General features: G+C 46.8%; 119 protein-coding genes, 1 other RNA gene and 1 pseudogene (2 of these 121 cut by a window edge). 51 read left to right on the top strand and 70 right to left on the bottom strand.

Going from position 1 to position 114,845, the window contains the following annotated elements; genetic code table 11:
* The 5 genes in view from B2W60_RS05435 to B2W60_RS05415 are tightly spaced (at most 25 nt apart) and all read left to right on the top strand, a layout consistent with a single transcriptional unit that may run on beyond the window.
* Positions 1-121 carry the 3' end of a RidA family protein gene (locus tag B2W60_RS05435; protein ID WP_292362231.1) on the top strand. The gene continues 266 nt to the left of window position 1, outside the view, so 121 of the gene's 387 nt are visible here — the last part of the coding sequence; its start codon lies beyond the left edge, outside the window; it ends in the stop codon at positions 119-121.
* 25 nt (positions 122-146) lie between these two features.
* Positions 147-2,228: an ATP-dependent DNA helicase RecG gene (gene recG / locus B2W60_RS05430; protein WP_292362232.1), complete on the top strand. Its 2,082-nt coding sequence runs from the start codon at positions 147-149 to the stop codon at positions 2,226-2,228.
* Between the two features lie 13 nt (positions 2,229-2,241).
* Positions 2,242-2,796, top strand: a complete 555-nt coding sequence (locus B2W60_RS05425; protein ID WP_292362233.1) for a chorismate--pyruvate lyase family protein — start codon at positions 2,242-2,244, stop codon at positions 2,794-2,796.
* Positions 2,793-3,659, top strand: a complete 867-nt coding sequence (gene ubiA / locus B2W60_RS05420; protein WP_292362234.1) for a 4-hydroxybenzoate octaprenyltransferase — start codon at positions 2,793-2,795, stop codon at positions 3,657-3,659. Before B2W60_RS05425 ends, ubiA begins: the two co-directional genes overlap by 4 nt.
* A 3-nt stretch (positions 3,660-3,662) precedes the next feature.
* Positions 3,663-4,496 (top strand): thermonuclease family protein, encoded by an 834-nt coding sequence (locus B2W60_RS05415; RefSeq protein ID WP_292362235.1) that lies wholly within the window; start codon positions 3,663-3,665, stop codon positions 4,494-4,496.
* A gap of 4 nt (positions 4,497-4,500) precedes the next feature.
* On the opposite strand, the gene B2W60_RS05410 is transcribed toward B2W60_RS05415, so the two are convergent.
* The 5 genes from B2W60_RS05410 to B2W60_RS05390 form a co-directional block, all read right to left on the bottom strand.
* The gene (locus B2W60_RS05410) at positions 4,501-4,890 is read right to left on the bottom strand and encodes a CBS domain-containing protein (RefSeq protein WP_292362236.1); all 390 of its coding nucleotides are present in this window, start codon (positions 4,888-4,890) and stop codon (positions 4,501-4,503) included.
* A gap of 18 nt (positions 4,891-4,908) precedes the next feature.
* Complete coding sequence (locus B2W60_RS05405) at positions 4,909-5,259, bottom strand: P-II family nitrogen regulator (RefSeq protein WP_292362237.1); 351 nt, start codon at positions 5,257-5,259, stop codon at positions 4,909-4,911.
* Positions 5,256-6,746 (bottom strand): DUF1538 domain-containing protein, encoded by a 1,491-nt coding sequence (locus B2W60_RS05400; RefSeq protein ID WP_292362238.1) that lies wholly within the window; start codon positions 6,744-6,746, stop codon positions 5,256-5,258. The genes B2W60_RS05405 and B2W60_RS05400 overlap by 4 nt, the downstream gene beginning before the upstream one ends.
* A gap of 66 nt (positions 6,747-6,812) precedes the next feature.
* The gene (locus tag B2W60_RS05395; protein ID WP_292362239.1) at positions 6,813-7,886 is read right to left on the bottom strand and encodes a GGDEF domain-containing protein; all 1,074 of its coding nucleotides are present in this window, start codon (positions 7,884-7,886) and stop codon (positions 6,813-6,815) included.
* 37 nt (positions 7,887-7,923) lie between these two features.
* Entirely contained in the window at positions 7,924-8,649 is a 726-nt protein-coding gene (locus tag B2W60_RS05390) for a ComF family protein (RefSeq protein ID WP_292362240.1), read from the bottom strand.
* Positions 8,650-8,682: 33 nt separating this feature from the next.
* Between B2W60_RS05390 and bioB the strand changes: the two genes are divergently transcribed.
* The 5 genes from bioB (at position 8,683) to bioD (ending at position 13,278) form a co-directional block, all read left to right on the top strand.
* Entirely contained in the window at positions 8,683-9,696 is a 1,014-nt protein-coding gene (gene bioB, locus B2W60_RS05385; protein ID WP_292362242.1) for a biotin synthase BioB, read from the top strand.
* A gap of 110 nt (positions 9,697-9,806) precedes the next feature.
* Entirely contained in the window at positions 9,807-10,982 is a 1,176-nt protein-coding gene (bioF, locus tag B2W60_RS05380; RefSeq protein WP_292362243.1) for an 8-amino-7-oxononanoate synthase, read from the top strand.
* Positions 10,972-11,730 (top strand): pimeloyl-ACP methyl ester esterase BioH, encoded by a 759-nt coding sequence (bioH, locus tag B2W60_RS05375; RefSeq protein WP_292362244.1) that lies wholly within the window; start codon positions 10,972-10,974, stop codon positions 11,728-11,730. The genes bioF and bioH overlap by 11 nt, the downstream gene beginning before the upstream one ends.
* Positions 11,723-12,622 carry a malonyl-ACP O-methyltransferase BioC gene (gene bioC / locus B2W60_RS05370; protein WP_292362245.1) on the top strand — a complete coding sequence of 300 codons (900 nt, stop codon included), beginning with the start codon at positions 11,723-11,725 and terminating at the stop codon, positions 12,620-12,622. The genes bioH and bioC overlap by 8 nt, the downstream gene beginning before the upstream one ends.
* Entirely contained in the window at positions 12,622-13,278 is a 657-nt protein-coding gene (gene bioD, locus B2W60_RS05365) for a dethiobiotin synthase (protein WP_292362247.1), read from the top strand. Before bioC ends, bioD begins: the two co-directional genes overlap by 1 nt.
* 9 nt (positions 13,279-13,287) lie before the next feature.
* On the opposite strand, the gene B2W60_RS05360 is transcribed toward bioD, so the two are convergent.
* The 3 genes from B2W60_RS05360 to B2W60_RS05350 form a co-directional block, all read right to left on the bottom strand.
* Positions 13,288-13,941: a glutathione S-transferase gene (locus B2W60_RS05360; protein ID WP_292362248.1), complete on the bottom strand. Its 654-nt coding sequence runs from the start codon at positions 13,939-13,941 to the stop codon at positions 13,288-13,290.
* A gap of 81 nt (positions 13,942-14,022) precedes the next feature.
* A complete protein-coding gene (locus tag B2W60_RS05355) occupies positions 14,023-14,619 on the bottom strand; it encodes a PilZ domain-containing protein (protein ID WP_292362249.1) in 597 nt (198 codons plus the stop codon).
* A gap of 129 nt (positions 14,620-14,748) precedes the next feature.
* Entirely contained in the window at positions 14,749-16,158 is a 1,410-nt protein-coding gene (locus B2W60_RS05350; RefSeq protein ID WP_292362250.1) for a PhoH family protein, read from the bottom strand.
* A gap of 344 nt (positions 16,159-16,502) precedes the next feature.
* Here B2W60_RS05350 and B2W60_RS05345 point away from each other — a divergent pair, with 344 nt between their 5' ends.
* Positions 16,503-17,396 carry a mechanosensitive ion channel domain-containing protein gene (locus B2W60_RS05345; protein ID WP_292362251.1) on the top strand — a complete coding sequence of 298 codons (894 nt, stop codon included), beginning with the start codon at positions 16,503-16,505 and terminating at the stop codon, positions 17,394-17,396.
* Between the two features lie 142 nt (positions 17,397-17,538).
* Positions 17,539-18,579, top strand: a complete 1,041-nt coding sequence (locus B2W60_RS05340; RefSeq protein WP_292362252.1) for a DUF2235 domain-containing protein — start codon at positions 17,539-17,541, stop codon at positions 18,577-18,579.
* Positions 18,580-18,596: 17 nt separating this feature from the next.
* Here the strand turns inward: B2W60_RS05340 and B2W60_RS05335 are convergent, their stop codons facing one another.
* Complete coding sequence (locus B2W60_RS05335; RefSeq protein WP_292362253.1) at positions 18,597-18,851, bottom strand: hypothetical protein; 255 nt, start codon at positions 18,849-18,851, stop codon at positions 18,597-18,599.
* 211 nt (positions 18,852-19,062) lie between these two features.
* Between B2W60_RS05335 and B2W60_RS05330 the strand changes: the two genes are divergently transcribed.
* Positions 19,063-20,025, top strand: a complete 963-nt coding sequence (locus tag B2W60_RS05330; protein ID WP_292362254.1) for an arsenic resistance protein — start codon at positions 19,063-19,065, stop codon at positions 20,023-20,025.
* Between the two features lie 3 nt (positions 20,026-20,028).
* Positions 20,029-20,631 carry an exopolysaccharide biosynthesis protein gene (locus tag B2W60_RS05325; RefSeq protein WP_292363961.1) on the top strand — a complete coding sequence of 201 codons (603 nt, stop codon included), beginning with the start codon at positions 20,029-20,031 and terminating at the stop codon, positions 20,629-20,631.
* Positions 20,632-20,698: 67 nt separating this feature from the next.
* Here B2W60_RS05325 and B2W60_RS05320 read toward each other — a convergent pair whose 3' ends face one another.
* Positions 20,699-21,763 carry a virginiamycin B lyase family protein gene (locus B2W60_RS05320; protein WP_292362256.1) on the bottom strand — a complete coding sequence of 355 codons (1,065 nt, stop codon included), beginning with the start codon at positions 21,761-21,763 and terminating at the stop codon, positions 20,699-20,701.
* Between the two features lie 176 nt (positions 21,764-21,939).
* Here B2W60_RS05320 and B2W60_RS05315 point away from each other — a divergent pair, with 176 nt between their 5' ends.
* The 5 genes from B2W60_RS05315 (at position 21,940) to B2W60_RS05295 (ending at position 27,329) form a co-directional block, all read left to right on the top strand.
* Positions 21,940-22,662: a ZIP family metal transporter gene (locus tag B2W60_RS05315; RefSeq protein WP_292362257.1), complete on the top strand. Its 723-nt coding sequence runs from the start codon at positions 21,940-21,942 to the stop codon at positions 22,660-22,662.
* Positions 22,663-22,983: 321 nt separating this feature from the next.
* Entirely contained in the window at positions 22,984-23,841 is an 858-nt protein-coding gene (locus B2W60_RS05310) for a hypothetical protein (protein ID WP_292362258.1), read from the top strand.
* Positions 23,842-24,120: 279 nt separating this feature from the next.
* The gene (gene egtB, locus B2W60_RS05305; RefSeq protein ID WP_292362259.1) at positions 24,121-25,386 is read left to right on the top strand and encodes an ergothioneine biosynthesis protein EgtB; all 1,266 of its coding nucleotides are present in this window, start codon (positions 24,121-24,123) and stop codon (positions 25,384-25,386) included.
* On the top strand, positions 25,386-26,390 hold the full coding sequence (gene egtD / locus B2W60_RS05300; RefSeq protein WP_292362260.1) for an L-histidine N(alpha)-methyltransferase: 1,005 nt from the start codon (positions 25,386-25,388) through the stop codon (positions 26,388-26,390). Before egtB ends, egtD begins: the two co-directional genes overlap by 1 nt.
* A gap of 78 nt (positions 26,391-26,468) precedes the next feature.
* Positions 26,469-27,329 carry an ADP-polyphosphate phosphotransferase gene (locus B2W60_RS05295; protein ID WP_292363969.1) on the top strand — a complete coding sequence of 287 codons (861 nt, stop codon included), beginning with the start codon at positions 26,469-26,471 and terminating at the stop codon, positions 27,327-27,329.
* Between the two features lie 16 nt (positions 27,330-27,345).
* On the opposite strand, the gene B2W60_RS05290 is transcribed toward B2W60_RS05295, so the two are convergent.
* Positions 27,346-27,816: an Lrp/AsnC family transcriptional regulator gene (locus B2W60_RS05290; protein WP_292362261.1), complete on the bottom strand. Its 471-nt coding sequence runs from the start codon at positions 27,814-27,816 to the stop codon at positions 27,346-27,348.
* A gap of 332 nt (positions 27,817-28,148) precedes the next feature.
* Between B2W60_RS05290 and leuA the strand changes: the two genes are divergently transcribed.
* From leuA to B2W60_RS05270, 4 genes are all read left to right on the top strand, one after another.
* Positions 28,149-29,825 carry a 2-isopropylmalate synthase gene (gene leuA, locus B2W60_RS05285; RefSeq protein ID WP_292362262.1) on the top strand — a complete coding sequence of 559 codons (1,677 nt, stop codon included), beginning with the start codon at positions 28,149-28,151 and terminating at the stop codon, positions 29,823-29,825.
* A 239-nt stretch (positions 29,826-30,064) separates the two neighbouring features.
* Complete coding sequence (locus tag B2W60_RS05280; protein ID WP_292362263.1) at positions 30,065-30,436, top strand: hypothetical protein; 372 nt, start codon at positions 30,065-30,067, stop codon at positions 30,434-30,436.
* 171 nt (positions 30,437-30,607) lie between these two features.
* Positions 30,608-31,078 carry an LEA type 2 family protein gene (locus tag B2W60_RS05275; protein ID WP_292362264.1) on the top strand — a complete coding sequence of 157 codons (471 nt, stop codon included), beginning with the start codon at positions 30,608-30,610 and terminating at the stop codon, positions 31,076-31,078.
* A gap of 289 nt (positions 31,079-31,367) precedes the next feature.
* Positions 31,368-33,476 carry a methyl-accepting chemotaxis protein gene (locus B2W60_RS05270; RefSeq protein WP_292362266.1) on the top strand — a complete coding sequence of 703 codons (2,109 nt, stop codon included), beginning with the start codon at positions 31,368-31,370 and terminating at the stop codon, positions 33,474-33,476.
* Between the two features lie 383 nt (positions 33,477-33,859).
* On the opposite strand, the pseudogene B2W60_RS14320 reads toward B2W60_RS05270, so the two are convergent.
* Both B2W60_RS14320 and B2W60_RS05260 read right to left on the bottom strand, forming a co-directional pair.
* A pseudogene (locus tag B2W60_RS14320) lies at positions 33,860-34,138 on the bottom strand (SDR family NAD(P)-dependent oxidoreductase); the annotation flags it as partial.
* Positions 34,129-34,278, bottom strand: a complete 150-nt coding sequence (locus tag B2W60_RS05260; protein ID WP_292362268.1) for a hypothetical protein — start codon at positions 34,276-34,278, stop codon at positions 34,129-34,131. The gene B2W60_RS05260 and the pseudogene B2W60_RS14320, both read right to left, overlap by 10 nt.
* A 448-nt stretch (positions 34,279-34,726) precedes the next feature.
* Between B2W60_RS05260 and B2W60_RS05255 the strand changes: the two genes are divergently transcribed.
* The 8 genes from B2W60_RS05255 to B2W60_RS05220 all read left to right on the top strand — a co-directional run bounded on the left by B2W60_RS05255 (position 34,727) and on the right by B2W60_RS05220 (position 45,124).
* Positions 34,727-35,233 (top strand): DUF2383 domain-containing protein, encoded by a 507-nt coding sequence (locus tag B2W60_RS05255; RefSeq protein ID WP_292362269.1) that lies wholly within the window; start codon positions 34,727-34,729, stop codon positions 35,231-35,233.
* 92 nt (positions 35,234-35,325) lie between these two features.
* Positions 35,326-35,718 (top strand): hypothetical protein, encoded by a 393-nt coding sequence (locus B2W60_RS05250; RefSeq protein WP_292362270.1) that lies wholly within the window; start codon positions 35,326-35,328, stop codon positions 35,716-35,718.
* A gap of 131 nt (positions 35,719-35,849) precedes the next feature.
* Positions 35,850-36,557, top strand: a complete 708-nt coding sequence (locus tag B2W60_RS05245) for a ferritin-like domain-containing protein (protein WP_292362271.1) — start codon at positions 35,850-35,852, stop codon at positions 36,555-36,557.
* A 192-nt stretch (positions 36,558-36,749) separates the two neighbouring features.
* Positions 36,750-38,093 carry an NfeD family protein gene (locus tag B2W60_RS05240; RefSeq protein ID WP_292362272.1) on the top strand — a complete coding sequence of 448 codons (1,344 nt, stop codon included), beginning with the start codon at positions 36,750-36,752 and terminating at the stop codon, positions 38,091-38,093.
* Between the two features lie 5 nt (positions 38,094-38,098).
* Positions 38,099-38,851: a slipin family protein gene (locus B2W60_RS05235; protein ID WP_292362273.1), complete on the top strand. Its 753-nt coding sequence runs from the start codon at positions 38,099-38,101 to the stop codon at positions 38,849-38,851.
* Positions 38,852-39,107: 256 nt separating this feature from the next.
* The gene (metH, locus tag B2W60_RS05230) at positions 39,108-42,806 is read left to right on the top strand and encodes a methionine synthase (RefSeq protein ID WP_292362275.1); all 3,699 of its coding nucleotides are present in this window, start codon (positions 39,108-39,110) and stop codon (positions 42,804-42,806) included.
* A 68-nt stretch (positions 42,807-42,874) separates the two neighbouring features.
* Complete coding sequence (locus B2W60_RS05225) at positions 42,875-43,078, top strand: SlyX family protein (protein WP_292362276.1); 204 nt, start codon at positions 42,875-42,877, stop codon at positions 43,076-43,078.
* Positions 43,079-43,093: 15 nt separating this feature from the next.
* On the top strand, positions 43,094-45,124 hold the full coding sequence (locus B2W60_RS05220) for a tRNA(Met) cytidine acetyltransferase TmcA (protein ID WP_292362277.1): 2,031 nt from the start codon (positions 43,094-43,096) through the stop codon (positions 45,122-45,124).
* Here B2W60_RS05220 and B2W60_RS05215 read toward each other — a convergent pair.
* The 8 genes from B2W60_RS05215 to rluC are packed head-to-tail and all read right to left on the bottom strand — an operon-like array spanning position 45,116 to position 50,660.
* Positions 45,116-45,454, bottom strand: a complete 339-nt coding sequence (locus tag B2W60_RS05215) for a Rieske (2Fe-2S) protein (RefSeq protein WP_292362278.1) — start codon at positions 45,452-45,454, stop codon at positions 45,116-45,118. The genes B2W60_RS05220 and B2W60_RS05215 overlap by 9 nt on opposite strands.
* On the bottom strand, positions 45,451-46,314 hold the full coding sequence (locus tag B2W60_RS05210; protein WP_292362279.1) for a PfkB family carbohydrate kinase: 864 nt from the start codon (positions 46,312-46,314) through the stop codon (positions 45,451-45,453). Before B2W60_RS05210 ends, B2W60_RS05215 begins: the two co-directional genes overlap by 4 nt.
* 14 nt (positions 46,315-46,328) lie before the next feature.
* A complete protein-coding gene (locus B2W60_RS05205) occupies positions 46,329-46,976 on the bottom strand; it encodes an adenylate kinase (RefSeq protein WP_292362280.1) in 648 nt (215 codons plus the stop codon).
* 43 nt (positions 46,977-47,019) lie between these two features.
* Positions 47,020-47,859, bottom strand: a complete 840-nt coding sequence (locus B2W60_RS05200; RefSeq protein ID WP_292362281.1) for an HDOD domain-containing protein — start codon at positions 47,857-47,859, stop codon at positions 47,020-47,022.
* Positions 47,850-48,014, bottom strand: coding sequence for a hypothetical protein (locus tag B2W60_RS05195; protein ID WP_292362282.1), 165 nt, complete (start codon positions 48,012-48,014; stop codon positions 47,850-47,852). The genes B2W60_RS05200 and B2W60_RS05195 overlap by 10 nt, the downstream gene beginning before the upstream one ends.
* On the bottom strand, positions 48,014-48,997 hold the full coding sequence (locus B2W60_RS05190; protein ID WP_292362283.1) for a S49 family peptidase: 984 nt from the start codon (positions 48,995-48,997) through the stop codon (positions 48,014-48,016). Before B2W60_RS05190 ends, B2W60_RS05195 begins: the two co-directional genes overlap by 1 nt.
* A gap of 44 nt (positions 48,998-49,041) precedes the next feature.
* Positions 49,042-49,704, bottom strand: a complete 663-nt coding sequence (locus B2W60_RS05185; protein WP_292362284.1) for an HAD-IA family hydrolase — start codon at positions 49,702-49,704, stop codon at positions 49,042-49,044.
* Positions 49,701-50,660, bottom strand: a complete 960-nt coding sequence (gene rluC, locus B2W60_RS05180) for a 23S rRNA pseudouridine(955/2504/2580) synthase RluC (protein WP_292362285.1) — start codon at positions 50,658-50,660, stop codon at positions 49,701-49,703. Before rluC ends, B2W60_RS05185 begins: the two co-directional genes overlap by 4 nt.
* Before the next feature lie 536 nt (positions 50,661-51,196).
* On the opposite strand from rluC, the gene B2W60_RS05175 reads away from it, so the two are divergent.
* Positions 51,197-53,590 carry an Rne/Rng family ribonuclease gene (locus tag B2W60_RS05175; RefSeq protein WP_292362286.1) on the top strand — a complete coding sequence of 798 codons (2,394 nt, stop codon included), beginning with the start codon at positions 51,197-51,199 and terminating at the stop codon, positions 53,588-53,590.
* The gene (locus B2W60_RS05170) at positions 53,574-53,867 is read left to right on the top strand and encodes a hypothetical protein (RefSeq protein WP_292362287.1); all 294 of its coding nucleotides are present in this window, start codon (positions 53,574-53,576) and stop codon (positions 53,865-53,867) included. The genes B2W60_RS05175 and B2W60_RS05170 overlap by 17 nt, the downstream gene beginning before the upstream one ends.
* Here B2W60_RS05170 and kdsB read toward each other — a convergent pair.
* The 7 genes from kdsB to B2W60_RS05135 are packed head-to-tail and all read right to left on the bottom strand — an operon-like array spanning position 53,835 to position 60,884.
* On the bottom strand, positions 53,835-54,593 hold the full coding sequence (gene kdsB / locus B2W60_RS05165; RefSeq protein ID WP_292362288.1) for a 3-deoxy-manno-octulosonate cytidylyltransferase: 759 nt from the start codon (positions 54,591-54,593) through the stop codon (positions 53,835-53,837). The genes B2W60_RS05170 and kdsB overlap by 33 nt on opposite strands.
* Positions 54,593-54,772, bottom strand: a complete 180-nt coding sequence (locus tag B2W60_RS05160; RefSeq protein WP_292362289.1) for a Trm112 family protein — start codon at positions 54,770-54,772, stop codon at positions 54,593-54,595. The genes kdsB and B2W60_RS05160 overlap by 1 nt, the downstream gene beginning before the upstream one ends.
* Positions 54,765-55,757, bottom strand: coding sequence for a tetraacyldisaccharide 4'-kinase (lpxK, locus tag B2W60_RS05155; protein WP_292362290.1), 993 nt, complete (start codon positions 55,755-55,757; stop codon positions 54,765-54,767). The genes B2W60_RS05160 and lpxK overlap by 8 nt, the downstream gene beginning before the upstream one ends.
* Entirely contained in the window at positions 55,757-57,511 is a 1,755-nt protein-coding gene (gene msbA / locus B2W60_RS05150; RefSeq protein ID WP_292362291.1) for a lipid A export permease/ATP-binding protein MsbA, read from the bottom strand. The genes lpxK and msbA overlap by 1 nt, the downstream gene beginning before the upstream one ends.
* Positions 57,508-57,933, bottom strand: a complete 426-nt coding sequence (locus B2W60_RS05145; protein ID WP_292362292.1) for an ExbD/TolR family protein — start codon at positions 57,931-57,933, stop codon at positions 57,508-57,510. Before B2W60_RS05145 ends, msbA begins: the two co-directional genes overlap by 4 nt.
* Complete coding sequence (locus B2W60_RS05140) at positions 57,930-58,565, bottom strand: MotA/TolQ/ExbB proton channel family protein (protein ID WP_292362293.1); 636 nt, start codon at positions 58,563-58,565, stop codon at positions 57,930-57,932. The genes B2W60_RS05145 and B2W60_RS05140 overlap by 4 nt, the downstream gene beginning before the upstream one ends.
* 51 nt (positions 58,566-58,616) lie before the next feature.
* Positions 58,617-60,884 carry a DNA internalization-related competence protein ComEC/Rec2 gene (locus B2W60_RS05135; protein WP_292362294.1) on the bottom strand — a complete coding sequence of 756 codons (2,268 nt, stop codon included), beginning with the start codon at positions 60,882-60,884 and terminating at the stop codon, positions 58,617-58,619.
* 107 nt (positions 60,885-60,991) lie between these two features.
* On the opposite strand from B2W60_RS05135, the gene B2W60_RS05130 reads away from it, so the two are divergent.
* Positions 60,992-61,474: a DUF2062 domain-containing protein gene (locus B2W60_RS05130; RefSeq protein ID WP_292362295.1), complete on the top strand. Its 483-nt coding sequence runs from the start codon at positions 60,992-60,994 to the stop codon at positions 61,472-61,474.
* A 2-nt stretch (positions 61,475-61,476) separates the two neighbouring features.
* Here the strand turns inward: B2W60_RS05130 and lolD are convergent, their stop codons facing one another.
* Genes lolD through rpiA form a run of 3 tightly spaced genes read right to left on the bottom strand, consistent with a single transcriptional unit; the run spans position 61,477 to position 64,104 of the window.
* Positions 61,477-62,154, bottom strand: coding sequence for a lipoprotein-releasing ABC transporter ATP-binding protein LolD (gene lolD / locus B2W60_RS05125; protein ID WP_292362296.1), 678 nt, complete (start codon positions 62,152-62,154; stop codon positions 61,477-61,479).
* Positions 62,147-63,394: a lipoprotein-releasing ABC transporter permease subunit gene (locus tag B2W60_RS05120; protein WP_292362297.1), complete on the bottom strand. Its 1,248-nt coding sequence runs from the start codon at positions 63,392-63,394 to the stop codon at positions 62,147-62,149. The genes lolD and B2W60_RS05120 overlap by 8 nt, the downstream gene beginning before the upstream one ends.
* A gap of 47 nt (positions 63,395-63,441) precedes the next feature.
* Positions 63,442-64,104, bottom strand: a complete 663-nt coding sequence (gene rpiA, locus B2W60_RS05115) for a ribose-5-phosphate isomerase RpiA (RefSeq protein ID WP_292362299.1) — start codon at positions 64,102-64,104, stop codon at positions 63,442-63,444.
* Positions 64,105-64,221: 117 nt separating this feature from the next.
* Here rpiA and ilvA point away from each other — a divergent pair, with 117 nt between their 5' ends.
* Positions 64,222-65,736 (top strand): threonine ammonia-lyase, biosynthetic, encoded by a 1,515-nt coding sequence (gene ilvA, locus B2W60_RS05110; protein WP_292362300.1) that lies wholly within the window; start codon positions 64,222-64,224, stop codon positions 65,734-65,736.
* On the opposite strand, the gene B2W60_RS05105 is transcribed toward ilvA, so the two are convergent.
* On the bottom strand, positions 65,737-66,447 hold the full coding sequence (locus tag B2W60_RS05105; protein ID WP_292362301.1) for an SIMPL domain-containing protein: 711 nt from the start codon (positions 66,445-66,447) through the stop codon (positions 65,737-65,739). It abuts the gene before it with no gap.
* Positions 66,448-66,585: 138 nt separating this feature from the next.
* On the opposite strand from B2W60_RS05105, the gene pgl reads away from it, so the two are divergent.
* Genes pgl through apaG form a run of 3 tightly spaced genes read left to right on the top strand, consistent with a single transcriptional unit; the run spans position 66,586 to position 68,649 of the window.
* A complete protein-coding gene (gene pgl, locus B2W60_RS05100; RefSeq protein WP_292362302.1) occupies positions 66,586-67,296 on the top strand; it encodes a 6-phosphogluconolactonase in 711 nt (236 codons plus the stop codon).
* A 1-nt stretch (position 67,297) separates the two neighbouring features.
* Positions 67,298-68,260 (top strand): glucokinase, encoded by a 963-nt coding sequence (gene glk, locus B2W60_RS05095; RefSeq protein WP_292362303.1) that lies wholly within the window; start codon positions 67,298-67,300, stop codon positions 68,258-68,260.
* A gap of 8 nt (positions 68,261-68,268) precedes the next feature.
* Complete coding sequence (gene apaG, locus B2W60_RS05090; protein ID WP_292362304.1) at positions 68,269-68,649, top strand: Co2+/Mg2+ efflux protein ApaG; 381 nt, start codon at positions 68,269-68,271, stop codon at positions 68,647-68,649.
* Between the two features lie 11 nt (positions 68,650-68,660).
* Here apaG and B2W60_RS05085 read toward each other — a convergent pair whose 3' ends face one another.
* Positions 68,661-69,521 (bottom strand): pentapeptide repeat-containing protein, encoded by an 861-nt coding sequence (locus B2W60_RS05085; RefSeq protein ID WP_292362305.1) that lies wholly within the window; start codon positions 69,519-69,521, stop codon positions 68,661-68,663.
* Between the two features lie 63 nt (positions 69,522-69,584).
* Here B2W60_RS05085 and B2W60_RS05080 point away from each other — a divergent pair, with 63 nt between their 5' ends.
* The 3 genes from B2W60_RS05080 to B2W60_RS05070 all read left to right on the top strand — a co-directional run bounded on the left by B2W60_RS05080 (position 69,585) and on the right by B2W60_RS05070 (position 73,457).
* Positions 69,585-71,159 (top strand): flagellar hook-length control protein FliK, encoded by a 1,575-nt coding sequence (locus B2W60_RS05080; protein ID WP_292362306.1) that lies wholly within the window; start codon positions 69,585-69,587, stop codon positions 71,157-71,159.
* Entirely contained in the window at positions 71,156-71,434 is a 279-nt protein-coding gene (locus B2W60_RS05075) for an EscU/YscU/HrcU family type III secretion system export apparatus switch protein (protein WP_292362307.1), read from the top strand. Before B2W60_RS05080 ends, B2W60_RS05075 begins: the two co-directional genes overlap by 4 nt.
* A gap of 211 nt (positions 71,435-71,645) precedes the next feature.
* Positions 71,646-73,457 carry a putative bifunctional diguanylate cyclase/phosphodiesterase gene (locus B2W60_RS05070; protein ID WP_292362308.1) on the top strand — a complete coding sequence of 604 codons (1,812 nt, stop codon included), beginning with the start codon at positions 71,646-71,648 and terminating at the stop codon, positions 73,455-73,457.
* Between the two features lie 58 nt (positions 73,458-73,515).
* On the opposite strand, the gene B2W60_RS05065 is transcribed toward B2W60_RS05070, so the two are convergent.
* From B2W60_RS05065 to B2W60_RS04950, 24 genes are all read right to left on the bottom strand, one after another.
* Positions 73,516-73,902, bottom strand: coding sequence for a DUF2802 domain-containing protein (locus B2W60_RS05065; protein ID WP_292362309.1), 387 nt, complete (start codon positions 73,900-73,902; stop codon positions 73,516-73,518).
* A gap of 18 nt (positions 73,903-73,920) precedes the next feature.
* Positions 73,921-74,097: a hypothetical protein gene (locus B2W60_RS05060; protein WP_292362310.1), complete on the bottom strand. Its 177-nt coding sequence runs from the start codon at positions 74,095-74,097 to the stop codon at positions 73,921-73,923.
* A gap of 8 nt (positions 74,098-74,105) precedes the next feature.
* Complete coding sequence (locus B2W60_RS05055) at positions 74,106-74,585, bottom strand: chemotaxis protein CheW (protein ID WP_292362311.1); 480 nt, start codon at positions 74,583-74,585, stop codon at positions 74,106-74,108.
* A 106-nt stretch (positions 74,586-74,691) separates the two neighbouring features.
* Positions 74,692-75,273, bottom strand: coding sequence for a chemotaxis protein CheW (locus B2W60_RS05050; RefSeq protein ID WP_292362312.1), 582 nt, complete (start codon positions 75,271-75,273; stop codon positions 74,692-74,694).
* Complete coding sequence (locus B2W60_RS05045) at positions 75,266-76,060, bottom strand: ParA family protein (RefSeq protein ID WP_292362313.1); 795 nt, start codon at positions 76,058-76,060, stop codon at positions 75,266-75,268. The genes B2W60_RS05050 and B2W60_RS05045 overlap by 8 nt, the downstream gene beginning before the upstream one ends.
* On the bottom strand, positions 76,057-76,971 hold the full coding sequence (motD, locus tag B2W60_RS05040; RefSeq protein WP_292362314.1) for a flagellar motor protein MotD: 915 nt from the start codon (positions 76,969-76,971) through the stop codon (positions 76,057-76,059). The genes B2W60_RS05045 and motD overlap by 4 nt, the downstream gene beginning before the upstream one ends.
* Before the next feature lie 4 nt (positions 76,972-76,975).
* The gene (locus B2W60_RS05035; RefSeq protein ID WP_292362315.1) at positions 76,976-77,716 is read right to left on the bottom strand and encodes a flagellar motor protein; all 741 of its coding nucleotides are present in this window, start codon (positions 77,714-77,716) and stop codon (positions 76,976-76,978) included.
* A gap of 2 nt (positions 77,717-77,718) precedes the next feature.
* Positions 77,719-78,756, bottom strand: coding sequence for a protein-glutamate methylesterase/protein-glutamine glutaminase (locus B2W60_RS05030; protein ID WP_292362316.1), 1,038 nt, complete (start codon positions 78,754-78,756; stop codon positions 77,719-77,721).
* A gap of 8 nt (positions 78,757-78,764) precedes the next feature.
* On the bottom strand, positions 78,765-80,777 hold the full coding sequence (locus B2W60_RS05025) for a chemotaxis protein CheA (protein ID WP_292362317.1): 2,013 nt from the start codon (positions 80,775-80,777) through the stop codon (positions 78,765-78,767).
* A 12-nt stretch (positions 80,778-80,789) separates the two neighbouring features.
* Complete coding sequence (locus tag B2W60_RS05020; protein ID WP_292362318.1) at positions 80,790-81,521, bottom strand: protein phosphatase CheZ; 732 nt, start codon at positions 81,519-81,521, stop codon at positions 80,790-80,792.
* 19 nt (positions 81,522-81,540) lie between these two features.
* Positions 81,541-81,930 (bottom strand): chemotaxis response regulator CheY, encoded by a 390-nt coding sequence (gene cheY, locus B2W60_RS05015; protein ID WP_292362319.1) that lies wholly within the window; start codon positions 81,928-81,930, stop codon positions 81,541-81,543.
* 16 nt (positions 81,931-81,946) lie between these two features.
* The gene (locus B2W60_RS05010; protein ID WP_414673257.1) at positions 81,947-82,675 is read right to left on the bottom strand and encodes an RNA polymerase sigma factor FliA; all 729 of its coding nucleotides are present in this window, start codon (positions 82,673-82,675) and stop codon (positions 81,947-81,949) included.
* Position 82,676: 1 nt separating this feature from the next.
* On the bottom strand, positions 82,677-83,549 hold the full coding sequence (locus B2W60_RS05005; RefSeq protein ID WP_292362321.1) for a MinD/ParA family protein: 873 nt from the start codon (positions 83,547-83,549) through the stop codon (positions 82,677-82,679).
* On the bottom strand, positions 83,542-84,738 hold the full coding sequence (flhF, locus tag B2W60_RS05000) for a flagellar biosynthesis protein FlhF (protein ID WP_292362322.1): 1,197 nt from the start codon (positions 84,736-84,738) through the stop codon (positions 83,542-83,544). Before flhF ends, B2W60_RS05005 begins: the two co-directional genes overlap by 8 nt.
* Before the next feature lie 15 nt (positions 84,739-84,753).
* Positions 84,754-86,832 (bottom strand): flagellar biosynthesis protein FlhA, encoded by a 2,079-nt coding sequence (gene flhA / locus B2W60_RS04995; RefSeq protein ID WP_292362323.1) that lies wholly within the window; start codon positions 86,830-86,832, stop codon positions 84,754-84,756.
* Positions 86,833-86,835: 3 nt separating this feature from the next.
* Positions 86,836-87,975 carry a flagellar biosynthesis protein FlhB gene (gene flhB, locus B2W60_RS04990; RefSeq protein WP_292362324.1) on the bottom strand — a complete coding sequence of 380 codons (1,140 nt, stop codon included), beginning with the start codon at positions 87,973-87,975 and terminating at the stop codon, positions 86,836-86,838.
* Positions 87,968-88,750, bottom strand: a complete 783-nt coding sequence (gene fliR, locus B2W60_RS04985) for a flagellar biosynthetic protein FliR (protein WP_292362325.1) — start codon at positions 88,748-88,750, stop codon at positions 87,968-87,970. The genes flhB and fliR overlap by 8 nt, the downstream gene beginning before the upstream one ends.
* A gap of 2 nt (positions 88,751-88,752) precedes the next feature.
* Positions 88,753-89,022 carry a flagellar biosynthesis protein FliQ gene (fliQ, locus tag B2W60_RS04980; protein ID WP_292362326.1) on the bottom strand — a complete coding sequence of 90 codons (270 nt, stop codon included), beginning with the start codon at positions 89,020-89,022 and terminating at the stop codon, positions 88,753-88,755.
* Positions 89,023-89,024: 2 nt separating this feature from the next.
* Positions 89,025-89,762 carry a flagellar type III secretion system pore protein FliP gene (gene fliP / locus B2W60_RS04975; RefSeq protein WP_292362327.1) on the bottom strand — a complete coding sequence of 246 codons (738 nt, stop codon included), beginning with the start codon at positions 89,760-89,762 and terminating at the stop codon, positions 89,025-89,027.
* Positions 89,759-90,175 carry a flagellar biosynthetic protein FliO gene (gene fliO / locus B2W60_RS04970; RefSeq protein ID WP_292362328.1) on the bottom strand — a complete coding sequence of 139 codons (417 nt, stop codon included), beginning with the start codon at positions 90,173-90,175 and terminating at the stop codon, positions 89,759-89,761. The genes fliP and fliO overlap by 4 nt, the downstream gene beginning before the upstream one ends.
* Complete coding sequence (gene fliN / locus B2W60_RS04965; protein ID WP_292362329.1) at positions 90,172-90,630, bottom strand: flagellar motor switch protein FliN; 459 nt, start codon at positions 90,628-90,630, stop codon at positions 90,172-90,174. The genes fliO and fliN overlap by 4 nt, the downstream gene beginning before the upstream one ends.
* Positions 90,627-91,649 (bottom strand): flagellar motor switch protein FliM, encoded by a 1,023-nt coding sequence (gene fliM, locus B2W60_RS04960; protein WP_292362330.1) that lies wholly within the window; start codon positions 91,647-91,649, stop codon positions 90,627-90,629. Before fliM ends, fliN begins: the two co-directional genes overlap by 4 nt.
* Before the next feature lie 2 nt (positions 91,650-91,651).
* A complete protein-coding gene (locus tag B2W60_RS04955; RefSeq protein WP_292362331.1) occupies positions 91,652-92,155 on the bottom strand; it encodes a flagellar basal body-associated FliL family protein in 504 nt (167 codons plus the stop codon).
* A gap of 49 nt (positions 92,156-92,204) precedes the next feature.
* Positions 92,205-92,612, bottom strand: a complete 408-nt coding sequence (locus B2W60_RS04950) for a flagellar basal body-associated FliL family protein (protein WP_292362332.1) — start codon at positions 92,610-92,612, stop codon at positions 92,205-92,207.
* A 240-nt stretch (positions 92,613-92,852) separates the two neighbouring features.
* Between B2W60_RS04950 and asd the strand changes: the two genes are divergently transcribed.
* The gene (gene asd, locus B2W60_RS04945) at positions 92,853-93,590 is read left to right on the top strand and encodes an archaetidylserine decarboxylase (protein ID WP_292362333.1); all 738 of its coding nucleotides are present in this window, start codon (positions 92,853-92,855) and stop codon (positions 93,588-93,590) included.
* Between the two features lie 62 nt (positions 93,591-93,652).
* On the opposite strand, the gene zwf is transcribed toward asd, so the two are convergent.
* Positions 93,653-95,122: a glucose-6-phosphate dehydrogenase gene (gene zwf, locus B2W60_RS04940; RefSeq protein WP_292362334.1), complete on the bottom strand. Its 1,470-nt coding sequence runs from the start codon at positions 95,120-95,122 to the stop codon at positions 93,653-93,655.
* 78 nt (positions 95,123-95,200) lie between these two features.
* On the opposite strand from zwf, the gene glgA reads away from it, so the two are divergent.
* Both glgA and ppc read left to right on the top strand, forming a co-directional pair.
* Positions 95,201-96,667, top strand: coding sequence for a glycogen synthase GlgA (gene glgA, locus B2W60_RS04935; protein ID WP_292362335.1), 1,467 nt, complete (start codon positions 95,201-95,203; stop codon positions 96,665-96,667).
* Positions 96,664-99,507, top strand: a complete 2,844-nt coding sequence (ppc, locus tag B2W60_RS04930; protein WP_292362336.1) for a phosphoenolpyruvate carboxylase — start codon at positions 96,664-96,666, stop codon at positions 99,505-99,507. The genes glgA and ppc overlap by 4 nt, the downstream gene beginning before the upstream one ends.
* Here ppc and B2W60_RS04925 read toward each other — a convergent pair.
* The 7 genes from B2W60_RS04925 to trxA form a co-directional block, all read right to left on the bottom strand.
* Positions 99,504-100,727, bottom strand: a complete 1,224-nt coding sequence (locus tag B2W60_RS04925; RefSeq protein WP_292362337.1) for a DEAD/DEAH box helicase — start codon at positions 100,725-100,727, stop codon at positions 99,504-99,506. The genes ppc and B2W60_RS04925 overlap by 4 nt on opposite strands.
* Before the next feature lie 107 nt (positions 100,728-100,834).
* Positions 100,835-101,707: an EamA family transporter gene (locus B2W60_RS04920; RefSeq protein ID WP_292362338.1), complete on the bottom strand. Its 873-nt coding sequence runs from the start codon at positions 101,705-101,707 to the stop codon at positions 100,835-100,837.
* Complete coding sequence (locus tag B2W60_RS04915; RefSeq protein WP_292362339.1) at positions 101,707-102,240, bottom strand: DUF411 domain-containing protein; 534 nt, start codon at positions 102,238-102,240, stop codon at positions 101,707-101,709. Before B2W60_RS04915 ends, B2W60_RS04920 begins: the two co-directional genes overlap by 1 nt.
* Positions 102,227-102,478, bottom strand: a complete 252-nt coding sequence (locus B2W60_RS04910) for a hypothetical protein (RefSeq protein WP_292362340.1) — start codon at positions 102,476-102,478, stop codon at positions 102,227-102,229. Before B2W60_RS04910 ends, B2W60_RS04915 begins: the two co-directional genes overlap by 14 nt.
* 2 nt (positions 102,479-102,480) lie before the next feature.
* A complete protein-coding gene (locus B2W60_RS04905; RefSeq protein ID WP_292362341.1) occupies positions 102,481-103,578 on the bottom strand; it encodes a TRAP transporter substrate-binding protein in 1,098 nt (365 codons plus the stop codon).
* A 15-nt stretch (positions 103,579-103,593) separates the two neighbouring features.
* Positions 103,594-105,756: a DNA helicase II gene (gene uvrD / locus B2W60_RS04900; RefSeq protein WP_292362342.1), complete on the bottom strand. Its 2,163-nt coding sequence runs from the start codon at positions 105,754-105,756 to the stop codon at positions 103,594-103,596.
* Positions 105,757-105,882: 126 nt separating this feature from the next.
* The gene (gene trxA, locus B2W60_RS04895; RefSeq protein ID WP_226075402.1) at positions 105,883-106,209 is read right to left on the bottom strand and encodes a thioredoxin TrxA; all 327 of its coding nucleotides are present in this window, start codon (positions 106,207-106,209) and stop codon (positions 105,883-105,885) included.
* 100 nt (positions 106,210-106,309) lie between these two features.
* Between trxA and rhlB the strand changes: the two genes are divergently transcribed.
* The 3 genes from rhlB to B2W60_RS04880 are packed head-to-tail and all read left to right on the top strand — an operon-like array spanning position 106,310 to position 108,615.
* Positions 106,310-107,623: an ATP-dependent RNA helicase RhlB gene (gene rhlB / locus B2W60_RS04890; RefSeq protein ID WP_292362343.1), complete on the top strand. Its 1,314-nt coding sequence runs from the start codon at positions 106,310-106,312 to the stop codon at positions 107,621-107,623.
* A complete protein-coding gene (locus tag B2W60_RS04885) occupies positions 107,610-107,936 on the top strand; it encodes a hypothetical protein (RefSeq protein ID WP_292362344.1) in 327 nt (108 codons plus the stop codon). Before rhlB ends, B2W60_RS04885 begins: the two co-directional genes overlap by 14 nt.
* Positions 107,923-108,615, top strand: a complete 693-nt coding sequence (locus B2W60_RS04880) for a hypothetical protein (RefSeq protein WP_292362345.1) — start codon at positions 107,923-107,925, stop codon at positions 108,613-108,615. Before B2W60_RS04885 ends, B2W60_RS04880 begins: the two co-directional genes overlap by 14 nt.
* 8 nt (positions 108,616-108,623) lie before the next feature.
* Here B2W60_RS04880 and B2W60_RS04875 read toward each other — a convergent pair whose 3' ends face one another.
* From B2W60_RS04875 to B2W60_RS04860, 4 genes are read right to left on the bottom strand one after another with little or no spacing between them, the layout of a single operon-like run.
* Positions 108,624-109,796, bottom strand: a complete 1,173-nt coding sequence (locus B2W60_RS04875; protein ID WP_292362346.1) for a UbiH/UbiF/VisC/COQ6 family ubiquinone biosynthesis hydroxylase — start codon at positions 109,794-109,796, stop codon at positions 108,624-108,626.
* A complete protein-coding gene (gene ubiH / locus B2W60_RS04870; RefSeq protein WP_292362347.1) occupies positions 109,793-110,995 on the bottom strand; it encodes a 2-octaprenyl-6-methoxyphenyl hydroxylase in 1,203 nt (400 codons plus the stop codon). Before ubiH ends, B2W60_RS04875 begins: the two co-directional genes overlap by 4 nt.
* A 4-nt stretch (positions 110,996-110,999) precedes the next feature.
* A complete protein-coding gene (gene pepP, locus B2W60_RS04865; protein WP_292362348.1) occupies positions 111,000-112,310 on the bottom strand; it encodes a Xaa-Pro aminopeptidase in 1,311 nt (436 codons plus the stop codon).
* Positions 112,310-112,858 carry a UPF0149 family protein gene (locus B2W60_RS04860; protein ID WP_292362349.1) on the bottom strand — a complete coding sequence of 183 codons (549 nt, stop codon included), beginning with the start codon at positions 112,856-112,858 and terminating at the stop codon, positions 112,310-112,312. The genes pepP and B2W60_RS04860 overlap by 1 nt, the downstream gene beginning before the upstream one ends.
* Before the next feature lie 105 nt (positions 112,859-112,963).
* On the opposite strand from B2W60_RS04860, the gene B2W60_RS04855 reads away from it, so the two are divergent.
* The 3 genes from B2W60_RS04855 (at position 112,964) to ssrS (ending at position 113,700) form a co-directional block, all read left to right on the top strand.
* A complete protein-coding gene (locus tag B2W60_RS04855; RefSeq protein ID WP_292362350.1) occupies positions 112,964-113,173 on the top strand; it encodes a TIGR02449 family protein in 210 nt (69 codons plus the stop codon).
* Positions 113,170-113,475: a cell division protein ZapA gene (locus tag B2W60_RS04850; RefSeq protein ID WP_292362351.1), complete on the top strand. Its 306-nt coding sequence runs from the start codon at positions 113,170-113,172 to the stop codon at positions 113,473-113,475. The genes B2W60_RS04855 and B2W60_RS04850 overlap by 4 nt, the downstream gene beginning before the upstream one ends.
* Before the next feature lie 40 nt (positions 113,476-113,515).
* Positions 113,516-113,700: non-coding RNA, 6S RNA (gene ssrS, locus B2W60_RS04845), on the top strand.
* 26 nt (positions 113,701-113,726) lie between these two features.
* Here the strand turns inward: ssrS and B2W60_RS04840 are convergent.
* A complete protein-coding gene (locus B2W60_RS04840; protein ID WP_292362352.1) occupies positions 113,727-114,215 on the bottom strand; it encodes a MarR family winged helix-turn-helix transcriptional regulator in 489 nt (162 codons plus the stop codon).
* A gap of 157 nt (positions 114,216-114,372) precedes the next feature.
* Between B2W60_RS04840 and B2W60_RS04835 the strand changes: the two genes are divergently transcribed.
* Positions 114,373-114,845: the 5' end (the start) of an efflux RND transporter periplasmic adaptor subunit gene (locus B2W60_RS04835; RefSeq protein ID WP_292362353.1), read on the top strand. The gene runs 703 nt beyond the window's last position; the window shows 473 of its 1,176 coding nt (coding positions 1-473); it begins with the start codon at positions 114,373-114,375; its stop codon lies beyond the right edge, outside the window.

Here is a 114,845-nt window from a genome sequence, read left to right as displayed (position 1 = left end):
CAACGAAATCATGGCTGACTACTTTCAACAACCATATCCAGCACGTGCAGCGATTGGTGTCGCGTCTCTCCCAAAAGACGTACCTGTTGAAATGGATGCTATTCTGCATCTTGGCGCATAACGTCGATATTTAGTGACCGTAACAAGTGACTGAGCTGGCCATTGCCGATCCGGTCACATCGCTGAAAGGCGTGGGTGAAAAACTCGCCGAGAAGCTTGAAAAACTGGGGATCCGCCAGATTCAGGATTTGCTGTTTCATCTGCCTTTACGCTATCAGGATCGAACCCGGTTAATGCCTATCGGCAGTTTACGGCCACAACAGGAAAAACTGGTTGAAGGGGTTATCCAGCTCAGTCAGGTTAAATTTGGACGGCGTAGATCATTGCTTTGTCACGTCAGCGATGGCACTGGTGCTTTGGTATTACGCTTTTTTCATTTCTCCAAAAGCCAGCAACAGCAATTAGCAAAAGGTCAGCGAATTCGCTGTTTTGGTGAAATACGCAGTGGCCCGTCAGCTTTGGAAATGGTGCATCCCGAATATCAGTTAATTCAGGGTGATGCACCGTTTGCTGTCGAAGAAGCCTTAACCCCAGTTTATCCAACGACTGAAGGTTTACACCAGCTATCCTGGCGTAAATTATTAACTCAGGCCCTGAATCTGCTGGATCAGCAAACCATGCCGGCTTACTTGCCTGAAGCTTTACTGGATCCGCGCGTTGCACATTTTGATCTGACGCAAGCCTTGAAATTTGTGCATTTACCTCCGCCGGATTGTGATGTCAGTCAGTTAATCTCCCGTGAGCATCCTGCCCAGAAACGATTGGCATTTGAAGAATTGCTGGCCCAACAACTCAGCATGCGGCAGATTCGCTATCGTACTCAGCAACATCAGGCACCCATGTTTAATGCTGATCTGTTCAGTAAAAAGTTTTTACAAGAGCTGCCGTTTCCATTAACCGGCGCTCAACAACGTGTTATCAGAGAGATCCGTGAAGATCTTCAACAGACTATGCCGATGCAGCGACTGATGCAGGGCGATGTCGGATCCGGCAAAACCGTGGTGGCCGCTTTATCCGCATTAATGGCTGTTTCCAGTGGTTATCAGGCGGTGATGATGGCGCCCACAGAATTATTAGCCGAACAGCATTATCAGACATTTCGTAACTGGCTTGAGCCGTTAGGTATTCAGGTCGGGTGGTGTGCCGGTAAACAAACAGCAGCGCAGCGTCGACAGGTTATCGCCGCACTGGCTGAAGGTGAAATCAACATTGCTGTGGGCACCCATGCGTTATTTCAGGATGAGGTGACGTTTAATAAACTGGGTCTGGTGATTATTGATGAACAGCATCGGTTTGGGGTGCATCAGCGCATGGCCTTACGGGATAAAGGCAAAGCGGTGGATATTCTGCCACACCAACTGGTGATGACCGCTACGCCGATTCCCCGCACCTTAGCGATGACAGCGTATGCCGATTTAAATGTATCCGTTATTGATGAGTTACCTCCCGGCAGGCAACCGGTGACTACGGTGGTAGTCGCCGACAATCGGCGTCAGGAAGTGATTGAACGAATCCATGTCGCCTGTCAGCAAAAACGTCAGGTTTATTGGGTGTGCACCTTGATTGAAGAGTCTGAGCATTTACAATGTCAGGCAGCAGAAGATACCGCTGAGCAATTGCAGCAGGCATTACCTGATCTGCGTATTGCGCTGGTACATGGACGGATGAAATCGGCAGATAAAGAGCGAGTGATGCAGTCCTTCAAACAGGGTGAAATTGATCTGCTGGTGGCGACTACGGTGATTGAAGTCGGCGTGGATGTGCCCAATGCCAGTTTGATGGTGATTGAAAATGCCGAACGGCTTGGTCTGGCTCAATTACATCAGTTACGTGGAAGGGTAGGACGCGGTACGGTACAGAGTCATTGTGTGCTGATGTATCATCCGCCGCTTTCCGAAAATGGTCTGGCCCGGCTGGCTTGTTTGCGCGAGAGTAATGATGGCTTTGTGATTGCCCAGCGCGATCTGGAAATTCGGGGGCCGGGCGAGGTTTTGGGCACACGGCAGACCGGTTTACCTCAATTCAGGGTGGCTGATTTGCTGGCCGATCAGGATTTATTGCCAGCAGTGACGAAGGCAGCTGAAACATTAATCACTCAACATCCTGAAAACGTAGCACCCTTAATTAACCGCTGGTTCGGCACTAAACTGAACTTCGGACAAGTATGAGTTCCAATTTTTTATGATAAAAAGCCAAGCACACTGGCAACCTGCCGCGAATGCAAAGCTGCCAAACGAATTGGCTGGCTGGCTGTCCGATAAAGGTTCGTTAACCTTGCGTCTGCAACAAACCAGTCAGCAGCAGTTCAGTGTGGATTTGCAACAATCCGGTTGGCAGAAACCATTGACTGAGGAGGCTTTGAAGCTTGAGCAACCGTTACATGAACATGCCTATTGTCGTGAGGTGATTTTGCGCGACGGGGATGAAGCCCGTGTCTTCGCCCGTACCATTGTGCCGCGGACCAGTTATCAGGCCTTGCAGGCGCATTTACATATTCATCATCTGGGAAACCGGTCACTGGGTGAAATTCTGTTTACTGATCCGGCAATCAAACGCGGCCCACTTGAAGTGACCAGTCTGCGGGCAGGACACAGCCTGTTTGAACGGGCAAAACACCACGGTATTGAAATGGATGACAAAGCGATTATGTGGGCAAGGCGATCCTGTTTTTATTTTGCTGAGAACAGCTTACTGGTCTGCGAAATGTTTTTACCAAATCAGGATTGGTCGATATGACAAGTTTATGGAGTCGTCTGCAGCCTTACTGGCAACTGACACGAATGAATCGGCCTATTGGTATTTTACTGTTGTTGTGGCCAACATTAACTGCATTATGGATAGCGGCGGGTGGATCACCAGATATCAAGATCCTGCTGATTTTTATCGCTGGGGTAGTGTTGATGCGAGCCGCAGGGTGTGCCATCAATGATTATGCCGATCGGCATATTGATGGTCAGGTGTGGCGCACGGAAAACCGGCCTTTAGCCACCGGTGCATTAACGGCAAAGCAGGCGGTGCTGACATTTGTGACCCTGGCCTTAGTAGCGTTTATTCTGGTGTTGCAGCTAAATAGCTTCACTATCGCACTGTCATTGATTGCGGTTCTGCTGGCTGCGATTTATCCCTTTATGAAACGCTTTACCTATCTGCCACAGCTGGTATTGGGCATGGCGTTTGGCTGGGCGATTCCGATGGCGTTTGCCGCTCAGACCAATACATTACCAAGTATTGTCTGGTGGTTGTTTGTGGCCAATATTGTGTGGACCACCATGTACGACACTTTTTACGCAATGGCCGATCGTGAAGATGATCTGCAAGCCGGGGTGAAATCAACCGCGATTTTATTCGGTAAAAATGACTTGTTGATTCAAGCATTATTACAACTTGGTTTTTTGCTGATCATGCTCCTGATAGGTCTGCAATTGCAGCTGAGCATGGTGTTTTACCTGGGCTTATTGATAGCGACTATGCTGTTTATTTATCAATTACGCCTGAGCAAAGATCGTGAGCGAAATGCCTGTTTACAAGCCTTTCTGAATAATAACTGGGTAGGCGCGGTGGTGTTTTTCAGTATTGTTCTGCATTACAGTCTGGTTTAATTGATGGCGAGATATTGCTATTCGGTTTTTCTGCTGGTTTGCTTATCTTTTTCGGTCGGTGCCACCGAGATTTATCAATGGAAAGATGAAAGCGGTCGGCAAATTTTCTCAGATCAACCGGTTGACCCGGCTGCTGAGGTTCTCGATCTTCAACCCAATTCCAATCGTTATTTATTTAATGTAAAACGGGTTTATGACGGGGATACACTGGTACTGGAAAATAATGAACGGGTCAGGTTACTGAGTATCAATACGCCGGAAATCAGTTCACGGCACCGCGAAGCCGAACCCGGTGGTATCGCAGCCAGGGACTGGTTAAGAAATCAGTTAAAACAGGGGCAGGTCTATCTGCAATATGATGCTGAAAAACGTGATCGTTATGATCGTCTGTTGGCTTATGCCTGGACACCGGAAGGTGACTTTATTAACGAAAAACTGTTGCAACAGGGTCTGGCAGCACTGACTTTGCAGCCACCTAATTTACACTATGCAGACCAGTTGATAGCAGCCCAAGAACAAGCTTTAGAACAGAAAAAAGGCATATGGGCGGATAAACAATATCAACCTCGTAAAGTGTCAACGATTAATGAAACGGCCTATCGAGGCTGGCAACGCTGGCGATTAACGGCCAAATCAAAATCACAAACCCGGGATTACTGGGTATTAAAGGTCAACAACACGGTAAGCCTGCGTATTGCCAAAAAACAGCAGACCCTGTTTCCGCCATTAGAAGACTATTTGAACAAGCCTCTGGAAGTCCATGGCTGGATGTCGAAACGGGGTGATCAATACAGTATGTATATAAAGCATCCCAGTGCAATCAAGCTATTGGATTAAAGATTTATTCGATTTCGCTTAGCAGTTGTTCCATGATGTCATTCATTGCCACCAGTCCGATCAGATCGTTATTGTTCACCACCAACAATCGCTTCACCCGGTGCGTAGTCATTAAAGTGGCGACATGTGTTATCGATAAATCCTCCCCAACCGTAATGACGGGTTTGGCACATATATCGTAAACATTGAGCAGATCAATATCACCTTCCTCAGCAATAACGGTTTTCAGAATATCGCTATAGGTGATCAAACCAAACGCATCATGATGATTCTGTTTGTCGACTACCAGAGATTTTATCTTGTGGCGCTTCATCAGGCTTAACGCTTCACGCATTTTGGCAAACGGTGAAATTGTCACCACGTTGGAAATCATAACGTCTTTAACTAATCGCATCGGGGTAATCCTTGATATCTAGAGAGACTCTCGTAAATGCTGCTGGAATTTTTCTACCTGAGAAGTATCAATACCAGCCAGATGTTCCAGTGGCAGGGTAAAAACCAGACCATTCGAATCCTGATTATCGGGCATGAGAATTTTTTGAATGGCTTTGACTACCTGGAGTGACAGGCCTTTTTCCAGCACCATCAATAAAACACTTTGACTACCATCGTAGCTAAGACCAAAGAATGTTTTTTTGGCGTTGTTGCTGATACCGCGAGCAGTCATCAATGTGATACCGCCCGCCCCTAAATCCCTTGCTGCATCAATGGCAGCCTGTTCACTTTCTTCCGGAACAATCGCGACAAGAACAGAAAATTTCATGCGTTCACCTTTTTCAATGTCGTCATGAGATGCATCGCAATAGCATAGAGCATGACCGTTATGATTGGAAAGATAGAAGCAAAGGCTATCAAGCCAAAGCCATCCATCAGAATATTACGGCCTTCGATATGTGTTGCCAGACCGATACCCAGTGCCGTCACCAAGGGCACGGTTACTTCGGAGGTTGTCACACCACCAAGATCATATGCCAGAGGCACAATATATTTGGGTGCAATCAGGGTGAGCACGATGACGATTAAGTATCCGCCAATAATGTAATGATGGATCGAGTCGCCCGCGATAATACGATGTACGCCGATAGTGATGCCAACCGCCACCCCTATAGCCACTAATATTCGAATGACATTGCCATTTATTCTGCCGGAAGCCGCTTCCTCAGCCTGTTGACCGATAGCAATCAAGGCGGGTTCCGCCATGGTTGTGGCAAAACCTATGGCAAAAGCAAACAGATAGACATAGACAATGTGCTGATTTTTTATCAGCTGTTCAGCCATGCTGCTGCCGATGGGAAACAAACCCATTTTCAAACCGACCACAAATGCATATAAACCAAATAACACCATAGCAAAGCCTAAAACCACTTTACGTGGATTATTTAGAGGACGTTTTAGAACCAGATATTGGAAGAAAAGAATCGTGATAATGATAGGCAAGACATCGCCCACCATGCCCAGTAAATCCATCAGCATGGTCATCGGACCGGAGATAGCCTCTTGCTGAGCCGTGTCTATACTGAGCTCTGCTGCCGGAGCAGTTTCAGCCCCACTGAACACGACAATCCCATACAGCTGCACCGTTATCATCGGTACCATCACTGCCATTGCTACAATGCCAAAACCGTCAATAAGTGGATTACGCCCACGAATGGATGAGGCTAAACCAATACCTAAAGCCGCTATTAATGGCACTGTCACAATATTGGTGGTCACACCGCCAGAATCATAAGCAAGACCCACAATTTCAGCCGGAGTAAAAAAGGTTATGGTTACAACAAGCAGATAGCCAATGATCATGAACCAGTGCAGCGGATAACCAAATAAAATCCGAAATACCCCAAGCGCAACCACAAAGCCCACCGATATGGCCACAAGAAAACGTAGAATCAGCGCGTCAATTCGACCTTCACTGATTTCCTGGGCCTGTTCGGCTACGGCAATTAATGCCGGTTCAGCAATGACAGCAGAAAAGCCCAGAGCAAAACCAAATGACAATAAAATCCACAAGGAACCACGTTTGGTAAATTGATTGGAAAGGCTTTTGCCGACCGGGAAAATACTGAGTTCAAGACCCCGCAGGAACAATGCGACGCCAATAGCCACGATAAACAACCCAATACTGATGCTCAGGGTGTTATCAGGAATACTCTGTAAGATAAAGGTTTGAAAAATAACCACTACAATCACGATGGGCAGCAGGTTTTTCATTGCATGCATAAATGCATCTGAAAATGCTTTCAGTTGATTCACTGCATCCTCTTACGTTGTAGTATGGAATTAATTGTAAAGACTGTTATTCAGCGCCACAAGCTGATCTCACGCCTCAGCACTGACCTTTACCTGATTGCGTCCGGACAGTTTGGCGCCATACACAGCCTGATCTGCAGATTGCAATAAGCGTTTTACGGTCATATTACTGCCAGGCTCCAGAGTCGATACACCCACTGACAAGGTGACGCGTAATGTTTTCCCTGAATTAGCAGTAAAATGCGTTTCAGCAACTGTTTTCCGCATCCGTTCTGCAATATCTGCTGCGACCACACCACTGGCATCAGCTAACAATACGACAAATTCCTCACCACCGTAGCGAGCCAGCACATCACCCTGGCGCAGGCTGTCATTAAGCAGCTGGGCGACATGCTTAAGCACTTGATCGCCAGTTTGATGTCCATGACTATCGTTTATGCGTTTGAAATAATCCAGATCAACAAATAAACAGGACAAAGCAGTTTTGTTACGAATAGCCCGACTGAACTCTTCCACGATGCGCTGATCAAAAAAACGACGATTATTCACGCCGGTCAGTGGATCACGCAGACCGACCAGTTTTACTTCTTCATGCAAACGCGCATTTTCGATACAGGCTGATACCACGGCAGCCAGATGCTGCAGAAACTGTGTGCCGATATTGGATTGAAATCGATTGGGATTGCGGCTGCCTAAATTCAGACTGCCAATTAACTGATTCTGACGTATCAGGGGGAGCAGGGCGACTGATCCCAATTCACTATGTGAGGGAAACAGTTGCTGATGTTGATGAGGTGAAAAGCTGGTAAGACGTGGAATGCGCCGTAAACTGAAGAACTGTTCCAGACGTTGAACGGATTCGGTAAATAACAAATGGTTCTGCCATTGCTGTATTTCTGGCACTGACTCCAGCAAACGTTGGAATTCATATTCCGGATCATGCAACATCAGCGTGACGGTCGTCAGTTGAAAGCGATGTTTATGTTCTTCGAGGATCAATTTCAGTAACGGCTCCAGGCCGCTGCTATTCAGCAAGCTTAATTCATATTGCTGAAAGTTGAGCTGTTTCCGCTCATTGCTTTTGGCAATACGGAGCAGATCATCCAATCGATCTTGAAGCGTCGTCACGTCTTGTTGAGGCATGCAACAGCCTTGAGCACTGAAATGAGTGAGGTGAGACCTAATAATGGCGTATTGCGCGGGCAATTGTCCATACTTCTACTGTCTCTATACCATTTTGCTGTAAACATCGGCTGGCTTCGGCGACCGTATGTCCCGTGGTATATACATCATCGACCAGTGCAACATGTTTGTAAGGCAATGCTTTAGCAACGGCAAAGGCCTGTTTTAGATTACGTTTGCGTTGTTTACCGCTCAGGCCGGATTGTGGACTGGTATTACGCTGGCGGATCAAACCGTGTTTATCGGTTGCTACACCAAGTCTTCTCGACAGCGCAGCGGCCAGTTGAGCTGACTGGTTATAACCACGTTCGCGTAACCGACTGGGATGCAATGGGACAGGGATAAGTATTTCGGGCAATGGCTGGTGTCGTTGATGGATTTTATCTGCCAGCAGTCGGGCAAACAGCTGTGTAAATGCCAATTGCTGATGAAACTTAAAAGCAGCGATACAATGATTAACTGGCGCTTCATAACGAAACAATGCAACAGTTGATTGCTGTGGTGGCGGTTGTTGCAAGCATTGGCCGCAAATTCCTGTTTCATTCAGCGGTATAGCACATTGCTGACAACACGTATCCAACCACGGCAACTCATCTGCACAGGCGCTGCAAAGCACATCATCTGGACTAAAGTCACCACAGAGGAAGCAGGGAATCGGCAACAGTTTGCTGTATAATTCTGCCAAACGATGCGTCACTACAGCACGAAAGTTTCTGGCCATCATGTTATTAATCCATTAAATCTGATGAAGAAGCCCATGACTGAAAATATAGCAGAAAAGACCGCGCCGCTCCGCCATGACTGGCAGCAGGCGGAAATTGAAGCCTTGTTTGATTTGCCATTTGCGGATCTGATGTACCAAGCGCAAACCATTCACCGGCAGAATTTTGATGCCAATGCTGTACAAATCAGTACCTTGCTGAGTATCAAAACCGGTGGTTGTGCCGAAGATTGCGGTTACTGCCCGCAAAGTGCGCATCATCCATCGGCAGTGAAAGCCGAACCGTTAATGCCTCTGGATAAAGTGCTCGAATCTGCTGCGCAGGCCAAATCCACCGGTGCCAGCCGTTTTTGTATGGGCGCTGCCTGGCGTAACCTGAAAGATCGCGATGTGGATCGTGTCGTCGCGATGATTGAAGGCGTTAAGGATATGGGGCTGGAAACCTGCGTCACGCTGGGTATGCTGGAAAATCACCAGGCCAAGCGTCTGAAAGATGCTGGTCTGGATTATTACAATCACAATCTGGATACCTCTCCGGAATTCTATGGTGAAATCATCTCAACGCGTACCTATCAGGATCGACTGGATACCTTAACTCATGTTCGTGAAGCGGGCATTCATGTCTGCAGTGGCGGTATTGTCGGCATGGGTGAAAGCCGTCAGGATCGCGCTGGTCTGTTAATCAGTCTGGCTAATCTGCCAAGTCATCCTGAGAGCGTGCCGATTAATCTACTGGTGCAAGTCGAAGGTACACCTTTGGACGGCATCAATAATCTGGATCCGTTTGAATTTGTTCGCACCATCGCTGTGGCACGCATTATGATGCCGCAGTCTTTTGTCAGACTTTCTGCGGGTCGTGAAAACATGACTGATGAATTGCAGGCAATGAGTTTCCTGGCCGGTGCCAACTCGATTTTCTACGGCGAAAAACTGCTGACTACTGACAATCCGGATACCGATCATGATCAACGTTTATTTAAACGTTTGGGTATCACACCGTTACAGGTCGGACAGCAGCAACAGGATGGTAAACACTGTTCAGCTGCCTGAACCGCGACCTGAATAACCGCATGCTCTGTGCCGTTCGTCTGCACAGAGCATGATAAATACTGGTCTTCGCTATATCAATTCCAGCGTAGCTGATTTATCGAGGCGCTCTTGTGGCACAACTTCCCTGGCAATCACAACTGCAACAAACAATAAGCGATCGTAAAGCCGCTGGCTTATACCGTCGATCACGGTTGCGTGACGGCGAGCAGGGTGTGGAAGTCGTATTGGATGGCCGGAAGTTATTATCGTTCAGCAGTAATGATTATCTAGGCCTGGCAGCACATCCGGCATTAAAAACCGCATTTGTCGAGGCATTGGATCGTGAAGGTGTTGGCAGTGGGGCTGCGCATTTACTCACCGGCCACAGTCGTTATCATCATCAGCTGGAACAGGCTCTGGCAGAATTTACCGGACAACAACGAGTTCTGCTGTTTTCGACCGGTTATATGGCCAATATCGGTGTGATTGATGGTTTGCTCGGTAAAACCGATGTTGTCGTCCAGGACAAGTTGAACCATGCATCGTTACTTGATGGGGGCCGTCTTTGCGACGCCCAGCAATTACGATATCCCCATGTGGATATGGGCTTATTGCATCAACGACTGCATACTGCTGCCAACGCCCGAAATAAATTGATCGTCAGTGATGGTGTATTCAGTATGGACGGGGATATTGCCCCATTACCGGAAATCATGGATTTAGCCGAACAGCATAAAGCGGGCGTAATAATTGATGATGCACATGGATTTGGCGTATTGGGTCAAAACGGTGGAGGTGTTGTCGAGCATTTTGCTTTAACGCTGCAGCAGATGCCGATTTTGGTCGGCACCTTTGGCAAAGCCTTTGGCACGGCAGGCGCTTTTGTTGCCGCTGATGAAGTGGTGATTGAGACTCTGGTGCAACAGGCTCGCAGTTTTATCTACACCACCGCGCAGCCACCGGCTATCGCTGCAGCGACATTGGCGAGTCTGAAACTGATTAAACAGGAAAGCTGGCGGCGCGATAAATTACAGCAATTGATTCAACAGTTCCGTGACGGTGCAGCCCAATTAGGCTTGCCATTAATGCCCTCACAAACGGCAATTCAACCCCTGTTGATTGGTGACGATAAAACAGCACTTAAATTGGGACAGGATCTGGAACAGCAGGGCATCTTGGTAGGCATTATCCGACCACCGACCGTGCCGAAAAACACCGCCCGATTGCGTATCACGCTGTCTGCGGCCCATGATGTCTGGCATATTGAGCAATTACTGCTCGGTTTGGAGCGCAGCTATGTACATTAAACAGATGGGGCAGGGCCCAGATGTGGTAATGCTGCATGGCTGGAGTATGCATAGTGATGTCTGGCAGCCGCTTGCTGAAATACTGGCCCAGCAGTTCACCTTGCATCTGATTGATTTACCGGGCCATGGACAGTCCGAATGGCAGGCTGATGCGTTGCAAATTGACAAAGTATTAACCCAACTTGCTGATAACGTCCCCCAAACGGCATATTGGTTGGGCTGGTCATTAGGTGGACAGCTGAGCTTGGCTTTTGCATCACGCTATCCACAACGTGTCACCAAATTAGTTTTGATGGCTGCCAATCCAAAATTTGTCACCGCTGACAATTGGAGTGAGGCAATGGATGCGGCAGTGTTTGCGGTATTTGCCGGACAGCTGAACTATGATCAACGCGAAACGTTAAAACGCTTTGTGCTGCTTCAGGCGCGTGGTGCAAAAGGCAGCCGGGAAACCATTCAGCTACTGGCAGAAAAAACGGCTGATAATGTCGCACATCCTGAGGCTTTACAGGCTGGATTAGCGTTATTGGAAACGTTGGACTTACGTTCTGAGCTCGCGCAGTTACAGATACCGGTGAAATGTCTATTAGGGGATCGCGACCAGTTGGTGCCGATAACGTTGGTTGAATCCTTGTCTGAATTAAATAAAACCATTTCAATTGATCGCATTGCCGGAGCAGGACACGCTCCGTTTATCTCTCAACCTCAGTTATGTGCCGATAAAATCAATGAGTTTTTCAATGACTGAGCAAGCCTTACGCCCGGAAAAAAATCGCGTAGCGCGAGCCTTTGGCAATGCGGCGAACAGTTATGATGATGTGGCGATTTTACAGCGTGATACGGCAGATGAAATGCTGGAACGTCTGGAACTGGTTAAAATCAAACCCCAGCATATTCTGGACTTGGGGACCGGCACCGGACGCAACCTGGCTTTACTGCAACATCGTTATCCTGACGCCCAACAAATAGCCGTGGATATTGCTCCCGCTATGCTCAAGCAGGCTAGACAACGTTATCGGCATGATCAAGGAGTGCGCCGCTGGCTACCTGGGCAAAAATCACCCCGCTTCATAACAGGCGATGCTGAGCAATTACCGTTAGCCGATAACAGCGTGGATTTGGTATATGCCAACCTGGCTTTGCAGTGGTGTGACTTAACCGCTGCGTTTACCGAGATACAAAGGGTATTGCGTCCAGGTGGTTTGTTAATGTTCAGTACGCTTGGGCCCGACACCTTGCAGGAACTTCGCCAAAGCTGGGCTGCGGTGGATGATTATCCACATATCAATGTGTTTCTGGATATGCATGATGTGGCCGAAGCCATGTTTGCCGCCGGACTCAGTGATCCGGTTTTGGACAGTGATCGACATAGTCTCTTGTATCCGAGTCTGATCAATATGATGCGTGATTTACAGCAATTAGGTGCACGTAATGTTAATCAGGGGCGCCGCCGTGGCCTGACCGGTAAAAACACCTTGAAAAAAGTAACCCATGCCTGTGAACAATTTCGGGTCAATGGTCAACTTCCAGCCACTTATGAAGTGATTTATGGACATGCCTGGGCGGGGGAGAATTCTCTGCCGATGACCGAAGATGGCTGTGTGGCAGTCAGTCTCGACCAATTGAGAAGCAAGCTCTGATGACTCAGCATATATTTGTTACCGGCACCGATACCGAAGTCGGCAAAACACGTATCAGTGTCGGACTGATCAAAGTTTTACAACAGCAGGGACTAAAGGTTGCTGCAATGAAACCGATTGCCAGTGGTTGTGAATGGCAGGATGGTCAATGGAAAAATGAAGACGCACTGGCATTGAGTCAGCAGGCAGATATCAAATTACCTTATTCGCAGATCAATCCTTATGCCTTTGAACCGGCGATTGCGCCTCATCTGGCAGCAGAGCAGGTTGGGCAAACCATATCGCTTAATCTGATTGAAACCCAATTTGCTGCCATGCAGTTACAGGCAGATGCCATCGTAGTCGAAGGTGCCGGCGGCTGGCTGGTGCCATTAAATGATCAGCAAACGATTGCCGATTTGGCGAAAGCATTACAGTTACCGGTAGTGCTGGTGGTGGCGATAAAACTGGGTTGTATTAATCATGCTCTGTTAACCGTTCAGGCCATCGCAGTTTCTGGCCTGACTCTGGCGGGTTGGGTAGCCAATGATTTTTTGCAGGATCCACAATCTGCAGCGATTATCCGGAGTTTGGCAGACCGAATTTCTTCGCCATGTCTGGGCATAGTGCCCAAGCTGGCGGATAACGAAGACGCCAGCGCATATCTGAATTTGTAACGATTATTGTTACGGTGTTGCTGGAAAAACAGTGAGTTCATCTCCCGTCTGCCATTGCGGGTATTTATACATAATCTGTTCGAACAAATCTGACTGGAGAAATCCATTTAACCAGTTCTGCAGTTTGGGGTAATCCGCCTGGCTGAACCAGTCCCAATCAACCAAAGCAAATTGTCGGATAAACGGCAACACTGCAAAATCGACTAAAGTCAGAGAATCGGTCATTAAACTGACCTGTTGGCTGAGCCGTTGTTCTAATTTTTTTAAAAACTGTTCGCCCTGTTCACGGTAATACTCTGCACTGTGTTCAGGATAACGATCGGCATATTTATACCGATCCAGTATTTGTTTGAAGCTGACATCATTCTCTTCAATGAGAATAAACGCCTCTTTGCGTTGCTGCTCATCCAGAGATTGCCATATGGCATGGTTTTCAGCTGCCCAAAGCATAATATCCAGACTTTCTTCCAGCAGATCGCCATTGTTTTGCCACAGCACCGGAACCGTTCCTTTTGGCGATATCTCCAGCAATTCAGCCGGTTTATCTTTTAATACCACTTCGCGTATTGCCACTTTACGTCCGGTAATCGCAATAGCTAGCCGGGCTCGCATAGCATACGGGCAACGTCTGAAACTGTATAAGATGGGTAGAGTAGTCGACATTTAACGTTCTCTTTTAATAGCTCTGAACAACACTATAAATGGAGAGTTGTACGTTGGATGTTGGCGAAGAGTAGAGCCGTGTTAAACCTGCTTGTTGTTACGCAGCTCTTCTGCCTGACGATTCAGCGTGTGTTTTACCAGAATATTTCTATCAGTTTCACTCATATGAGTAAATGCCATCCGCAGGTAGAAGCCTTTACCCTCAACGCTTTCAACTAATTGATCACAGGCAATGACTTTGGCAATGGCGCGAATATGCAGACCGCCCGGCAACAACTGCATTCTGACTTCCATTGCTGAACGGGGTTGAAACGCACTATCGGTCATTAAAGCCAGGCCGCCGGCGCTGAGATTGACCTCATTTGCGGCTTCCGGATTGAGCGGGGTGTGCAGCAATTGGACATTCTGCGCCAGCAGATTCACCTTTTCATCGAGCATTCTCAGTGCTCTGGCGATATCCCTGTCGGTATGACCGATTTGGTCGGTCAGATGATTAAAACTTTTTTGGATCGATGACATTTGCTGAGTCAACTGTCCGGCTTCAGGCGTGGCATCAATAATGGCCTGACCAATTTGCTCAGCTTCAGCAGTGCTGAGTGGAACGACGGACATAACCAAACGATCATTAATGCGGAAAAATTCCCGGCGTTCGGCACCGGTTGGAGGGATATCGTTCATCTTATGTCTTCCTGTTGCCTGCGACCCAATAAATGAATCAATGCTGATTTTATTTAATAAAGTATAAACATCGGGTGACCCTGGGGGATTTCTCCCAGTGCCGCCCGATGTCATTAATCACACAACAGATTACAAGTTTTCTGAAGCAAAGTCAGCCAGTCGTGAACGTTCACCACGCAGCAGGGTGATATGTCCGCTATGCGGCCAGTTCTTGAAATGATCCACCACGTAAGTCAGACCCGAAGTGGTTTCACTCAAGTATGGGGTATCAATCTGTGAAATGTTGCCCAGACAGACAATCTTGGTGCCGGGACCTGCCCGGGTAATCAGGGTTTTCATCTGTTTGGAGGTCAGATTCTGTGCTTCATCGATAATAATAAAACGGTTAAGGAAGGTACGACCCCGCATAAAGTTCAGTGAGCGAATCTTGATCCAGCGTTGCAGCAAATCATTGGTTGCCTGCCGGCCCCAGTCGCCACCATCGGTTTTGTTGAGTACCTCAAGGTTATCCATCAACGCGCCCATCCACGGCGTCATTTTTTCTTCTTCTGTCCCGGGCAGAAAACCGATATCTTCCCCCACTGGCACGGTGACACGGGTCATGATGATTTCACCATAGCGTTTGTGTTCAATACATTGAGTTAAGGCGGCTGCCAGGGTTAATAACGTTTTACCGGTTCCCGCCTGACCCAACAGGGTGACAAAATCAATTTCCGGATCCATTAACAGATTCAACGCAAAATTCTGCTCACGGTTGCGTGCGGTAATGCCCCAGACTGAATGGTTCTCACGACGATAATCATGAATCAGCTCAATGTCAGCGGTGGTTTCATTGTTGTTACGCACTACCGCTTCAATGGCTCGTTCTTCGCCGGGTGAATAAATCAGCTGGTTGGGATACCAGTCTTTGACGACTTCTCCTTCGACCTGATAAAAGGTACGGCCATCTTCAGTCCACGATTCGAGGCGGTTTAAATCTTCCCAGAAATCGGCTTTCAGCTCACTGGAACCGCGATACAGCAGATCCACATCATCAAGTACTTTATCGTTGTAATAATCTTCGGCGCAGATACCTAACACAGTGGCTTTAATACGCAGATTAATATCTTTGGAAACCAGAATAACGTTGGTATCGATTTGAGCTTGTTGCAGGTTGATAGCAACAGCAAGAATGGCATTGTCGGCTATTTGTCCTGGTAATTCTTTAGGTAATTCTCCGGCCATCTGGCGGGTTTGGAAAAATAAACGACCACTGGCCTGGGGCACATCACTGTTGATAACGCTCGGCAGAGGAATACCCGAATTTATGGCATCGTTATCTGCGGCCTGTTCTAACAAATCATCGAGAAAACGGCTGACCTGACGCACATTTCGCGACACTTCGGATAAACCTTTTTTACCTCTATCAAGTTCTTCCAGTACCACCATAGGCAGAAAAATATCGTGTTCATCAAAGCGGAATAAAGCAGTGGGATCGTGCATCAGCACATTGGTATCAAGCACAAACAGACGTTTTGTCGCGTCGGGTCGTTTAATCATTCGGAGTAGATCCTCTTGTTGAATTGACGTGCCTGCGTTTGATTATGATCGAAGTAAATGCATCTGCAAAGGGGAATCAGGCGTATTTATCGGACTAAATCAACTAGATCATTGAATCGGATATAAATAATTTTGTTGAAAAGCACTTTTCAAGCGTAGGGCTGCCAATACGACACTATCGCAGGATAATTTTTTAGCTGGTTAAGAAGCGTTTTACGGCTTAAATCCAGGATTGTCAGTAAGTCCTTATATTCATGCCATTATCCTGATGGCTTATGATCCGGTGTAAGATTTGGGTATTATTGGTAACGTTATATTCAACGTTAAAGTAACAGGCTGCTTAAATGAACGAAAAACTTGGAATTTCCCAGGAAACCTTTGCATTTTTTGCTCCGATTATCAGCTTGTTTGGCAGCACTTTTCTCCTGCTTCTGGTGATGCTGGTATTAAATTCTGTTGCTTCCCGGTTTATTCGTCGAACCATTGATTCCACAGAATTGCGTCGCAAATGGCTGGTTCAGACCCGCAACGGCATTATTCTCATTTTTATTCTCGGGCTCATATTAATCTGGGGCGAAGAACTCAGAACGCTGGCGTTATCGGTGGTTGCCATTGCCGTAGCCTTTGTAGTGGCCACCAAGGAACTTATTTTGTGTGTAACGGGGTCATTACTTAAAACCGGTGCTGGTTCGTTTAATATTGGCGATCGTATTCAAATCAAGGATTTCCGTGGCGACGTTATTGATCAAACCTTATTAGCGACCACCATTCTGGAAGTGGGTCCCGGAAAGCTTACTCATCAACGTACGGGACGTATGGCCGTTATTCCCAATGCGTTATTTGTCTCCGAGCCTGTCATAAATGAAAGTTATACCCGGCAATATGTCCTGCATGTTTTTACCGTGCCATTCAAACGCACGGATAAATGGCAAACTGCCCAACAGGCCTTATTGTCGGCGGCTGCAAAACATTGTCAGCCCTATCTGGAAAATGCCCGTATCTATATGCAGAAACTGAGTGATGAACGTGGGTTGGATGCGAGTTCGGTTGATCCTCGTGTCACGATTCAGGTTCCTACCGCTGCAGAAATTCATCTGGTGGTGCGTTTCCCGGTACGGGCTTCTCAGCGCAGTTATATTGAACAGCTGATTCTGTCCGAGGTGTTTACCGAAGACTTTTCGGGCAAAGGCAAAAGTACTGAGGAAGAAGCCGAAGAAGAGGCAGAAGAAAAAGCATAATCCTCAAAGATGACTGGTTAAGGTATTGTTTCTGAAATGATTCAGGTTTACTGTCACAACTGATGTTCTGGGCAGAGAGCCTGATATGAAAGCTGTAAGCTAACGCTTTGCTGCCGGATAAAACGACCGACGGAGCACGCTGATGACAAAGCGGATAGTAGTTTGTGCAGACGGTACCTGGAATAGACCGGAAAAGGATCTGGCCAAAGATTTCCCCACCAACGTACTTCGAATGGCGCGTTCGATTGACCCGAGAGGGTCTGATGGCATCACGCAGCAGGTATTTTACGACTGGGGAATCGGCTCTTATTATGAACAGGTGCTCGGTGGTACCACCGGCAAGGGCCTGAATAAAAACATCATGGACGATTACCGTTATATTGTTCAGAACTACCAGCCGGGCGATGAGATTTTTCTGTTTGGCTTTAGCCGTGGCGCTTACACCGTTCGCAGTTTAAGTGGTTTGATTTATAACTGCGGCATTCTCAAACGACCGGATGCCAGACTGATTGAAGCGGCATTCGAGCATTACAAAAAACCCGGTTACAGTTACGCACCGGATGGCGAAAAGTCGATTGCTTTTCGTGAAGCGCATTCACATAAAAGTCGTCAGATTAAATTTGTTGGCGTATGGGATACCGTTGGTGCATTAGGTATTCCGATATCTTTTCTCGGTTTATTGAACAAAAAAGACGAATTTTACGATACCAAAATCGGCCCTAATGTCGATATTGCCCGACATGCGATGGCGATCGATGAAGTGCGTTCAGATTTTGAACCGACCATCTGGGATCCGCGGGAAAAGCTGGATCTCAAACAGGTGTGGTTTGCCGGTGTACACAGCAATATTGGCGGGAGTTATGCGCCGGATAAAGAAACCGGTGGCTTGTTATCCGATATTCCACTTGAATGGATGATGCAGCAGGCAGCTGAAGCTGGATTAGTGCTCGAAACGCATCTTAAAAGCAGTTTGAATGGCCGTTATGATGCGACTTTGCATAACTCACGTAAACATATATATCGTTCGAAAAGGCCTTTATATCGCCCTATAAACCATAAAAAAAGTGAGGTATTAATTCATCAGACTGTGAAACAACGTTGGGATAACGATGAGGCGTATCGCCCTAAAAATCTGCTGCAGTTTCTGGAGCAGAACGACGGCTGGCCGACATTAGTCAATTAATCTGATAACAGGTGTCATTATTCCTGATATTTGGGCTTATCGGTGTTGTCATCTTCATCAGTCGTTTTATGATCATCCACCGGATCATCAGTGACAGCGGTGCCAGCTCCTGATTGATCACCTGTTTGTGACTCTTCAATGGTCACTTTTTCTTTACCCTCTTTACTGTCAATGACGACTTGTTTACCTTCACCTTCAGCGGCAAGCACCACGGTTATAAAACACAGTGATAAGAGGGTAGGAAGAACTGTTTTGCCGAAAATATGTTGCATCGATAAATCCTTTGTTGAAAAAACGTAGTGAATTGGCTCTGTCATCTTCAGCATCAAAGCGCAGATACGGTTTACCATGTTGCCAGTTATAAAGCATCAGGTAGCGAGGTTCGTTAACTTCAGTTAATCAGGAAAAGAAAAAACAGCATAAACCCCGGGCGACTGAAATAATAATTTCGGGCTTTTTATTTTATCTGCAAGGATCCCATCATTGACACATCTGTCTCTGGAAAAAAATCAGCTGTTTATTTATCTGTTGGCCGTGTTACTTGGGTTGATTTTGGGTGTTATGGTGCCAGAGATGGGTGGCCGGTTGGAAATCGTCGTATGGCCGTTATTAGCGGCCTTGATGTATACAACGTTTACCCAGGTTCCATTAACGCATCTGCGGGACGCTTTTTACAAACCTGAAGTACTACTGGCAGCAATTCTGGGGAATTTTGTGTTGATTCCTCTTGCAGTCGCCTGTCTGCTGCTGGTCGCTCCCGATGACCCCGCTGTAAAACTGGGTATTTTATTAGTGTTGTTGGTGCCGTGCACGGATTGGTTTATTACCTTTTCTCAGCTTGGCGGTGGTGATACCAGACTGGCAATCACTTTTGCCCCGATAAGCCTGCTGTTGCAAATCCTGTTGTTACCATTCTATCTCTGGCTGTTTCTCGGTGATGAGTTTCATCTGAATCTGGCACAGGGTGAGATGGTTTGGGCATTTTTCAGTTTGATTATCGTGCCATTGATGCTGGCATTTCTGACTCAAAAATGGTTAGCGAAGCAGGACAATGGTGAGCGGGTAATCAATTTTCTGGCATGGTTTCCGGTGCTGTTATTAGCCATGGTGATGTTTATTATTGCGATATCGCAAGTCACTATCGTGCTGCAGTCCGTCAGCTTATTATTCCACTTATCAGTAATATTTTTGTTGTTCCTGGCTATTACGGCCGTAATGGCCAGGCTTTTATCCAGGTTATTTAAACTTTCATCACGGCAGGGTAGGGTACTTGCATTCAGCTTTGGCACCCGTAATTCTTTTGTGATGTTACCCATTGCCCTGGCGTTGCCCGCTTCATATGAGCTGGCAGTCGTGGTCATTGTGTTTCAATCATTAGTCGAGTTGATCGCCATGATGGTGTTTTTGTGGTGGGTGCCAAAGCATCTTTTTCCTTTAAGCAGGTAACTAATGATGGGTAAGAATCATCCGGTAACCGATCTCGAAGAATTGTTTGATTGTATTGGCGAAGCGGCTGAGCAAAGGCCCAATCAAAACGTTTCGATTGACCTTATTATGGATATGATAGGCCGTCGTTCTTTTGGACCACTGTTGCTTTTGGCTGGCTTGATTATATTAGCACCGGTTATTGGCGATATCCCCGGGGTTCCCAGTATCATGGGCGTGTTTATCTTTTTAGTCGCCATACAGTTATTGACGGGGCAGGAACACTTCTGGTTACCAAAATGGTTATTACAACGTGCTGTTCCTGGTGACAAGTTATTAAAGGCTGTGAGATGGTTGCGAAGACCTGCTCACTTTATCGATAAACTGATACGACCACGTTTGTTGATCTTTGTTAATGGGACCGCCAAATTTGCGATAGCCAGTGTCTGTATTTTGATTGCAGTCATGCTACCGTTTATGGAAGTCATCCCTTTCAGCGCCAACGCAGCCGGTATCGCCCTGGTTGCTTTTGGCCTGGCGCTGATAGCCAGAGACGGCCTGCTCGCATTGTTGTCATTTATTCTGACAGGCCTGACTGCCTGGGTTATTTTCTCCAATTTACTTTAATTCAAATCTGAGAAAAGCCGGCCACCGTATTTTTCTGGCAGATAATAAATTGGCACTTTTATGACTGTTAATCCGGTACCACTGCACGGCCAATGGTATGTGCATCGGTGCCAAACCAGATGGCATTGCTGGTTTCGTCAAACACCATATGCCGCACAGTCTGACCGCCTGATGGAACTTCATCTATCGCTATAAATTGTTCGGTTTTGCTATCAAAACCGATAAACCGGTTTGGTTGTAACCCTGTTTCCACGTACCAGATTCGATCCTGGTTATCGACGGTCATCGCATACAAGCCTGCGGCTTCGCCTCCCGGAGTCCGCCATTGCTGCATGGATTCATCTTGCGGGTTATAGACGCCCACATAACCAACACCTGCATCCACCCACCAGACACGGCCATCTGATGTCAGACCAATTCGACGGATAATACTTTCTTCATCAGGGGTGTTAATGATATCGAGTTGCATGGACTTTGGATCCACTGTGCCGATGGCATTACTCCCCATAAAAGCAATCCATGGACGATTCTGCTTATCCACAACCAATCCGTAAGGCCGCATATTGTTTCCGGGGACTTCAATAATTTCCAACTCACCTGAGTCAGTGGCTAATTTACCGATAAAACCGGCCTGGCCAGAACGCTGCACGGTAAACCAGATATTGCCATCTGAAGTCCAATCCATTGTGTGTGGGTCATTAACACTCTTTGGCATATCAAAACGAGTCACATCACCGGTATCTGGATCCAGACGGCCGATATGCCGGTCTTTATTACCGGCATACCAGGGATAACCCTCAGCATCGACAATCACGGTATGCGGGCCTGCTTTAGGAATGTCGAAACGCTGCATTTCACCGGTTTGCGGATCCAGTCTCGCCACATAATCACCCACCTGTCCGACAAACCAGACGCTGCCATCGGGACTGACATACGGATCCCGTGGCCGGGTATTTTTCCATTCAACACGCCACTCGCGGAAATTCAGGGAAACTCTGTCAGCTTCTTTTACGATATTTTTATCGTTCGGTGAGTCAGCCATAGCCACGTCGCCGAGGATGAGCCCTGTTACTGTTGTCAGAAAATAGGCTATAAAGCGATGAAATTGAGTTGCCTGTTTGAGTGTTGTCATGTTCGTTCTCCATGCTTTTTGGGTGATGCGTTTCAATGATTGACATGTGGATGTGATAAAAGTGCTGATTAATGAATGATTTAAATATTCAAATTCAGCTTGGAAAGGTGCAGTCAATTTATCTAACATCGAATGCATTAATAAACAGCATTCTCAGCAAGTAATGAAGGTCACCAATGGATAACTCACCCGTTTTACAGATTGTATTACTCACGATGGCCGCGGGTATCTGCATCCCTGTCGGTGGTTTTGTGGCCAGTTTTGAGCGGATACATTCGCAATGGCTGGAAAAAGAATTAAGACATTTTATTATCGCTTTGGGAGGCGGCATTTTGCTGGGTGCGGTGATGCTGGTGCTGGTTCCCGAAGGCATAGAGAATATGGGAGATTCAGTTTGGGGTATTTTGTTTATTGTCGCTGGCGGGTTGATTTTTTTCTATATAGAACGGTTGCTCGGTTTGCACAAAAATGAATCTCCCCAACTATTGGGCATGATATTGGATTATGTGCCGGAAGCGATCGCGTTAGGCGGGTTGATGGCATTGAACCCGGCTTCAGGACCTTTACTGGCATTGTTGATAGGGTTACAGAATCTCCCCGAAGGTTTTAACGCCTATCGTGAGCTGAAACAGCACAACAGGCATGGCAATGTACTGGGCAAGATGACATTGTTTGTTGTGCTTGGTCCGGTAGCCGGATTGGCGGGATATTTCTTTTTATCTGAACATCCCGCCATTCTCGGGGCGATTATGCTGTTTGCCTCAGGTGGCATTCTGTATCTGGTGTTTCAGGACATTGCCCCACAATCAAAACTCGCCAGACACTGGGCACCACCATTGGGGGCTGTTTTCGGCTTTTGTCTGGCCCTGTTCAGCCATCTGTTGCTGAGTCATTCCTGACCATTAACGGCACAGAAATGATCACCGAAGTCTCGCTGGATGATTATTTTTCGTGAACTTTAACCTATGTAATATCTGCCAGTATATTAGGTTGTTACCTTGAACCTCACTGTATCTTTGAAAGCGCTCTCAGCACAGTAACTAAAGTGCTATTCCAACACTTGGAAACGTCGAAAAGTATTCGTTGTAATTCTGTTTTATTCAATTGCCTGAATGTCATTCAGGCGTTTAAAAAAGTTAATTTCTGGGCAACTAATGCCTAAGTGATTTTCCTCAAAAAAAACAAATCCGGATTTGAAAGCAAATTAAAAGGAACGCGATATGGAAACTCTCTCAGCAAACAGCAACAGCAGCGTGTCATGGGCAGCTATTTTTGCCGGAGCGGTCAGCGCTGCGACCATGACCCTAATCATGTTACTGCTCGGTTTTGGATTAGGATTTTCAGTGATTTCGCCCTGGCAGAATGAAGGTGTGAGTATGCAAACCATTGGCTGGTCAACGATTATCTGGCTGACGGTAACACAACTTGTTTCCGCTGGATTGGGTGGCTATATAGCCGGTCGATTAAGAACCCGATGGACTGATATTAATATTGATGAAGTCTATTTTCGTGACACAGCACATGGCCTGATCAGTTGGGCTGTGGCAACGCTTCTGGTCGCGGTCTTAATTCTTTCCAGTGTGGGCGCGGTGATTAGTGGTACTGCCAAAGCTGGCGCTTCAGTGGCACAAGGTGCAACCTCAGCAATGCCTGCAATCAGTAAAGCTGTGTCTGACTCATCCGATTACTTTACGGATGCACTTTTGCGTACCGCTCCTGGTGCGGAAGTGGCACAACGTGCAGACGGCGAGGTTCGTGATGAAATATCCAATATTATCGTTCAGGCCTTGCGTGACGGGGAGCTAAATGAAGATGATAAACAATATATTGTGGGGTTAGTCGCTAACTATACTGAACTGGATGAAGGCGAGGCCGGGCAACGTGTCAATGCGGTAGTCGATCGAGCTCAGCAAGCGGCTGCCGACGCTGAACAGGCCGCGCGTGAAGCAGCTGATGCCGCATTGGAAGGGGCTACCTTTGCCTCGCTATGGATTTTTATCGCGTTATTGATTGGCGCGTATATCGCCAGCTTTATGGCGACAATAGGTGGTCGCCAACGTGATTCAGTTATCCATTAATCATTCAGCGTAATGTCAGACAGTCTTTATCAGGGAGAAATAACATGCGATCCATTCTTTTATGGTTTTTAGGTGTCCCCATTCCCATTATCATTATATTGGCGATTCTGTTGTGAATTAACAGGCTGTTGAGTGAAGCCGTTTATGGCTTCGCTCTTCGGTATAAAAGTTAAATTGCTCACCGACTTCAAACCGGTCAGGTGATTGATAAACCCCAGATATGGAGTTGAATCAATGACAACGAATAAGCAAGCAACAAACCGAACGTTCAGGGGTGAGATGACTGAAGATCTTCTTTCCTCCCTACAACAGTTATTTGTAGAAGTACGCCAGCAGACTGAACAAATTTGCGCCAAACTGGAAATTGAAGATCAAGTGGTGCAACCGGCGGCATTTGTCAGCCCTCCAAAATGGCATCTGGCGCATACTTCGTGGTTTTTTGACTGCTTCATTCTGGAACCGCTGAATCTGGCTCAGACCAGTAAATCACCGCAATATCATTTTTTATTTAACTCCTATTATAAGAGTCTGGGATCTCATTGGTTACAGTCCAGCCGAGGTCAGCTGTCGCGTCCGACGGTTAAAGAAATCATGAGTTATCGTCATCGGATTACGGAAGCCATTGTGGCGCTTTTTGAATCGAATTCGCTTTCTAAACAGCAGTTGGAAGTTCTTGCTGTCGGAATACAGCATGAGCAACAGCATCAGGAACTGCTGTTGATGGATATTAAATTTATTCTGGGCAACCAGCCCTGGCCCGAGGCGTATCAGCAAGCTGCCGATGCAGATAAACTTCTGCTTCCTGCAAGGGCACTGGGCTGGTTAGAGTCGACAGAAAATATTTCCCTGTTTGGAGCCCGTCTGACCGGGTTTTCCTATGATAATGAACGTCCTCGTCACAGACGCTGGATAAGTGGTTTTCAGTTAGCTGATCGATTGATTAATAACGGCGAGTATATGGATTTTATGACGGATGGTGGCTACCGTCGACCAGAACTTTGGTTAAGTGATGGCTGGGACTGGGTGCAGCAAAACCAGATCTGCCATCCATTGTACTGGCGTAAACAGAATCATCACTGGGACGAATATCATCTGAGTGGATTAGAGCCATTAAATCCTAATTTACCTGTCAGCCATATCAGTTTTTATGAGGCAGATGCCTATGCGCGCTGGTTGGGCGCAAGGTTACCCACCGAGTTTGAACTGGAGGCGTACTGCTCAAAAGATAAAGCATTGTTTGAGAAAGAAACGGCTTTCTGGGATCCTGATGAAACGGTTTATCCCTCACCGGAAAGAGCCTGTGATGCGTTTGATACCGGTCTGCTCTGGCAATGGACCAACAGTGCTTATGCACCTTATCCTGGATTCAAAACCACTAATACGGCTCTGGGTGAATATAATGGTAAATTTATGGCAAACCAATATGTTTTGAAAGGTGGATCTGTTGCGACTCCAAAACATCATATGCGCGCCAGCTATCGAAATTTTTATCGCCCATCAGATCGCTGGGCATTTACTGGTATTCGATTGGCAAGGGATTTGTAATGACCTATCTGGTATTAGATTCCTTACGGGATCAAACACAGGATGCCTTGAAAGAACAGTTTGCCTTTGATGTGTTGATGGGATTTTCCGCGCCTTCAAAATCTCTGCCCAGCAAATATTTTTATGATGCCCATGGCAGTCGGTTATTTGAGCAAATCACAGAACTGGAAGAGTATTATCCTACCCGTTGTGAGTTTGAGATTCTTAATAAGGTGGGGGGCGAGATTGCTGATTTTATCGCCGATGATCCCTTTGAAATCGTTGAGCTGGGTGCCGGGGATGGACGTAAAACCAAGGTGTTGCTAAACCAGATGTTACAAACCACCCATCAGTTTTCCTATGTTCCGATAGATATTTCGGAAACGGCTATGGCGGATCTGGTCAGCTCATTGAACCTCTCTCATCCTTCATTGGTTACGCATGGCATTGTCGGTGATTATTTTGCCAGTATCCGTCATTTGGAAGGCATTTCCGACAGTCGCAAGTTAGTATTATTACTGGGATCCAATATTGGCAATTTTGATTTTCCCAGCGCTAAACGTTTTTTACACAGTATATGGAAGTGTTTGAATCATGAAGATTTATTGTTGATTGGTTTTGATCTGAAAAAAGATATCGACGTCTTAACCAAAGCCTATAATGATAAACAAGGTGTGACCCGAGCATTTAATCTGAATATATTGACGCGTATTAATAACGAGCTGGAGGGAGAATTTGATTTAACACGTTTTACCCACCATGGAATGTACAATCCACGCCATGGTGCAATGGAAAGTTATCTGGTGTCGATTGAGCCGCAGCAAGTACATATCGGTGCGCTGGAAAAGACCTTTGAATTTGATGCCTATGAAGCCATTCATCTGGAGCTTTCCCATAAATATCTTTTATCCGACATGCAGAAACTGGCTAATGAGACCGGCTTTACCGTACTGAAAAACTGGCAGGATTCGCAAGAATATTTTGCTGATGGACTTTGGCAGGTCAATAAGGACTTCCCTGAATAATTTGTAATTTGTCCTTTGAGATTTTCATGCGTTTAATAAATGACAAAACCTATAAAGGCAAAAATGATGAAGTTTTCTATCAGCGATTTTCAGGCGCTCCCGGACAGCAGGATTAAATTAACGAAAAGCCCCACATCTGTTGAGCCACTCTATTCATCAAAAAAGCAGTATCAAAAATTGCTTAAAAAGAATGTTGATGCCTTAAGTGAATTACAGCACAAGCTGTATGCCGATAATCGATATGCTGTTTTACTGATTTTTCAAGGTATGGATGCTGCTGGAAAGGATGGGGCGATTCGCCATGTCATGTCGGGAATTAACCCGCAGGGGTTTCAGGTGTTCAGTTTCAAACAACCCAGTAACAATGAGCTCGAACATGATTTTTTGTGGCGTACTGTAAGGTGTCTGCCTGAACGAGGTCGAATCGGTATATTCAATCGCTCATATTACGAAGAAGTGCTGATTGTAAAAGTGCATCCTGACTTTCTGATGAATCAACGTTTGCCGGAACAATTGCCGCCCAAACAAGCTTTTTGGCGTGATCGCTATCGTTCTATTGTGGAGCACGAAGCCCATTTGCAACGCAGTGGCACCCGGATCATCAAGTTCTTTTTGCATCAATCCAAAGATGAACAAGCCAGGCGGTTCATGCAGCGTATTGATGATCCGGATAAAAACTGGAAGCTGACCACAGCGGATATTGAGCAACGTGAATACTGGGATGACTATACCAGAGCGTATGAAGACTGTATCAATGCAACAACGACCAAAGATGCGCCGTGGTACATCGTGCCAGCCGATGACAAACAAAATGCCCGGTTAATTATTTCGGAAATCTTTTTAAAAACGTTAACTGATCTGCCATTGGCCTATCCCCAGGCGACTGATGCTCACCGGCTTGAGTTGCAGTCGATTCGAAAGCATTTAGACAACTCCTGAATAACACAACGGGAAATCAGTTTAATGGTAACGCGGTAGAGTTAATCGGTGACTTCATTACAAACGAGGTATGTACACCGGTTACACCCTCAATTCGTGTCAGTTTCTGCAATAGAAACTGTTGATAGGCATCCATATCCCTGACGATGACTTTTAACAAATAATCAGCTGTCTGGCCGGTAATTAAGTGGCATTCCAACACTTCCGGATAGCCGGCAAGTTTTTCCTCCAGACCGCTGAAACGTTCCGGAGTGTGTTTATCCATGCTGATGCCAATAAAGGCCATCAACGTCAGCCCGAGTTTGCGTGCGTTCAATAACGCCACATAACCATCAATTAACCCATTCTCTTCCAACTGCTTAACGCGTCTTAAGGTGGGGGAAGGAGACAGGTTAATGGCCTCCGCCAACTCCTGATTAGAAATTCGTCCCTGTTTTTGCAGGATATCGAGAATCATCTGATCATAGCGATCCAGTTTTTCAGTCATGATTTACTCCAATAAAATGTATTAAAGGCATTTTATGCTTAAAAAATATATTTATCAGCAATAAAATGTTATATGACCATATTTTGATGCAACTTTAGCAATTTAATTCTGCCGCTGTTTATCTATACTGTTCCACATGCCTGAACCGGTAGCGTTATGAGCCACAAGCTTTGTTTAACGCAGTTATCTCAAGTTCATCATAAGTGAGCGGCGGAAACTGAAAAAGGGACTGGAAATCCTTCAGCCATTGTTAAATAAACCTGCCGGAAGCGTTATTAACGTTATACGCCATCAGGCAACTCTATTTTTTATACAGACTCAGGAGTCAGAAGATGATTGCTAATCCCGCTCAAAAGTATCGGCGCTTTGAGCCAATTCAATTGCCGGATCGACAATGGCCGAACCAGGTGATTGAAAAGGCGCCTATCTGGATGAGCACCGATCTGCGTGATGGCAATCAGGCGCTGATTGATCCGATGTCGGTCGAGACCAAAATCCGCTATTTCAAAGCCTTGGTGGAAATGGGCTTCAAGGAAATTGAAGTGGGATTTCCGTCAGCTTCTGACACCGACTTTAATCTGGTACGTCGCTTGATCGAAGAAAATCTGATCCCGGACGATGTGACGATAGAGGTGTTAACCCAAGCCCGTCAGGATTTGATTGAACGTACAGTTGAATCATTGAAAGGTGCTCGCCGGGCTATTTTGCATATGTACAATCCAATCGCGCCAGCGTTTCGCAAAATTGTTTACAACACCGATAAAGCCGGTGTGAAAGAGATTGCTGAACGCGGCACGCGATGGGTGAAGGCGTTAACTGATCAACACCCGGAAACCCAATGGGTTTATCAATATTCTCCCGAGGTGTTTTCCAGCACCGAAGTGGAATTTGCCAAGGAAGTGTGTGACGCGGTATCAGCCATCTGGCAGCCAACAGTTGAAAACAAAATGATTATCAATTTGCCAGCCACGGTGGAGATGTCAACACCCAATACCTATGCCGATCAGATTGAGTGGATGCATCGCAACTTGAATCATCGCGACAGCATTATTTTGAGTGTGCATCCGCATAATGATCGCGGTACGGCCGTTGCTGCAGCGGAACTGGCCGTAATGGCCGGTGCCGATCGCGTGGAAGGCTGTTTGTTTGGTAATGGCGAGCGAACCGGTAATGTCGACTTAGTGACCTTGGCATTGAATTTATATTCGCAGGGTATCGATCCCGGCTTGGATTTCAGTCAGATGGATCAGATCCGCCAATTGGCCGAAGAATGCACACAGTTACCTGTCCATCCACGCCACCCTTATGCCGGTGAATTGGTGTTTACTGCGTTTTCCGGTTCGCACCAGGATGCGATTAAAAAAGGTTTTGCAAAACAGGATCCCGATGGTTTTTGGGAGGTGCCGTATTTGCCTGTTGATCCTGCAGATTTAAATCGTAGCTACGATGCTGTGGTCAGAGTCAACAGTCAATCCGGTAAGGGGGGAGTCAGCTTCCTGTTACAGCAACATTCCGGTTTCGAACTGCCACGTCGTTTGCAAATTGAGTTCAGCAAAATCGTGCAAAACATCAGCGACAGCAGCGGTAAGGAAATTAATGCTGCTGGTATTGTGAATTTATTTGATGAAATTTATCTCAGCGTAAATGCACCCTATCAATTTACAAGCAGTAGTTTAATGGATGAATCTCAGGACAGTGTCGCGGCTGAATTACAGTTGGATCACGGCACAACATCTTTTAAGCTTAAAGCAAAAGGTACGGGACCCGTTGATGCCGTTGCAAAAGCATTATCCAGTCATATTCAACAGGCTATAACCGTTGTTGATTATCATGAGCACGGTATCGGTAGCGGTTCAGATGCGATTGCAGTGAGTTATGTTGAAATCAAAGTCGGTAATGCCGGCCCGGTTTTTGGTGTCGGGCAAGATAAAAATATCAGCCGAGCAGCGATAAAAGCCATTATCAATGGTGTAAATCGTTTTATCTCAACGCAGCGTGAAGCGGCTTAGGGGCGGGATTATAAAGCAAAATGGCTGATTACCTTGGGGCAGGAAGTTTTTCACATCATGTCTGGTCAGAATACTGAATTACGCCTAAATAAAATAATAACTATATGATTTAAAATGGGTTTAATGGTTTTTTCGGTGATTTGATGTCGTCGGGGATATTCGTTAGGGTGGACATAACATCAAATGGTGAAAAGCCATTTTGTTTGAGTTGTTTCTAACCATAATTAAAGGAGGCTACCATGTTTAAACAATGTTTTTACACAGTTGCCCTGACGACACTTTTTGCCAGCACCACTGCGTTAGCTGCTAATGATGATACTGGCAAACATCCTGCCCATGAAATGGATGAGTCAGTATCTTCTAAAGCTGCTGAGATAGAGCAACAAGCAGATTATCAATGGAAGAAAGAAAAAGCTGCCAATAACCCGGCAGATAAATCATCGGAGGGTAATCATCCAGCACATGATATGGGTGAGGCTGCAGAACGTGTCAATAAAGAATCGAAAGATGATTATCAGGAAAATCGCCTGGATGCCCGGGAATCCGGAAATGCGATGCATCCTGCTCATGAAATGGATGAAGTCGAGCCAGTACAGAAACGTGGCCAATAAATACACTGGGTCTGTTGATCTCACAATCCCGTTCTTAATAGCGCGGCAGTTGTTTTAAACGGGCAATATTTCTTGATATTGCTTGTCAATGAAAGCCGCTGCTGCGCTTTTTTCCATCATTACTAACGATTTCAGTTTAGACTGAATACCTCCCTCCAGATTGGAAATCAAATGCCCCTGTTAAGAATATTATGTCTGATAGCAATAATATCCATGATGGGGTGTGCCAGCTGGTCACCAAATTATGAAAAGCCTCAGGTGAACATCACGTCTTTTTCTCTGGCGCCAGAATCCAATGGTCTGTCACCGCGGTTTATTATCGGATTACAGATCATCAACCCTAATCGCGGCACTTTGTCTTTGAAGGGGATGAGTTATTCTGTTGAGGTGGAAAATAATCGTGTATTAAGTGGTGCAACGCCGGATTTGCCGACAGTTCCAGGCTATGGCATGGCTGATTTTACTATCGAGGCCAGCCCGAATTTACTGGGCAGTGCGCGATTAATCAACCGGTTATTAACTGGTCAGAACAATGGTTTTGCTTATACATTTAAGGCCAGACTGGATATGGGAGGGCTATTACCATATCAAACCATAGAAGAAACTGGTCGTTTCAACTTTTCAGATACATCAGAAATGTAAGTTTTTGCCAATCAAAGCAGATTATTGATCTTTTCTCCATTGCGTGCCTGAAAGAAATCTGGCAAAGTCTGCGCGAACTTACAGTCTCAACAAGTATATACGGCCAATCTCAAGCCTATAGCGAAGCTGCTAAATTGTGATGCTATCACCGGACAGGGGTAAAGCCGGAACCGATTGTCAGCACTGGCAATTTTCGGCTGTTCAGTGAATACGATTGTTGTAGTCTGAAATCAGATTGCAATTTAAATGGTATGCCGGTAATTCCGGTTCCCTGATAATGGAGATAAAGATGCATCTTTCTATTCAACAGCGCTTTAGTCTTTGGGCTGGCCTCAGTTTATTGACCGTCGTACTGGTTACTGCGCTGGTTGGCGTATGGCAGTTCAGTTCAATCAAAAAGAGTCTTTCTGATCATAGCCGGGAGGTCACTGAGCAACAGGCCCAGGATTATTTACAGGTTTTGGCTCAAGATACTTCAGCACAGTTGCGTATGCCACTTGAAAGAGCGCTGAATACGGCTCAGGCGAATGCGGCTGTGATGCAGGCAGTCGTAAACGATTCGGAAATTGATGATAAACGCAGTCTTGCGGTCAGAATGCTTGAGCAAACTCTGGCCCTGAATACGGATTTTTTGGGTGCCTATGTCGCATTTGAACCAAATGCAATAGACGGCAGTGACTTCTTGTTCCGTGAAACTTTGGGCAGTGATAGCCGTGGACGGTTCCTGCCCTATGTTGTGCGTTCAGAATCTGACACTTTTGTAGTGGAAAATCTCGAAGGGTTGGAAGATGCTACTGTTGATGACAATGGCGTAAGAGCAGGCGAATATTATCTTTGTTCCAAAGATAGCAGTGGTAGCTGTGTCATTGACCCCTACTTGTATCCAATTGATGGTGAGCAGGTTCTGTTGACCAGTCTGGTTGCACCGGTAATTAATGCTGGTCGCTTTATCGGCATTAGTGGTATCGATATTTCTGCTGCTTTTTTGCAATCAGTGATCACTGATGTCGCTGCTTCTCTTTATCAGGGAGCTGGTCAAACTTTGCTGGTCAGTCCGCGGGGCGTTATTGCCGGACATAGCCAGCAGCCAGAAATGATCGGTCAGAATCTCAGTGTTTTGGATAACAGTCTCAGAGAAGCGCTTCTCGCCGTTGGCAAGTCAGGCCAAAGCCAGATTTTGCAGCAGCAAGATCAGTTTATCGTGCTGAGCCCATTTACTATGCCCGGTAACCAGCAAGGTTGGGTGACTTATCTGGCAGTTCCTGAGGCACAGGTACTGGCTGCCGTTGCGGAGCAGGAACAATTTCTTGAGAGTGCGCAAAGAAACTTTATCGTCAGTACCAGTGTGCTGGGCTTGCTTCTGGCACTGATTGGGGTCGGTATTGTGTGGCTGGTGGCGCGCAGCAGTATCCAACCACTTTCAAAAATGACTACATTGGTTGCATCAATTGCTGAAGGTGAAGGTGATCTGACTCAGCAGCTTGATATCCAACGCCAGGATGAGACCGGTAAGTTATCCGGATTCCTTAATATCTTTATTGGCAAACTGCGCAAGCTGATCCAGCAATTAATTCCGCTGGGCGAAAATGTCAGTGAACTGTCTGCAGAAGGTCGCCAAATCAGTGAACAGACGCGATCTCAGATGGTTCAGCAACAGCAGTTGCTTGAAGAAATGGTTTCTGCCGTTACGGAAATGGCTGCTTCAGCACAGCAGATAGCCGGCAATGCGGATCGCACATCACAATTTGTCAGCAAAGCCAATGACTCTTCACAGTCCGGCGCGGGACTGGTGAAACGAACTTCAGAGTCGATTCATTCGGTCAGTTCCAGTGTGCAGGAATCGGAATCAGCCATGTTGGAGCTGGAAAAAAACAGTGAAGCTATTGTCAGCATTTTGTCAGTCATTCAGGGCATTGCTGAACAGACCAATCTGCTGGCACTTAACGCAGCGATTGAAGCTGCCCGGGCCGGCGAAAAAGGGCGCGGCTTTGCTGTTGTTGCAGATGAAGTGCGGGCCTTGGCTAGCCGGACGCAGGATGCCACTGTGGATATTCATGAAAAGCTCAGTGTACTGCAACAGGGGAGTCGTCAGGCTTCGGCAGCAATGCACCAGAGCGGGCAGCAGGTGACGGAAACGGTTGATCTTGCTCGTGCAGCAGAATCGGCACTGCAGGATATTCAGCAAGCCATCAAGGAAGTGACGGAAATGACATTTCAGATTGCTTCAGCCACTGAAGAGCAAAGTGCTGTATGTGAAGATGTCAGTAAAAATCTCACTAAGATCTCCCAACTGGTCGGGCATACAACCGAGGGAGCTCTTCAGCTGAGCCGGGTTGGCAATGAGCTGGACGACGCTGCCAATACTCTGAAACAACAGTTAGGCTCGTTCAAGGTCTGAGTTTTTAATGCTTTTGATACTAGGGCTTGTTGCTCTCTCATAGCCACCACTGCTGGAGGCTATTTTTCCGTCCAACAAGGCGGAAATGATGCGATGTAGTTGTTCTTCATAATTCATTTCCAACGCCGTGGGGCGGAAAAATAGTCCCAGCCCTGCGGGGTGTGGCTGAAAATGCACCACTTATGTCCATGGATGGACTGTATGCCGGCGCGTCAGGGAGGCGCGCGCCGGCCTGTGTTGCTCGTCGTTTATTTAGAACGACTACAAAACCGCCGGGACAAGCAATGTTCCAGACATTGCTTTTGCATACACTCCATCCATGGAGATAAACGTTTTTGAGCGTCAGCCCCGAAGGGGTGAGATACACGGATGTATCTCACAAACTACACTCCTTGCGCCTTGATTGGTGCATTTTCAGTCACAACAGAGGCGGCTATGAGAGAGCAACAAGTCCTAGTGATTAATGGTGTCCATATCGGGCCAGGTGCCATGCCGTTTACTCTGACGCCCTGGTTAATGGCCTCAGAAGCCAGTGATAGTGTGAAATTAGCAATCGCTGCTTTTGTCGCTGCATAAGAGGCAAGATTGCTGCTTGGCTCAAATGCCTGAATAGAGGTGGCATTGATGATCGAACCACCCGGTGGAATATGTTTTAACACGACGCGGGAGAAGTGAAAAAAGGCTTCGGTGTCGGTTTCATGATTTTTTCTTGTCCCGGAATTGACTGTTGCTGCGTTTCGAACTCGGGACGTGGATAACGGCTTCTTGGATCACTAAAAGTATTAGCAATAGATTGCGTCATGCCTTAAATCCTCCAGGATGAATAGCAAATACTGAGCAATACCAGAATATGTACCACTGCAAAACTATTCCGATCAAACACGAACGCTTTAAGGCCAACTATCATTCAGGATGCAGTGAATATTGCCATCGGCATATAGATGTTCTGTCCGAGTAAAAATTACCGGCGATAGGAATTTTTTATACAGCAAAGTGAATGTTATTCCTGCTTTTATTAAAAATCATACCGACAAAAACCTTGTACCACCTGCATGAACTATCAAATCCGATTGCTGGCATAGAGTTTGCCATGGTTTGTGGAAAGTGAGTTTCTCAAGATGATATGGCAGCTTTGCGCTGACATATGTGAGGCAAGTGCCAGTGAATGTAAACAGCATCATCATGTGCACAAGCCAGTTCAGAAACATACTGGAAAATGGCTAGCTGAATGATTATGGGCAACTGAACAAATGCGTAACAAATTAATTGCCAACTTTAAAAGTGATGAACATACGATGGAAGTAATTGATGAGAGTGATGTCATGGATTCTGAACAAGTTATCAGTAAGATTGGTGATTTGGTGTCATTGGAATTCAATGCCATCGAAACTTACGAAGCGGCCATTGAACGATTGGACAATCTGGATTACCGGGCAAAAATGACAGAATTTCTGGGGGAGCACGAGCGACATTTAATACAATTTTGTGACGCCATTATACAGGAAGGTGGCGCCCCACCTGACGGTGCTGATTACAAACAATTTTTGACCAAAGGACCAGTGGTAATCGCTGCAATTGGTGGGGACAAATCTATACTGCAAGCCATGTTGCTAAACGAAAACCTGACGAACAAGCTATACGAAAATGCCAATGAAGAGATATACCCGGGCTATATCCAGCTCATGCTGAAACAGGCTTTGGGCGATGTGCGCCATCATCGGGTTTGGATCGAATCGGCCATTGAACAGCTTGATTGAATAAAGAATTAAATTAACCGGGTTTGGCTGGAAACAATTGGTTATAAAAAGCGGTCTTTTTGACAGCTACCTTATATTTAAGGATTAAAGAAATGTCTAGAAAGTTATTTCTTTCAGCAACTGTTTCGATGGCTTTTTTTGCCACACCATTGGTGGTAGCAGAACAAGTGGAGCAACCACAGCCCCATCTTCCCACAAATGACCAGCATCAGAGTAATCAGGTTGTTAGTGCGCTGAATCCGGGGCGTTCACCAATCCAGAATAATCCTCCATCCACTCACCTATTGCCGGCTACCCCACCTGCCAAAACCGTTATGAAGCGTGATCCAGCAGGAGCTTCTGCCCGGATTAATTTACACATGTCTAATCAAGTTTTACCCAGTGCGCAAGTCTCGTCTGCTTATGCATCAGTTGTTGCGGAGGGTGCTTATCTGGCTGCCTATCCAGGTAGAAATTTTTCAAACACATTGATGCCTTATCACTGACATCAATGTGAAACGATTAACAAAGAAAATTTACGGCTTGATTTGGATGAGCTTTCGGTGTTGAACACAATTTTTTATCACACTGATTTAATTAACCAAGTTTCAAGCTCACAAGATAAAAGGACGCTGCCATGCCACATGCCAGAAAATCAGATAGTCACCTTAATCCGGATCAACATTCCCGGTTTTCAAAAACAGTCACGGATGATGCTTTAGCCTCGACCAGCAACACTTTGGAAAGCAACAAAGCAAAAATTGGACTTCATCCTGAATTTATAGATGAAATGGACCTTCAGAAGCTGAGTAAATCTGTTCCTGATGGAACTGCTGGCGATATAAAAAAAGTCCATCAGCATAATACAGAGTTACTGTTACATAAATTAGGCCAGCGACTGGCGTTTGAACGCGCCAGTGTCAGGTTGTATGAAGCACTGATTATTAAATGTCTGGCAAACCGAAAAGAAATAAAAACCGTTATTTCTCTCGATCAGCTACGACAATTCCGTGATGAGGAGGTTGAACACAGTCTCTTGCTTAAGACCGCTATTGAAACCTTAGGCTTTGATCCTGATGAATGGATTCCGGATACGGATTCCACTTTACTGGCAAGCTTACAGATCCCCAAGGTATTCACCAAAAAAAACACCACTGTTTTACAGTGCCTTGAGTCCGTATTGATATTCGCCACAAATGATAATTCCGAGTGGCATACCTTGCATGAACTGTTCACTAATATGGGGTTAAAAGATTTGGCGGATGAGTTTAATCAAGCACTTGAAGAAGACAGCAGACAGCTGGAAGCTCTCTCGCGGTGGATATACCAGTTATCGCATGCATGAAAACTCCGTTTGAAAGCAGCGAGGAATAGTATCTGTTTTTCGGTATGTGATTGAGTGGTCAACATACACTGTGTGTGCATAATAAATCCTAATCCTTAAAACCGTAATCTGTTGTTTAAATAAGGATTTATGTTGACACGCGTATTCACTTTGCTCCACCATGAAATCTCGGATACCAGCCAGGCAAACGCTATGAAAAGTGTCGTGACCAAGCGTTACATAAGCACCTTAATATTGCTGTTTTGTTGTCTGTTGTTTGTGCAGAAACCTGCCTATGCCGCAGATAAAGTCTGGACCATGACCATTCAGAGCGCAATCAGTCCTGCAACAGCTGATTTTTTTATCAGTACGCTGCGTAAGGCTGAAAAAGAAAATGTCCGGTTGCTGGTTTTACAATTGGATACACCGGGCGGTTTGGATCCTTCCATGCGCGACATCATCAAAGCCATTCTGTCTGCCAGAATCCCCGTTGCCACCTATGTTTCTCCTTCCGGTTCAAGAGCTGCAAGTGCAGGCACGTATATTCTCTATGCCAGCCATATTGCCGCGATGGCTCCAGCAACCAATGTCGGGTCTTCCACTCCGGTAAAAATGCAGCCAGGCGGTATCACTCCTGATTTTGACAAAGATAAGCCTAAAGAAAACACCCCCGATGCCATGGATAAGAAAATGCTGAATGATGCGGTGGCCTATATCCGTGGTTTGGCGGAACTTCGTGGCCGTAATGCGGATTGGGCCGAAGAAACCGTACGTGAAGCTGCCAACCTCAGTGCCACAGATGCTCTTGAAAATGGGGTAATCGATATAGTGGAAAAAGATCTGCAACAGCTTTTACAGAGCTTGAATGGCAGAGAGGTGATACTGGAAAGTGGCAATGTGACCCTGCAGCTGGACAATATCGAATTGACAGAAATCGAAGCGGGATGGCGCTATGAATTATTAAATCTGATTACCAATCCTAATGTCGCCTACATATTGCTGATGATAGGTATTTACGGATTGATTCTGGAGTTTTACAACCCGGGTATGGGCGTTGCCGGTGTTGTCGGAATCATTTGCCTGTTGCTGGCAGCGTTTGCTCTGCATATGTTGCCGATTAATTATGCCGGGCTGGCCTTATTGATTGTGGGTATTGGTTTGATGATGGGGGAGGCATTCAGTCCGTCATTCGGGATTTTGGGGATCGGAGGATTACTGGCCTTTGTTTTTGGCTCGATTATGTTGATGGATAGTGAGTTACCGGCATATCAGATTTCCATGCCGTTAATCGCTGCGCTGGCTGTGATGTCGTTTGCCATTTTTGTTTTTGTTATCGGTGCTGCTTTGCGTGCCCGAAAAACAATGGTGGTCAGTGGACAAGAGGCTATCATCGGCGCGCAGGCAGAGGCGCGGGAAGATTTTACCGGCCATGGAAAAGTTTATGCGATGGGCGAGCAGTGGCAAGCTTTCAGTCAGGAACCGGTGACCAGGGGCGAGGTATTGCGGATAGTTGCACGTGATGGACTTGTCCTACACGTAGAAGCCATTAAGGAGTAATGAGCATGCAAACGTTTATTCTTGTAATTGTATTCATCATTGTTGCGCTGATCCTCAGTACTTTCAGGGTGCTGCGGGAATATGAGCGTGGTGTTATCTTTTTGCTGGGGCGTTTTTACAAGGTGAAAGGCCCCGGGTTGATTGTTGTCATTCCGTTTATTCAGCAGATGGTCAAAGTGGATTTGCGAACGCTGGTGCTGGATGTGCCATCACAGGATCTGATTACCCGTGACAATGTTTCTGTCAATGTGAATGCCGTATTGTATTTCCGGGTGGTTGATCCGCAGAAAGCCATTATTAATGTGGAAAACTATATGGATGCTACCGGTCAGCTGGCCCAGACAACATTACGTTCCGTATTGGGGCAGCATGAACTGGATGAGTTGCTGGCGGAAAGGGATCGCCTGAACGATGATATACAGCATATTCTCGATCGGCAGAGCGATCAGTGGGGTATCAAGGTCTCCAATGTTGAAATCAAGCATGTGGATATCGATGAGAGCATGATTCGGGCGATTGCCAAGCAAGCCGAGGCGGAACGTGAACGTCGAGCCAAGGTTATCCATGCCGACGGGGAATTTCAGGCTTCAGGCAAGTTGGTAGAAGCAGCCGAACAACTGGCTCGACAGCCTACGGCAATCCAGCTGCGCTACTTGCAGACCTTGACCGAAATTGCCGGAGATAAGAGTTCAACGATTGTTTTCCCTGTCCCTTCTCAGCTATTGGATAGTTTGCATAAAATGATGAGTAAGGAATAAAACAGTGCACCAGACCCCTAATATTTAGTTTTCATTTTCTGATAGCAGCAGAGTCATTTTTATGACTCTTCTGCCATGTTCAGCAGAAAAGCTGAACATGGCAGAAGGGCCGGCATGTTCTGTTATAATCAGGTGTTTTTTTAACCAGAGTCCGCTTGTCTTTTATTGCCACCACTGCTGGAAGCTTAATTTTAATTCAATGCTGCGGGGGTGGAAAGATAAACAGATCCTTTAACAGCCTGACAGGAAAACCGTTTTGACCACAGCTTCTCATCAAATTCGCAGTCTGCTTGAACACAAGATCCTGGTTCTGGATGGTGGCATGGGTACCATGCTGCAAAGTTACAAATTGAGCGAGGCAGATTTCCGCGGAGAACGCTTTGCCAATCATCCCTGTGATGTGAAAGGCAACAACGATTTACTGTCATTGACCCAGCCGCAAATCATTCGCGATATTCATCGGGCTTATTTTGAAGCCGGTGCCGATATTGTCGAAACCAACACCTTTAATGGTACCTCGATTGCGATGGCGGATTACCAGATGGAAGATCTGGTTTATGAACTGAATAAAGTCTCTGCCCAGCTGGCCCGTGAAGTGGCCGATGAATTTACGGCCAGCAACCCCGATAAACCGCGTTTTGTCACGGGTGTTTTAGGCCCTACCAATAGAACTGCCAGTATTTCCCCGGATGTAAATAATCCCGGTTTTCGTAACGTCAATTTTGATCAGCTGGTCGAAGCCTATCTGGAAGCCATACGTGGTCTGGTCGACGGGGGCAGTGATCTGCTGCTGGTGGAAACGGTATTTGATACCTTGAATGCCAAGGCTGCCGTATTTGCTATCGAACAGTATTTTGAACAGCATGATGTGCATTTGCCGGTGATGATTTCTGGCACTATTACCGATGCCAGTGGCCGTACACTTTCCGGGCAAACAGCCGAAGCCTTCTGGAATTCGTTGTCACATGTACAGCCGTTATCGATCGGTTTGAACTGTGCGTTAGGTGCGGAACAATTACGCCAGTACGTTGAAGAGTTGTCCAATATTTCCACCAGTTATGTCAGCGCGCATCCTAATGCCGGCCTGCCAAATGAATTTGGTGAATATGATGAATCACCTGAAGCCATGGCAATTCATATCAGGGAATGGGCAGAATCCGGGTTTTTAAACATCATTGGTGGGTGCTGTGGCACCACACCGGCACATATCAAAGCCATTGCCGAAGCCGTCGAGGGCGTTAAACCTCGTCAGCGAGTTGAAAACAAGCATTACTGCCGTCTGAGTGGTCTGGAGCCGTTAACCATTACTCCGGAAAGTCTGTTTGTGAATATTGGTGAACGCACCAATGTGACAGGGTCGCTGAGGTTTGCCAAACTGATCAAGGAAGGTGATTACGATACCGCGCTGGAAGTTGCCCGTCAGCAGGTGGAAAACGGTGCGCAGATTATCGATATCAATATGGATGAAGGCATGCTGGACTCGCAGGATGCGATGGTAACCTTCCTCAATCTGGTCGCAGCCGAACCTGATATCAGCCGGGTGCCGATCATGATTGACTCTTCCAAATGGGAAATCATTGAAGCCGGCCTCAAATGTATTCAGGGCAAAGGCATCGTCAACTCGATCAGTCTCAAGGAAGGTGAGGAAAAATTCATCGAACAGGCCAAGCTGGTACGCCGTTATGGCGCAGCAGTTATTGTTATGGCGTTTGATGAAGATGGTCAGGCCGACACCCGCGAACGTAAACGGGAAATCTGTACCCGCAGTTATGAAATCCTCACCGAAAAAGTGCATTTTCCAGCCGAAGATATCATCTTTGATCCGAATATTTTTGCCGTGGCTACCGGTATTGATGAGCATAACAATTATGCCGTCGATTTCATTGAAGCCACCCGTGATATCAAACAAAGCCTGCCCCATGCGATGATCAGCGGCGGCGTTTCCAATGTGTCGTTTTCGTTTCGTGGTAACAATCCGGTGCGTGAAGCGATTCATGCGGTGTTTTTGTATCACACCATTAAAGCCGGTATGGATATGGGTATCGTCAATGCCGGTCAGCTGGCGATTTATGATGATTTGCCAGAAGAATTACGTGAGCGGGTGGAAGACGTCATTTTAAACCGTCGTAATGATGCCACTGATCGTTTATTGGAGATCGCCGATAAATATAAAGGCGACGGCAGTGTCGAGAAAAAAGAAGATCTCGAGTGGCGCAGTCTGCCAGTGGTTAAACGGCTGGAATATGCGTTGGTTAAGGGGATCGCGGACTTTGTCGAAGAAGATACCGAGCTGGCTCGGCAGGAATATGCTAAACCGTTAGAGGTCATTGAAGGCCCGTTGATGGACGGCATGAATGTGGTCGGGGACTTGTTCGGCGAGGGCAAAATGTTTTTGCCTCAAGTCGTCAAATCCGCCCGGGTAATGAAAAAAGCTGTTGCCTATCTGATGCCCTTCATCGAACTGGAAAAAGACGACAGTACCGTCAGCAGCAGCAATGGCAAGATTTTAATGGCGACGGTGAAAGGCGATGTTCACGATATCGGTAAGAATATTGTCGGCGTGGTGTTGCAGTGCAATAACTTCGAGATCATTGATCTGGGCGTAATGGTTCCTGCTGCCACGATTCTGGAAACCGCACGTAAGGAAAATGTCGATATTATCGGCCTGTCAGGTTTAATTACGCCTTCACTGGAAGAAATGGCCCACATGGCAAAGGAAATGGAGCGGCTCGGTTTTGAAATCCCGCTAATGATTGGCGGTGCCACCACTTCGCTAATCCATACTGCCGTCAAGATTGATCCGAATTATCATGGTCCGGTGATCTATGTAAAAGATGCATCACGTGCGGTTGGCGTGGCACAGAATCTGGTCAGTAAAATCACCCGGGATGACTTTGTCGGCAAAATCAAAACGGATTATCAGGCCAAACGGGATCAGCATAAAGGTCGTAAATCCACGCGGCGTTTATTGACTTTGAAACAGGCCCGCGCCAATAAAACCAAAATTGACTGGCCAGCGTATCAAGCGGTCAAACCTTCTCAAACCGGTATTCAGGTATTTGATGATTATCCCTTGCAGGAGCTGGTGGAGCGCATCGACTGGACACCGTTTTTCCAGTCATGGGAATTGGCTGGCAGATACCCCCGTATTCTGACCGATGAAATTGTCGGTGAACATGCTACGCATTTGTTTGAAGATGCGAAAAAAATGCTCAAACAGATTGTTGATGAAAAGTGGCTGAAAGCACGCGCCGTAATTGGTCTGTTTCCTGCCAATAGTGTCGGCGATGACGATATTGAAATCTATACAGATGACAGCCGTCAGCGAGTATTGATGAAATTGCACTCTTTGCGCCAGCAAGCTGAAAAACCACCAGGTCGACCTAATGCCGCATTGGCAGATTTCCTCGCACCAAAAGATAGTGGCGTTGAGGATTATATCGGTGCGTTTGCTGTCACCGCTGGTATTGGCATTGACGAACATATTGAACGTTTTGAAGAAGATCATGATGACTATCACAGCATCATGTTGAAAGCGCTGGCCGATCGTCTGGCTGAAGCCTTTGCCGAGCGAATGCATGAGCGGGTTCGCAAGGAATTCTGGGGCTACAAGAAAGATGAACAACTGGACAATGAAGATCTGATTGATGAGAAGTATCAGGGTATACGTCCGGCCCCTGGTTACCCCGCCTGCCCGGATCATACTGAAAAAGGTCTGTTGTGGGATTTACTGGATGTGGAAAAACGTATCGGCATGACGCTGACCGAAAGTTTTGCCATGTTACCTACAGCAGCAGTCAGCGGCTTTTATTTTGCCCACCCCGAATCACGTTATTTCGGATTAGGCAAAATCAGCGAAGATCAGGTCAAGGATTATGCGAAGCGTAAAAACTGGACACTGGATTATGCCGAGCGCTGGTTAGCACCGGCGTTATCCTATGATGGGGATGACTGATGTCGGAAATCCACTATTGTTCTATGAACTTTGTAGTCGACTATCTATAAGAAAGGGGAGAGTTTGCTATGAATGAAGACATCGTAGATTTACAAACCCGTATGGCGTTTCAGGATGGGGTTATCGAACAGCTGAACCAGGTGGTTACTGATCAGCAACAACAAATTGATCGATTGGAACGTCGCCTGGAAAAACTGCTTGGTCAGGTGGAAGCGTTGCAAGCCGATCAATTAGTGCAACAAGCGGATGAGCCACCGCCACCTCATTATTAATTCAGCCCCGCACTCATGAAATTGAACAGGCCGCCAAGACGATGTTTACTGGTAAAGGGGGAGTGGGAACTATGCCATCAGACGGCAGAAGCCTTGCTGGCTGTATGGGGGGCAGCAACACATATCTGGCTCACGGATTCCTCACAAGTATCTGCCGATAAATATCTGCAAAAACAGGCCCGTCAATTTCTCGGCCGTGAATTTGATGTGGTGGTTTTTGATGCACTGCAGGAGTTTAATGCAGACAGTTTTGCCGCTATTGTTGGTACCATCCGTGCTGGCGGTATCCTGCTCATTCTGTTGCCAGAAAAAAATTTGGCCTCCAACTGGTATCAACGTTTTGAGCAGATTGTAGATCGTTATCTTGTGGAGTTTGCCGATTTTCATCAGTGGCTTCCCGGCCAGCTTTTGCCATCGGATTTTCGCCCCGAAAAATCGACAGAAACAAAATTTAAGCTGACAGCGGATCAACAAAATGCATTAAGTCTGGTGCATAAAACGGCATTTGGGCATCGTCGGCGTCCCTTATTAATTACTTCCGACAGAGGACGCGGGAAAACCGCTTTGCTCGGTGTGGCGGCGGCGGAATTAATACGCCAGGGTAAACAGAAAATCATCGTGACCGCACCCGGTTATGCGAGTGTCGATACCTTGTTTAAACATGCCAGCAGTGAATTAATCGATGCCCAATTAGGGCACGGACAATTATTCTGGAATGGCTGTGAAATTCAGTTTGTCGCACCTGATGCGTTACTTGAAAATGAGCTGGAAGCAGATGTGCTGCTGGTGGACGAGGCCGCCGCATTGACCTTGCCGATGCTTAAACAGATGTTACAGCGTTATTCACGCATCATTTTTGCGACGACTTTACATGGATATGAAGGCAGTGGGCGCGGCTTTAAACTGCAGTTTCAACAAATCCTCGATCTGCATACGCCCGACTGGCGACAGATTGAATTAACCCAACCGGTACGCTGGAATCCGGGGGATGCATTGGAACAGTTCAGTTTTGAATTATGTTTACTGGATGCTGAGCCGGTTGCCAAAGAATTAATTGTTGATCTCCAGATAAATCAGCTGCAGGTGAAAAAGCTGAGTGCCGATGCGTTATTACAGGACGAAGCCCTATTAAGACAGTGCTTTGGTTTGATGGTCACGGCACATTATCGAACCCGACCATCCGATCTGCAAATGCTATTGGATCGTGATGATATGTGGTTGTTGGGTGTGTTTAATCAACAGCAACTGGTTGCTACTGTCTGGTTGGTTGCCGAAGGTCCTATTAACCCAAGGTTGGCGGCGGCGGTATTTGCCGGAGAGCGTCGGCTGAACGGGCACCTGTTGCCACAAACGCTGCTGGCGCATTCCGGGATTAGTATCGCCGGAGAATATCATTATCAAAGGATAGTACGTATTGCAGTGCATCCAGCACTCCAAAATCGAGGGATCGGACACTATTTATTAAATACCGTGATCAGTCATTTACCTGAAAACACCGATATTGTGGGTTGCAGTTTTGCAGCCAGTGAATCTTTAGTGCGATTTTGGCAAAACAGCGATTATGGTCTGCTGCGTGTGGGAGCCCATAGCGATCATATCAGTGGTCGACATGCCGTAATTCTGGCAAAACCAATCAGCCCTGCCGGGAAAATGTTGATTGAGCAGACCCAGCAACGGCTGATTGAGCAATGGCCGGATTTATTGCTCAGCCAACTTTCTCACCTGGAAGCAGGCTTAATTCCATTATTAACGCAGATGCTGCCGCAATCCGAACTTCCATTAACAGTGGTGGACGAAGAGGAGATAACGGCATTTGCTTTCCAAAAGCGTCATTATGATGCCTGCCAGATAGCCATCCGCAAGTTTGTTGTAAATTGTGTCAAGCAGCAGAGATTTTTATCTATGCCGACAATTTTGCAATCAATTTGTTTGGTTTTTGTACTGCAGCAGCAACCAATACCTGTCGTCTGCAGGCAATTAAACCTGAAAGGTAAACAGGAACTGCTTGGGCAGTTGCGGGAAGCGGTCAGAATTTTATTATTGTGAGACCAGATATAAGTTATTTAACTCATCTACTTCTGTCTGCAGGGCTGTCAGACTCTGTCCGCGGCATGGGCCAGAAATACAATACCCTTCTTCCAGCGTAAATAATGCCCCGTGAGTAGAACATTGGATATGTGTTTCTTCCACTGATAAAAATTTATCCGGTTGCCAGTTCAATGGGATTCCCAGATGCGGACAATGATTGAGATAAGCCCGGACATCTTTACCCTGGCGTATTACCAGGATATCCAGCTCTCCGTCTTCCAGTGCGATCTGATAACCATAACTATGATGGTCTTTCAGGTCTTTGATATGACATACAAATTTTTTCATAACGATTTAACAAGATTTTCAAAACCATATTGTTGGCATTTGTTGGCGGCCAACTGACTGGCAAATTGCAGACTGTCATTAAGCGACTTTTTTGCCAACAGACTATGGATCATGCCGGCATTAAAGGTGTCACCAGCTCCCAGACTGTCGACTGCCTTAGGAATTTTGGTCGCGGGGCAAAAAATCATCTGTGCATTGTGCCAGCCATACGCTCCCTCTGCACCCCAGGTGCAGGTTGCCGAATGTGCATGACAAAGATCATCAAACAAATCCTCAGCGAGACGATAACCTTTTGCTTCAGCGTATGCTCTGGAGAAAAACAGCCAGTCAGCCATCCCGGATAAACTTTCAATACCGTCACGAGGTTTTTCAATTTCCAGGGATATCGGCACATTTGGTGAGTTTTGTCGGCAATGTTCGAGCATTTTTGCTAACTCTGTAACGTTACGACCTTCAAAGTGCAACCAGTCAAACAAGCTTAAATCGATTTTCTCAAATGTGGCAAAAGTTAGCTCAGGACAATCACGATGATGCACTATGGTTCGGCTACCGTTCTGTCGATTCAGCGTAATATAAGATGTGGGCATTTTGCCTTGATTAAGACGAGGGCAAAACTGTGTATTAATCTGATAGCGATTGAGATCGGCTTCGATAATGTGCCCGTCAGCTTCATCAATTAATGTTGCCGCCAAATAATTCTTATGGCCCAGCTGACTCAACACACAAAGGGTGTTGCTGGCATTACCACCCCGGCTCATGCGTTGTGACAATGCCCGAACTTCAGCATCTTCAGCCGGATAACTGGCAACTTCGTTGATAATATCCAGCGTGGCAATGCCGGTGGCCAGAATAACTGCCATCGTGCTAATACAAATCAGATGTCGTCGAAAATGGCGCCAACTGCATCGGTAATCGCATCGATATCCCCGGTGCCTTTAATCGTATGCAGTTTATTCTGTTGCTGATAAAAACCCACTAACGGTGCGGTTTGCTCTTCATAGACTTTCAGACGATTTTCGATAGTGGCTTCGTTGTCATCCTGGCGCTGAAATAACTCACCACCACAGTTATCACAGACACCTTCCTTAGCCGGTGGTGATAAATGCACGTTAAAAATGGCACCACAATCTTTACAGGTACGACGGCCTGTTAATCGCTGCATCAGCTCTGTGAATGGCACATCAAGCAACACAACACCCTGCAGCGGCTGGCCCAGATCGCCAAGCATTTTATCTAACGCTTCGGCCTGAGCAATATTACGTGGGAAGCCATCGAGAATATAACCATTTCTGGCATCATCATGGGTCAGTCGTTCACGAATGAGCCCAATCACGATTTCATCTGAAACCAGCGCACCGGCATCCATCGCAGATTTAGCCTGTTTACCTAATTCAGAACCTGCGGTGACTGCGGCACGCAGCAGATCACCAGTAGATATTTGCGGGATATTGAATTTTTTCGATAGAAAAACACCCTGGGTACCTTTACCGGAACCCGGCGCGCCAAGTAATACTGTTCTCATGTTTGCCTCTTGCTTGTTTGTTTTCTGTTCGTATAAGTGAGTTTTATAATAAGTTTGCTGCCAGATGTTCCAATTGAATGGCAACTTTGCGGAGTATGGGGGGAATAACTTCCGGCTGTAACTCCAGTCTATCCCAGGCCACAGGATCCAGCGGCGGTACATGTTGATCACCGCTATGGCCAAATGGAACGGCACTGACCATAACATCGGCAACATGCACGATGCAGACTTCAGCCGCATAGCCCGAAGCCAGTGGATTATGGTGATGTCTGGCAACAAAACCAAGGGACTCAGGCAAACGCCATGCCTGAATTAACGCTTCTCCTGCTTCGGTATGATCGAAACCAATCACCCGTTGCTCTGCCAGATGCAAGACCTCATGACCAAAGCGGGCACTTTTGATGGATTCAGCTGACAATTCCGGCACGGATTGATATAAAACCAGGCTACCGATGTTATGCAGCAGTCCGGCAATCAGATACTGTTCACTTTGTTTGTGTCCAGCCGCTTCAGCTAATAATTTGGCACAAATTGCACAGGCCAGACTATGGCGCCAGAAGATGTTCATTTCCATCAGTGTTTTGGGAATACCGCTGAATGCATTGACCACCGAAGTCGCCAGAACCAGATTGGTCAATTCACGGGTGCCAATAACGGTAATGGCGCGTGAAATCGTGTTGATTTGTGACGGAAAACCATAAAACGGACTGTTGACGATTTTCAGTAGCCGTGTCGTTAATGCCGGATCCGTATTGATAACTTTACTGATGTCATCAATAGCACTATTGGGATCATGAATCAGTTCATCCAGCCGGGCATAGGTGCTGGGCGGTGAGACCAGCTCAAGTGACTTATTAACCAGTGATTGAGGTGTCAGAGCCATGATGATTCACTCGATTCATCAGGGGTTAACTTGTCCAGCGATGCTTCATTAAATAACAAAGCAATCAGTGGATGTTTCAGATCGGCGTAGCGGAATAATTCCTCGCGATCAGCCAGCGCTTTAGCCACTAATTCATCATGATGTCCGGTATCCATTAGCGAAGATTCCAATATTGACTACTGATTAATGTTTCACTGATTTTCACGCCCAGACTACCAGCAAAACGATCCAGATAACTCGGGCGAGGTGTGTAATCAACAATTTCTTCGGCGCCAACGATATCTCTGGCCACCGTACTGCTATTAGCCAGTCCATCAATCAGGCCGAGTTCAAGCGCCTGTTCGCCGGACCAGAACAATCCCGAGAAGATATCAGCATCGTTTTTCAAGCGCTCACCACGGCCGGTTTTGACCACATCAATAAATTGTTGATGAATATTGTTGAGCATTTGATGGGCGTGCTCAACATCCTGTTCTTTAAGGGGCATAAACGGATCCAGGAAGGCTTTATTGTCGCCCGCGGTTAATGAGCGCCTCTCAACACCCAGTTTATCCATCGCTTCGGTAAAGCCAAAACTATCCATGCGAACCCCGATAGAACCGACAATACTGGCTTTATCAGCGTAAATTTCATCAGCCGCCACCGCAATATAATACCCGCCTGATGCACAGACATCCTGAATCACGGCATAAACCGGAAAGTCGGGACGTGTCGTACGTAAACGGGTAATTTCATCATTGATGACGCCGGATTGAACCGGACTGCCGCCTGGCGTGTTCATGCGAATAATCAAACCTTTGGCCTGTGGACTCTCAAATGCATCACGAATACCCGTTACAACACGATCTGCACTGGCTTCTGTCTCTGGCGCGATCACGCCGTTTACTTCAACCAATGCGGTGTGGGGGCCGGAGGGTAGGTTGCTTCCACCAAACGGTCTCGTCATTAGAAATATTGCAACAAGATAAAGCAGTATCAGGAATTTGAATACATATCCCCAGCGGCGTGAGGCGCGTTGCTCTTTTATGGCAGCAAAAGCGAGGTCTTGTAAGATTTTACGTTCCCATTGGTCATTTTGTGCTGCAGCACTCTGTGAATCTTGTTTGTGTTCCGGTGGGAAGTCGCCAAAAGTTGCCATTGTGTTTCATCCTGAACAATTAAAGTTAGTGGGTCACATCATAATCAAAACCGTTGGTTGTTGCCATGCAACCATTCATCCAATGCAAATAAGTCATCCACAATATGAAATGGCTTACAGGCTTGTAAACGATCCAAAGCATGCGCGCCGTGTGTTACAGCAACACTTTTCGCCCCGGCATTATGTGCCATAAGCAGATCAAATTCTGTATCGCCAATCATCATCGTGGAGTCTGCTTCAACACCACAGAAGCTTATCAACTCTTCAAGCATTTGCGGATGCGGTTTGGAATGGCACTCATCAGCACAGCGGGTAGCGGTAAATAAATCAGCCAAACCGGTAGCAGCAAGAACTTTGTCCAGACCCCGACGACCTTTACCTGTCGCGACACCAAGGAAAATATTCTGATCAGCCAGTTTATGCAATAACTCAACGGCATTATCAAACATTGGCAATTCATGCGGATGGTTCAGCCAGATTTCCCGATACGCCATGGCTAGTCGCTGAATATCGGCATCGGTGCTGTTCGGATAGAGTGTGCGGACGGCTTCGGGTAATCCCAAACCAATAATCTGGCTGATGGCGTTATCGGTTAATGGGGACAATTGCAACTTGTGAATAGCCTCCCGCATGCAGAATACGATATGGCCGGTGGAATCCATCAGGGTGCCATCCCAGTCGAAAACGATCATTTGATATTGACTCATGACCGGCCTTCCAGTTGCTTTAATACAGCTTTTAATGTGTCAGGTAATTCGGCATGAAAAGTCACCGGTTCATGAGTGATTGGATGCTTGATAGACAGTTGCCAGGCATGCAAAAACATGCGTTTTAAGCCGATTTGTTTAAGACGTTTATTAAATTCGCGGTTACCATATTTTTCATCACCGGCAACCGGATGTGATTGGCTGGCACTATGGACCCGAATCTGGTGTGTTCTACCGGTATAAAGTTTGGCAGCAACCAGCTGACATCCGGCAAAATCCTGTTTTACCTCAAATAGTGTCTTGGATTTTTTACCGTTAATATCCGGCGCCACCATGCGTTCACCTGAACTCAGCGTGTTTTTCTGTAAAGCCAGGTCAACGATATTTTCCTGAGCCGGCCAACGGCCCATGGTCAACGTAAGGTAGCGTTTATCCGTTTCAGAAGTTTTCATCTGCTCCTGCAGATTGAGCAGGGCCTCACGACTTTTGGCTATCACCAGACAACCCGAGGTATCGCGATCCAGTCGATGCACCAGTTCCACAAAACTATTTTGCGGACGGATAATGCGCATAGCCTCTATAACGCCTATCTGGATCTGGCTGCCAGCGTGTACTGCCAGACCCGAAGGTTTATTGATGACCAACAGTGCATCGTCTTCCAGTAGAATAGACTGTTCAAGTGCATCGGTCAGCGACTCTGATAATTCAGTGATAATTACTTTTTCACTGACCCGAAGCGGAGGGATTCGCACTTGATCACCGGCCTGTAGCCGGTAGGTCTGTTTAATGCGACCTTTGTTGACCCTAACTTCACCTTTGCGCAATGCACGATAAATCCGGCTTTTGGGAACGCCTTTTTCCAATGTAATCAAAAAATTATCAATACGTTGACCTGCCTGATCGGCCCTGATATCGATAAATTGAACTGCCGGTGATGCTTGTGGAGAATTCGCCATAGAATAATGTTAGGTTATTTCTTGCTGATGTGGTTGCAGACTGATATATTTCGCCGTTGGTCTGTACGTAAAATGAGGTCAGTATACCGACTTTCTGATGAACAGGCCTAAGCAAACGTCGCGCCCCCTAGGAATGGGGTTGATGCGGCTGAGGACACGAAACGAATTTGAATACGCTGAACAGGGGTTCAGTGATGCATGGCTCCCAAAACGGAGCTTGTTTTGAGAATAATGGTTCCCACGTCTGGCTACAGCAAAACAAATAGCAAAAAATGTACGAGACAGGGCGACGAAGTAAATAATCAAACGGTTTGTGGCTAAAGAGAGTCGCAAGCCGTTATGTAGCGTTGCAGAACCCTATTGCAGCCACAATGTGATGACATTGTATTAATGACCAGCAATCTGATGATTCGATGCTGGCAGTGCCCGACTAGTTGATTATATTGCTGATAAAACGCCGTTCTGGATCTGGGCAGGCTGATGCCGCCCGGCTTACTGGCTGTACCGACGCGTGAACCTCTAACTGAGGTTTATGAATGAAACGAATTTTAATTAACGCAACACACGAGGAAGAGTTGCGTGTCGCGATGGTCGATGGCCAGCGCTTGTTCGATCTGGATATCGACACCCCTTCCAGAGAGCAAAAGAAAGGCAATATTTATAAAGGTAAAATCACTCGTGTAGAACCCAGCCTTGAGGCTGTTTTTGTTGAATACGGTTCTGAACGCCAAGGCTTTCTGCCACTAAAAGAAATCAGTAAAACGTATTTCAGACAAACTAAAGATGACGGCGAAAATAATGGCCGCATTAATGTGCAGGATGTGCTTTCTGTTGGCCAGGAACTGGTTATTCAGATTGAAAAAGAAGAGCGTGGCAATAAAGGCGCTGCACTGACAACATTTATCAGCCTGGCAGGTCGTTATCTGGTTCTGATGCCAAACAGCCCACGTGCCGGTGGTATTTCTCGCCGCATTGAAGGCGATGATCGCGCTGAACTGCAAGAAGCCTTACGTGAGCTGGAAATCCCTGAAGGTATGGGCATGATTGTCCGCACAGCTGGGGTTGGCAAGCAAACTGAAGAACTGCAATGGGATCTGGAATATCTGGTTCAGTTATGGACAGCCATTGATTTAGCCACCAAAGACCGCGCTGCACCGTTTCTGGTGTATCAGGAAAGTAATATCATCATCCGTGCATTACGTGATTATTTACGTAAAGACATTGGTGAAATTCTGGTGGATTCCCCTGAGGTTTATCAAACCGGTTACGATTTCATGCGTATGGTGATGCCGCATGAATTAAGCAAATTCAAGCTGTATCAAGACAAAGTTCCATTATTTACCCGTTATCAGTTGGAAAGCCAGATTGAGAGCGCCTTCCGCCATGAAGTGCGTTTACCTTCCGGTGGTGCGCTGGTCATTGATCCAACGGAAGCGTTGATTTCAATTGATGTCAACTCGGCGCGTGCCAACAAGGGCGGTGATATTGAGGAAACTGCGCTCAACACCAATCTCGAAGCGGCAGAGGAAATTGCCCGTCAATTACGCTTGCGTGATTTGGGGGGGCTGGTGGTTATCGACTTTATTGATATGGGGCCAACCCGTAATCAGCGTGAAGTTGAAAACCGTTTGCGTGACCATTTGAAATCGGATCGGGCACGGGTGCAGATTGGCCGTATTTCCCGCTTTGGTTTGTTGGAAATGTCCCGTCAGCGTCTGCGTCCGGCATTAGGCGATGCACATCAGGAAGTCTGCCCGCGTTGCGCTGGTTTGGGCCATGTGAGAGGCGTTGAGTCCCTGGGTTTAGCGGTATTGCGTCTGGTGGAAGAAGAAGCGACCAAAGACAATGTCAGCCAACTGGTGATTCAATTGCCGGTTTCTGTTGCCACTTTTATGCTGAACGAAAAACGTGCTCAGATTGATGCGATTGAAAAACGTCACAATGTGCGTCTGGTGCTGATTCCTAATCCGCATCTGGAAACACCACATTACGATATCGAACGCATTAAAGATGGTAATGAAAAGCAGACCAGTAGCCATCAATTAATTACGACGCCAGAAATTGAAGCAACCGTTGTTTTAAAAGAAAAAGCCGTTTTGGAACAGCCTGCCGTTACCGGGATTGCTCCCATCGCTCCGGCGCCGATCATTAAACCTGCTGCGGCTGAGCGCAAACCAAGTCTGCTGAAGCGTTTATTAGGTGTCTTAACAGGAGCTCCTGTTGAAGAGTCTGTCGATACATCAAAGCAACGTGCCGCAGAAAAAGAGACTGATGTGGAAAAAGAAGCGAGAAATCAAAACCGTCGCAGTCGAGGTCGAAATAATAGCAATCGGCGAAATAACCGTCCCCGTCGTCCGGATGCTAATGCCAGTGATGAGCCGAAAAGTGCTAAAACTTCCGAATCTGCTTCAGCTGAAACCGTAGTGCCGGATAATAAGCCTGCAACGGATACGACTGGTGACGATAAAACACGTAATCCAAACGCAAAACGTTCGCGTCGTGGCGGACGCCGACGTCGTGGACGTGGTGAAGGTGATACAGCAGCTACGGGTGCCGTTACCACGGATTCTGTAGAAAAAGCTGAACCCGTCGAAAAAGGCAACGCTATTCCGACACCGCCGCCAGAAGTGAATGGCAATGCGATACCTGCGCCGGAACCGGAAGTAAATGGTAATGCCATTCCAGTATCGACTGAGCCAGAGGTGGACGGTAATAAAATACCGCAAAAACCAGCGCCACGCCGCTCACGTACTAGCACCGGTGCCAGCAGTAATAATCGTCGCCGACGTGGTGCACCTCCAAAAGACAAAGAAAATCGTGATGCAAATGAGGTAGAAAAAAATCCTGCTTCGGCTGATAATGAGACTCAGAAGGTTGAAAAAACAAAACCAACGGAAGAGAGTCCTAAAGCAGATGCCAAGGAATCATAAATTTACCTGTGACGACTTGCTGAACCTGATTGGTCAGCAAGTCGTATACCACCATCAACGCTGTGAAATTATTGAGTTGTTAGATGGCTGTGAACTGGTATTACAGGAGCTCAATCAGGACAGTAATATCCAGCCAACACAATATGGAGAAGGGCATCGCCCGGTTCCTGTGACCCATGTTTTACCGGTTTTTGATGGTGAAGGTGAACTGCATGCCGAATTAGTCTCAGCTGGTCTGGATCAATTACTGAGAGAGCAAGGCCTCTACGGCCAGTAAGTCCTGTTCAGTATCAACTCCATGTCCAGGATCAACCTGAGCTTCTGTCAAGTGAATCCGATTGCCATGGTAAAGCGCCCGAAGCTGTTCCAATGATTCAAATTGTTCCGGCGGCGCAGGCGGTAATTCATGATAACGATGCAAAAAATCTGCTCGATAGGCATACATACCAACATGCTTTAAATGCGGCATTGTGACGTTGTTGAGTGCCTGTTTGTTATTAAAATGCTCGCGTAACCATGGAATAGGGGCGCGGCTGAAATACATCGCATAACCTTTAGCATCCACCACTACTTTAACGATATTAGGATCAAATACCTGTTCAGCGTTTTCTAGCGGGCTGTATAACGTAGTAATTGCAGCTTCACGATGGTGCGCCAAATCCGCTGCCACCTGATTAATCAACACGGCTGGCAAACAGGGCTCATCTCCCTGTACATTGACCACTAAATCATCGCCATGAAATGCCCTTAACTGAGCCACTTCAGCCAAACGATCAGTGCCGGAAATATGATCATCCCGGGTCATGCAGACATCTGCACCAAAACTTTTCGCTGCATCGGCAATACGCTGATCATCTGTTGCGATAATGACTTCACTCGCTTCACTGGCCAACGCGCGCTCATAGACATGCTGAATCATCGGTTTGCCTGCAATTTCACGCAAAGGTTTACCGGGTAGCCGGCTTGAGGCAAAGCGGGCGGGTATAATGATTTTAAATTGCATCAGTCGATTTCTTCCGCAGTCAGTTCACGCGCCTCATCTATAAGCATGACTGGGATTTCATCCCGAATGGGATAGGCGACCCGACAGGCTTTGCAAATCAATTCCTGCGATTGCTTTTGATAGACAACGCTACTCTTGCAGACAGGACAGGCAAGTATTTCCAATAAGGTCTTATCCATGTAAAAGCTCTCTTAGTTTTTTATCGATTTCAGGGCCAAGCGAAGGGCTCAGCTGCGCCTCAGCAGGCACATACCACATGTTGTTTGTCGCAAATGCCTGACATTTTACCGCATCTTTTTCTGTCATCAGTATGGGGTATGGCTCGGCAAACTGGAAATCAGCGGCAGTATAACGATGATGATCCGCAAAGGCATGCGGGATAACGGTTAAGCCGAACTGTTGTTGCAATTGGTCAAAAAAACGCTGTGGATGTCCGATACCGGCAACGACATGAACAGGTGTATTGCTAAATTCACATAACGGTTTTTGAGTTATTTCTTTCTGCAATTGAATAGCTTGCTGGATCTGTAGTTGCATCGTCAGATCAGCATTACTTCCCTCACCATGGTGAATAATAAAATTGACCGTTTGTAACCGCGAGGTTGATTCTCGCAATGGTCCTGCAGGTAAACAAGCCTGATTTCCCAGACCGCGATTTTTATCAAGAATGACGATTTCCAAATCTCGTTGCAGTCGGTAATGCTGCAAACCATCATCAGTGATAATGATATTACAGTCATTTTCTGCCAGTAACTGTTTGCCGGCTGCAAGCCGATCTGCAGCAACCACTACCGGACACTGAGTGCGCCGATGGATCAACAGCGGTTCATCGCCGACTTCTGAAGCCAGGCTGTGTTGATGCACATTGCAGGGATAGTGTTCGGCTTTGCCACCATAACCACGACTGATAATACCCGGCCGCCAACCCTGCTGTTTTAAATACCGGGCTAACCAGATGACAAAAGGCGTTTTGCCGCTGCCACCTACACTGATATTACCCACCACAATTACCGGTACCGGCAATGACAATTGCTTGAAGATGCCAACCCGATATGCCTGGCGTCGCAGCAGAATAATCAGTCGATATAGCCAGCTTAAAGGCAATAATAACCAAGTGAGCGGAGTGGGGTGATTCCAGCTATTGGTTAGCCAATCGGTTTTCATTATTGCTGCTGAAACTGCAAGCGATGTAATTCAGCATAGTGATGACCTTTCTCCAGCAATTGCTGATGTGTACCTGTCTCGACAATATGTCCGTCATGCATCACCACAATAAGATCAGCCTTTTCTATGGTGGAAAGCCGGTGAGCAATCACCAGAGTTGTCCGGCTTTGCATCAGGTTTTCTAATGCTGATTGAATATGTCTTTCGGCTTCAGAGTCAAGTGAGGCGGTGGCCTCATCCAGAATCAGAATAGGCGTATCACGTAACAAGGCTCGGGCAATGGCAAGACGTTGGCGTTGCCCGCCGGAGAGTAATACGCCATTCTGTCCGACTTGAGTTTGCAAGCCTTCAGGCAGTTTCTGGATGAACTCCCAGGCATGTGCGGCTTTAGCTGCTTCAATAATTTTTTCTTCAGCAATGTCTTCCTTCTGTCCGTAGGTAATATTATTGGAAATAGTATCGTTGAACAGAATAACTTGTTGATTGACTAGAGAAATCTGTTTACGCAAATCCAGTAATTTAAGTGTGGTGATATCAATATCATCAATTAAAACCCGACCTTCAGTCGGCGAATAAAACCGAGGTAACAAACTTACCAGAGTGGTTTTACCACTGCCGGAATGGCCGACAAAAGCGATAGTCTGACCCGCCTTAATTTCAAAGCTGATGTTGTCCAGCACTTTTCGTGACGTAGTGTCGTACTGAAAGCTGACCTGTTCGTAGCGAATATCACCTTTAGCACGTTTAAGCTGTTGCTCGCCGGTATCGGCTTCTGGTTTTTGATCCAGCATGGTAAATACACTGTCAGCGGCGGCAATACCCGCCTGCAGTTTGGAGTTAAGTTTGGTGAGGCGTTTAAGCGGTGTCAGAATCATAAACATCGCCGTGATGAAGGAAATAAAAGTGCCCACAGTAATCTGTTCAAGCATCTGCGGTAAGGTGGCCAGATAAATAACAACGGCTAAGCCCAGAACGGCAATCAATTCAATAATTGGCTGACTGGTTGCCTCAGTAGCGATTTTTTTCATCCGCTGACGACGATTGAGCTGATTGACCTTGTCAAAACGTTTCGCTTCATATTGCTGGCTGCCAAAGGTTTTGACTTCACGGTGCCCCTCGATAACCTCACTGGAGGTATGACTCACATCGCCCATGGAGTCCTGAATAGTTTTACTGATGCGTCTGAAACGGGTACTGATTTTGTAGACCAGTAAACCGATAAATGGCACGGTCAGCAAGATGATTAATGACAGCATGCCGTTCAGATAAATCATCCATGCCAGTAAGCCGATAATTGTCAATGTATCCCGAACCAGTACCAAAATGGCATCGGTGGCAGCATCAGCTACCTGCTCAACGTCATATAACAATTTTGACATCAGCTGACCGGAAGTACTTTTGTCATAAAAGCTGGCGGGTAAGGTCAGCAAACGATCAAACATTTCCGTTCGCAAGGTCATGATCACATTCCGGGCGATCCAGCCCAAACCATATGTAGTCAGGAAATTGGCAACGCCTCGAATCAGAAAAATACCGATTAATGCGATGGGTATCCATTTAATAATAAACGGATCTTTTTCAACAAAACTGCCATCCATCAGGGGTTTCATCAAGGCGGCCATGGCCGTTTCGCTGGCAGCATAAACAAGCATGGACAAAATAACAGCGCCAAACACCAACCAGTAAGGTTTTACATAGGAAAGCAGGCGCTTATATAGTTGAAAAGCGCTCATCTCGCTGGCAGTTTGTTTCATGGAATCTCAGTTGTTTTTTGGCGTGTTGCCAGTGTCAAACGGGTAAAACCAAGTAATTGTGCTGCATCCATTGCCGTCACAATATGCTGGTATTCTGCATTGGCATCTGCACTGATAATAATGTGCGGATTGTCATTATCCCCTGCGGTGGTTTTTAGCAAATCACGTAAGGCATCACGTGTCAGCTCGGTCATTGGGATATCGTTGACCAGCACTTCACCATTCGCCCGAATGATAATATCAATCGGTGATTCCTGTTCGGCTAATGCCTGACCGCTGGCTTCCGGTAAATCCACTTTAAGTGAACTTTCCCGGATAAAACTAGTGGATACCATAAAAAACAGCAGCAACAGAAACACTACATCAATCATCGGAGTCAGATTGACATCGGGTTCTTCAGAGTTCCGCGGCAACAGTTTCATTGCGAACGCGCCTCATCAGGATCAAACTCACGTTCGCCATGTAACATTTCAATTAACTGCATGGCCTGTTCTTCCATGCTCACTACCAGCTGATTAATTTTGCCGCGGAAGTAGCGATAAAAGATTACACTGGGAATGGCCACAACCAGACCGGCAGCAGTAGTGAGTAAAGCCTCGGAAATACCGCCTGCGAGCGTTTCCGGATTGCCGACACCTTCCAGTGTGATGACCGCAAAGACTTTGATCATACCAATGACCGTACCTAACAATCCTATTAAAGGTGAAATCGCCGCAATGGTTCCCAAGGTATTGAGATTGCGTTCCAGCTGCTGGGTGACGTGACGTCCGGTATCTTCAATGCTTTCCTTGGTGATCTCACGGGAACTGTTGCGATTAATCAGACCGGCCGCGAGAATTTGACCGAGCGGAGAGTTCTTTTGCAGCGAATTAATGCGGTATTGGTCGATTTGCTTGAACTGTAACCATTGCCAGATTTGGGTGATTAATTCAGGTGGTGCAATTCGACGTTGTTGCAGGCTCCAAAATCGCTCGGCAATAATCGCAATGGCAATTATCGAACAGCCAAGTAGCGGTAACATCAGCCAGCCACCTGCTTTAAATAGTTCCAGCATGCTCCATCCGTCCCAGTGAAATAAATGTTGCCATGATACGTGAAAACGCATTTATTCAGTAGCGTTACGCATCCATAATCTTCGATGTTGTTCACGCCAGCCTGTGGGCATTAAATTCATTTTTCGATCGAGTTTGATAAACAATGCGCCCAGCCTGCCCGTTTGATAGGTCTTGCTACCCATCTCATGATAGCGGGCAACTACATCGGCAGCAGGAAAGTTATAACGATTTTGATAGCCGCTGGCAAATAACACAAATCGGGGGGAAACCTGCTGGATAAATGCCAAAGAAGATGAACTGCGACTGCCATGGTGAGGTGCGATTAAAATATCGGCACTGAGTTGGCGGGCATATTGTCTGACCAGGCCGGATTCTGACCGTCGTTCAATGTCACCGGTTAATAAGATGCTGCCATATTGACTGCTGATTTTGAGGACACAGGATAAGTCGTTCCGACTGCCGCTATCATTATTAGACGGATGTAACACCTCAAATAGAACCTCATCCCATTGCCATGATTGACCCTGCTGACAAAGCGCACTGTCAGTTAGTTTATCGGGATCACTACTCAGGATTTGTCTGGCAGGATAATTAGACAAAACCGCATGAGCTCCACCGATATGATCATTATCCGCATGACTAATCACCAAGGTATCCAAGTGTTTTACGCCAAGATGACGAAGGTACGGTACAACGACTGCCGAGCCGGTATCAAAATCACCAAATGTCGGACCCGTATCAAACACCAGAGTATGATTTTGGGTTTGTACAACGGCTGATAAGCCTTGGCCTACATCTAATAATGTAAACCAGATTTCTGCCGCATCAGGTCGTTTTGGGCTGTACCAGAATAGCGGCAGGATCAATATGAGGCCTAGCCAGCGTAACGGCCAACCGCGCGGTGCGAGCAATATCAAGATGCCAATGACTGACAGACTAAGCAATCCGATGGAAAATACCGGAGTTTGCCAAACGGATATAGGTAATTGCGCCAGCCAATCCAGATACCACCACAATAACGACAATAGCCTTTCGGTAAGATGCAGCAGCCATGCTGCTATCTGTACATCAAAGCTTAAGAGCAGCAGTGTTAATAACAATAGCGGCACAATCAGAAAACTCACCAAAGGCACAGCCAGTAAATTGGCCAACGGTGCTATCAGAGAGGTTTCCTGAAAAAACAGCAGCAACAGAGGCGTCAAGCCAACGGCTATCCAAAAGTGAATATGCAACCAAAGCCATTTTCGGGCAGGTTGTCGATATTGTGCTACGTACAAAATGCAGATGACGGCAGCAAATGATAACCAGAAACCCACGGCCAACACAGCAAACGGATCGATAAATAGAACAAGTATTAAACTCAGGCTTAACACCTGTAACGGTTCAACACGGCGCTTGATAAAAATACTGAGCATGACCACACTGACCATCACTAAAGCGCGTTGCGTTGGGATGGATAAACCGGCCAGCAGTGCATAAAACACAGCGAGTAAAAAGCCACCCATAGCGCCCGCTTGCCGATCACTTAATATTAATAAGTGTCGACTGCGCATCCGCCAAACGGTTTTGACAGCAAAAAATCCCAAAGCAGCCGCCAGACCAATATGTAGACCGGATATCGCTAACAGATGACTGGTACCAGTCTTTCTTAAGGTTTCCCATTGTTCTGGTTGCATGAGATCTCGACTTCCAACGCCCAGCCCCTGAATCAGGGCCAGATGCGGGCTATGTTCCATTAGAGAAGTCATCTTTTCGATTAATGTTGCACGCCAGTAGTTAACCGAATACATCGGGGCGGATTGTAACTTTTGATTCAGCTCTGATTGTCGTATATAACCTGTCGCGCCGATCTGTTGCTGGAATAACCAGGATTCATAATCAAAACCGCCGGGATTCGCCATGCCTTGAGGCATTTTTAAACGAACCAGCAATTGCCATTTTTCGTTGGCCTGGGGAGTGATATCTGGTGGAAAATACCAGCTTAGACGAAGTTTGGCGGGTAATTTTACGCTGCTGTTTTCTGGTTTGAATTCAAAACGAACGTGTTGAACGTTATGATGGGGAAGTGAAGTAATGAAACCACTGACCAGAATATCTTGTCGTTCAAGTGTGGCATCAAGTTGATTATCTAATCTGATATGCGTCTGGATACCGGTCCATAGTAGAGCAACAATAAACCACAAAATGGTCCATTGTGACGAACGCCAGGCAATAACAATCAAGGGGAATAGTGTGAGCAGCCAATACAATGAGGGTAGCTGCGGCAACCATGCCACTAATAAACAGCCTGACAAAAATGCAATGGCAGGTTTGATCATATATCCCTATAATGACCGCCGTTTGTCCGTAATGCTGAGACATAATGCCTCGTAAGTTCCTAAAACGAATAATGCCAGATCATGTGACGATGCGCGAGCATAAGCACATGCGTCGTTTTGGCGAAAGGATAATGGCTCCGGAATTATGGCACCTTAATCGCCGATCGGTATCTGCGGCAGTTGCGATAGGGGTTTTCTTTGCTTTTATACCGATGCCGGGTCAAATGCTGGTAGCTGGTCTGCTGGCTATCTGGTTACGGGTAAATCTGCCTATTGCAGTAATGTGTGTCTGGATAACCAATCCGTTGACCATGGCGCCAATCTACTTTTTTACTTACAAAGTCGGCGCTACATTGCTTGATGTACCACTGCGTACCCATGAATTCGCTTTTAGTCTGGAATGGTTGTGGCAGGAGATAGGCTTTGTCTGGCAACCGTTCTTACTTGGTTCGGTGGTTTGTGGTGCGTTTGCGGCCGTGGCCGGTGTCATTATCGTGCGATTGATCTGGCGTCTGGTGGTGATTAATAGCTGGTTAAAACGTTATCGCCGTCAAAAAGCACGACAGGATAACGACAATAACCAGCCATAAAGTCAGTTTTGTAACTTACCGTCGATTAAGGTTAATTGCTGATCCATTCTGGCAGCTAATTGACGGTCATGGGTCACTATTACCAGCGCAGTACCCAATTCGGCATTCAGTTGCATAATCAAATCAAAAATCCCTTCAGCGGTATGATGATCTAGGTTGCCGGTGGGCTCATCGGCCAATAGGCAGGCGGGTTTGGTAATCAAGGCACGGGCTAAAGCTGCACGTTGACGTTCACCACCCGATAATTCGCTGGGTTTGTGATGTACGCGATGGCCAAGGCCCACCTGTTGTAATAATTCAGATGCTTGTTGTTTCGCTGATTTAGGGTGCATACCGCCGATGACCAGAGGCATGGCGACATTCTCTTCTGCAGTAAACTCTGGTAGCAAATGGTGAAACTGGTAAACAAATCCCAAAGATTGGTTACGCAGTTTACTCAAAGCATTGACGGACAGCTTACTGATATCCTGATCCAATACTTCAATCTGTCCGCTGGTTGGGCTGTCCAGTCCACCTAAGAGATGCAGCAAGGTACTTTTGCCTGAACCGGAACTGCCGACAATCGCTATACGGTCACCTGCAACCACCTGAAGATTAACATCCTGTAATACAGGCGTTTCCAGATTGCCGTCTTTATATCGTTTCACCAGATTCTGGCAGCGAATCACATGATTAGTCATAGCGTAATGCCTCAGCCGGTTTCACCTGAGCGGCACGCCAGGAAGGGTAAATGGTCGACAGGATCGATAATACAAACGCGGTAATACCGATAACGGTCACATCATTCCAGTTTAGCTCTGAGGGCAGGTCACTAATGTAGTAGACCTCCGCTGGCAGGAATTGATAACCCAGCAGCATCTCAATCCAGGCAATAATATTCGATACATTCAGCGCCAGAATGACTCCGCCAATTACCCCCAGCAGGGTGCCTATCAGTCCAATCACAATGCCTTGCACCATGAAGATCCCCATAATGCCGCGTGGCGACATGCCCAACGTTCGCAGAATGGCGATATCTGAATATTTATCCGTGACCATCATTACCAATGTTGAAACAATGTTAAATGCTGCAACAGCGACAATCAGCATCAGGATGACAAACATCACGGTTTTTTCTGTTTTTAATGCACGGAAAAAGTTGGCGTGTTGATAGGTCCAGTCGGCTGCCCGGTATTCTGCTGGTAAGGTTTGTAATAAATCTCGGGTAATTCGTGGTGCCTGGTAAACATCATCCAGTTGTAAGCGCAGCCCTGTCACTTTACCGGGAATACGGAATAAATTAGCGGCATCCTCGATATTCATGATGGCCAGAGCACTGTCATATTCATACATTCCGATTTCAAACACACCGGCGACAGTTAAACGTTTCAGGCGAGGAATCACCCCCGCAGGAGTTGGGGTGACGTGCGGGGTTATGACGGTAATTTTATCGCCGGTGCCCACACCCATTGCGATGGCCAGATCCTTACCCAGAATAATGCCGTAACTTCCTGGTTGCAGAGAATCAAAACGACCCTGAATGATTTTGTCGCCAATCGAAGAGACTTTTGGCTCCAGAGCTGGATCCACACCGCGAATTTGGGTCCCACGAACCCGGCTTCCTTGATTCAGCATCGCCTGGCCTTCCACGAATGGGGCAGAACTCATGACGCGGGGAAAGCCTTCAATTAAAGCTTCTGCTTTTTGCCAGTCAGACAACGTGCCGCCGGAACCGGTAACAAAGGCATGCGAAGTCATTCCCAGAATCCGTTCACGTAATTCCTTTTCAAAGCCATTCATTACGGACAAAACAGTAATCAACGCCGCCACACCGAGTGCAACACCCAGCATGGAGGTCATGGAAATGAACGAAATAAAATGATTACGCCGTTTGGCCCGGGTATAACGGGTGCCGATATAGACACTTAGAGGTCTGAACATATTTTCGCTCTGGCAAAATGCCCGCCTTAACAGCGGGCAGGTGCAAATTATTTAGGATGGACGGTTTGAGTGCCGTTTTCGGTGCCAAGCAACAACACATCCGCAGGACGCATGGCAAACAAGCCGTTAGTCACTACGCCTACGATATCGTTCAGCGTTTTTTCCAGTTTGATAGGTTCCATGATATCCAGACCATGTACATCCAGGATGACATTATGATTATCGGTGATCACACCTTCACGATAAACCGGTTGGCCGCCCAGTTTGACAATCTCACGCGCAACATAACTACGAGCCATCGGAATGACTTCAACCGGTAACGGGAATTTACCCAATACATCGACCAATTTGGTTGCGTCAGCAATACAGACAAATTTATCAGCAACCGCAGCAATAATTTTTTCGCGGGTCAATGCACCGCCACCACCTTTAATCAGTTGCAGATTATGGTTGGACTCATCGGCACCATCGACATATACCGCGACTTCTTTCACATCATTTAAATCAAACACTTCAATGCCATAATCTTTTAAACGCTGTGTGGAAGCATTGGAGCTGGACACGGCACCTTCGATGCGATGTTTGATAGTCGCTAAGGCATCGATAAAGTGATTAACGGTAGAGCCAGTGCCTACACCTACAACACCGTCGGTAGTAATATATTCCAAAGCCGACCAGGCAGCTTGTTTCTTCATTTCATCAGCAGTCATTGCGATTCCTTGTTAATTTGAATGGCTTGATTTTATCCGGCTAATTATAGAGATAAATAGCGGTCAATGGTAACGTAGTCATCTTTCGTTAACCTAACAGACTGAATCTGGAACCCCATGCTCACAGGCTATGTAGAAAAAATCCTCAAAGCGCGCGTTTATGATGTCGCTATCGAAACACCTTTGGATTTGATGCCAAGATTATCCAAGCGACTGGATAATCAGATTCTGATTAAGCGCGAAGACTTGCAGTCGGTATTTTCCTTTAAGTTACGTGGCGCTTATAACCGGATGAGTCATTTAACTGAAGCCGAACGTATACAGGGTGTCGTCGCCGCTTCAGCTGGAAACCATGCGCAGGGCGTGGCATTGGCCGCCAATAAAATGGGCATTTCTGCGGTGATTGTGATGCCCGTCACCACGCCTCCCATCAAGGTCGAAGCGGTACGCATGTTAGGTGCTGAAATTACCTTGCATGGCAACAGTTACGATGAAGCCTTTGATTATGCTAAGCAGGTTTCAACTGATCAGGGCAGGGTGTTTATTCATCCCTATGATGATCCATTGGTGATCGCCGGACAGGGCACAATTGCAATGGAAATCATGCGCCAGCATCCGGATCCGGTATACGCGGTATTTATTCCCGTAGGTGGTGGCGGATTACTGGCTGGAATGGCGGCTTATATCAAAGCTATCTGGCCTGAAATTAAAATCATTGCGGTTGAGCCGGCAGATGCTGCCAGCCTTAAAGCTGCTCTGGATGCGGGGGAGCGTGTCAAATTGGATCAGGTTGGTTTGTTTGCCGATGGTACAGCGGTCAGGCAGGTTGGCGAAGAGCCGTTCCGCATTGCACAAAAGACGGTCGATCATGTGGTCACCGTGGAAACAGATGAAATCTGTGCGGCGATCATGGATGTCTTTGACGATACCCGTTCGATTGCGGAGCCATCAGGTGCCTTATCGATTGCTGGTGCGAAAAAATACATTCAGCAAAATGGTTTACATAATAAAACCATGGTGGTGATTAACAGCGGCGCTAATATGAACTTCGACCGGTTACGGCATGTGGCTGAACGTGCCGAAATCGGTGAACGCCGGGAAGTGTTGTTTGCCGCTACCATTGATGAACAGCCGGGCAGCTTTCAGCGCTTCTGCAAAGCATTGGCAGATCGAGGCATCACCGAATTCAATTATCGCTACGCTGATAATCAGCAGGCACATGTATTTGTCGGTGTACGTATGTCGGGGCGTGAAGAAGAGCGGCAGATTTTGTTTGAGAACCTGACGCAGGCAGGTTATCAATGGATTGACTTCACCGATAATGAAATGGCCAAATTGCACGTTCGGTATATGGTGGGCGGACATGCACCTCAAGCCGAAAATGAGCGTTTGATTCGCTTTGAATTTCCAGAGCGGCCGGGTGCGTTGTTACGCTTTCTGACACATATAGGCCAACGCTGGAATATAAGCCTGTTTCATTATCGAAATCATGGTGCTGCCTATGGCAGGGTACTGGTTGGTATCCAGGTGACGCCTGAATTCAATGAAGAATTTCAGGCGTTTCTGGACAACCTCGGCTATGTCTATTGGCTGGAAACCGATAACCCGGCCTATGATTTGTTTCTCAAGTGATCAATCGGTCAAGGTAGTGGTATCGCTGATTAACTGAATCTGCCCATGCACATCAACAGACACTTTATTACTGCCCGCTTCCAGAGCTGCCGGTGCACTTTTGCTACTCATATCGGCAGACATCATCATACTGCTTTCCATGCGATGAACCGGGGCATAACCGCTGGTGTTCACTGATAAATTGACCAGACGATAACCCGGCTCATCAAATTGCTGCTGAATCAATGCCGCCTTATCGCGAAATTTGCTGATAGCTTGCTGCATTAATTCGTTCTGGGTGGATTCGATTAATTCATCAGACAGCGAAAATACTATCGATTGCACGGTGCCCAAATCCTGCACGTCACCTAACAACTCACTCATTTGTGTGAAATCATGGCTATGCAGACGAATTTGCTGGCTAACTTGCCAGGAAACGATTTGGCTGTCTTTGTACATCGGACGGGTTTGATAGCCGGTGGTTTGTGATTTTACCGAGTCATAAGCCTTGATTTTTTCCAACAGCTGATTACTGCGCTGATTGACCTGTTGGCCTAGTTTAGTTGGATCTGTTCCATTAAGCATGACCTGAATGACGCTGGTTACCTGGTCGTTAGCCACTTCTGTAGCCGCTGTTGCATTCAGGTTGACCAGATTAAAATTCAAATCATTTTCGGCAACCGCCACAGCGGATGACAACAACATCGTAAGGGCAAAAAAAGTGTTTTTCATAGAGAATGTTCCTGTGAAAGATAATTTGAAGTCGAGTTTGGCTTGCTGTCAGTACAGCATGATTGCTAAATTAACAGGATTTGGCTGACACTGTCAGCGAGATACCGCACAAAATTATTGTTAATGTTGAGGATAGACATGAAAGCTGAACAAAAAATTCTGCCTGATTCAGAGCGCTTGATCGAAGCAGCTGCCGAACATTTCGTTGTGACTGCACGTTCAGCTATTGCTAAACGGGGTGTGTTTTATGTTGCGCTGGCCGGGGGCTCTACACCTAAAGGTCTCTATCAGAAGCTGGCCACATCGCCTTATATCGAACAGATTGATTGGGCGCGGGTGCAGATCTTTTTTGGTGATGAGCGTTGCGTGCCGGCGACGCATGATGACAGCAATTTTAAAATGGCCAGATTGGCTATGCTGGATCATTTACCTATTCCTGCTGAAAATGTGCATCGCATGCCCACTGAGAGTGGCGATGCCACTGAAGTGGCCACTCGTTATGCTGATACCATCAAGTTGATTATGGAAGATAGACCATTTGATTTAGTCTTGTTGGGTTTGGGACCAGATGGCCATATCGCCTCATTATTTCCCGATACTCCGGCACTTGAAGTAACCGATACGTTGACTGCCAGTTTATTTGTTGAAAAATTTCAATCCTGGCGCGTGACATTGACCTATCCGGTAATCAATGCTGCCAGACAGGTCATTGTCTTTATTGCCGGTGAAGCCAAAGCAGATATTGTCAGAGATATCACTACCGGGGCGGTAACTGGATTACCGGTGCAACGACTTGCTCCAACAGGGGATTACTACTGGTTTATGGATAACGCTGCCGCAGCGAAATAATATGAAAACGTTGTTAGCTGCCGATATCGGTGGCACCAAAACCTTGCTGCAATTAAGCCATTTTGATGGTGAGGTGATCGTACAGCAACGGTTTGATAATAAAGCCTATACCGATTTTGAGGATTTGCTGACAACGTTTTTATCGTTAGTGCCAGCGAGTTATTTTCCTGTCAGCAGTGCCTGTTTTGCAGTGGCAGCGCCGTTGACTGGCCGACGGGTTCAACTGACAAATCTTGCCTGGATAATCGATATTGATAAATTACAGGTGATGTTTCCGATTGCGGAGATTTCTTTGATCAATGATTTTGCCGCTGTGGGTCATGGTATTGATGAGCTTGGTGAAGAAGATTTAACGGTTCTGCAAGCGGGGGAACCTCAAGCCAGGGCCCTGAGGGCAGTTATTGGTGCGGGCACCGGTTTGGGGCAGGCTATTCTGTCACCAATACATACAGGTTGGCGAGTATGGCCAACGGAAGGCGGTCATACTGACTTCGCACCACAGGAACGAACACAGCAGAAACTGTTGGAAAAGCTGTTCGAGCAATACGACCATGTTTCTTATGAACGTGTATTGTCTGGTGCCGGTCTGGTGATGTTGTATCAGTTTATTGCTGAGCAACAGGGAGCCGCCGATTCATGTGTAAGCTTGTCTGCTGAACAGATTAGTGACTATGCGCTTAAGCAATCAGATCCATTAGCCGTAAAAACCATGCAATTATTTATGCAGATATATGGTGCTCAGGCTGGCAATCTGGCGCTGACTGCTTTGCCCGGAGCCGGACTTTTTATTGCTGGTGGCATTGCCGCAAAAAATTCAGCGTTGTTTAAGCAGGAACATTTTATGCAGTTTTTTCTTGCCAAGGGGCGAATGCGCGGCGTGTTGGAAAAAATTCCGGTCTACCTGATTAATAATCCTGATGTGGGGCTGTTAGGTGCACGTTTGTTGGCTCGAAACGCGTTATAATGTTCGGCATGACAGATAAAAAAAATCACATTCTGGTTAATGTAGAAACCACCTACCTGGATCATGAATCCGATCCGGCAAGGGCAAGATATCTTTTTGCCTATACCATTACTATCACCAATGAGGGCGACACCCCGGCCCGGTTATTATCGCGTTACTGGAAAATCACTGGCGGCGATGGTCATGAGCAGGAGGTGGAGGGCGATGGTGTTGTGGGGCAGCACCCTTATCTGGCACCAACTGAAACCTTTACTTATACCAGTGCGGCGATGCTGGATACCCCGGTTGGTATGATGCAGGGCCATTACAACATGATGGATGATAATGGTAGCCGATTTGCCGTCGATATCCCGGCGTTCACGCTGGCCGCACCGCAAAAACTCCATTGATGGCAGGTATTTTACAAACAGCTGCCAACTGAACCTGCTGCACAAATCCGCCCATCAATCCAGATAGCCTTATCCAGCCTGGCATCTTGCAAATCGCTGCCACCCAGCTTGGCATCCCGTAAATTGGCAAAACTTAAATCACTGTTGGATAAATTACTGTAGGACAGATCAGCCTGTTGCAGGTTGGCGCCTTTCAGATTAGCTCCCTGCAGGCTGGCATAACTCAGATTGCTAAGTTGTAAATCGGCATAACTCATATCAACTTCCATCAGATCGGCGCTCATCAGGTTTGACATGGCCAGCACACTGTTACGCAGGTTGGCTTTGGTCAGGTTAGCAGCGGGAATATCCATTGCCGGTTTCAGACAGTTTTCCCAGTTCGCGTTGGGCGCAGGCACACTGTCACAATCAGCTTCCGATAGACTTGACGGTGTCGGGAATAATATGGCGAAGCTGAAAATAGCGATGAGAATCAGGCTGATAATCAGCAATGGCCAGAAACGGGCAGGACGTTGAGGTTTGAGCTTTTGTAATAATGCACTGCGTTGCTGGCGCTGCTGAATTAAAAAGTCTGGTTCCAGTCTGCGTCGTTGTTCCCGACGCATTTCACGTTCAGCTTCGGTCATAGGTTGCTGATTGCGGCGATCAAAACCATCACGTTCATCAAGAGGTAACGGTGGTGGGGTGATAGGATCGACAACTTCCAGTTCGATGATATCGCCTAATGGCTGCCAGTTTTTTTGGTCCGAACTGATCTCTGTTTGGGCATCAATTCTGCCTAACTGCAGATTACTTTTCAGCAGGGCTATGGTGAACGGTCCACTGATCCTTGTATTTTGGCGGGTATACCATTTTGTACTGAATTTTTTCATTGGCCGGTCTTTGGCAACAAGTTGGTTGTTATACTAGCATTGTGTTTAATTCCAGGTGAATTCATGCAAATACCTCAGACCTCACAGGCTGCTCAGGTCACTGTAACGGGATCGGCAAGTCAAACGCCAGCGTTGACACCGGGACAAGTTGCGCAGGCTGTGGTGATATCGGCTGGAAAGGCGGGCGAAAATGTCGATATCCAGTTAGCAGGAAGGGTTATTACCATTCAGGCCGGGGTGGATTTGCAGCGTGGACAGACTCTTGAACTGCAACGAACCGATGCAGGTGCCAGTGATAAAGTAGCACTTAAATTACTCTCTGTGGCGGCTGTCACATCGGTTATGCCGAACTTCCGGCCAGGGCAAACGTTACTGGCAGAAGTCATTAAGTTATTACCTCAGCAATCTATCCTGTTGGCATTGCCGCAAGCCGGAAAATTGCCTGTGCCACTGGAATTGGATATCAGCAGGTTGAATTCCAGTTTCAAACCCGGACAGCAGCTTTTATTACAGATTCTGGGCAACGCACCACTGAGCGTTGCTCTAAAAACGCCCAATCCGAATTTGTCAGAAAATCTGATTTCCCAGCAACGCCGATTATTGCCGTTTGTTTTCGCCCAACCTCCGCAATTACAAAATGTGATCAATTCGTTACCGGATCTGAGAACAATGACTCCGGTTCAAAATGCGCTAAGTCAGCTATGGCAAAATATTCGCGAAACGCAAACTGTTCAGCAATCAGCCAATTTGCAACAAGCGATTCAACAGTCCGGAGTGTTTCTCGAAAGACAATTGATGCAGCCGAATCCGGTGATAAGTGGTGATTTCAAAGCGAATTTATTGAAACTGGCTGCAGCACTTGAAGGACAGATCCGACAAACAGCAAACGGTCAAATCAATGCTCAGAATCTTCCGGTGGAAATTCGTAATGCCCTGATAAATTTGCTCAATCAGCCTTCCGCTTTGCAACAGCTTCCATCACATATTACGAACGCTCTTATGGCAAGTGGTCAAACTCCGGCCCAATTATTAACCATGTTGCTGGCTGGTCAAGGACTGGCTGGCAACACCAGTCCCAATGTTCAGAATCTCAACCTTCAGAATATATCTGTTCAACAAAGTACTCAAAATGCACAATTTCAGGCTGGTGTGAACGAATTAGCCAGATTACAGGTTTTACTGCGCGAAGTAGAAACGGCGATTGCCAGAGTTCAGATGAATCAATTGAATATGGTCAGGGAAGCAGATAATCCCGCACAGCCCCAAGTCTGGTTGATGGATGTGCCCTTACGTGACAAACAACAGTTGCAGTGGATGCAGTTACAATTGCAACGTGGAACAAAGCAGGATGAGCAAGATGCAGAACAGTGGCAAGTGACACTCAATCTGGAAACACAAAACCTGGGGAAACTGCGCGCTTCAATTGCTTTGCAGACAAATAATGTCAGTGTGTCATTAACTGCTGAAGATCCAGAAGCGGTTGCGCTGCTGGAAGACAATATCGGTTTATTGCGTGACAAGCTATCAGCACTGGATTTACAGGTTCAGCGGCTCAGCTGCCATTGTGCGCCGGTAGAGTGGTTATCTCCGGTTGCGCAGACTGACTCGTCAGATGCATTACTGGATATCTCAGTATGAAACAACAAGCAGAGCCGTTACGTGCTATTGCATTGCATTATGACGGAGACAATGCACCCACAGTGACCGCCAGCGGCGAATGCGATATTGCTGCTGAAATTATTCGCATTGCTAAACAGCACAATATTCCCCTTCGTGAAGATGCCGTTCTGGCTGATATGCTGAAAGAAATGCAGCTGGGGGAAGCGATACCTGAAGAGCTTTATCGAGTTATCGCAGAAGTGATTGCTTACGCATATATTATTTCGGGTAAATTCCCTAAGGACAAAGGCTAAATTCCAGTACAGATTAATCTGCGTTAAAGCATTATTACTGAGTTTGAGGCTTGTTTTTTTTTCAATACTTTACAAACAGCATTACAAAAATCTCATTAAGTGTTGATTTTAAAATATAAAACCGCTATTTTCATTTGCGTGTATCTTGAAACCGGTCATAAAGAAACCGCATACAAACCAGATGAATAAACTTCTAACAGTTGAGTCACCGATGTCAAGGACATCTGAGCAGAGCCTGACGGCACCGATATCTGCTGCGGAAGTGAGTGACTTGTTGGCTGCGCGGATTCTGATTAGTGGGACACGGCTTTCTGATCTGGCTTTTCTGCAAACCATGTTGTCGTTGAGTGGCTTTACCAATATCTCCACTGCCAATGGCCCGGAAAAACTCATGCAAATGCTGAGACAGGCCATTTCTGGTGACCTATGCGATATTGATTTGATCATCCTCGATTGCCGCTTGGGTGAATGTAATGCCCGGGAACTCCGGTTGAAGTTGGATCAGTTTGATGAATGGCGATTGATTCCGGTTATCGCACTGACAGAAAAATCACAATGGAACCATAATCAGCTATTAACGGATTTAGGACATGGTGTCACCTCACTTTTATATCGCCCGCTTACCGCTGAGTCATTGCCTCCCGCGGTCATGACAACTTTGGCTGCCAAACGTGAACGTGACCATTATCATCTCCGTCAGCAGCAGATTGAAGATGAAAATGCTCAGTTGCGAGTCATGGAAGCCAGACTGCAATTTTCCGTTAATCATGACGATTTAACCGGATTGGCAAATCGGCGACGTTTGGAACAGGCGCTCGATATTACGTTGACTCAGGTACGAAACTTCCATACCAGTAGCGCGTTGTTTTATATCGATCTGGATAGTTTTAAAGTACTGAATGATGCCGAAGGTCATGAAGCTGGTGATACCTTGTTAGTTCAGGTTGCCAATTCGTTGCGGAGCTTTTTTAAAGTCCGCGATACACTGGTGCGGATTGGTTCTGACGAATTTGCTGTATTAGTTGATACCATTGAACCGGATACTGCCATAGCCCGCGCTGAGGGCCTGCGGGAAATGTTTGATGGATACAGTTTTACTTTTCATGATCATGAATATCATTTATCCGCCAGTATTGGTGTTAAATGTATTACCGAAGCCGCTATTTCTACAGTGGGTGAAATCTTATCGCATGCTAATCAGGCATGCTATACCGCTAAAAAACGGGGCCGGAATCGGGTTCATGTATACAGCCCGGCTGATCGGGAAATGTATGCGTTAAGACATAGTGTCGAGTGGGCTCCAAGAATTCGTGCGGCATTAAAACAAGAAAATTTCATTCTTGAATTTCAGCCTATCTACTCGCTTAAAGAGAAAAAAATCAATCACTATGAGTGTTTGATACGCATGCGTGGGCAGGGTGATAAACTGTATTACCCACATGATTTTATACCGGTTGCAGAAGCCATGGGATTGATTCATCAGATTGACTTGTGGGTCGTTAACCATGCTTTTGAATTGCTCAGAAATGTTCCCGGCGATACAGCGCTGGCGGTTAATCTATCGGGTAATATTTTTCTAGATAAAAACCTCTACCCACTGGTTGAGCGCAAGTTACTGGAAACGGGGGCGGATCCATCCCGGCTGGTGTTTGAAATAACTGAAACCTCGGCAATTTCCAACTTTGAACAAACCAAACAAATGGTCGATCGATTGCGAAATCTCGGATGTCGATTTGCATTGGATGATTTTGGTGCCGGATTCAACTCCTACAGCTACCTAAAACATTTTCCGGTGGATATTCTTAAAATTGATGGTGGATTTATTACCAATCTGCACAATGACCCTGTCGATCAGCTATTAGTAAAGTCGATGATCGATATTTCGCATAGTCTCGGCAAAAAAACCGTTGCTGAATTTGTCGAAGACAGAGAAACCCTGAAAATGCTGGAAGAGTTTGGTGTGGACTTTGTTCAGGGATATTTAATCGGTAAACCACAGCGGGTAATGCCCACCAAGCCTTAGGGTCTGTTGATCTTTCAGAGTTACAAAGTTGAAGTGCTTACGTAAAGATCAACATAGCCTAATGCAAATCGGTAGCCGAATGACGCTGTGCTCCGTGCAACCGGGTAATCAGCAGTGCCTCTTCTTCACTCAGATTGCAATTATCAATAAGTTGATTGATATCGACCCCTTTTCTGGCCAGCCGAATTGCATGCTCATAGCTATGTTGTTGTGGTTGACCGAGATCCATGCTTTTTTGCTGATCACGAATCTTCATTAAGGCCTGTTCAAATCGGACGATACGTTCATCAGAGCCTACTGCTGCGCTGCATAACGCTGATAACTGCTGCTGCAGAGAGCTGATTTGGCTTGCCTGAACTCGACTCAAGCGAAAGAAACGGTAGCTGGTAACAAGCAGCACAATTCCCAGCAAACCTACCAAACTATATAAGATATATAACATCATGATATGTCTCCTGAGACATCACACATATTCATCAATAATGCCGGTTTTAGGCGGCCGTTTAGGTTTAACCTCATCAGCGTCTTCTTGTGCCTTCTCATCCTGTTGCTTTGGTTTATGGCGTCGTTTCTCATCCGCCGGATTGTCCACTCGGGTGGTGGGAACAAGTGGCTGGGTTGGATGAATTTCGTCTGCCATGATTTACATCAGAAACTGGCGATATCCGCTATTTCGTCATCATTAAGCAGCTTGTTGACATCAACCAGAATTAACAGGTTTTTATCACGGCTACACACTCCCTGAATAAAGCGTGAACTGTCATCACTGCTGACATTCGGGGCCGTGTCTATTTCTGATTGATGCAAGTAAACAACTTCAGCCACACTGTCGACCAGCATGCCGATGACGTTACCGCTTACCTCAGCAATAATAATGCGCGACTCCTCATCGACTTCCCGGGAGGACAAACCAAACCGTTTGCGAGTATCGATCACGGTGACTACATTGCCACGCAGATTGATAATGCCGAGCACATAATCCGGAGCTCCCGGTACAGGCGCAATTTCAGTCGGGCGCAGCACTTCCTGTACTTGCATCACATTGATGCCATAGACTTCTTGCTCCATTTGATAAGTCACCCATTGCAGAATAGGGTCATTACCAGCCTGATTATCTTGCTCACTCATTGTATTTTCCTTATTCACAAAATATTGGCACATAAGTGGCTGCCAAATTTATGACGTTCTGTGTTTATAAGCATCAAAGCACAGTCTGTGCCAGTTTTATATTCGGTTATCGCAATATTTTTAACAGTTCTGTTAATGAAATAATACTGCTTAAAGGTGACATTAGCATACCTGCCAGCCAGGGTCTCTGTCCCGGTTCCCGCCGCCAACGCACATTTTCACTCTCCAGCGTAACCACATGGCGGATAGTGGATACAGCCAATCCCAGCTGTTTATTGTTCACCAGTAATATGTAACGGTTATCTGTTGAATTACTTGATTTATTGGTAATTAATGTTGTTAAATCAATTACTTGAGTATGCTGTTTAGGGCGGCTTAGGGTGCCAACGATATAGTCTGGCTGACCAGGAAGCTGTGACAGACCTTCTTCGGGCCAGTTCTCTATGCCGTCCAGTTCATCCAGGGTTAACGCCAGTTGCATACCAGCCACTTCAAATAATAAAGCCTGGGTGTCTTTGTCAGAAGTATTCGCGAGGCTGGCAATAATCCCGGGCTCAGTCTCAGGCACCGTTTCAGTTATTTCAACTGCAACGTGTTCCAAAGTCTCCGGTTCGCTGTCCAGTAACAGCTCCTGCAGATAGGCTGTCAAGGCTTGCTCTGGTTCTTTAATCTGGATTGGTTTAGACATTTTGACCGGGCTTTGCCGCTGGGGCTTTAGTGAGTTTTTTCATTAATCGTTCATAGGCCATACTGCCACGACTTTCTGGGTTGAGCGCAGGCAGAGGAATGCCAGACTTACTGGCATCGCGAAATTGTGTATCAATCGGGATAGCATCCTGCCAGAGGTTTTCTTCATAATCCTTTTGCATTTTACGCAATGTCTGAACGCCGGCACGGGTACGGCGATCAAACATCGTTGGCACAATCAGGTACGGAAGTTTGTGCTGGCGGGAATGATTGATTAACTGCAGAGTATGCAACATGCGTTCAAGCCCTTTTAAGGCAAGAAACTCGGTTTGTACCGGTATCAATAACTCATCACAGGCAGCCAGCGCATTGACCATTAAAACACCCAGCATAGGCGGGCAGTCTATCAGCACATACTCAAATCGCTCATTCAGTTGCTTTAAGGTTTTGTGAATGACCAGGCCTTTACCGCTTTGGATACTGAGTTGGCGATCCAGGGTTGCCATGGCCGTTGCGGCGGGTAACAGGTAAATATTATCCTGATTGGTTTTTTTGAGTGTTTTGAAAATAGCGTTGAGCGGTTGCTGGTCTGACTGTTGAAATAAAGTGTAGATACTGTGATCGATATTATCGGGATCAAACCCAAAATAAGTGGTTAACGAACCGTGCGGATCCATATCCAGTAGTAATGTGGAATGACCTTTTCTGGCAAGATGACTGGCCAGGCTGACCACTGTAGTGGTTTTGCCGACACCACCTTTTTGATTGGCAATCGCCCAGACCGTCATGGAGATACTTCGTCAGTAACGGAGGGTACCAGCACAGGAGGAGGCAGGCTGTCAGTAATGGGGGTAATACTGTTTTCAGACTCTGTTTCACTGCGATTCAATTGCTCATCAAACACTTCGAGGGTTCTTCGGCTCTCCTGGCTTCCCAGAATAACCAGTACCACCCGGCGGTTTTTTTGGCGGCCTAATTCGGTCTCATTATCCGCAATTGGTTTAAACTCACCATAACCTATGGCTGACATACGGCCCGGTTGAATACCAAAGCGATCCAATAAATTCACTACACTGGCCGCTCTGGCAGCTGACAGCTCCCAGTTTGACGGGAAACGCGGTGTATTAATCGGTTGATCATCAGTAAATCCCTCTACTTGTAGTGGGTTGGCGACCGGGGCAAGTACATCGGCAATCTGACCAATTACCGGTACAGCCTCACGGGCCAAACGGGCATCACCACTGGCAAACAGAAAATTGGAATTGATCTCCACCTCCAGCCAGTCTTCAGTTTGCTTGATACTGACATCTTCATTGGTAATTAAATCAGCAAGCGCGTTGCTGAGTTGCTGCGAGATATCGTTGATGGTGCGCAAACTTTGCTCGGAAACAGGAGGGCGTTCCCTAGGCAGTTCAGGCAGTTCAATTTCAAAATCCGGTACTTCCGGCTTACCCGGCGAAGCGACACGTTCACCTTGTCCACGGCTGACTTCACCAATCTGAATCGGGTCACTGCTGCGAGTAGGTTGTGAAAAGACGCTTTCCAGTGTTTCTGATAAAACACGGTATTTGCCTTCATTCACTGATGAAATGGAATACATCACTACAAAGAAAGCAAACAGCAAAGTGATAAAATCAGCATAGGACACCAACCAGCGTTCGTGGTTTTCGTGTTCTTCATGCCGTTTTCTACGGGCCATCAGGCTAACCCAGATAAGCCTGCAGACGGCTCTCGATATTGCGCGGATTATCGCCATCAGCCACGCTGATCAAGCCATCTATCAACATCATTTGTAATTGGGTGCGACGTTGTACCAATGTTTTAAGTTTATTTCCCATCGGTAAAAACAATAGATTTGCCAACCCGACACCGTAGATGGTGGCAACAAATGCCACGGCGATACCCGAACCAAGTGAAGAGGGATCCGCCAGATTACCCATAACATGAATGAGTCCTAACACTGCACCAATGATACCGATGGTTGGCGAATAGCCTCCCATGGCTTCATAGACTTTAGCCGCCTGCAGATCATTGTTTTCCATGATATCGAGATCGGTTTCCAGTATTTCGCGAATGATTTCCGGCTCGGCACCATCGGCAATCAGTTGCAGACCTTTCTGAGTGAAGATATCAGTTTCTTCCATGGCCATGGCCTCCAGACGAAGTAACCCTTCTCTGCGGGCAATCTGATTCCAGTCAAGAATTTTATCAAGTAAGCGTTTAGCCGATTGTTGGGGTGGCTTGAAAATCCATACGGTCATTTTCAGGGCCCGAATAAAGGTATTCATCGGCGTCTGCAGCATGACTGCCCCCAGTGTACCACCCAGTACGATTAACAAGGCTACGGCATTCAGAATAGTATCGAGATGACCACCCTCCAGATACTGGCCGACGATGATGGCGCCAAATCCAATCAGTAAGCCGAGTATGCTGAGGATATCCATCGCTATTTGAACGCCGTCAGTAGTTTACCAATCTCAGTAAGACTCAGAACCTTATCCGCAACACCCGCTTTGGCGACAGCCATAGGCATACCATAGATGGTACTGCTTTGCTGGTCCTGAGCCCAAATGGTCGAGCCTTTCTGATGCATTTTTATCGCCCCTTCACATCCATCCGCTCCCATTCCAGTGAGGATGATGGTCAAGGTCTGCGCAGGACAAACCTGAGAAACGGATTCAAGCGTAACGTCGATGCAGGGTCTGTAAGTCGCATTTTCTGGACCAGGGTCGACTTGCAGGTAAAGTTGTCCACGCCGACCTTTCAGTAAAAGCTGTTGACCTCCAGGGGCCAGATAGGCGATTCCTGGGCGTAATACATCGTTTTGCTGAGCTTCTTTAATACGAATATCACATTGTGAATTTAAGCGTTCAGCAAAAGATGGTGTAAATGTTGCCGGCATGTGCTGAAGTAAAATAATTGGGAAGGGGAAGTTGGCCGGTAGTTGTGATAACACATTTTGCAGGGCAACAGGTCCTCCCGTTGACGTGCCAATCACCACTAATTCAATTTTTTTCTTTTCTGCCGGAATGAGAGGGTGAGTCAGCTCAGTTGTTTTGGCAACAGAAGTCTGTTTATGCGGATTTGCATGGGTTGCCAGAAAATTGATCCGATCACATAATTTTTGTCGGGCACGGGTTTTGTCCTGCGCTAAATCTTCAAAACGCTTTGGGAGAAAGTCCATTGCTCCCGCGTCTAATGCATCCAGCGTAGCTTTGGCTCCTTCCGTCGTCCAGGTCGACAGCATCAATACCGGGGTAGGACGTCGTCGCATAATTTTTTTGACCGCACCGATTCCATCCAGTAAAGGCATTTCCAGATCCATGGTAATAACATCCGGTCTGTAACGGGATACCATTTCCACGGCTTCCATACCATCGGCTGCACTGGCAATGACTTCCAGTCGTGGATCGGCATTAATGATTTCAGTCAGTCGCCGGCGGAAAAAAGCTGAATCATCAACAATCAGTACCTTAACAGTCACAAATATCCTTAATAATTTCGATGTGCGTAGGTATTCATTAACTCTGGAAAATCGAGAATAAGCGCAATACGGCCATCGCCGGTAATAGTTGCTCCTGCAAAGCCTTTAGTGCCGTGGAGTAAGGCGCCGAGGGGCTTGATAACCACCTCTTCCTGACCGATTAACTGATCAACAACGAATCCCACTTTACGGGTGCCGACATTGACTATAACCACATGTTCAGTTGTTGCTTTAGACTCTGAAACATTACCTTTATTAAGCCATTTGCGTAAATAAAACAGTGGCAGGGCTTTGTTTCGTACAATAACAGTTTGCTGACCATCTACGGTATTGGTTTTATTCAGGTCCAGATTAAAAATTTCATTTACGCTGACCAGTGGAAAAGCAAAGATTTGATTACCCAGCATCACCATTAAGGTAGGCATGATGGCTAAGGTCAATGGGACTTTGATAGAAAGCGTTGTACCTTTACCGATTTCCGATTGAATATCAATGACGCCGTTCAGTTTGGAAATACTGGTTTTGACCACATCCATCCCTACACCGCGACCTGAAATATCAGATATTTCCTGTTTCATTGAAAAGCCCGGTGCAAAGATCAAAGCAAAGCATTCTGATTCGGTCAGTCTGGAGGCTGCTTCTTCATCCATCATGCCTTTTTCAACGGCTTTACGACGCAATATCTCCGGGTTCATGCCGGCGCCATCATCAGAGATGGTCAACAAAATATGATCCCCTTCCTGTGCGGCAGCGAGGACGATTTGGCCTTGTTTGGGTTTGCCTGAAGCTTCACGGATATCCGGCATTTCAACACCATGGTCAACCGCATTGCGAACCAAATGTACTAATGGATCGGCTAAGGCTTCGACCAGGTTTTTATCTAAATCAGTTTCTTCACCGCGTAATTCAAGATTGATGTCTTTTTTCAGGCTGCGAGCCAAATCACGTACCACCCGGGGAAAACGACCAAATACCTTTTTAATGGGTTGCATCCGTGTTTTCATCACAGCAGTTTGCAGGTCACCGGTGACCACAGCCAGATTATTGACAGCTTTGGCCATTTCTTCATTTTCAAAGGCGGCTTCTAGCGTATTAATACGATTGCGTACCAAAACCAGCTCACCCACCATATTCATGATGTCATCCAGTCTGGCGGTATCCACACGTACACTGGTGTCTGCTGCAGCCTTTGCCTGTGGAGCGGCAGCGGCCGGTTTTACAGCAGTAACTGAGTCTCCATCGTCAACCGCCTTTGGCGTTGTTTCAGGCTTCGGTGGGCTGGGAGGCGGGCTCGCTGCTTCGGCAGCGGGCTTTGCTGGTGGAGTGGGTTTGGCTGCTGGTTTTTTTCCTTGTAATTCATCCAGCAACGCTTCAAATTCTTCTTCGGAGATTTCGTCATCACCGGACGTGTTTACGGGGTCAGTCTTTGGTGGATCTGCTGGAGGTGTTATGCCTGGCGGGGCATTGCCATGCAGCTGATCCAATAGTGCTTCAAATTCGTCATCAGTGATTTCATCACTTGCAACATTATCTGCCGCAGGGACGGTGATTTCCGGTTCGGGCTCAGGTTCAGGTTCAGGTTCAGGTTCAGGTTCAGGTTCAGGTTCAGGTTCAGCCACCACTGGAGGCGCATCGCCTGATAGGTAAGCTGCCAGTTGCTGAATTATTACCGGATCAGCTTCAGTCGGGTAGGAACCGGCTTTAACCTCTGCAAACATACTGTTCAGAATATCCAGCACCTTGAGAAAGGTGTCCATCATATCGGCATCAACCAGGCGTTCACCCTGGCGCAGCAGATTAAAAACATCTTCGCCTTTATGACACAGATTAACCATAGCCTCGAGACTTAAAAATCCAGCACCACCTTTGATGGTGTGAAAGCCCCGAAAAATGGAATTCAGTAAATCTTTATCCTGAGGTTGTGTTTCCAGAGCAACCAATTGCTCATTCAATCCATCAAGAATCTCTTCTGCCTCAACCAGAAAATCCTGCAGAATCTCATCATCTGTATCTAAGGCCATGCTCCTGTCCTTCTAAAAACCAAGACTGGATAACAAATCATCCACATCGTCCTGGCTGTTGACCACATTCGGTTTATTTTTAGCGTTTATCTGCGGTCCTTCTGCTTTTAATGGGTCCACGACTTTCGTTTCCCCACTTTGCTGAGTTTGTCCTGCCACCTTAACCAGCTTCACCAGATTGTTTTCAACTTCTTCCACCAGTCCAATGACCTGGCGTAAAACTTGTCCGGTTAAGTCCTGAAAGCCCTGTGCAAGCGTCATTTCAGAAAGGTTATTATGTATCTCTCCAGCATGCGTATTCACCACAGGTAAGTAAGCTTCAATTTCCCGGCTTAAATCACGGAATTCTGTTGCTGACATCTCCCGATTTCGAAAGCGTTGCCAGCTTTCATTGAGCTTAGCGGCAGTTTGTTTCAATTCATTAGCCAAAGGCAGGGTTTTATCGATATATCCTAAAGTTTTATGTGCAGCTTCTTCGGTGGTTTCAATAACGTAATTCAGACGATCACGGGTATCCGGCATGTCAATGTGGGTGAGATCGACCAGCCGGGCATCGACTTTGAAGTTATTCAGTGCTTCATGCAATTCACGGGTCAGTTTGCCAATATGCTGGAATAGTTCACTTTCACGTGCGTTGGTTAAGGCCATCAATTCTGTTTTAATGCGACTATCGTCTTCCTGTTCGATAGCTTCGATAAGAGCCCGGGCGGCCTTAAGTTGTTCTGCTTTATTCAGAGCGTCCATAATGTCCTTTCCAGCTTATTTATTGCGCGTTAATACGTTCAAATATTTTTTCTATTTTTTCTTTAAGGGTTGCGGCAGTAAAAGGCTTGACAATATAACCATTGACGCCAGCCTGGGCTGCCTCAATGATTTGTTCCCTTTTGGTTTCAGCAGTCACCATTAATACCGGCAAGGTTGATAATTTAGGGTCGGCACGCACTGTTTTAAGCAGGTCAATTCCCTGCATGCCAGGCATATTCCAATCGGTTACCAGAAAGTCGATACCGCCGGCATTCAAAATAGGCAGGGCGGTTAAACCATCATCGGCTTCAACAGTGTTATTAAAGCCCAGATCGCGTAATAGATTTTTGATAATCCGTCGCATTGTAGAAAAGTCATCCACAATGAGGATTTTCATATTTTTATCCAAGGTATACCTCCCAAATTTACTGCATCCAATCGCGAAGTTTACTACGCAATCGCACCACAGTTTGCGTGTGGATCTGACTGACACGTGACTCACTGACGCCGAGTACTTCACCGATTTCTTTTAAATTTAATTCTTCATTATAGTACAGGCTCATCAATAGCCGTTCACGTTCTGGCAGGGCGCCTATTGCTTCGGTCAGAGCCTGTTCAAAATTATTATTTTCTGTGATTTCCGCCGGGCCAATATCATCACTGCCAAACGACTCACCATCGGTCAGCTGATTATCAGTCATATCATCCAGACTGAATACCTGATGACCGGAAGCGTCCTGTAATTGCTGATGGTATTGTTCCAGAGTCATTTGCAATGCATCCGCCACTTCCTGCTCTAGTGGAGCACGACCAAGCTGTTGTTCCAGCTGATGCATTACCTCGGCAATTTCACGGGCTTTGCGATGTACCGATCGCGGTGCCCAATCGTTACGGCGGATTTCATCAAGCATTGCACCACGGATACGAATACCGGCATAGGTTTCAAAGCTGGCGCCCTGACTGGCTTTATACTGGTTGGAGGCATCCAGTAAACCAATCATTCCAGCCTGAATTAAATCATTAACATCTACGGTATGGGGTAAGCGGGCAACCAGATGGTAAGCGATACGTTTAACCAAACCACCATGTTGCTCAATCAGCTGATGCTGACTCAGTTCTGAAATTTGGCTGGAATACATGCTTACACCAATCATCTTAACCTGCTTCCAGACTAGCCTGTATCAGACGCTCTACAAAAAACTCCATATTCCCTCTCGGTTGTTTGGCTACCGGCCAGTAATCGATTTTTTTTGCCAGATGCTGAAATGCGGTGGCCGATTTGCTACGTGGTAAAAATTCGACGACAGCACGCTGCTTTTTAACCGCCCGGCGAAGGTCTTCATCAAAAGGCACAATACCCATAAAATTCAAGGTCACATCCAGAAAACGATCACAGACAAGGGATATTTTATCGAATAATTCGCGACCTTCCTGAATACTGCGTCCCATATTGGCAATAATATGAAAACGTTCAACGCCATGTTCGCGACTCAGTAACTTTATCAGGGCATAAGCATCGGTGATTGACGCGGGCTCATCACAGACCACCACAATGACTTCCTGAGCGGCTTTGGTGAAACTGACTACGCTGTCTGCAATACCGGCTGCACTATCAATAAGTAGAATATCAATGTGTTCATCCAGTTCACTGAAAGCCTGGATCATGCCGGCATGTTCAGCCGGGCTGAGCTCGGCCATTTTCTTAACACCGGAAGCGGCGGGAATAATCTGTAATCCGGAAGGGCCATCCACCATAATATCTTTCAGGCTTTTATCGCCTTCCAATACATGCAGAAGATTGAATTGCGGATGTAAGCCTAGCATCACATCGATATTGGCTAAACCGAGATCGGCATCAAGCAGAACAACTTTCTTTCCCTGCGTTGCAAGGGCGACACCAATATTAACGGTCACATTGGTTTTACCGACACCACCTTTGCCACTGGCAATAGCGATTACTTTTACCGGTTTCGGCACGTGAGTCATTTTTCGTAAACCACTTGCCTGGTCTAGGGGCGCGTCAGCCATAAGCGGCAAAACCTCCATAACTGGATACGGTTTGAGGATCCAGTGCTTGTTGTTCAGATTGCATCAATTCGCTCGCTTGATTCACTAAGCTGTTAGGGCGTGCCAAACCGAGATCTTCAGGCACTTGTTGACCATCACAGACATAGGCCAGTGGCAATTGATGGCGAATAATTGCTGATACCGCACCACCCAGACTGCTGCTTTCATCGGTTTTCGTCAGGATGCAGCCGCTTAAGTTAAGGTGCGAAAACGCCTTAATGATATCACTCAGGGCATGACTTTGGGTGGTTGCCGAAATCGTCAGGAAATGTCGTATGCGAGGCGAATGTTGCATTAACATGGCAATTTTTTGGGTTAATTGCATATCACGTGGATTCATACCTGCAGTATCGATCAGGATAAACCGGCGATCAAGCATATCGTTCAATGCTTCACCGAGCTCCTGATGGTTGCGTGCTACTCTTAAGGATACCCCCAGAATACGGGCATAACTTCGAAGTTGTTCCTGGCCACCGATGCGATAGCAGTCAGTGGTAATCAAACCTACCTGTCGTGCTCCGTGTTTTAAAGCGCAACGGGCGGCTAATTTTGCAACGGTGGTGGTTTTACCCACGCCAGTCGGCCCCACCAGCGCCATAATGCCGCCTTTTTCGATGATATCCTGATCAGACAATGGGATTTGTGCGGCTAATTTGCCTAAAGACTGACGCCATGCTGTTTCCAGATCATCAATTCCCTGACTTGTTGTGACCAGCTGTTTGGCCAGCTCAACCTCCGTCCCCATACGCATATGTCGCTGTAAAACCTGCATCTGCGTCGGACTCTGTCTGGCCATATCCTTCCAGGTCAAATCTGACAGCTGATTTTGTAACATATCCCGCAAACTGGCAATTTCCTTGCGCATTTGCACCAGTGTCGGTTCCTGCGACCAGATATTCTGCTGTGGTGCGACGTATGCGGGGGCCGCAGGTTGAGTCGGATCGATTTCAATTTTGGGTTCTTCTTTTACCGGACGAGTAACAGCAGCCTGGCGTCGAAATTGCGTTTCGTCATAATCGGTTGCTGCCACAATCTCCACTCCTCCATCTACTCGTGTATTAGAGAGGATAACGGCATCCGGCCCCAGTACTTCCCGTACTTCGCGGATGGCCTGACGTACATCTGCTGCCTGGAAACGTTTAATTTTCATCGCATCACCTTCTTGTTATCGACCCACATTTGCCACAATGCGTATTTGTTTATCATCTGGAATTTCGTTGTAGGAGAGCACATGCAGTCCTGGAATCGCATGACGGATAAAGCGGGAAATCCACCCCCTTAATCCTGCCTGAACCACCAATATGGCGGCTTCACCAGACATTTCCTGTCGTTGCGCCACTTCTTGCAGATTTTTGTGCATATTCTCTGCGAGTCCTGGTTCCAGACTTGCACCACCTTCTCCAGATGCCTGTAATGTTTTTAGCAATATCTGTTCCAGCTCTGGATCCAGCGTGATGATAGGCAAGTCAGGCTGGGTGCCATTTATGTGCTGCACAATGGAATGAGCCAGTGCCATCCGTGTTGCTGCGGTAATGGCTTCTGGGTCAGGGTTGCGTGCAGCTTGCTCGGCAATGGCTTCGCTAATGGTGCGAATATCACGAATTGGAATATTTTCCTGTAACAGGTTCTGCAATACTTTTTGTACGGTGCCTAATGGCACGGTGTCAGGTACCAGACCTTCTACCAGTTTCGGTGCAATTTTGGCGAGATTGTCCAGCAGATGCTGTACTTCTTCGCGACCCAGTAAATCATGTGCATGGTTTTGCAGAATTTTGCTTAAATGGGTGGCGACCACAGTATCCACATCAACTACGGTGTATCCTTGAGCCTGGGCGTGCTCACGTTGGCTGGGTTCAATCCATACGGCATCCAGACCAAATGCCGGATCGGTGGTGCGGATACCTTCTAGCTGAGCAAATACCTGTCCCGGATTGATCGCCAGCATTCGATCCGGATACACCTCCGCCTCACCGAAGGTCACACCAAAAAGCGTGACTTGATAGGCTGTTGGGGACAGATCCAGATTATCGCGTATATGTACTGGCGGAATTAAAAAACCCATTTCCTGTGAAATCTTTTTGCGGATGCCTTTAATGCGATTCATCAATTGGCCACCCTGATTTTTATCGACCAGCGGAATCAGGCGATAACCCACTTCCAGGCCAATCGGATCAACAGGGCTTAAGTCATCCCAACTCAGTTCACGTTGTTCTCGACTGGATTCCTGTTGTTGAGGTGGAGCGGCGGCAAGCGTGGCGGCTTTTTGACGCTGTGCAATTAACCAGGCGCTGCCGGCACCGGCTCCCGCCAATAATAAAAATGGCACATTTGGCATACCGGGAATTAAACCCATTCCGCCAATAATGCCGGAGGTGATGGCCAGTGTTTTGGGCTCTTTTAACAGTTGAGAGAAAATCTGCTCACCAATATCCTGGTCAGCAGTCGAGCGGGTAACTAATAACCCGGCTGCAGCAGCCAGTAATAAAGAAGGAATTTGTGCAACCAGACCATCGCCAATGGTCAGCAGAGTGTAATTATGCGCCGCTTCTGAAAAGCTCAGGCTATGTTGCAGAACACCAATGACAAAACCGCCAATGATGTTGATAAACAGGATCAGAATACCGGCAATGGCATCACCACGAACAAATTTACTGGCACCATCCATCGAACCGTAAAAATCCGATTCCTGCATGATTTCTTCACGACGCCGACGGGCTTCATCCTGATCAATCAAGCCGGCATTCAAGTCAGCATCGATCGCCATTTGTTTACCGGGCATTGAATCCAAGGTAAAACGGGCACTAACCTCAGCAATACGGGTAGCACCTTTGGTGACCACCACAAAATTGATGATAACCAGAATGGCAAACACCACCAGACCGACCGCATAGTTACCACCGATTACAAATTCACCAAACGCTTCAATAACTTCACCCGCTGCGGCCGTTCCGGTGTGACCTTCAAGAAGAACAATACGGGTAGAGGCTACGTTTAAGGCGAGTCTTAATAGCGTAGCCAATAAAAGGATGGTTGGAAAAGCAGCAAACTGCAACGGTTTACGTACATATACACTGGCCAGCACGATGGTCAGTGATAAAGCAATATTAAAGCTGAACAACATGTCCAGCATAAACGCGGGTAGGGGAATGACCACCATGGCCAACAATGCCACCAGAAACATTGGTGTCGCGACATTACCGTTTAAAACCCCACCTAAACGGCTTGTCAGGCTTGTATTCTCCATTGACTACTCATCTCGTTTAAATTCATCAGGTATTGGCAAGTCTTCCGTATTGAGATTTGGCTTATTTCCGCCAGTATTTTTGTAACGTCTCAATTGGAAGACAAACGCCAGTATCTGGGCTACTGCAATATATAGACCAGATGGAATTTCCTGACCGATTTCGGTGCTGTAATAGACGGCACGAGTCAGTGGCGGAGCAGAGATAATGGGTACTTCATGGTGATCACCGACCATTCTGATCTGTTGCGCAATCAGATCGGTGCCTTTTGCCAGCACAACAGGTGCGCCGGATTTTGTCTGGTCATAACGTAAGGCCACTGCATAGTGGGTTGGATTAGTGATAATAACGTCGGCTTTGGGCACGTCCTGCATCATGCGTTGCTGTGACAACTGAATCTGCATTCTGCGGATCCGTCCTTTCACTTCAGGGCTGCCTTCAGTTTCTTTGTTTTCGTCTTTAACTTCCTGTTTTGTCATACGAAGTTGTTTGGTGTGATTCCATTTCTGAAAGGGAACATCAATCAACGCAATCAAAATCAGGCTGGCGCAAATGGCTAAAAATCCCCACAGCACGATATAGCCCAACTCGGTCATGGCGATTTGAACTTCCTGTCGTCCCAGTGTCAATAATCGGTCACGCAGACTCCACAAAATCAAGGTGCCAATACTGCCAACGAGTAAAAATTTACCCAGGGCTTTACCAAGTTCCACAAGTCCCTGTGGACCAAAAATACGTTTTAAGCCGCGAAGAGGACTCATCTTTTCCAGCTTGACCCCCATTGCCTGGGCAGAAAAATTCCACCCGCCAATCAATGCCGGAGCTGATAAGGCGGCTATCAATGTAATCGCAAGGAAGGTAAGGACATCCAATGCCATGATTTTCAAGGCAAAGATTAACTGTTGTGCCATCATGTGTGGATCCATGATCAGCTTGCGATTAAGTGAAAATGATTGTGTCATGACTTCGCCAAGACTACTGATCAAATTACCACCGACAAATAACATTCCCACTGCACTGGCAACCAATACCACGACAGTGCTTAACTCCTGAGAGCGGGGAACCTGACCTTTATCCCGGGCATCCTGGAGTCGTTTGCCCGTGGGGTCTTCTGTGCGTTCCTGGCCGCTATCCTGCTCAGCCATTGTTCTGTACCAGCATTCGCGTCATTTGCAGCATTTGATCAGCAAAGTTAACCAGGTGATTTCCAACTGCAGGCAAGGTGATGTAAATAATCACAAACCCCAGGCCTATTGTCAGTGGAAAACCAATCGAAAAGGGACTGATTTGCGGGGCGGCACGTGACAAAATACCGAACGCCAGATTCACCATCATTAAAGAGCCAATTGCAGGTAAGGCAATAATAACACCTGCGGCATACATCCAGCTGGCCAGACTGGCGATATCACGAAAGCTTTCAGCTGCAATACCGCCATTGCCAATCGGCAGGGTAATAAAACTTTCTGCCATTACCTGTATTAATACTAAATGCCCATTGATGCTGAGAAACATCAGGGTGATAAAGATCATATAAAACTGACTGATGACCGGGACAGTTGTGCCGTTTTGCGGATCGACCATAGACGCGAAACCGAGGCCCATCTGCATGGCAATAACCTGACCGGCGACAATGAATGCATTGATCAGCAGTTGCAACATAAAGCCCATACAAATGCCAATCATGATCTGTTCTGCGATCAGCAAAATACCTTCTGCGCTCAGAGGTGAAACGACAGGGATAGGTGTATTGATGGTGGGAACCACCACTAAAGTGATGGCCAGCGCAATTATCAGGCGGGTTCGGACGTTAATAAAATTACTGCTGAATATGGGGGCTACCATGACCATACCGCCTATGCGAAATAGCGGCAGTATGTAAGCACCGAGCATCGCACTGATTTCTGCGATTGACAGGTTCATGGCTAACCGATCAGGTAGGGAATGTTTTCAAACAGTCGAACCGTATAATTGGTGACCAAACTTAGCATCCACGGCCCGGCCACCATTAACACCAGAATCGTCACCAGTAATTTGGGGATGAAACTCAGTGTCTGTTCGTTAATAGATGTCGCTGCCTGAAACATGCTGACCAATAAACCGGCGATTAATGCCGGGATCAGGATAACAACGATCAGCAGCGTAATCACTTCGAGCGTTTGTTGCATGACAGTTAATACGGTTTCAGGTGTCATGGCTAAATATAAAAGCTGGAGGCCAGCGTTCCCATCAGCAGTGCCCAGCCATCAATTAACACGAATAACATCAGTTTGAAGGGCAGGGATATCAGCATGGGTGACAACATCATCATCCCCATCGCCATCAACACTGAGGCAACCACCAAGTCAATGATTAAAAAGGGTACGAAAATCAGAAAACCAATCTGAAAAGCGGTTTTTAATTCGCTGGTGACAAATGCGGGTAACAACAGCGTGAACGGAACTTCATCTGCACTTTCAATCGCGGCATAACCCCCAATTTCGGCGAATAGTTCGATATCACTCTCGCGTGTTTGTGCCAGCATAAATTCACGAAATGGCTGGCTGACCTGTTCAATAGCAGCGGTAGCTTCAATATCGCCGTCAAGATAGGGTTTAACACCATTTTCATAGGCATTGCTGAAGACCGGAGACATAATAAAAAAGGTCAGAAACAATGCCAGACCAATCATGATCTGGTTGGAGGGCGTGGATTGCACCCCCATTGCCTGACGCAGGATTGCCAGCACAATAATGATCCGGGTAAACGAGGTCATCATTAACAATGCTGCCGGCAACAGGGTCAGTACGGTCATTAACGCCAGAATTTGCAGAGTTAATGAATAACTTTGCGATCCGTCTTCGCCAGTGGATAAGGTCAGAGCCGGAATACCGGGTTCGGCCAATGCCATTCCGGGTAAAAAGAGACATAAAAACAATAATCCGAGACGTATCATTGATTGCCTCGTTGCTGCATCATTTGTTTCAGACGTTCTGCAAATGTATCACCACTTTTAACAGGCGTTTCCCGAACGGAAAGTGGCTCGGACAAGGTATGCAGAGTATTGATTTGTTGTGGTGTGACGCCGAGCAAAATCTGTTGTTCACCCACTTGTATCAAAACCGCTTTTTCACGGGTGCCGAGCGAAATAGCACCCAGCACTTTTAGTTGGCCGTGGTGTGCAGCGTGAAAGTATTGACTGCGTTTCAAAAGCCAGCCTAAAAAAACGATCACCGCCAACACCATAATCAGACCAAAAATGGTTTGTAATAAAGTGCTGGCATTGACCGGAGCAGAATTCATTGTTTCGGCGTTCACTATCAATGGAAACAAACCGGTAAAGCCGGTAATGACTTGCCAGTATCTCATCGCAGTTTTTTAATCCGCTCGGCGGCGCTGATCACATCCGTCAGACGGATACCGAATTTATCGTTTACCACCACCACTTCACCATGGGCAATCAAGGTGTCGTTTACCAATACATCCATCGGCTCACCGGCCAAACGGTCGAGTTCCACCACAGAGCCCTGACTTAATTGCAGCAAGTTGCGGATACTGATGCGGGTACGGCCAATTTCCATTGAAATGGTGACCGGAATATCCAGCACCATATCCAGATTTACATCCGTTCGTGGTTTACCTTCATCATCCAGTTTGTCCATAGGAGCCGGACTGGCCTGTGCGGTAGAAGATTCCGCTTCAGCCTGTTCTTCCAGTGCGGCCGCCCAGGGATCTTCCGCAGTATCGTCATCGACTTGCTCTTCCAGTGCGGCGGCCCATTCGTCGGCCAGATCCTGATCGGATTGTTTTGTATCTTCACTCATGATTTTTTAGCCTTTGTCAGCTGATAACTTGGTGTAGTATCTTTCGGATGTTCAATAATTGAGGTGATTTTTAACGCTGCTTTGTCGTTGTGTTCACCATAGGTGGCACGAAATACCGGTATATTTTCCACCATCGTGGTGACCGTTGTGGGCATGGTGATAGGAATAATATCACCCACCTTCAATTTACGGACTTCTTCCAAAGTGAGCTTGGTTTGTGCCAGTGTTGCCGATAGATTGACATCTGCCAGCATCAGTTCTTCACGCATTGATTTGGCCCAGCGCCCATCATCGGTTGAGCGATCACTTTGCAGACCGGTGTCGAGTAATTCACGAATCGGCTCCAGCATGGAATAGGGTAGCGTGATATGCAAATCCCCGCCGCCGCCATCCAGCTCAATATGAAAGGTGGAAATAACCACTACTTCGCTGGGGCTGACGATATTGGCAAACTGGGGATTAACCTCATGATTCACAAATTCGAATTTTACCGGCATCACCGGAGACCAGGCTTCAGTGAGATCGTTAAAGCATAAATTCAGCACCATGCGAATAACACGCAGTTCGGTTGCGGTGAACTCCCGGCCTTCAATACGTGCCTGAAAGCGGCCCTCGCCTCCAAAATAATTGTCTAATATAGTGAATACCAGTTTTGGTTCAAACACGATGAGTCCGGTACCACGTAACGGATGTAACTGAATCAGATTGAGACTGGTAGGTACAAACAGGGTATGCACATATTCGGAAAACTTCATCACCTGCACGCCACCTACGGAAATCTCAGCAGAACGGCGCAACATGTTGAATAAATTAATGCGAAGATAACGGGCAAATCGCTCATTGATCATTTCCAGCGTTGGCATGCGTCCACGGATAATGCGTTCTTCATTTCCGAAGTCATAACGCCGTGGTTTGCCATGTTCATCTAATTCTGGCTTATCTTGCTTGATCTCGTCGCCGCCAAGACCATTCAGCAGTGCATCGACTTCATCCTGTGACAATATATCGTGAACGGCCATAACTATTGCATTACCAAACTGGTGAAATAAACGGCTTCAAGGCCGGTGATGGCGTTGTCTTGCTGCTTGAGGAACGTATTGATGGTTTCCAGTGATTCCTGCTGCAAAGCCTGCGTTCCCTCAGTGGTACTGAGAACGTCATAATTTTGACTGTAAAACAACATTAATAACTCATGTACCAGAGCAGGTTCATGCAAGGCAAACAGATTAATAGATGCCTGATCGCGCGCCATTACTTTCATCTTGATTTGCAGATAGCGAACCTGATCATTACTTTGCTCTGCGAAGTTAACAATAAAAGGCGACGCCACTTCATGATAGATTGGCGTGGCTTTCGGCGCAGTCGTGGCTTCTGCCGAATCGGCTGATGCTGCATCTTTATTCAACCACCAGTAAACACCGGCACCAATCGCAGCCAGCAGTACTACAATGCCAATAATCAGAATGATTTTGGTTTTTTTACTCATACCCTGTTTCAGTTCGATATCTTTCTGTATTTCTGCCATGTTGTTTACGTCCTATCGATAAAATGTGTTAAGCAAATACCATGCCTGATCATTGCCAGAGAAAGGTGGTGAAATAAACCGCTTCAAGATTGCTGTTACCGGTTTCCTCTTCAAAAATCGCTTTGATACGTTCGTAGGCTTCTTGTTGAAGCCGGCTGCGACCTTCAATACTTTTCACGGTATTCATATTCTGTTCTGCAAATAGGATACGAAGTGAATCCTGAATCATCGGCAGATTACTATCTGCACTATTAAGAATGGCGGGGTCATTGGACTTTAATGCCACTTTGATTTGCAGGTAGCGAGCTTTTTCTTCACTTTGCCGCAAAAAGTTAATGGTGAAAGGTTCTTCAATAACGTAATACAACGGTTTCGTTGATTGGTCACCTGCCGCATAACTGGCAAAGCTGGTGAAACTGAGCAATGTGATCATCAATGCTTGCAGCAGATTCTTCATGACTTGGTATACTCCTATATACGATAGAGGCTAGTGATATCAGTGTTTGATTATGACAAGCTTGGGTAATGCGTGAAAGGGGGCAATTTGTCTAATAACAATCTACAGCGAACTGAGGCGGCCGGGACGAGTAAAAAAGATTTCTGGCTGGCGTTGCCTCAATACTGTCTGCCACAACATTTATTATCACGATTGATGCACCGACTTTGTCGATGCCGGAGCACCTGGCTGAAGAATCGCATGATCTCAATCATTATTCGCCAGTACAAGGTGGATATGACAGAAGCCGTAAATCCCGATATCAATTCATATGAACACTTCAATGCTTTTTTCACGCGCAAGATTAAAGCTGAAACCAGACCCGTTGCGATTGGTAGCGATGTTATTGTTTCTCCGGTAGATGGCTGTATCAGCCAACTAGGTGCTATTGATTCAGGCAGAATAGTTCAGGCCAAAGGACATGATTATTCAGCACTGGAGTTACTCGGTGGAGATCAGGAGTTAGCCGAAAAATTTGATAATGGTCAATTCGCCACGATTTATCTGTCGCCACGTGATTATCATCGAATCCATATGCCGATTTCCGGAAAACTGACGCGGATGCGTTATGTCCCCGGTAAATTATTTTCTGTGAATCCACTGACTGTGCGTGGTGTTCCACGATTATTTGCGCGTAATGAGCGTGTGGTAAGTATTTTTCAGACAGATTTTGGGCCTGTGGCGTTGATTCTGGTGGGTGCTATTTTTGTTGGCAGTATGGAAACTTTGTGGCACGAAGGTGAGATTACACCGCCTTACACGAAGGATATTCTGGACTGGTATTATGCGAACGAGAATATTCGTCTGAATAAAGGAGAGGAGATGGGCCGTTTCAATATGGGCTCTACGGTGGTGTTATTGCTTCCAGCGGATGCACCGGCCTGGAAAGATGAATGGAAAGCTGAGATGAAGATAAAACTGGGTCAGGCTCTGACCTGAATTCTTTACAAAATTCAATGCTAAAAAAAACCGGACAATGTCCGGTTTTTTTGGCTTATCATTTAAACGTTATTACGCCATGCATGGCATGGATTGTCCTGTAAACATTTCACTTCTTCAGGGCCCCAGGTACCAGCTTTGTAAGTGTGGACAAAGTCCTGTTCTTCCGCCCATTTTTCCAGAATCGGATCAACAGCTTTCCAGGCCAGATTGACTTCATCGGCACGCAGGAACAGTGAACGGTCACCCTGGATAGCGTCCAGAATTAAGGCTTCATAAGCGTCAAGCTTGTGCTTGTTGTCGTCAGATTCCATTGTTTCCAGGCCAACGGTATGCGCCTTCATTTCCAGTCCGGGCTGTTTGGCCTGTAATTCAATACGCAAGGTGTTGTCCGGTTGCAGCCCCATGACAATCCAGTTGGCGTGACTTTCACCCACTTTGGTGTCTTTAAACAATTCCAATGGCGGTTTTTTAAAGCGGATGGCTATCATCGCTTTGGATTCAGGCATACATTTGCCGGTACGTAGATAGAAAGGCACACCATGCCAGCGCCAGTTATCAATATAGACTTTCATCGCAGCATAAGTCTCAGTCACACTGCCGGCCGGCGCATCATCTTCTTCCAGATAACCTTTCACCGGTTTACCGTTGATTTCGCCTGCTGCATATTGGCCACGGAAAGCATGCTGGTCGACGATATCTTTGGTAATTGGACGAATCGATTTCAGGACTTTTACCTTTTCATCACGTAACGATTCGTCATCCATATCGGCAGGAGGTTCCATTGCCACCAGTGCCATCACCTGTAACAAGTGACTTTGAATCATGTCACGCAATGCACCGGATCCATCATAGTAACCGGCACGTCCACCGACACCTTGCTGTTCGGCATGCGTGATTTGTACGTGATCGATATATTTATGATTCCATAAAGGCTCTAGCAACAGATTGGCAAAGCGGAATACAAAGATATTCTGAACCGTGCCTTTACCCAGATAGTGATCAATCCGGTAAGTCTGCTCTTCAGTGAAGTTTTTGCGCAGGATGCGTTCCAGTTCGGCCGCACTTTTCTGATCGTAACCAAACGGTTTTTCAACGACTAAATGACGCCAGCCATCAGTTTCCTGATTTAAACCAACGGCAGAGAGCTGATCGCCAACCACGCTGAATAAAGAGGGACTGATGGACAGGTAAAAAACGATATTTTGAGAGAAACCATTTTCCGGCGTAGTAATCAGCTTTTTCAGTTCGTGATAGCTGAAAGCTTCATTGATATCACATTTGAAATAGTGCACTTTCTTCAGGAAGTTTTGCAGTAAGTCGTCATTGATACCGCCGCGAACTCGCGGACTAACGTATTCTGTGACCAGGTCTTGCCACTCCTGTTGAGTGCTTTCTTTACGACCCATACAAATGATACGGGTATCATCCGTCAAACGATTTTCAGCTTGTAAATGATACAAAGCCGGAAGCAGTTTTTTCTGGGATAGATCGCCGGTGGCGCCGAAAATAACAATAGTACAAGGTTGCATGGTTTCTCCCGTTACAAGGCTGTGACTGTGCCTTTGAGCGTATATAATTGGGTAATTGTACAATTTTGGGAGCGCAACGTGCGAAAAATTCTGTTTGCCAGCAGTGAAGTCTATCCGCTGATGAAAACCGGTGGGCTAGCAGATGTGTCAGCCAGTCTGCCATTTGCCCTGTCACAAATGCAGCAGGATATTCGTATTATCATGCCGGCATATCGCGCTACGCTGAAACAGTTAGGGGAATGTCCGCTGGTCGCTACCCTGAAATTGGATGGTTATCACCAACCGATAAATATTCGACAAACACAGCTACCCGACAGTGACGTAACCGTATTACTGGTGGATTCAGCCGAACATTTTGACCGCGATGGTGGACCTTATTGTGATGCTAATGGCGTGGACTGGGCTGATAATGCGGCGCGGTTTGCTTTGTTTTGCCGTGCGGCTGCGGCAGTTGCTTCCAATCAGGCAGGACTGGACTGGCAGCCGGAAGTAGTGCATTGCAATGACTGGCAAACTGGATTGATACCCGCGTTACTCAGTCTGCAGAGTCGTCGTCCTGCCAGCGTATTTACCATTCATAATATGGCCTATCAGGGCCTGTTTTCCCGCCAGGTCTTTGAGATGCTCGATTTACCGGAGCGTTTATGGCAGGTCGAAGGTATTGAGTTTTACGGCATGATGTCGTTTATGAAAGGTGGTTTGATCTATGCCGACCACATTACGAGTGTCAGTCCGACTTATGCTCAGGAAATCTGCCATTATGAATATGGCTACGGGCTGGAGGGGTTACTGACATTACGTGCAGATCAGTCACGGCTCAGTGGTATCGTTAATGGTATTGATATTAATGAGTGGAATCCTCAAACGGACAAGTTCATTAATCATCAATACAGTGTTAAGAACCTGAAGCCGAAAACCCTTAATAAGAAAGCATTACAGCAACATTTCTTTCTTCCCGAATCAGCTGACACCTTAATGTTTGGCATGATCAGCCGTCTGGTATCACAAAAAGGGGTGGATCTGACCATTGATGCTGTTAATCGTTTATTAAATGAAGGTAAAGACATTCAATTGGTTTGTCTTGGCAGCGGTGAAGCAGGATTAGAGCAGGATCTGCGGGTTTTGCGGGCCAGATTCCCAGACAAAGTGGGCATACAATTTGGTTATGATGAAGTATTGGCACACAAAATCGAATCGGGTGCAGATGCCTTTCTGATGCCATCCCGATTTGAACCTTGCGGGTTAAACCAAATGTATAGCCTGCGTTACGGCACCTTGCCCGTTGTCAGGAATACAGGTGGACTGGCCGATACGGTGGTGGATGCCACCGAAGAAAACCGTAAGAAAATGCTGGCAACCGGGTTTAAATTTAGCGAGCCCACAGTGGAAGATTTTTACGATACTCTGTTAAAAGTAAATGAATTATTTTCACATCCCCGTCTATGGCGACGGATGATGCTGACTGCAATGGTGCAGGATTTTAGCTGGATCAACAGCGCGCAGGCGTATCTGCATCTCTATCAGCAATTAGTGGATAACTCATGACAACAAAACAGGTTGATTTGACCAATGTAGCGGAACTGGAACTGCTCACCGATAAAGATCTGCGGGCGCATGTGCGTTTTCTGGTGAATTTACTGGGGGAAGTGATCGCCGAACAGTCCGGCACCACGGTTTATCAAACGGTTGAACAGTTACGTAAGGGGTTTATTCGCCTACGTAAAGAAGAAGATCCCGAGCTGCGCCAGAGCCTCAAAGATAAAATTGAATCGCTGGATGAACTGACCTTACGGGAAGTGATTCGTGCTTTTAATTTATATTTCAGTCTGGTTAACACGGCTGAAGAGGCTTATCACCATCATAACCGTCAAATCCAGCTGCGTAATGGCGGCAATCTCTGGCATGGTTCGTTTCTGGATACGCTGACTCAGTTTAAAAATGAAGGTGTCTCGGTAGACCAGCTACAGGCTTTGCTGGAAAAACTGGTTTTTATGCCTGTGTTCACTGCCCACCCGACAGAATCCAAACGCCGTACCGTAATGGAAATGTTGCGCCGGGTGTTCTTGCTGGATGAGAAACTTACCGCAGGATTATTAACTCCCTTTGATCAGCAGCAGATTCGTACTGACTTGAAACGTCAGATACAGCTGCTCTGGTCAACCGATGAGGTGAGGGCGGTTAAGCCATCGGTGCGCGATGAAATCAAAAACGGTCTGTATTATTTTAATGTGAGTCTGTTTGATGCAGTGCCAAGAAGTTACCGTAATCTGGAAAATGCGTTGCGCCGCGTGTATGGCGATGAGCTGGATCCCGAAACCCCAATCGTCGTGCCGGATTATTTGCGTTTTGGTTCATGGATTGGTGGCGACCGTGATGGCAATCCCTACGTGACCGCTGAAACAACTGAAATGGCGATTGCTTTGCAGAAACGCACTGTTATCCGCCGCTATCTGGAGGATGTGACCAAGCTCAGTTTTATTCTGACTCAATCGCAACCACTCTGCCACATCAGTAAAGAGCTCTCTGCGGATATTGAACAGAGTGAACAGCGGTTTGCTGGTGCTTTTGTGACCAACCCACAACGCTTTGTGAATGAACCTTATCGTCGCAAACTTTATATGATGCGTTATCGGCTTAAGGATAATCTTGCCGTGCTGGAAGAGTTTTTCCGCCCGGATCTGCAAATTGAAAGTCTGGGTGTGGCTTACCACAATGAAGATGAATTTCTTGCTGATCTGCACCTGATACATAAATCACTGGTCGACAATGGTGATATAGCGATTGCAGCTGCTGAGCTTACTGATCTGATACGACTGGTCAAAACCTTCGGATTTTATCTTTATAATCTGGATATACGTCAGGAATCCTCCAAGCACACCGACGCGGTCGCCGAAATACTTGCTCTCACCGGACTTAATCGTCATTACCTGCAAATGAATGAAGCCGAGCGGCAGGCCTTGTTAAGTGATTTACTGGCGGCGCCAAGATTGCCAGAGATTTATGGCGATTTGCAGCCAGACTCTCTGGAAATACTCAATGTATTCAGACTGATTGCCCGACTGCGGGTAGAGGTCAGTGAAAAAGCGTTTGGCAATTATGTGATTTCGATGACGCACCAGGCCAGTCATATTCTGGAAGTGATGCTGCTGGCCAGATTTGCAGATTTGATTGGCGAAGATGAACACGGCTGGTATTGCCATATCCGGGTTTCACCATTATTCGAAACCATTGAGGATTTGGAACATATCGAGCCGGTAATGTCTGCCTTGCTGGAAAACAGCCAATATCGAACTCTGTTAAGCGCATCCGGCAATATGCAGGAAGTGATGCTGGGTTATTCAGACTCCTGCAAAGATGGCGGCATTCTGGCCTCGGCCTGGAATTTATATCAGGCTCAGAAAACCGTCAGTCGGCTATCCGAACAATATGCGATTGGCTGCCGCATGTTTCATGGCAGAGGCGGTACCATCGGTCGGGGTGGTGGCCCAACCCATGATGCGATCCTGGCCCAACCGGTAGATACTGTACACGGACAAATTAAATTCACTGAACAGGGCGAAGTATTGTCTTTCAAATATGGCAATACCGAGACAGCCGCTTATGAACTGGGTATGGGCGTGTCAGCCCTGATCAAAGCCAGCAGGGGACTGGTCACTGATTCAGCACAGGAAAAACCGGAATATTTGCATATCATGCAGCAACTGGCGCAGTTGGGCGAACAGCAGTATCGGCGACTCACTGAGCAGACTCCCGGTTTTCTGGATTATTTTTACGAAGCCTGTCCCATCAGTGAAATTGGTTTGATGAATATCGGTTCACGACCTTCACATCGCAAAGCCGGTGATCGTTCTAAATCCTCGGTCAGAGCAATTGGTTGGGTATTTGCCTGGGCGCAATCCAGACATACGTTGCCGGGCTGGTATGGCATAGGCAGTGCGATTGCTCAGTGGGTTGCTGATGATCCAGGTCGTCGCGATACGTTGCAAAAAATGTATTTTGAATGGCCGTTTTTCCGGGCGATGGTCAGCAACACCCAAATGTCACTGTCCAAGGCCGATATGGAGATCGCCGCAGAATATGCTGATTTGTGTATAGATAAACAACAGGCAGCAGAAGTCTTACAGGTGATTCGTCAGGAGTATCAGCAAACAGTCAGTCAGTTATTGCAACTGACTGGAGCCGAAAAGCTGATGGCCGAAAATCCACTATTGGCATTGTCTCTGCGTCGCCGTCAGGCCTATCTGGATCCGTTAAATCATATTCAGTTGCTGTTATTAAAGCGTTACCGGTTTGGTGGTTATACCGAAACTGAAACCGCCAAATGGCGGGATCCGCTGTTACGCAGTATCAGTGCTATTTCTCAGGGTATGCGTAATACCGGTTAACTATCTTCTGATGGCTGGCGGTCTTTTTTCGGAATATAACGGGCTTTTTCATCTTTTGTTTTGGAACGCGCCTTGTTGGCTTTGGCTTTAGGCGCTAATCCTTTTAATTTGCGAATCGGCAAACCATGTCCCAGGTGATATTCAATGCGTTCCAGATTTTTCAGATCATGCGGTTCGACCAGATTAATCGCCGTGCCGTGTTTGTCTGCACGACCGGTGCGACCAATGCGATGAATATAATTATCGCCGCGAAACGGTAAATCATAGTTAATAACGTGCGTGATATCAGCAACATCCAGTCCGCGGGCAGCGACATCGGTAGCGACCGTGACTTTGATTTGGCCTGCTCGGAATTTACGGATGCGTTCACGACGTATTGATTGATCAAAATCACCGTGCAGTAACTGAGCTGAGATATTTTGTGACTGTAACCAGTCGCAGACTTCTTCGGCGCGGATTTTTTTATTGCAGAACACTAAAGCGCGTTGACAGGCTGGTGCGTTAATAAATGCCAGTAATAAGGCCTGTTTATGTTCACGGTTATCGGCCAGATACACCTGCTGGGTGACATTCTCTGCCAATTGATTGGCCGCATTAATATGGATTTCCTGCGGATCGTTAAGCAGTTCTTCGGCAAAAATTCTGACACCACTGCCTGCTAAGGTCGCTGAGAAAAGTCCGGCCTGAAATTTGGATTTAATGGTGGCCAGCGCCATCAATACATCGGGCCCCTGACCCATATCCAGCATGCGATCGGCTTCGTCAATAATGACCAGTTCAACGGCCGATAAATCAACCGACTCATCTTCAACCAGACCTAAAAGTCGGCCCGGCGTAGCAATAATAATGTCGCATTGGGCTTGAGCATGTTGTACCTGGGCCCAGGGCGATGCACCGCCGGTCAACATGGCGATTGTTGGTTTGAACGCTTTACCTAATTGATGAAACACATGCTGGATCTGAAATGCCAGTTCTCGGGTGGGGGCCATAATCAGAATACGCGCCTGATCATGTTTATGCCGTTCATCATTGAGGCGTTGCAGGATAGGCAGAATAAATGCAGCGGTTTTTCCGGTACCGGTAGCGGCGCAGGCCAGTACATCCTGACCGGCTAATAATGCCGGAATGGCCAGTTGCTGGACTTCAGTCGGTTTTTCAAAACCGCTGTCGCGAACGGCAGCAATCAATTCATAATCAAGGAACAGATCGTCAAATGTCATGGTGTTTATCTTATCAGTCGAAAGCGCCTGAAGGATCACAACAGGCATAGAAGTGGCGGGCAATATACCACAATATTAATCGTTAGCCCGAAAGAGGCGGTAGTCAGTTAAGTGGTTAACACAAGCAAACAGCCCGCAATCATCACTCCACAGGCAGATAATCTTCGAAGTATATGTTTCTCATGAAAAATCCGATAGCCGAGAAAGACCTGTAACACCATGCTGAGTTGGAATAATGCCAGTGAATACGCCACCAGTAATTGTGAAAATACCAGCATGGTGGTGTATTGCATTAAAAAGATAAAACTGCCGAGCCAGAGAAAATGATGCCGATGTTGGTTGGCGGTTTGCCAGTCTTTTTGCCAGCGCTTACCACCAAACCGGTAATACAAGCCCACTGAGAGCGGTAAACCAAACAAACACCAATACAAGGTAGTTGCTAAGGCTCCGCCACTGAGCACGGCATTTTTTAGCGGTAAAGTACCAATTGAAAATAACAATATGGATAAAAACCGGTATTGCACACCGCGCTGTCTGAACAAATGCCACAGACGATTTGATGAGGTACTGGCAACCGGGGGAAATAATAAAAAGCTGCCGAGTAAGATGATGATAACACCGGTGAAACCCTGAAGGTTAGGTACTTCGTCCAGAAATATCAGCGCCAGTATCATCGAAAAAACGACTTTATAAGCATTAAGAGGCCCGAAAACAGACAGATCAGTTTTGGATAAAGACAGCACCAGAAACAGCGTACCGGCCATATCCAGCAACGCTGCCAGCAGAATATTGAGCCAGAAGCCGTCTTCAATAGCGTTATGTTCAACCAGTATTAATAACGGCAGGCTGATGGATGCTAAAACGACATAGGAAAGCATCACGATAAACAGTGAATGCAAACCTTTATGAGTGAATTGTTTCTGAAAAACGTTAGCTGCAGCGGAAGAAAAAACCCGCCCAAGGACGATCAGTAATTCCATTACTCAGCGTGGTTTAATGGCAGATAGTTATTTTCAGCGTTGGTTTGATAGGCATTAAACAATTGGTACTGCGTATCATCATCGAAGCTGAACACAATAAAATGATCTTTACGCAATCCCATTTCCATCCCCGGTGTGCCCACCGGCATCTGCGGTACTGACAAACCTTTGATGTGAGCCGGTTTATCGAGTAATAGTTGTTTTATATCATCTGCCGGCACATGACCTTCAATTACATAATCATTGACAACTGCGGTATGGCAGGACGCCATCATATTGGATACGCCCAGTTTTTCTTTAATTTTGGACATATCATTGCTGATGATGTCGATCACCTCAAACTGATGTATTTCAAGATGTTCAATCCATTTATGGCAACACTGGCAGTTGGCGTCACGATAAACGGTAATGGTTTGTGGTTGTTCCAGTTGCAGACGTGCATGATCCCATTCGCTGGCAAAGAGCGTGGATGCGAAAGCCAGATTCAGCAGTAAAGCCAGACCGAAGTTGATAGTCTTATTAAAGGCACTCAATCATTATCTCCTGATCGGGGCTGTTTTTTTCGACGTATTCCAAGGCCCACAAGGTTGACTTGTTGTTTTCAACATCAATTATCTGCGGTAATTCCAGACAATTGATGCCACGGTTTTGAAACAGCTCGCATTCAGCCTCTGTCAGCAGTTGCGGGTTATGCCAGATAGCTGAAATATCATCAATGATTTCGGCTTGAAACGCTTCCAGTCCTTCACGAGTGAAAATAATAAGTACCATGATTACGGGATATCCAGATAGGCTTTTTCAGAAATGGTCGCCCAATCTTCGTCCTGTTCACGGAAGTCTTTATAAGCTTCATGGACGCGTTTGAACTTGGGGTTCTGGGCCGCTTCGTCAGCCAACGTCTGCTCAGTAATTTGTTTAAGGGTATTAAGTACTTCTGCAGGGAAAGGGACAATGTTGATATCATCACGCTGACGTAATTCTGCCAGCGCTACCACATTTTTCTGTTCCATTTCCGATGCCATGAGCAGATTTTCTGCTTTAGCTGCGTTTTCAATAATAGCTTGCAAATCAGGTGGCAATAAATTCCAGGCACGTTTATTTATGCTGAGTTCCAGCACGGCGCCAGGTTCCTGCCAGCCGGGATAGTAATAATTTTTCGCAGCACGATGCAGGCCCAGACGTTGATCATGATACGGAGCAATCCATTCGGTGGCATCAATAGTATTGCGTTCCAGTGCGGTATAAACTTCACTGCCTGCCAGCAGGATAGGATTACCACCAGCCTTGGCAAATACTTTGCCGCCCAGGCCGGGGATTCGCATTTTCAGCCCCTGCAAATCGGCCATCGAATTTATTTCTTTATTAAACCAGCCGCCCATTTGAATACCGGTATTCCCCAGCGGGAAAGGTATGACATTGTAGGGTTGGTAAACTTCACGCCACAAATCCAGGCCACCACCATGATATAACCAGGCATTCATGCCTCGCGGCGTCATACCGAAAGGTACAGTTGAGAAAAACTGAGCTTCAGGGACTTTCCCCGCCCAGTAGTAGGCGCTGCCATGGCCCATTTCCACTGTGCCTTGTGAAACGGCGTCAAAGGTCTGTAAAGCCGGGATCAATTCACCGCCGGCAAATACCTTAACCTTGAGTCGTCCGTTGGACATGGCTTCCAGATTGGCGGCAAAACGTTCTGCACCTTCCTGCAAAACGGGAAAACCCGGCGGCCAGGCGGTGACCATTTTCCAGCGATAGACTTTGCTGGTATCAATTTCTTCGGAGAAAGGACTACTGTCATCTACTCCACAAGCTGACAGTAAAGCGATGCTGACCAAAAGTGCCAAGCGTCGTATAAATACGGATAAATGCATTATCGTTTTCCTGAATTACAAGGTTTCAAGCTTGGCATAGGCCAGGACCAGCCATTTACTGCCCGCTTGTTTGAAATTCACATGAACCCGAGCGTGACTGCCATTACCCTCGGTGTCAATAATGACGCCTTGACCGAATTTCTGATGCATCACCTGTTGCCCGGTTCTGAAACCCGTATCATCAGCTGATTGTGTTCGACTGGCAAGTGCTGTCAGCCCGGCGGCAGCCATATTTTGCTGTGAACGAACCTTATGCACTCGCTCGATGGGGAGTTCACTCAGAAAACGTGAAGGGCGGGGATGCATTTCCTGGCCGTATAAGTAACGTGATTCAGTATAAAGCAGGTACAGTGTTTTACGCGCCCGGGTCATGCCGACATAACAGAGACGGCGTTCTTCAGCGAGTCTGAGCGGATCGTCAGAGGATTTCTGGCCCGGAAATAAGCCTTCTTCCATACCGACCATAAACACAATTGGAAACTCCAGGCCTTTCGCTGAATGCAAAGTCATTAACTGAACACAATCCTGCCATTGATCGCCCTGATTTTCACCGGCTTCCAATGCAGCATGCGCAAGAAAAGCATCCAGTAGCGGCATTTCCTCTTCATCGTCAGCACGCATAAACTCACGGGTGGCGTTAATCAGCTCATCCATATTCTCAATACGGCCCTGACCTTTTTCAGTTTTATCCTTGGCGAAGTGCGTGCGGAGTCCACTCTCATCAATGACCAATGCCGTGAGCTCATGTAACGACATCGTGTTGTCTTCTGGTGTTAATGAATCAATCAAGGTCAGAAAAGCCGACAAAGCATTGGCAGCGCGTGCAGGTAAGATTTTTTGCTGCAGAAAATCCACGGCAGACTGCCACATGGTCTGGTTGGTTTCACGGGCATATTGGCGCAACTGGGTTAATGTTGCAGCCCCAATACCTCTGGTAGGCGTGTTCACTACCCGTTCAAATGACGCATCATCACGACGATTACTAATGAGTCTTAAATAGGCAAGCACATCTTTAATTTCAGCGCGTTCAAAAAAACGCAGGCCGCCATAAACCCGATAGGGCACGGCAGATTGCATCAGCGCTTCTTCAATGACCCGTGATTGGGCATTGGATCGATATAACACGGCAACATCACTGCGTTGCCCCCCCTGATTCATCCAGTTGCGAACTTCCTGCACCAGATAGGCGGCTTCATCGCGTTCGTTATAGGCGTTATAGAGTTGTATCGGCTCGCCATCAGCATCTTCGGTCCACAATTCTTTGCCAAGGCGTTCACTGTTATTGGCGATAACCGCATTGGCAGCGGCAAGAATATTACCGGTAGAACGGTAATTCTGTTCCAACCTCACAGTGCTCGCATCAGGATAATCTTTATGAAATTTCTGGATGTTTTCAATTTTCGCGCCGCGCCAGCCGTAAATGGACTGGTCATCATCGCCGACAATAAACAGATGTCCGGTCTGACCGGCCAATACTCTGATCCAGGCATACTGGATAGTGTTGGTATCCTGAAACTCATCGACCAGGATCTGTGAAAACCGTTGTTGATAGTGCGCCAGAATATCCGGACGTTTCAGCCACAATTCATGACTGCGCAACAATAATTCGCCAAAATCCACCACACCGGCACGTTCACAGGCTTGTTCATATGCCAGATAAATGGCCAGCATGTTTTGTGAATAAGGATCTTCTCCAGCCTGCAGATGCGCAGCGCGCAGGCCTTCGTCTTTCTGGCCGTTGATATACCACTGCGCTTGTTTGGGTGGCCACTGTGCTTCATCCAGCGACATGCTGCGGATAATGCGTTTGATCATTCTGAGCTGATCATCACTGTCAAGAATCTGGAAACCTTGGGGTAAACCGGCTTCCTGCCAATGTGAGCGCAGCAGCCGATGCGCCAAACCATGGAAGGTGCCTACCCACATACCACCAATCGGGTAACCGAGCATCTGTTCAATCCGGCCACGCATTTCAGCCGCCGCTTTATTGGTAAAGGTGACGGCGAGAATATTGGCAGGTGATAAAGCTTCCGCCTGAATCAGCCAGGCAATCCGATGTACCAGAACCCGTGTTTTTCCGCTCCCGGCCCCGGCGAGAATACGAGTATGCCCCAGCGGTGCGGCAACAGCTTCACGTTGTGGTTTGTTCAGATCGTCAAGTAGTTCAGATACATCCATCAGTTTCGTAACAGTTCGGAGTGGTGGCCCACAGCAGTATTTGCCAGGAGGAGCGTGCGGCTTTGTCTTTGAGGCATCTCAGATACAACTATCCCCACGCGTGGTGGGGATAGTGCAGCAAGAATATTAGATGTTGCTGTCGAGAAACGCAGCCAATTGTGATTTGGTCAAAGCGCCGACTTTAGTCGCTTCCACTTCGCCGTCTTTAAACAGCATCAGAGTAGGAATGCCACGAATACCGTAGCGCGGTGGGGTATCTGGATTTTCGTCGATGTTGAGTTTGCAGACTTTTAATTTGCCTGCGTATTCAGCGCCGATTTCTTCCAGCACGGGTGCAATCATTTTGCAGGGACCGCACCATTCCGCCCAGTAATCAACCAATACAGGCATATCAGACTGTAGAACCAGGCTGTCAAAGTCGCCATCGGTCACACTAGTGACGTTTTCGCTCATGTTTTATCTCCAGTGGTATCTAAAGTATTGGACCGCTATACTCGCAAGCCAACATTGAGTAACATTTTTTCTTATCAGTAAAGGTAATGCAAGTATTTATATGAGTGCTCACCTCACCGACACGGCATTTTCATCGCTGCCACTTCATCCGCTCCTGCAGAAAGGCCTGCAACAAGCGGGCTTTGAATTCTGCACGCCGATACAGGCTAAATCTTTACCTCTATTGCTGGCAAACCACGATGTCGCGGGTCAGGCCCAAACCGGTACCGGTAAAACCATCGCCTTTTTATTAGCGACATTTCAGCGCCTGTTAAATACTCAGGATGCGCAAAATTCATCTTCAAAACAACCTCGCGCATTGATTCTGGCACCCACTCGAGAATTGGCAATTCAGATTGTTAAAGATGCCGAATTGTTAAATAGTCATGCCGGATTGCGCATTGTGATCGCGCATGGCGGTAAAGATTATCAACGTCAGCGTGATGCCATCACGGACGGTTGCGATGTGTTAATCGGCACGCCGGGACGGCTGATGGATTTTCATAAGCAACGGGTGTTTAACCTTAATAAAATTGAAGTGGTGGTATTGGATGAAGCCGACAGAATGTTTGATCTGGGCTTTATCAAGGATGTACGGTTTTTTCTGCGTCGCTTGCCGGAACCTGGAAAACGCTTGGGTATGTTGTTCTCCGCGACATTGAGTTACAAAGTATCTGAGCTGGCTTACGAGCATATGAACAACCCGGAAAAAGTGCAGGTCGAGCCGGAAAAAATGATGGGTGATCGAATCGAAGAGTGGGTCTATTACCCGTCTAACGAGGAGAAAATCCCATTATTGCTGGCATTGATTAAACGTATCCAGCCGCTGCGCAGTATCGTGTTTGTGAATACCAAACATGTGGCTGAACGGGTATGGGGATATCTGGAAGGCAATGGTTATAAAGCGGCGTTATTATCCGGCGATGTCCCGCAGAAAAAACGGGAAAGTTTATTGAAGCATTTTCAGGATGGTGAGTTTCCGTACCTGGTTGCCACTGATGTGGCGGCGCGTGGTTTGCATATCCCAGAGGTCAGTCACGTATTCAACTTTGATTTGCCACAGGATGCGGAAGATTATGTGCATCGTACGGGACGTACTGCACGGGCAGGTGCCAGCGGGATTGCCATTAGTCTGGCCTGTGAAGAATACGCATTTTCATTACCGGATATCGAGCAGTACATCAAACACAAGCTGCCGGTAGCACAAAGTTCAGATGAACAGCTGGAGACGCCCAAGCCGAGAATAAGAGCTGAACGTCATCCGGCTCCCCGCCACCAGAATAAGGCTCGCGGCAACAGCAAAGATAATCGCTCTCAGCGTAATAAACATTCCAAGGGCCCCAAAAAACCGGTAACTTCGGATGCAAATCAATAGCAATCTACCGGTACTTTTTACCCCAGTAAAGCCTCCGGAGGAGTTATCTGTTCGACTCCCGGTGGTGTTTGATAAACAATCAGAATTCAATAATGTAAACCGCCAACCGGTTATCAGTCGTCCGGTTATTGGCGTAAATGATAATAATGATAGTCAACAGGCCAGGTTCATACGTAACTTCAGCCTGACCAATCGTGAAACTGAGCGTGACGACACTCAAGCCAGACTGCCAGCTCAAGTTCAAGCCTATCTCCAGGTAGAAGGCTTAAAGGACGTTCAACCTCAGGAGAGATTATTTGATGCGATGGCATAAGCTTTTGCTGATATGCGGTGTTTTTTTTGTTTTACCAGGCTGTGCGACGGATTCGACTGCAGGATCACCGAATATTTCCAGCTTCGCCAAAAGTAATATTGACGATGTCATTGAACTGCACCAGCAGCGGCTGATGCAGGATCTTAAAACGTTGACCATCAAACTGTATCAGCGTAATCCCAATCAGCGTCATGATCGTCATTTGCGTACATTGGAAGACAGTGTAGCCAGATTATTCATCTATCCGGCGAATGTCGGTTTTGACAAATGGGATGGTTTTGAACCGACCGAGATCATTCGTCTGGCATTGACCGAAGATTACGATGGCGACAGGGTACTGGCATTTACTGTGGGTATGCGACGGATGTTAATGGCGTCGTATAACAATCAGTCCGAATTTTACTATCTGTCCTCTGTCGATCAGCAAAAGCTTTACAACAGTGCCCGTAACATTGAAATTGCTGCCTGGATGCTGGCGGAAAAACGTGATGAAAATGGTAAACGTTTATTGTTAAGTGACAGTCTGCAGGAAGAATCACGTAATTTAAGCTTTCAGCGCATTATCGGCGGCATGATTGCAACGCAGGATAATCTGGCGGCGATCATCGCGCAAAAAAATGGCCGTTTGGTGAAAACCGTAGTGGTACAGGCAGCATCGATGATGTTCCTGCCCATTTAACCACGAGTTTATTTAGTGCCAATCGCTTGAAGCATAAAGCAGTTTTTCAGCCATTGTGATTTATTCACCTGTTGCATACCGGTTGTTCTTAACCAGCTGATTGGGGAAGCTGATTGGGTAAACAGACGGTGAAAACCATCCATACTGAACTGCATCAGCAGGTTTTCTGCCAGTCTGCGTCGTTGATATTTTTTCAGTGTATGCAGGCTGCCAATCTGTCGTTGGTTTGCTTCAGCCCAGACAATAACGTCAGCCAGTGCTTTGGCATCCTGTAAACCGATATTCACCCCTTGCCCTGCCAGTGGATGGATGGTGTGAGCTGCATCACCCAATAAGGCAAAACCGGGTTTAACGTATTCTTTGGCATGTGCCAGTGCCAGCGGAAAGCTGGCGCGTTCTGATACCAGTTCAACGTTGCCCAGGCGATATTCAAAAGCTTCAGCCAGCTGTAATTCAAAATCGGATTTATCCAAAGCTTTCATCTGTTTGGCAGCTTCAGTCGGTAAAGACCAGACAATCGAGCACAAATACCCATCATGTAACGGTAAAAATGCTAATGGACCGCCCGGCAAAAAACGTTGCCAGGCGGTTTTTTGATGGGGGTTTTCCGTACGGATGGTTGCAACCAGTCCATGTTGCTGATAGGCCCAGCCACGGCTTTGAATACCGGTTTGTTCACGTAACATGGAACGCGCACCATCAGCAGCCACAATTAATTCGGCAGTTAATTTTTTGCCATTTTCCAGTCTGATCTGACCGGCCTGATACTGTTCTGGCTGAGCAGGACAGATAAACGTAATTTGCGGATGTTTGCGGATTTCGGCAATAGCCTGTTGCTGAATATGCCGGTTTTCAACAATATGACCCAGATAGGCAGTACCAATCTCAGCCGCATTAAAGTACAGATTACTATCCGCTGTTTCCCAGACTTGCATCTTGTCAAATGGGCCGAGTCGGGAAGGGAAGAGGGATTGCCAGATATTGACTGCAGAAAGGATCTGTTGACTGGCAGGATTAATCGCACTGACACGTTGCAATGGTGCATCTTCAAGAGCGAGTTTTTCTGGTTGATGGGCTTCAATCAAAGCAATCTGTAACTGAGTCTGTTGGGCCAGTAACAGAGCAAAAGTGGTGCCGACCATGCCACCGCCGACAATAATCACATCATAATCATGTTTCATAATGGCAGGCCTCGGCTCAGTTTGCTTTGTTTACCGCTCAGACCCATACTGGTTTTAGCCAGACGACTTTTAACGGAAGGTAAACCGTTGAGCAAGGCCAGGCTTAAAGAACGACCATGACCCAGTAAAAAGGCGTTATTGCTGAAGGTCTTCACCAGGAAATCGGTTGCTCTGATTACTTTATCCTGATCCTGCTGCTGCCAGTCAGCATAATCATGTAACACCTGGAGGTGACCACAGTCTTCGGGATGCAGTGCTATCAGCTCTGCCAGAACCGCTGCATCACGTAAGCCAAGGTTAAAGCCCTGTCCGGCAATCGGGTGCAGGCTATGGGCGGCATTGCCAATCAATACAACCCGTTGCTGAACAGGTTGATGGGTTTGCATTAAGCCCAGGGAATAACTGCTGCGCTGGCCAACTTTTTGGAAATAGCCAAGGCGATAGCCGAAAGCTTGTTGTAATTGTTCAGTAAACTGTTGTTCATCGCATTCCAGTAAGGCTTTTTCTTCACCGGATTGAACGGTCCACACTAAACTGCAGCGGCCTTCAGACATCGGCAATAACGCTAAGGGTCCATTTTCGGTAAAGCGTTCATAAGCCCAGTTCTGATGGGCGCGTTCCGGAATAACATTCGTGGTAATGGCTGTTTGCTGGTATTCGCGTTGCCAGCTTGATAAACCTAATAACTGACGGATAGTGGAAAATTGACCATCGGCGCCGACCAGTAATTTGCAGGTGAGATGCTGACCATCAGACAATCTCACAGCCACAGCTTTATTATGTTGCTCAAGTGTCTGGACTTGCAGCGGTGTGAGAATAGCCAATGTCGGGTGAGAATGCAGGGCCTGATTTAACTGAATACCGAGATGTTTTGCGGTCATTACCTGACCCAGAGCTGGCACACTTTCTGTTTCGGCGTTAAGGCGGGTAACACCAAAATGACCCCGATCGGAAATATGAATGCCTTTAATCGCGGTGGCCTGATGAGCGAGCTGTGGCCACAGTTGCATGGTTTCAAAAATCCGCTGTGAACCATGCGACAGCGCAATGCCACGGTCATCAAACCCCGGTTGATGATCAGCAAGCAGATCCTGTGCTTCAACGATGGCAATGCGTAAGCCAGTGTTTTTGAGTGCGAGAGCCAGACTTGCCCCCACCATTCCGGCCCCGACAATCAACAGGTCAAAATCGGTTTCCACAGTCTTATAGGTTTCCCGCCATCAAGGTTTCAATCGCATCAATTTCTTTGGGCGCGCCAGCCGTTAATACCTCATGTCCATCTTTGGTGACCAGGACATCATCTTCGATTCGAATACCGGTGAAATGCCATTTTTTATCAATATGCTCCGGATCGCGGATGTATAAACCGGGTTCTACCGTCAACACCATACCGGGTTCCAGTAACCGCCATTCACCACCGACTTTGTAATCACCAACATCATGGACATCCATGCCCAGCCAGTGTCCGGTGCGGTGCATATAAAATTCACGATAGGCCTGATCTTCAATTAACTGATCGACATTACCCTGCAACAAACCCAGTCTGACCAGACCTTCAGTAAGTACCAGAACAGCTGCTTCATGCGGCTGATTCCAGTGATTTCCTGGTTTGACCGCCTCAATGGCGGCATATTGGGCATCCAGCACAATCTGATACAACGCTCGCTGAGCTGGCGTAAATTTGCCATTCACTGGAAATGTTCGGGTGATATCTGCCGCGTAACATTGATATTCGGCGCCAGCATCAATCAATAGCAAATCATTGTTTTTCAGTTTACTGTCGTTTTCAATATAATGCAGGATACAGCCATTTTCGCCACCCCCGACTATTGATGGATAGGCCGGGCTGCGGCAGCCATGTTTCATAAATTCATGAATCAGTTCGGCTTCGACTTCATATTCAAATTTACCCGGCTGGGTAAACTGCATTGCTCGGATATGCGCTTTGACTGAGGCTTCAGCAGCAAAACGCATGTTTTTGATTTCCTGGCTGCTCTTAAATAGCCGCAATTCATTAAGGCAATGTTCAAGTTCAATGATCTCAGTGGGCGAATGTTTACCCGAGCGGGAAGCCTGACGCAGATGATTGAGCCAGCCGACCATGTGCTGATCAAACGCGGGTTGATTTCCCATGGTGTAATAGACTTTTTCCTTGTCTTCCATCAATCCCGGCAAAATATCATCCAGATCGGCAATGGGGTAGGAGTCATCTGCGTCATACATGCCGATGGCACCTTCCTGACCTGCGCGGTAACCATCCCAGATTTCCTTATCCAGATCGCGTTCCCGACAGAAAATAATAAATTCACCATGTTCGCGGCCAGGAATCAGCACGAGTACTGATTCGGGTTCATCAAAACCACTCAGATAGTGAAAATTACTATCACTGCGAAATGGAAAGTCGACATCGCGGTTGCGCGGATGGACCAGAGAGTTTGGTAATACAGCAATGCTGTCCGGTCCCATGATATCCATCAGTTTTTGACGGCGTTTGGCGAATTCTTTTTTAGTCATCAATGCTCAATTTTTATGTCTTCAGGGGCGACGGGATGCAATTCGCCATAAAGTAAAAACAGACCCATTCGAAGATATTCCACTAATTCTTCATAGTTATTGTCATCGTCGTCGCTGGTTTGCAGTTCAATATCGTCGATTTGACTGATCTGTAACACATCGGTCAGATATTCCTGACAATCTGCGGCTAATTCAGTTTCATTGGTCAGGCCGGAAACACCCAGACCAAATACCAGACCCTGACACCAATCGCTTAGCGCTGCAAGACGGGAGCCTATTGGCGCATCATCATCGGGCAGTTCCAGCTGGAAATCAAAGTCCAGGCTGTTGAGTGACTGAATGGTTTCATCAAACAGGCCCAGCAGGTTCTGTTTTTCCTCTTCACCGGGCTGGTAGTCTTCAAACAAGTCGCTATACCAGGTATTGCGATTGGCCTGAGCATCCATGCATAACAAACCACATAACGCGCCTTGCAGTTCGGCTGTGCTGGCAGGTCCGTCGGCGGTCACGTTTTCCGGTGACAGGGATGGAAAATATAATTGAGACATAGAGATACAACCTGAAATTAAAAAACACATCATGCAGTTGTTGACCGAGTCAACGGCGCACGTCTATAGTTAGGCATTATTCTCGCATAGCCAAGACGCATATTAATGGATAAAAACCCGATTCAACAATTGGAACAGCAGCTGGATGAGTTGCTAAGGGCCAGCAGACGCTTGCGTGAAGAGAATATGTTACTTCGTTCTCAGCAGGCAGCCTGGTTAAGCGAGCGCGCGCAATTAGTTGAAAAAACTGAAGTTGCTCGTAACCGTATCGAGAATATGGTCAACCGTCTGAAACAGCTGGATGAAGAACTATGAATGTACCTGTTCACGTCACGATTCTCGGTAAGGAATATCAGGTTGCTTGCCCTGAAGAGCAGCAAGATGCGCTAATGGCATCTGCACGCATGGTGCATCAGAATATGGAAAAGATCCGTAACAGTGGCAAAGTCGTGGGTGTGGACCGTATTGCGGTCATGGCCGCGTTAAATATTGCGCACGAGTTGCTCATATTGCAGCAGGATGAAAGCCACGACCTGGAGAAAGTGAACGAAAAAATTTCTCAGCTTAAAGAGCGGGTTAGTGCATTTATTAATGAAGATAGACAGTTGGAATTATAAAATTCTGGCGACTTGGCAAGTAAAGTTGCGTATCATTTAGTTAACCCTGCGGTGAGCGATAGCGACATGTGTTGTCTTGAGCCGATAAGCAAATGCTTTAGGAAACCAAATTTACGGGGTTGAAAAACAAGCCCGCTCCGACGGGAAGTTTGCCATCCCCTTGCGGTTTCCCACTTGAACCAACAGGTTCAAGAACCCCGTTCGTAACGCCACTGTGGGGCCTTTCTTTTTAATTGAAAACAATACTTTTCTTAGTGGCGAAGACCAGACTGATTTAATTTCATCAACAGCATATTGAGCGTCTCCCGCTCTTCTTTGTTTAAGGCATTGCTAAGTTGTTTTTCATGTCTTGCCAGCACTATCTCTAAAGCATCATTGATTAATTTTTTTCCGTTATCCGTCAGTTTGACCAGACGACTACGCTGATCGTCTGCACATTGACGACGACTGATTAGCCCGTTTTTTTCAAGGTTATTCAACACCTTGGTTAATCCACCTGAACTTACCAGATTCGCCTGACAGATGTTGGATGGAGTTTGCTCGTAGGGTTCCCCTTGCAGACGCAGAGAAGCCAGTGCATCAAATTCGCCTACACTAAGATCAAATTGTTCCATGACAATTTTTGCATCAGAGAAAAACAATTCCCGTGCACGAAACAGCCGCTTTACTGTTTCAGCTGCTGCAAGATCTCCCTGCCAGCAGCACCGCATCTGGTCGAGAATTTCTTCAATATTTTTCATCCGCTCTGCCAAGTTATATCCTCCAATGTGTCAGAATTATGACAAAAAAATTAACTTGCACCTAAAACAATCTTGCATTAATCTTTCCAGAAACCTTTCTAGAAAGAATTATAGTCTATTCCACTCGCTTTTATTGGCGATTAACAAAGGATCTGTCATGCGTGCTATTTCATTTGCCGCCAACCCCGCATTTCTGCCGGTTTTTGCAATTATCTTTTTTTTCTCGTTAAGTATTTTGGGTCAGACCGCCAGTGCTGAACAAAACCTGCCCAGAGTTCAGGTAATACAACCGGAAATCCGTGCATTGACGGAGTGGAAAGAATTTACCGGTCGTTTTGAAGCCGTTGAAATGGTTGAATTGCGTGCCAGGGTAACGGGATATCTGGATAAAGTTCATTTCCAGGATGGCCAGATGGTTGAAAAGGGCGATTTACTCTTTGAAATTGACCCACGCCCCTATGAAGCTGCAGTGGCCAGAGCGGAAGCCGAACTGGCCAGAATGGATAGTCAATTGAAACTGGCCGATTTGGATACCAAACGTGGTGAGCGTTTATTAACCCAGAGTGCGATTTCTCAGGAAGAAGTGGATACGCGTCGCGCCCGTTTTCAGGAAGCTAATGCTAATGTCGC

The sequence above is a fragment of the Methylophaga sp. UBA2496 genome (assembly GCF_002341635.1).
GTDB lineage: Bacteria > Pseudomonadota > Gammaproteobacteria > Nitrosococcales > Methylophagaceae > Methylophaga.
This window is presented reverse-complemented; position numbering and strand designations above follow the sequence as displayed.

Excerpts from the sequence above, each read along its gene's own strand:
- bioD (WP_292362247.1), top strand. The coding sequence starts at position 12,622 with ATGACTCAGCATATATTTGTTACCGGCACCGATACCGAAGTCGGCAAA.
- B2W60_RS04950 (WP_292362332.1), bottom strand. The coding sequence starts at position 92,612 with ATGAAGAATCTGCTGCAAGCATTGATGATCACATTGCTCAGTTTCACC.
- B2W60_RS05275 (WP_292362264.1), top strand. The coding sequence starts at position 30,608 with ATGCCCCTGTTAAGAATATTATGTCTGATAGCAATAATATCCATGATG.
- B2W60_RS05055 (WP_292362311.1), bottom strand. The coding sequence starts at position 74,585 with ATGAGTGAGCAAGATAATCAGGCTGGTAATGACCCTATTCTGCAATGG.
- B2W60_RS05320 (WP_292362256.1), bottom strand. The coding sequence starts at position 21,763 with ATGACAACACTCAAACAGGCAACTCAATTTCATCGCTTTATAGCCTAT.
- bioB (WP_292362242.1), top strand. The coding sequence starts at position 8,683 with ATGACTGAAAATATAGCAGAAAAGACCGCGCCGCTCCGCCATGACTGG.
- leuA (WP_292362262.1), top strand. The coding sequence starts at position 28,149 with ATGATTGCTAATCCCGCTCAAAAGTATCGGCGCTTTGAGCCAATTCAA.
- rhlB (WP_292362343.1), top strand. The coding sequence starts at position 106,310 with ATGAGTGCTCACCTCACCGACACGGCATTTTCATCGCTGCCACTTCAT.
- B2W60_RS05120 (WP_292362297.1), bottom strand. The coding sequence starts at position 63,394 with ATGTTCAGACCTCTAAGTGTCTATATCGGCACCCGTTATACCCGGGCC.
- B2W60_RS04855 (WP_292362350.1), top strand. The coding sequence starts at position 112,964 with ATGGATAAAAACCCGATTCAACAATTGGAACAGCAGCTGGATGAGTTG.
- flhA (WP_292362323.1), bottom strand. The coding sequence starts at position 86,832 with ATGGAGAATACAAGCCTGACAAGCCGTTTAGGTGGGGTTTTAAACGGT.
- B2W60_RS05360 (WP_292362248.1), bottom strand. The coding sequence starts at position 13,941 with ATGTCGACTACTCTACCCATCTTATACAGTTTCAGACGTTGCCCGTAT.
- lolD (WP_292362296.1), bottom strand. The coding sequence starts at position 62,154 with ATGACTAATCATGTGATTCGCTGCCAGAATCTGGTGAAACGATATAAA.
- ubiA (WP_292362234.1), top strand. The coding sequence starts at position 2,793 with ATGACAAGTTTATGGAGTCGTCTGCAGCCTTACTGGCAACTGACACGA.
- B2W60_RS05205 (WP_292362280.1), bottom strand. The coding sequence starts at position 46,976 with ATGAGAACAGTATTACTTGGCGCGCCGGGTTCCGGTAAAGGTACCCAG.
- B2W60_RS05045 (WP_292362313.1), bottom strand. The coding sequence starts at position 76,060 with ATGACGGTCTGGGCGATTGCCAATCAAAAAGGTGGTGTCGGCAAAACC.
- B2W60_RS05250 (WP_292362270.1), top strand. The coding sequence starts at position 35,326 with ATGTCTAGAAAGTTATTTCTTTCAGCAACTGTTTCGATGGCTTTTTTT.
- ppc (WP_292362336.1), top strand. The coding sequence starts at position 96,664 with ATGACAACAAAACAGGTTGATTTGACCAATGTAGCGGAACTGGAACTG.
- B2W60_RS05345 (WP_292362251.1), top strand. The coding sequence starts at position 16,503 with ATGAACGAAAAACTTGGAATTTCCCAGGAAACCTTTGCATTTTTTGCT.
- motD (WP_292362314.1), bottom strand. The coding sequence starts at position 76,971 with ATGGCCCGTAGAAAACGGCATGAAGAACACGAAAACCACGAACGCTGG.
- apaG (WP_292362304.1), top strand. The coding sequence starts at position 68,269 with ATGACAGATAAAAAAAATCACATTCTGGTTAATGTAGAAACCACCTAC.
- pgl (WP_292362302.1), top strand. The coding sequence starts at position 66,586 with ATGAAAGCTGAACAAAAAATTCTGCCTGATTCAGAGCGCTTGATCGAA.
- B2W60_RS04885 (WP_292362344.1), top strand. The coding sequence starts at position 107,610 with ATGCAAATCAATAGCAATCTACCGGTACTTTTTACCCCAGTAAAGCCT.
- B2W60_RS04910 (WP_292362340.1), bottom strand. The coding sequence starts at position 102,478 with ATGGTACTTATTATTTTCACTCGTGAAGGACTGGAAGCGTTTCAAGCC.
- B2W60_RS05270 (WP_292362266.1), top strand. The coding sequence starts at position 31,368 with ATGCATCTTTCTATTCAACAGCGCTTTAGTCTTTGGGCTGGCCTCAGT.
- B2W60_RS04860 (WP_292362349.1), bottom strand. The coding sequence starts at position 112,858 with ATGTCTCAATTATATTTTCCATCCCTGTCACCGGAAAACGTGACCGCC.
- B2W60_RS05225 (WP_292362276.1), top strand. The coding sequence starts at position 42,875 with ATGAATGAAGACATCGTAGATTTACAAACCCGTATGGCGTTTCAGGAT.
- B2W60_RS05260 (WP_292362268.1), bottom strand. The coding sequence starts at position 34,278 with ATGACGCAATCTATTGCTAATACTTTTAGTGATCCAAGAAGCCGTTAT.
- B2W60_RS05280 (WP_292362263.1), top strand. The coding sequence starts at position 30,065 with ATGTTTAAACAATGTTTTTACACAGTTGCCCTGACGACACTTTTTGCC.
- B2W60_RS05310 (WP_292362258.1), top strand. The coding sequence starts at position 22,984 with ATGGAAACTCTCTCAGCAAACAGCAACAGCAGCGTGTCATGGGCAGCT.
- B2W60_RS05235 (WP_292362273.1), top strand. The coding sequence starts at position 38,099 with ATGCAAACGTTTATTCTTGTAATTGTATTCATCATTGTTGCGCTGATC.
- B2W60_RS05350 (WP_292362250.1), bottom strand. The coding sequence starts at position 16,158 with ATGATTAAACGACCCGACGCGACAAAACGTCTGTTTGTGCTTGATACC.
- B2W60_RS05190 (WP_292362283.1), bottom strand. The coding sequence starts at position 48,997 with ATGGCAACTTTTGGCGACTTCCCACCGGAACACAAACAAGATTCACAG.
- msbA (WP_292362291.1), bottom strand. The coding sequence starts at position 57,511 with ATGAAACAAACTGCCAGCGAGATGAGCGCTTTTCAACTATATAAGCGC.
- B2W60_RS05355 (WP_292362249.1), bottom strand. The coding sequence starts at position 14,619 with ATGAACGATATCCCTCCAACCGGTGCCGAACGCCGGGAATTTTTCCGC.
- egtD (WP_292362260.1), top strand. The coding sequence starts at position 25,386 with ATGACCTATCTGGTATTAGATTCCTTACGGGATCAAACACAGGATGCC.
- rluC (WP_292362285.1), bottom strand. The coding sequence starts at position 50,660 with ATGGCGAATTCTCCACAAGCATCACCGGCAGTTCAATTTATCGATATC.
- B2W60_RS05425 (WP_292362233.1), top strand. The coding sequence starts at position 2,242 with ATGATAAAAAGCCAAGCACACTGGCAACCTGCCGCGAATGCAAAGCTG.
- B2W60_RS05075 (WP_292362307.1), top strand. The coding sequence starts at position 71,156 with ATGAAACAACAAGCAGAGCCGTTACGTGCTATTGCATTGCATTATGAC.
- flhB (WP_292362324.1), bottom strand. The coding sequence starts at position 87,975 with ATGGCTGAGCAGGATAGCGGCCAGGAACGCACAGAAGACCCCACGGGC.
- B2W60_RS05105 (WP_292362301.1), bottom strand. The coding sequence starts at position 66,447 with ATGAAAAACACTTTTTTTGCCCTTACGATGTTGTTGTCATCCGCTGTG.
- B2W60_RS05080 (WP_292362306.1), top strand. The coding sequence starts at position 69,585 with ATGCAAATACCTCAGACCTCACAGGCTGCTCAGGTCACTGTAACGGGA.
- B2W60_RS05010 (WP_414673257.1), bottom strand. The coding sequence starts at position 82,675 with ATGATTGGTGTAAGCATGTATTCCAGCCAAATTTCAGAACTGAGTCAG.
- kdsB (WP_292362288.1), bottom strand. The coding sequence starts at position 54,593 with ATGCAATTTAAAATCATTATACCCGCCCGCTTTGCCTCAAGCCGGCTA.
- B2W60_RS05410 (WP_292362236.1), bottom strand. The coding sequence starts at position 4,890 with ATGCGATTAGTTAAAGACGTTATGATTTCCAACGTGGTGACAATTTCA.
- fliN (WP_292362329.1), bottom strand. The coding sequence starts at position 90,630 with ATGAGTGAAGATACAAAACAATCCGATCAGGATCTGGCCGACGAATGG.
- B2W60_RS05185 (WP_292362284.1), bottom strand. The coding sequence starts at position 49,704 with ATGAGTCAATATCAAATGATCGTTTTCGACTGGGATGGCACCCTGATG.
- zwf (WP_292362334.1), bottom strand. The coding sequence starts at position 95,122 with ATGCAACCTTGTACTATTGTTATTTTCGGCGCCACCGGCGATCTATCC.
- B2W60_RS05415 (WP_292362235.1), top strand. The coding sequence starts at position 3,663 with ATGGCGAGATATTGCTATTCGGTTTTTCTGCTGGTTTGCTTATCTTTT.
- B2W60_RS04920 (WP_292362338.1), bottom strand. The coding sequence starts at position 101,707 with ATGGAATTACTGATCGTCCTTGGGCGGGTTTTTTCTTCCGCTGCAGCT.
- rpiA (WP_292362299.1), bottom strand. The coding sequence starts at position 64,104 with ATGACTGCTGATGAAATGAAGAAACAAGCTGCCTGGTCGGCTTTGGAA.
- B2W60_RS05160 (WP_292362289.1), bottom strand. The coding sequence starts at position 54,772 with ATGGATAAGACCTTATTGGAAATACTTGCCTGTCCTGTCTGCAAGAGT.
- glk (WP_292362303.1), top strand. The coding sequence starts at position 67,298 with ATGAAAACGTTGTTAGCTGCCGATATCGGTGGCACCAAAACCTTGCTG.
- B2W60_RS05060 (WP_292362310.1), bottom strand. The coding sequence starts at position 74,097 with ATGGCAGACGAAATTCATCCAACCCAGCCACTTGTTCCCACCACCCGA.
- B2W60_RS05290 (WP_292362261.1), bottom strand. The coding sequence starts at position 27,816 with ATGACTGAAAAACTGGATCGCTATGATCAGATGATTCTCGATATCCTG.
- B2W60_RS05195 (WP_292362282.1), bottom strand. The coding sequence starts at position 48,014 with ATGGATACCGGACATCATGATGAATTAGTGGCTAAAGCGCTGGCTGAT.
- B2W60_RS05175 (WP_292362286.1), top strand. The coding sequence starts at position 51,197 with ATGAAACGAATTTTAATTAACGCAACACACGAGGAAGAGTTGCGTGTC.
- B2W60_RS05170 (WP_292362287.1), top strand. The coding sequence starts at position 53,574 with ATGCCAAGGAATCATAAATTTACCTGTGACGACTTGCTGAACCTGATT.
- B2W60_RS05245 (WP_292362271.1), top strand. The coding sequence starts at position 35,850 with ATGCCACATGCCAGAAAATCAGATAGTCACCTTAATCCGGATCAACAT.
- B2W60_RS04955 (WP_292362331.1), bottom strand. The coding sequence starts at position 92,155 with ATGGCAGAAATACAGAAAGATATCGAACTGAAACAGGGTATGAGTAAA.
- B2W60_RS05085 (WP_292362305.1), bottom strand. The coding sequence starts at position 69,521 with ATGAAAAAATTCAGTACAAAATGGTATACCCGCCAAAATACAAGGATC.
- B2W60_RS05240 (WP_292362272.1), top strand. The coding sequence starts at position 36,750 with ATGAAAAGTGTCGTGACCAAGCGTTACATAAGCACCTTAATATTGCTG.
- B2W60_RS05005 (WP_292362321.1), bottom strand. The coding sequence starts at position 83,549 with ATGGCTGACGCGCCCCTAGACCAGGCAAGTGGTTTACGAAAAATGACT.
- B2W60_RS05035 (WP_292362315.1), bottom strand. The coding sequence starts at position 77,716 with ATGGATATCCTCAGCATACTCGGCTTACTGATTGGATTTGGCGCCATC.
- B2W60_RS05135 (WP_292362294.1), bottom strand. The coding sequence starts at position 60,884 with ATGATCAAACCTGCCATTGCATTTTTGTCAGGCTGTTTATTAGTGGCA.
- fliR (WP_292362325.1), bottom strand. The coding sequence starts at position 88,750 with ATGAACCTGTCAATCGCAGAAATCAGTGCGATGCTCGGTGCTTACATA.
- trxA (WP_226075402.1), bottom strand. The coding sequence starts at position 106,209 with ATGAGCGAAAACGTCACTAGTGTGACCGATGGCGACTTTGACAGCCTG.
- B2W60_RS05255 (WP_292362269.1), top strand. The coding sequence starts at position 34,727 with ATGCGTAACAAATTAATTGCCAACTTTAAAAGTGATGAACATACGATG.
- B2W60_RS05145 (WP_292362292.1), bottom strand. The coding sequence starts at position 57,933 with ATGAAACTGTTGCCGCGGAACTCTGAAGAACCCGATGTCAATCTGACT.
- B2W60_RS05405 (WP_292362237.1), bottom strand. The coding sequence starts at position 5,259 with ATGAAATTTTCTGTTCTTGTCGCGATTGTTCCGGAAGAAAGTGAACAG.
- B2W60_RS05020 (WP_292362318.1), bottom strand. The coding sequence starts at position 81,521 with ATGGACGCTCTGAATAAAGCAGAACAACTTAAGGCCGCCCGGGCTCTT.
- B2W60_RS05200 (WP_292362281.1), bottom strand. The coding sequence starts at position 47,859 with ATGGCTCTGACACCTCAATCACTGGTTAATAAGTCACTTGAGCTGGTC.
- fliQ (WP_292362326.1), bottom strand. The coding sequence starts at position 89,022 with ATGACACCTGAAACCGTATTAACTGTCATGCAACAAACGCTCGAAGTG.
- fliM (WP_292362330.1), bottom strand. The coding sequence starts at position 91,649 with ATGGCCGTTCACGATATATTGTCACAGGATGAAGTCGATGCACTGCTG.
- B2W60_RS05130 (WP_292362295.1), top strand. The coding sequence starts at position 60,992 with ATGCGTCGTTTTGGCGAAAGGATAATGGCTCCGGAATTATGGCACCTT.
- B2W60_RS04875 (WP_292362346.1), bottom strand. The coding sequence starts at position 109,796 with ATGAAACATGATTATGATGTGATTATTGTCGGCGGTGGCATGGTCGGC.
- B2W60_RS05335 (WP_292362253.1), bottom strand. The coding sequence starts at position 18,851 with ATGCAACATATTTTCGGCAAAACAGTTCTTCCTACCCTCTTATCACTG.
- egtB (WP_292362259.1), top strand. The coding sequence starts at position 24,121 with ATGACTGAAGATCTTCTTTCCTCCCTACAACAGTTATTTGTAGAAGTA.
- B2W60_RS05325 (WP_292363961.1), top strand. The coding sequence starts at position 20,029 with ATGATGGGTAAGAATCATCCGGTAACCGATCTCGAAGAATTGTTTGAT.
- lpxK (WP_292362290.1), bottom strand. The coding sequence starts at position 55,757 with ATGAAAACCGATTGGCTAACCAATAGCTGGAATCACCCCACTCCGCTC.
- B2W60_RS04840 (WP_292362352.1), bottom strand. The coding sequence starts at position 114,215 with ATGAAAAATATTGAAGAAATTCTCGACCAGATGCGGTGCTGCTGGCAG.
- B2W60_RS05140 (WP_292362293.1), bottom strand. The coding sequence starts at position 58,565 with ATGCTGGAACTATTTAAAGCAGGTGGCTGGCTGATGTTACCGCTACTT.
- B2W60_RS04905 (WP_292362341.1), bottom strand. The coding sequence starts at position 103,578 with ATGCATTTATCCGTATTTATACGACGCTTGGCACTTTTGGTCAGCATC.
- B2W60_RS05070 (WP_292362308.1), top strand. The coding sequence starts at position 71,646 with ATGTCAAGGACATCTGAGCAGAGCCTGACGGCACCGATATCTGCTGCG.
- B2W60_RS04925 (WP_292362337.1), bottom strand. The coding sequence starts at position 100,727 with ATGACATTTGACGATCTGTTCCTTGATTATGAATTGATTGCTGCCGTT.
- B2W60_RS04850 (WP_292362351.1), top strand. The coding sequence starts at position 113,170 with ATGAATGTACCTGTTCACGTCACGATTCTCGGTAAGGAATATCAGGTT.
- B2W60_RS04880 (WP_292362345.1), top strand. The coding sequence starts at position 107,923 with ATGCGATGGCATAAGCTTTTGCTGATATGCGGTGTTTTTTTTGTTTTA.
- B2W60_RS05210 (WP_292362279.1), bottom strand. The coding sequence starts at position 46,314 with ATGGCAGTTATTCTGGCCACCGGCATTGCCACGCTGGATATTATCAAC.
- B2W60_RS05215 (WP_292362278.1), bottom strand. The coding sequence starts at position 45,454 with ATGAAAAAATTTGTATGTCATATCAAAGACCTGAAAGACCATCATAGT.
- B2W60_RS05220 (WP_292362277.1), top strand. The coding sequence starts at position 43,094 with ATGAAATTGAACAGGCCGCCAAGACGATGTTTACTGGTAAAGGGGGAG.
- B2W60_RS05025 (WP_292362317.1), bottom strand. The coding sequence starts at position 80,777 with ATGGCCTTAGATACAGATGATGAGATTCTGCAGGATTTTCTGGTTGAG.
- flhF (WP_292362322.1), bottom strand. The coding sequence starts at position 84,738 with ATGAAAATTAAACGTTTCCAGGCAGCAGATGTACGTCAGGCCATCCGC.
- pepP (WP_292362348.1), bottom strand. The coding sequence starts at position 112,310 with ATGACTAAAAAAGAATTCGCCAAACGCCGTCAAAAACTGATGGATATC.
- fliO (WP_292362328.1), bottom strand. The coding sequence starts at position 90,175 with ATGAGATACTGGCAAGTCATTACCGGCTTTACCGGTTTGTTTCCATTG.
- ilvA (WP_292362300.1), top strand. The coding sequence starts at position 64,222 with ATGCTCACAGGCTATGTAGAAAAAATCCTCAAAGCGCGCGTTTATGAT.
- bioC (WP_292362245.1), top strand. The coding sequence starts at position 11,723 with ATGACTGAGCAAGCCTTACGCCCGGAAAAAAATCGCGTAGCGCGAGCC.
- asd (WP_292362333.1), top strand. The coding sequence starts at position 92,853 with ATGATCTCAATCATTATTCGCCAGTACAAGGTGGATATGACAGAAGCC.
- fliP (WP_292362327.1), bottom strand. The coding sequence starts at position 89,762 with ATGATACGTCTCGGATTATTGTTTTTATGTCTCTTTTTACCCGGAATG.
- B2W60_RS05390 (WP_292362240.1), bottom strand. The coding sequence starts at position 8,649 with ATGATGGCCAGAAACTTTCGTGCTGTAGTGACGCATCGTTTGGCAGAA.
- B2W60_RS05340 (WP_292362252.1), top strand. The coding sequence starts at position 17,539 with ATGACAAAGCGGATAGTAGTTTGTGCAGACGGTACCTGGAATAGACCG.
- B2W60_RS05315 (WP_292362257.1), top strand. The coding sequence starts at position 21,940 with ATGGATAACTCACCCGTTTTACAGATTGTATTACTCACGATGGCCGCG.
- uvrD (WP_292362342.1), bottom strand. The coding sequence starts at position 105,756 with ATGGATGTATCTGAACTACTTGACGATCTGAACAAACCACAACGTGAA.
- B2W60_RS05065 (WP_292362309.1), bottom strand. The coding sequence starts at position 73,902 with ATGATGTTATATATCTTATATAGTTTGGTAGGTTTGCTGGGAATTGTG.
- B2W60_RS05395 (WP_292362239.1), bottom strand. The coding sequence starts at position 7,886 with ATGCCTCAACAAGACGTGACGACGCTTCAAGATCGATTGGATGATCTG.
- bioH (WP_292362244.1), top strand. The coding sequence starts at position 10,972 with ATGTACATTAAACAGATGGGGCAGGGCCCAGATGTGGTAATGCTGCAT.
- B2W60_RS05050 (WP_292362312.1), bottom strand. The coding sequence starts at position 75,273 with ATGTCTAAACCAATCCAGATTAAAGAACCAGAGCAAGCCTTGACAGCC.